Origin of the sequence: Leptospira harrisiae, assembly GCF_002811945.1 — a bacterium.
In the GTDB taxonomy this organism is placed as follows: domain Bacteria; phylum Spirochaetota; class Leptospiria; order Leptospirales; family Leptospiraceae; genus Leptospira_A; species Leptospira_A harrisiae.
The window spans coordinates 1-82,149 of record NZ_NPDX01000008.1 but is presented as its reverse complement, the minus strand read 5'-3'; the positions used below and the strand labels follow the sequence as shown (position 1 = coordinate 82,149).

Sequence of the window (82,149 nt, the reverse complement as noted above, 5' to 3'; positions counted from 1 at the left end):
TAAATCTGACAAGAAACTTCACTGACTTAGTGTAGCCAATAATCGGCTATATTGTCAATACTTTTTATGTTTAGTTTTTAAAGCGTTCTATCTGCAAATAACTGTTAAGAATCCTCCAACCAACCCCCTGCGCCAGCGATAGAAGCGGAAATCCTTTCCGTAAACTGAATTATTTTAGTCAACTAACAGATCGGAAAGATTGGAGCGAATAGCGCGGTCGTTACAGAATCAAATGCCAATCAACTAACGGATTCGAGGCGCCCAAAGAAACATTCATCCATTCTTTTCTTAACCAAGTGAAGAGGTCGTCACGGTGGCGTGGCCAAGGATGGCCTAAGCTCGCCAGTCGGAACAGGAAGTTCCGCTGGCAGGAGTGGGGGATAGTGAACTCGTCTTGTGAAAACTCTAATCATTTAAGCCTATGTTAGATTACTTATCTGAGTGTATGATCAAACCTTCATTTGAAATTTCTATCCAATTTTCGTGATTAAACTCTTCAACGATGATTGAAAGGAATTGATCAAATAACATTAGTAGTTCTCTATTTTTGATGTTACCGGTAGTGATAATTAGTAATCTCGCGGGATTTTTTCTTAATAGAAATGAATCTAAAAAATCAAAATCTTTCGTAACGAGAATATATTGATTTGAGTCACAATATTTAACAATTTCGGAATCGCTAGTCTTGTTTCCATTAGGAAGATCCTCAACATGGAGGGCCTCAATTTTTTTCTTTTTAAAAAGTTCAACTAGAGATCTTGGTAGTTGAGCATCTATGAAAAACTTCATGCAGAGGCTTTATAGATTGACTTCACTTTTATAAGTTGAGATGCAAATTCTAAACAGGCAAGAATGTCCTCTCTTTCGATATTTGGGTAGTCATCGATAATTTCAGCCTGAGTCATTCCGGAAGATAATAGATCTAAAACCAACTCAACTGTATACCTCTGGTTTCTAATACTAGGTTTTCCGTGACAGATATCGGGATTTATAGTAATGCGATTTATCAAACCAGAGTGCATAAACAAATTTTGAGTAAAAAAACTAATTCTGTCAAGATAAATCTTGATTCTTACCAATCCCTGCGCCAGCGATAGTAGCGGAAATCCTTTCCATGAACTGAATTATTTTGGCCAACAAACCGATCGGAAAGATTGGAGCGAATAGCGTGGTCGTTCTAGAATTAAATGCCAATCAACTAACGGATTCGAGGCGCCCAAATAAACAATCATCCATCCATTTTTTCCTTAACCAAGTGAAGTTAGTTGTTTATCTATTTTGATCGGAATTACTGTCCGTCGCAGCTATAATTTATAATCTTACTTCTCGAAGCTAAAACTAGATTGGGAATTCTAGTTGCATGGGAGATTGCCTTAGAAAAATAAATTTGATTCAAGTTTTCAACAATATTCTCTTTGACTATTTATAGAAATATTGTGATTTAATCCTATGCGCATTTTAAGCAACTCGTTATCGTTTAAAAAAGTTCTACAACTCATACTCATATTATTACTAACAAATCATTGTACAAAGTATTATGTCTACCCAAACCATCCATCCGATCCGCAGCCAATCGACACTTCGAAATTAGGAGAATTAAGAATTTCTAATTTTCTAATTCTTAGTATCGATGGTAAAGACTTCAAGGAGAATCTTCAGGATTATGGATTCTCTCTTGGGATCATTGGAATAGGAAAAGTAGACGGGAAGTCACAGTTCTATATGACTCCCGGAAAACATGTTTTCCGTTTATCATACTTTGCAGTCAGAATTCATAATTACGCAAAAAATCGAGTGATTGATACCTACACCTCAATGGAGCCGGCTCTGTTGGAAATAGATATAAATGAAGGGCAACGGGTATGCATTTGTTTCCAGAATCTAACTCAAGAAAGCACAGGTGAATTTTCTATCTTTGCGGAAGCGAGAGAATACCTCGATGAAAAAGACTTTCAACCGCCAGTTTATATTCCGTATGCTTCACAGCTAAATTTTTTACCAGCTGACTGTGGTGGCGGGAAAGGTGAAAATGCAAAATTAGTGGGCAGATCAGAGAAAATGTTTATTAACAAATCTATCGATTCGAGAAACAAAGCAAACATTGTCACTTATTAAACCTCCGTTTACCACAGTTCATTCGCTAGAAAGGATGCTTGAACTTTTAAGTAGATTTATACGTGATGCATTGAGGGACTTCCCATAATTGATCTTATGTCACATAACAAGCGATACTTGGTTGTATAGAAGGCACATAGGTAACACTTTAGATCTAATATATACTCTCAGCTTCCTGCATTCACCTTTTCTAAAAGAGAAATCAGTAATCTGCGTTCTTCAAAAGAAGTATATTTATAAATTTTGGTAAACATTTTCCTTGATGAACGAACGATTGCGAGCCGAGCAATCTTTCCCTTTTCGGTAAGAATGATTTCAGTTTTTCGAGAATCATTTATATTTTTTCTACGTTCTAAGTAGCCATTTACTTCTAACTTTTTAACTATCTGCGTAACGGTAGAAGGATCTCTATATACTTGCTGCGAAATTGAAGTCATTGTTTGAGGGACTTTATTATGTAAAGCGCACAACACTGCACCTTGGGAAGGTGTTATATCGGTATATCCTTCCTTTTTATAACTAGAAGTTAGATTTACAAATATCCTATCAGAAATTCCAGACAATAAATGCATAATTTTTTCAGGTTGTGCACTCATTCATTATAACTCCAAAAAAAATACTTTGTACCCAAAGCAATTATGAACTAGCCGAATCTTGCCTTAGATCAAATGCCTTGACCTTTACAATTTATACTTTAAACAAATATTTATGAAAGATACTCCTTCCAGTCTTAACAATCAAAGTATTCAAATCAATGAAAAATATTGTGGTCCTCCGATGAGTGGAAACGGAGGTTATATCGCCGGGATTACAGCAAACCAGATCCAAAACAATGCTTCCGTTATAAAAATTAAATCACCCGCACCATTAAACCAGCCATTATATTTCGTAAAAGATCCAAGTATAAACAAAATAAAATTATTAGATATAGATAATAATGTCATCATTGCTGAAGGACAGGAAGATAACGATTTTTATCTTCCTTTTCCAAAATTTGATAATAAATCTATTGAGGAGATTAGGAAACCAATTCATGAATATTTAGGATTTCAAAAACATCCATTCTCCACTTGTTTTGTTTGTGGTCCTGAACGCGAACATGAAGACGGAATGCGAATTTTCCCTGCAAAAATTTCAGATCAAACTGGATTCGCATATCTTCATGGAGCAATTTGGAACCCTTGGAAAAAATTGGGAGATACGAATGATAAGATTCTTAATGAAATTGTTTGGGCAGCATTAGATTGTCCAGGTGGATTTGCAGTTTCTTTTGTTGATCCTATTATGATTGTGCTAGTAAAACTTAGAGCAAGAATCAATGAAAATATTTCAGTAAACGACACTTATGCCATTCAAGCTTGGGAAATCGGAAGGAACCGAAGACAAAGAATTGCAGGTACTGCTATTTATCGTTTGAGTGATTTTAAATGTGTTGCCTACTCTGAAGCATACTGGATGATTCCGGGAAATTGGAATTCAGAAAATCATAAATAACCTATAATTCTATTCAGAAGGAGATTCATCATCATGTGTACTCAAAAAATTTCAAAATTGAGCTTAGTGAATGCTTATTTTTTCCACTATCTACAAAGATATATGCACTATAAATATCGAAATATAAAATATAATATTTATGCAAATCTGCCTAATACAATTGTAGAGTTAGGACCTGGTGTGGGTTCTAATATGAGATATTATAAGCAGAATACGACTTTACTTGCAATTGAACCAAACTTAGGAATGCATCATTTACTTCAAAAATCTGCACAAAAGTACAAGGTCAACTTGGAGATTTTGAATTTATATGCTGACAAATTACCATTTGCAAATTCTACCATTGATACTATAGTTTGTAGTTTAGTACTTTGTACAGTTGAAGATCCAATTCTTGTTTTAAATGAAATTAAACGAGTTTTAAAACCTGGTGGTAAATTTATTTTCCTGGAACATGTAGAGGCAAATAAGGGAACACTTCTTAAATGGATACAAGACAAATTGCATTATCCTTGGCATTGGTTTTTTGAAGGGTGCAATTTAAATAGAGATACGTATAATACATTAATCGATGCTGGTTTTTCAAATCTCAAAATTGAAAAACTTTCCTTAAAAACTATATTTTTCCCAATAAGACCGCATATCTATGGGATAGCATCCAAATAGAAATCCAAAAATTGAATGATATGATTTAACTTTAACCTTTAGGTTTCTCTGTAGGTGTTGTATAAAATTTCTCTTCATTCGGAATCGAATCTTCTCGATCCTTGTCGTAAGGAACCGTTTCATCCGCAGGTTCCTTCTCTCCTTCCGCAGACGGTAGATCCCATGAAGAGTTTGTTGGAACTTCCATATCTTCAGGTTGCGGTACAAAATCTAAATTAAATTTTCGATTTTTATCATTTGGATGAATTGCATTTTGCGCATATTGTGCCCAAGTAGATGCTGCCATTGAAGAGCCTGAGCCCGGGATAGGGACTCCTTTTTCATGCCCAAACCAAACAACCGTTATTTCCTCTGGAGTGATTCCCACAAACCAAATATCTCGAGCTCCTTTTAGTTTTTTAAAATTTGCATTATCATTTTCAACGGTTCCTGATTTCCCAGCGATGTCAAAATTCAAAAACTTCGAATTTTGTTTTTGTTTTTTCCCAATCCAAGAGGCAGTACCACCACTAGCAAACACTGATTTTAAAAAATGAATGATGGTAGATGTATTTTTAGAATTAAATAGTTTTTTATGACTGCTTGAACTAGAGTTAGACTCAAAAATCACATCCTCATTGAGGACAATTTTTCTAATGATGGTTTCTTCGATAATTTCACCACCGTTCACAATTTCAGAATAGAGAATGGCGACTTCTAGAGGCGAAAAATCAGCGGATCCTAAAGCCAATGTTAAATCTTTTGGAAATCTATCTTTTTCAGAGTAAGATAAATTTAAACCATTCGCCAGATAATCAACGTAATTAGAAATTCCTAAATCTTTTAAAACCGTAACTGCGACTGTATTTACGGATTGTTGTAATGCTTGTTCAATGGTAATATCGCCAAGATACTTTCCATACCAATTTTTAGGTTTATATCCCGATATATTGATTGGCTCATCCTTTAGAATTGTGTTGGGTTCGATAGTGCCTTCCTCTAGAGCAGCACAATACAAAAATCCTTTTAAAGCAGAGCCAACTTGGCGTCTCATATAAAAAGTGCGTATCATATTGCGATAATAATCTCCGTTTTTGATTCCACCGGAAACTGCCAACACATCACCAGTGAAAGGATGGATTGAAAATATCACCCCATTGATACCTGAGGCATAATTTTTACTTTCATTATAACTGAATGTCGCTTGGTTACGAAAGTTCCATCTTAAGGATTCTATATCTGCATTTAAAACGTTTGTAGATGTTTTTTGTTTTAGAATATCGATTGTTGTATATACTTTTATATTTGCTTCTGATTCATGAAACCCTTCTATTGTCTCATTCAAATGCTTTAATACATATTCATTAATTTCAGGTGCATCATTTACTTGGAACAAACGATTTGTTCCATTTTTTGCAATGGTACCGTGGGGATTGTCTTCATCGTTCTCTTTGATTTGATAGAAAACTCTGAATTCATTTAGATTCTTCTGAGCTTTTTTTTCGGTGAGGACTTCAATATCAACCAGAGCCATCATTACAGCTTTTTGTTTTTTAAATGCAACTTCTGGATTGCGAATGGGATTGTATAGAGAAGGTGCCGGTAATAAACCCACAAGTAAACTTGCTTCTGCATAAGTAAGTTTAGTCACTGATTTATTGAAATAATATCTAGCTGCCTCTTCTACACCATACGAATTTTGCCCGAAATAAGCCTTATTCATATAGAGACAAATGATTTCGGATTTTCCAAGAATCGATTCTAAATACAAGGCAACTATTGTTTCATAAATCTTTCTGTTAATTGAATTACGAGTTTTATCAGTAAATAAATTACGAGCAAGTTGTTGAGAAATGGTTCCTCCACCTTGCCTAATCCTAAATGATAATAAATTCTGAATGAATGCTCTAAGCACTCCCTTGATTGAGAATCCGGAATGTGTCAAAAATTCCCTGTCTTCGGAGGCAATTAATGTTTGTTGAAACACTTTTGCTTCATTACATTGTTTTGCCGATAATGTAAGTGAAACGCCCGAGTTATATTTACCTATGACATTTTGATTTCGATCAAAAATCAATACGAGCTGCTTAGGTACCATAGCAGTACTACCGTTTTTTGTTAATGCAGTTTGTAGCTGTTCTAAGTCATGAGTGATCGATTTTTTATGATAAAAAAATACAGCAGTTTGATAACATGTGAGTAGGAAGAGAAAAAATACAGAAAAAATAAATCCGCGAATCAGATAACGACGAATTTGGTTTTTTTTATCTTTTAAAAATGTTAGGAATACATTGGAATACCTTCGAACAATCTGTACTAAGGTATTCCAATTCACGAAACGAAAAAACCCTAATCGTGGTAACTCAAACCATCTGCACCAGAACTGGTCCAAATGACTTTATCCATTGGGTTTACTGCAATCGCATTGATCTTGTTACTTGCAAGACCATTGTCTGTTTTGTAAGTAACCCATGAAATACCATTGTCAGTAGAAATATTTAAACCGTTATCGGTTCCAATAATCACTCGGTTTCCATCCATGTAGATATCTTTCACAACAGATTTGCCACCAACACCTATCCATTTCGACAGGTTTTTAGTGTTGCTTTTGCTAACGCCAAGGTTGGTTCCCACAAAAAGATTTCCATCAGAAGTGACACCAATTGAATTGATAGAATCACCCATATTGGGTTCTCCTTTACCAATTCGATTCCAAGATACTTTTTTTCCACCAAACACAGTGTTCCCTTCGACAAATGCATACAAACCATCTGCAGTTCCAGCGAACACTTTTCCATCTTCACTAACAGCCACAGAAAGGATTTGTTTATCTAATTCTTCACCGTTAACGTCATAGGTCCAAGTTTGTCCACCGTCTTTGGTTTGGGAAATTCCTTTATCGGTTGCAACGATGACACTTCCATCTTTTGCAAATGCTAAGTCGTAAACATTGTTAGAACGTAGGCCTTGTGCAGTACTAAACTGAGCCCATGAACGACCCACATTGGCAGTTTTCCAAATTCCGCCACCTGTGTCACCACTCGCAGCTACCCAAATTTCTCTATTGATGAGAATGAGTTTGTTGATGACTCCAATATTGTTTCCAAGTGCTTGAGGAACTAATTTTCTCCAAGTTTTGCCTCTATCGGAACTTATGTGGATATTACCTTTTTCTGTTGCGGCAACAATCTCACCAGTGTTAGAGACAACGATACCTGAAAACTTTTGACCACCACCTGGATTTAAAGTTTTCCAACGAAGTCCGCCTTCGAGATTCATTTCAAAACTTATAAAACCACCAAAAACCCAACCTGATTTTTTCTTACCAAGATTGATTTTATACCAATAATCGGTGATATCTTCTTCTACACTTTGGTTGGTTGATCTATCGATCACATCGACCTGATCCCCTCTCTTCAAAGTTGCAATCACATCGCCACCAGATGCAGCAATGTTACGGACATTCAATGCGCCCGCTGTAACTTTCGCAGGACCTGGCTGAAAACCAGGGTCTGCAAAAAGAGAAACACTCATTATGAAGCTCATAAGAGCGATAGTAAATTTCATAGTATCTCGGTTCATAATTTAACTTTAATTTGCGTCAGTGCCTTCGTAACTTTCTTCAGGTTCACTTGAATATGTTTTTTCTGAACCTGTAAGTTTGATTTCACTTAGACAAGTGTCTGTAATTTTTCCTTTGTGAATTTTAGTAATTACAAATTTAAAACTACTTCCTTCTAAATCTACAGTTTTTGGTTGGAAATCAAAAACATCGTCATTAAAATCCAATGTTTCAGTTTTTCCATAAGATGCTTCTACTTTGATCGAAGCGATACGGTTGTTGTTTTTGTAACTTTCTTCACTTTTTGCAAGTCCATTCACCAAACTAATTTCTGTTAGTTTTATTGTATTAGGAAAAGACACTGTAAGTGATTCGCCAACACCATCATCACCTGTTTTCCCTTCACACCAACCAGTTTGGAATTTACCATCAAATGCATTTCGCGGATCGTAATCTAATTCTTTTCCTTCTGTTTGAATGTATTGCGAAGATGCAGTAACAGTCGCTGCTCCTAAACCTGCAATACTAATTGTTTTCACAACAGTTTCGCCATCACCTAAATCAGTTTTAAGGATATAAGATTTTTTTCCAGGAAATTGGATTAAAGTGAAGTTATCAGCTTCTTCGATCACAAAAACAACTAAACCTGCTTTTACTTTTCCAGATTTTTCACTTTTTTCATTTGGACGAAGATATAAATCAGCATCACGAATTACTGTTGCGGATTTCAATTCACCTTCGTAAAGATTTTTTTCTTCTAACCAACCTTTGGTGCTAACACCTTTGATCTCAACTAAGTTGAATTTTACACCATTGAAGTCTTTTTCTTCTAACAATGTAACGTATTCACCTCGTTTCACTTTTCCTTCCGGAGTTAAAATAGGTTTTTTTTCACCTGGGTTTTCAATTAGAAATGCGTCCGAAAGGACGGTTTTGCTTTTTTTGCAATTCACTGCAAAAAGTGAAACCAAACATAGAAGCATTATTACTTTTATGAAACGAGATTTAATCATTAGGTACTCCAAAATTATATACGTAGTTAGCCATGCTAAGCTAGGGCAAATCCTCTATTCAATATTGGCTTTTGTAAAGAAAAAACTCTTCCATAAACAGGGATTTTTTTGACAGCACCAAAGAAGGAAGGTTAGTTTTTACAACCGGAACAGTCGTTACGAGGTCAAAGGGTCTCACAATCGGCAGATCCTGCTTCGGCGGGGTGGGTAGTAAAATCCACCACAATCCATCCTCCCTTCTCGTTCTGTCCTCAAAACCCAATACAGGGAAATCGCTAATTGTTAGGTTCCTACTTAAATAGAAGTTTCGAATGAGTTTATAGAAAAAAATGGTAATATACCAAACCTTCCATTCCTAAAATGAACCGACTACCCTACTTTCGAAGTTCAATTAACTTTAATTTTGCGAATGTCCAACTTCCCCTTCCTTCTTTAATTATTAATTTTTCTTTGGACTTTACAATTTTTGAAATGATAGCCTCTTTTTTCTTTTTTACGTAAATTCAGAAGATACAATTAAACTTTTTTTATTCAAAAAATTTTAAAGACAAAGATTATTTAATCATCAAATTATTTTGTCACCATAACAACTGTAACTTAAAGTTTTCCCATAAAATTTTATAATTAATTTTTAATATGTATTAAAGAATTCTTTGATACATATTAAATTGCTTAGGTACATTCTCAATGATAAGAATTTTTAGACGAATGTGTTTCCTTGTAGTGATATTCATGGCTTTTATATTCAAAAATGCTAAAATAAAAAATAAATTGCCTAATCAAATACAGTTTTCAATTTGCATTCAAAGTTTTTTAAAAAATTAAGATGTTAGAAATTAAAACTATTATAACCAACGACATAAAAAAAGAATCAATCATAACCGGCTTTGAAAGAACACTCTTTGAACGAGATTGTTTCGGCAATCTTTGGATTGGTTCTTGGAACCAAAGTCCTATCCTTTATAGAAATGATGGGAAACAAATTACACGTTTTGAATTTCCTATTGGATATTACTTAGCGAGTGATAATCCTTTTGATTCCAATCTTGAGTGGATCTTGTTTAGTTCTTCTAACTCAATTTTATACTTTAAGGATGATGTGTTTTTTAGCGTTCCATCTCCAAAATTGGCAAACACGGCACCATTCCAAATTTTAAATATTGGCAAGTATACGTATGTGATTTTTGCCAATACGAGTGGAAGAAGACTGGTTCATCGCTGGGATGGAACCATTTGGGAAACGTTAAATTGTAATTTGGACTTTTTAAATCTCAGTCTTCTAAAACAAGTAGGGAAAAACAGAATCCTAGTTACGGAAAACAATTCAGAGATTGCGTATATCCTCGATTTGGATGGGAAGTTGGTTTCAGAATTTTCAACAAGTGCCGCACCAATGAAAGTGAAAGTGGATTCCAAAAAGATTTTTTTATATTCAGATTCAAAATTAGAAGTCCGCAATCCAGATGGCGAATTAAAAAGTATACTTGATTTGTATGATGATACAATGAAATCCTATTTTGGATCTTATCTGGAATTTATCGATTTATGTATTGAAGATGAATCCAATCTCATCTTACTTCTGAAGGAAAGAAATAAAAAACCTGGCAAAAAACATTTATTGAATTTTAACTTAGACACTTTGACTCTAACTCCTCATCCACTTTACGATAAACTAACACCTGAAATGAACATACTACAATTTGAAATTGATAATTCAGGAGAATTCTGGTTTAAAATTTTTGGGAACCATTATTCAGAATCATTTTTGACATTTAATCCGGTACTAGCTTTATGAAACAACCAACTACACCCCAATTTCAAAAAACAGATTTTTACCATGGGAACTTAAAAGAAATCATCATTGATCGTATGTTAGTATTTCAATCTTTGAGAGATAGATTTCAAAAGGAAGTTGAAAGAACCAAAACCAAACTAGATCAAAATTTTCTAAACGAATTCGAGTCCATGTATGGGTTTAAACCTGGTAAAGAAATTTTAGAATGGGAAAACCTAAAAAAAGGGTACAAATCCATTATGTACGAAATTGCAGATGTTTGGAATATGATCGACCATCACTCTGCTGAAGAAGAATTGGAAGAAAACGAAGATGGAGGTTTTGATTATGCAATTTCTTCTATCGAACGATTGGTAAAAATTAAAGATCCAGAAGAATTACTTTCATGGTTGGTTGGATCTTACAGTGGACTGATGTTTTTATTGAATGGTTCATATGCTTTTGCTTCCGATGGAGGTGGCGACACATCTTGGATCAACCTATTGCCAAACGAAAATGAATCTATTGAAGTAAATCATTATAACCATGAAATCGGTGAACTTGAAAACCTTCCGTATTATTCGATATCCCACTTTATTTTAGATAACTGGAATAATGAATCAAATGATGGTTATGAAGACGAGGAGGAAGAAGAGTTCGATGACGAAAGCTCCCACAACAAATCAAAAGAACCAATCCTCCTCTCTCAAATCAAAGATAGTGTAATAAAGGCATTTGAAAAAAAAGCCACCCTACTTTACGAAAAAAAACCTATCTATCAAAATTCTTTAGATATGTTTGAAAGATCGGCATGGTTGTTAGGACACAGTTATGGAGATCCAGCTTATGCATTTACTGAAAAATTAGCAGATGCCCCTTCTTATGTTATTTGGGAAGAAGAAAAATCAGAGATCAAAACATATCCGAACTTAGCTGCTTATTGGATATTACATCATTTTTACTTAAAAAACGATGAAGCATGTAGAGAAACCATCAAACTTGCTAGTAAATCCAAAGGGAAAATCATAGTCACTCTAAGTCGTCACATACTCGATTATTTAGATGGTAAATCAAAAACACTTTTCAAAATCAAATCTGAAAACGTAGAAAAGATTCGAACACAAACATTTTCCAATGCAGATCCAAAACAAATCGAACCTAAAAATCTAAAATTATATAACGATAGTTTAGGAATTTCCAATTTAAAAACAATTCCTAAAAAAGAATTGGATTCCAGATTAAAAACTAATGTGGATTTATTCCAATTAATGGAAGAATTCCCTGATGATGTGACAACACATGATTTCATTCTTAAAGAAATATCAAAAAAAGACATTAACCTCAAAAAGCTGATCGATGATTACTTTCGGGAACGTAACGATAGTGCATACAATACTTGGCCCTACAATCTGGATAAATTAGACAAACGACTCTCCGTTGCCATCAATGCCGCCTTCCGACAAGGATTGAAGTATGACGCAGATAATAAAAAAGCCTATTGCGGAATTACAAAAACCATCGGCATGTTAGATGATGATCGTTCGATGGTATCACTAAGAGAAGCAGTTCATAAACTCAAACAAGATGATCCAAGAATGGAGTATGTTATAGAAGCTTTGATTAAAAGTGATCATATTGAAGCAAGTTCCATTTTGGCAGACGCTGCGTGGAGAACATTTGAAACCCTAGATAATATAAAAGACATTCGAGAAAAGGTTCAAAAAGAAGGACCTACCTTGAACAATATGTTCAAGGTGTACACCCACTTAAACGAGGCTCTACAAGAACGAATTCTTGCTTTAGATGAAGTCTCCGTGCAACTCATTCAGAAATTATTTGAATATAAAGACCAATTTGGATATTTCGGGATGAGTGTGGGGAATGCATTTTCTGTCTGTGCTCACTTAAATAGAATCGAACACATAGAAACAATTGCAAACTACGTTAGACAAAGCTCTAAAATAAAAGGAAGGGATCGAAGTTCCTATTTAGATTTAAGTTCAATCATCAATACATCGGAAGCGGCACTTGCCTGGGCAAAAATGGAACCGGAAAAGGCAAAAGAGGAGTTACACGAATATTATATAAAAATGGATGATTCTTCTTCACCTGGAATTGCCATTGATCTTAAGGCCTGTTATGTGGCGGGCTTACTTTTGTTAGAGCCAGAAAACCAGGAGTATTTGACTTTTGCAGAACGAATCCTTGGAAATAAAGGGGACCAAGTGCGAGTGTATGGAATCATTCGTTGGATCAGAAAACAAAAGGTTCAGAAGTTTAAAGAACAACTTTGGTATCATATTTATGCAGATCCGGATCCGATGGTTGATTATTCTTGGAGTTATATTGAAGTGGAGGCAAGACGCGCTTGGATCACAGTTTATGGAGAAGATGCACCAGAATTTGACGGAACTGATAAATATGCTTCATCACTTGCAAAAAATAAATCGAAGTTACCCGAAGCAATCCTACACCCCGAAAAATACAGCACACAACATGTGTTCGAGAAAATTAGAGAATCAAAATACAAACATGAAGATGTAGTTCGGATCGGTGGACCTTGGCTTGTAGAGTCCTTACGATATTCCTTGGATGAATACAAATATTCAGGTTCATATGATAGATGGGAAGCCATCAAAACGTTATTTTTTCAAGGTCGCGAAGTGTATCCATATTTCTTAGAGATTTTCCATCTTCCATATGTTGCACCTTCATGGAAAACCTATCTCTTACAGTTTATGAGAGTGATGGAACCTGAATCATTAAAATGGAAAAAGGTTCTGACAATGGATCAAAGTGAAATCAAACCATTACTTGAAAATCTAAACCCCGATTGGTATGTATGGACTGATTTACTTGCCGCCAAACTTTTTTTGTTAGATGGAGAATCTTCATTTGATACAATTTCAGAAACCATCACAAAACGATTGGCTATGACAAACCATGAATCTTATGATTCTAGTATTTATGAAGAAGCGTTGGGACTTCGATTGCCACTACTCTGGAGGTGGTTGGGAAAAAAGGGAGATGACCTAATCCAAAAACATTGGAAAGAATCCAAACCAAATTCCGAAACACGTACTATGTTGGATATGGCAGCCAGACGGAAGTTAAATGATAAAATACCGGAAATGCCAAAAATGGAAGAACCAGGTATACTTCTCACTTTTTATCCCGAAGAACGAGAATACGGCTGGCATACATGGATTCATATGACTCCTGATGTGGTTCGATTTGGAACCAATGAATTTCATTTACATTCGGTATTACCAGATTCTAAAACAGAATCGAGTATCACTTCTGCTGGAGACCATTTAGAAATGATTTGGAAAATGGCAAATATTCTAGGTTATACGGTATCAAAGAAAAAACCAAAAGGAAAGAAGTAAATTAGGGAATTCTTAAAACCAACTACCCTTTCCCCACCGACTTTGCATATTCACTTGGGGATACTTTTTTGAAGGCTTTAAAAGCTAAATTGAAATTGGCTTTAGAATTAAAACCAACTTGGTAAGCAAGAGATAACAAGTTGGCTTTTGGCTCTTCCTTCAGGAGACGACAAACTTCAGAAATACGACATTCGTTGATCAAACGATTGAAATTAATCCCCAGATAAGCGTTGATGTATTCGCTGAGTTGGTAATCTTTGATCCCTAACTTTTCTGCAAGTGAAGCCAAACTCAAATCTTCTTCCCGATAAATACATTCCACTTTCAAATAATAATCCAAATCTTTTTGGAGTTTTTCCAAATCCAAATTTAGGATCCGAGAAGTTCGATAAGACTGACGAAGTTCTGGTAATAGATCCTTAAACAACTGATGATTGATCTCTGTTCCAATAAAAGCGACTACTGCCATAAGCGTTGCCAGTCCCGCTGTAAAATAAATTCCTGTATGCCAACGAAAGAATGTACTAATGAAAATAAAACTAGCAAAAGTAATATTGCCTTTCAAAATCATTCCTAATACCTGCACCCCTAACTTAGCTTCTTTATTAGGATTACGATAAAGAATCATTCTATATTGATAAATCATCCAAAGAAAAGTACCAACCCAGTAGATACATCCAATCGCAGAAATCATTTCTGGTATTGAAAAGTGAGCTCCCGCAAAACTTTGGTTCATGGATTGCGAAAGAAGATGTGGAGCCTTCCATTGACAAAGAAGAAGGAGAATAACCACAAAAAAAGTTGGATACAATCGTTTCAACCCAGCGAGTGGAACAGGTTCTAAACTTAGGAATTGTTCGATAGTGTACTGCATACTTCCGGGGATCAAAAAAATGATGGGAACATAACCATGATTCAAAAGGGAAGTTTCGAATTCATAACCAACATACAGACGATAGGCGTAAATAATTAAAATCCCACCTGAAAAGGCGGCAATCATAGCAAAAGGGAAACCTTTGGAACCCTTTTCTTTCACCAAGATACCGATTCCTAATATAAAATGGTACCAAGCCCCAAATTGAAGCCATGAACCGAAAAACTCAAACATACTGCAAAATTCGGACGAAATGCACGCTTACGTCAACCTTTTGCATCCCTTTTGTACCTAGAATTGGTACAAAATCATGATATTAGACCTAAAAAATCGTCCAAAATCGCCATCTTGGACGCCATTTGAACGCAATCATGGTAAATTTGAGTCAATTCAGAGGCGAATTATGAAAAAGCAAAAAATCATTCGTCTGCTTTTGCCACTTGGGATCTTTCTCGTGGTGGCATGCGGACAAAACGGAAACCGAAACTCAAAAGACAACGCAGCCGTACTAGCAGTGTTAAATGGAACAAACTCCAGCACTTCGGCAACTCCAGAAGCTCTACAACTGAGCAATGCAGCGAATGCAAAAGACATTCAGTCTGCGTTTGCAAAAGAAAACGATGGAAGCTTTACATTCAATGACAACATTTCGTTTCTAAGTAACGATGGAGTCAAAATTACCGGAAACCTATTCATTCCAAAATCAGGAACAGGCCCCTTCCCTGCTGTGATTTTTGTTAATAGTTGGGCTCTCAACGAATACGAATACATTGTGCCAGCTGCGAAACTTGCAAAAAAAGGGTACGTAGTGTTCAGTTACAATACTAGAGGATTCGGAACTTCTGGAGGTCTGATCAACGTAGCAGGTCCAAAAGATATGGAAGACCTATCCAAAGGAATTGATTTCCTTTTGGCAAATGCTCCCGTGAATCAGGCTAACATTGGTATTGCTGGAATTTCTTATGGTGCAGGGATTTCACTCCTTGGATTAAGCAAAGAACCTAGAATTAAAACTGCAGTTGCCATGAGTGGATGGGGAAGTTTACCGGACTCATTGTATGGAAATCAAACTCCAAGACTTGTATGGGGTCTACTTTTAGTCACGGCAGGTTATATTACAGGAAGAATGGATCCCGTTATTGCAGAAAATTTTGGGAAACTTTTAGACACAAGAGATGTGGCAACTGTATTAGCATGGGCAAGTGAAAGGTCACCAAACAGTGCTGTTGCGGCATTGAATGCAGCAGGAAAACCTGTCTACATTTCAAATAACTCACAAGACAACCTATTCCAACCAAATCAAATCCTTCCTTACTTTGAACAATTAACAGTTCCCAAAAAATTAGATTTGAACAACGGAATCCATGCCACAGCAGAAATTGGTGGGGTTCTTGGAATTGAAAACTATGTTTGGACAAACGCATATGATTGGTTTGATTATTGGTTAAAAGGAATCCAAAATGGGATTATGACGAAACCAAAGGTTTCCATTCAAAAAAGGTTTTCTACATCCAGAGTCACTTACTCTTCCTGGCCTAACCCAAATAAAGTCGAAAGAACTTATCACTTAAGACCGATGGGACTCCTCACGCCAGGCAAAATCACAACCACTGCCAACACAACGAATGGAAATGATACTATCCTTTCTGGTGGAACAAGTGCGACAACAGGTGTTCCCCTTCTCTCAGAAATCTTAGATGGCGCTGTCTCTGTACCTGTCACAACTAATGTCAATTTGATTGACCGAACCAATGCAATGGTTTATATTTCTGACCAAATCACAACTCCTCTCAAACTCAGAGGTAGAACATTCTATAAAGGCAAAATAAATAGTTCTGACAATGCCCCTCATGTTGTTGTGTATTTGTATGAAGTTGATTTTTGGGGAACAGGAAAGTTGATCACACACGGAACAGCTACCTTATTTGGAGTCAAAGGAAAAGACACAGACCTAAATGTCGACCTTCAAGCAGTGGCACATGATTTCCCTGCAGGCAGTCGCTTGGCACTTGCGATCGACAATATTGACCCAATGTATGCAGTTCCAAAACCTGTGGCACTCTATACAACAACTTTCAAACACAGCACATCCACTGCATCCACACTTCGATTTGAAAGCGAATAAAAATAAAACTTACTGATAAACATATCAGTTGCAACTGGGAGAGGAATTCCTCTCCCTTTTCTTTTACAAGAATCTTTTTCTTTTCCCAAACTAACAGATAACGAAAACCTACGCGCCCCGGATAGAAGCGGAAATCCTTTCGCAGAGCGAAAGATTGGAGCGGATAGCCGGAAATGGCGCCCACCCATTTATTTTTCTCTTTCTCAAATAGATTAGAATGGACTTTGATCGTTGCAAGATTAGACTCAGTTTGAATTACAAAAAAAGGGAAACCCGTTGCCGATACATTACTACGCAGGTCTTCATCTGGAAGAAATTACCATTGAACTTGGGAAACGGATTACAGAAGACCAAAAAGTAAACCCTCTCAAACGACCACTGGTTGTGGTTCCAAATCAAAACCTTATCCCTTGGTTGCGATTAAACTTACCAAAATTTGATCCGTCTCATCTTTCATTAAACATAGAATTTACATTTTTAGAAAAGGCAATTTTAAAAATTATATTCAATATTAAGAATATACAAATATACGAAGAAGACTCTCTTTTATACCAATATGAAGCGGTCAAACGAGATTGTTTTGCGCTACTCTATCAAAAACAGGATACACTGTTAAAAAAATTTCCAGAGATCCAAACCTATTTAGAAGAAATTCCGAAAATGTACTACCTGGCCGATGTTTTGACAAGGTATTTCAAAGACTATGAATTAAATCGAGAAAATTGGATTAAGGATTGGCTCGGGTTAGAAACAAAAAACATACCAAATGAAATTAACAAAGACCCCTATTGGGAGTTAGAAAAAAATATTTATACAGAGATTTATAAAGACAAAACAAAACCCAAGAACCTATTCCACTATCTGGAAGAAGGGAAAAGTTTGCCACTCGATGGCGACTTACACTTATTTTGTTTATCAAACCTCTCTGGAACATACATTGATTTTTTGAAAGAAGCTGCAGAACCTCAAAATTCTCAATTAAATGTTCATATCTATCAATTCCATAATGGCAAAACCATTGGAAAAAATCCCGAAAAAACTAAGAACTTTTTATCCAAATATTCAAAACCACAATCTTTTTTAGCAAAAGAATTTTCAAAAGACCAATACGCAAAGCAGAAATCTAAATTTGTTAGTGGCGGGATGTTATCAAAATTAAAAGCAATTTTATTAGAAGAAACATTCAAAGAAGAAAATTATTTGGAAGACCAAACTGTTAGAGTTTGGAATGCACCTTCCGTATACCGGGAAGTAGAATCCATAGTCCATGACATATTAAATAAAATCAATTTAAGCAATGGCAAACTCAACTTACTTGATTTTGCTATTTTAGTTCCAAATATGAACGAATACAGATCTGCCGTCGAATGGGTGTTTGATGGAGGGATTTACCTTACGGATAAAAAAGAAAATTTACCAAAACTAATTAAAATACCTTATTCCATTACTGATTTAGTCGCAAAAGATACCTCCGAACTTTATTTGGCATTGTCTACTTTGTTTCGCTGTATCAAAAATGATCGTTTTGAAAAAGAAGATATTTTTACTTTATTCAAAAACCAACTCATCACTGGGCCAAACGAATTCAGCGATGAAGAGTCTTCTTTGAAGGTTTTGGAATTAATCGATTCATTAGGTTCCATTTATGAAGAAGAAAAAGAATACAATCCTTATACAATTTCTTTTGGTCTGAAAAGAGCTGTAGTCTCCATGATAGCTGATGAAGAAACTGCATGGACTGAAACACAAATTGTAACTAAATCGATATCTTCCGACAAAACAATCATTCAATTCGTAGAAATTTGGAATCGAATCAAAGAAATTCGCACAGAACTAAAAGAAAAAGTTTTAATTGCACCGAAATCAGAACGTTTCACAATCCTTGAAAACTTATTCCAAAAATTATTCTCATTCGAAGGAGAATTGGAGAGGGAACGCATTTATTTTAACCAATGGTTACGATCCATTCAATCTTGGTGTGAATCAGATTGGAAGGGTCCAAAAGATTTTTTAGAAATGATTTCTTTGCTGACAGAAGAAATTTTTTCAGACATTCCCATGCATAGAGGAAATTATTTAACAGAAGGTGTTACAGTCTCCCTTTTACAACCAATGCGCCCCATTCCTTTTTTGCATGTATACATTGCGGGTCTTGGTGAAGGAAAATTTCCTGGTTCCGTTGATCGATCAAGATTTAATTTAAGAAGGTATGATTCAAAACCTTGGGACTTGAACCGGAGAGAAATCCAAGAATCACTCTTCTGGGAATCCATATTATCTGCAGGTGAAAACATTACTTTTTCTTATGTTGGCAAAAACACACTGGAAGATAAAGAATTTGAGCCATGTTCTACTTTATTTGAAGTAATGACTGCCATGAACATCAAAAAAGCAATTGAACTGCCTCTAACATCGTATAGCCGATTCTATGATGAAAATTCCTTTCCCTCTTTTGACTATGTTCGAAATTTAGATCGGTTTCGAGAATCAGATGATGAATTACCAAATCCTAATTTTACCAATCCAGAAGATTTGATTTCAGAATCAAACTCTTCACAACCATCAAACGAACTTTCCGTACTACAACTTACGAATGGATTAAAAAATCCCATCTTAGGGTCCTTGTTAGAAAACATGGGAAGGATTTGGGAAGAGGAAGAAGATTCTACGGAAGAACCATTCCGATTGAATCAGTTAGAAATTTTTACAATTAAGTCTATTTTCATTCCAATGTTTACAGAATCTTTGGTGACTGAAAAGGAATGGACTTGGGACCGAAATAAAATCCAAACACATCTACAAGAATTCACTCTCAAAGCAGAACAAAATGCAGAGTTTCCTTATGGTGCATTTTATATTGTTTCTTCAGAAAAACTTTTGGATGAACTTGAAATGGTTTCCGAAAGGTTTTCTGTTGTCAAAGAAACCCTTTTCCAACCAGAAGATTCTTTGGTCTACAGAAAAGCAGTTTCAATTGGAGATACTGGCCTCAGGGATTGTAAAAAAATAAATTCGTATCCAATCACCGAATCTTTTACACTTGTTGGTGAATGGGAAAATCTAATTGAAAAAGAAGGAGTGTACTATTGGTTTTATAACGGTAGTCTCTACGACAAACCAAAATTACCAAATGAACATTTAAAAGATTATCTAGGGAAGATGGCATATGTTTTAATTAGCGCTTGTTTGTTTCGAGTGACAGGAAATCGATTGGTCATCATTCCAGCCAATGCAAAAGATTTCAAAAAAGATAGTTGGATTGATATGACACAACTTTCGGAAACAAATTGCAGAACATATTTGAATTCCGTATTCCAACTGGTTACAGAAGAAAAACCAAAGTACATACCAAATGCTGGTCTCAATTTATTTTTTGCAAAACATAACATAGAAGAAATAGAATCAAATTTAACAACGATAGACCAACTTTGGAATGAATTTTTATTAGAAGATTCAGAAACGGTATTAGAATTCGAAAATCGAATGATGAAACTTTCTCCCTACACCAAGGTTTTACTGGAACAATTTTCAATTCAGTCTGTAGTCGAGATTTTTCTGCCAATTTTAAAAAAGGGATTTTTTTAGATGGATCATCCCCTACTTCATAAACCAAAATTTATAGAAGCCTCTGCTGGAACGGGCAAAACTCACCTCATAATGGAAATGTTAGGTGAAATTATGAAATATGACGTTGAGAATCAAATTTCAGAAAACAGAATTCTTAATACTCTCATCCTCACTTTTACAGAAAAGGCTGCAGGAGAATTAAAAGCACGCCTAAAAGCAAAGATTTTAGACCTCTCAGAAAACGGATCAAAACCTGGTTTTTATAGGTACTTACGCGACTTAGACCAAGTCACAATCGCAACTATCCATGGGTTCTGTAATATGGTTCTAAAAGAATACCCTATTGAAACTCAAAACAATCCAAATGTTCGTTTAACAAGCACAGATGAAATTATAAATAAAAGTTTTTATCTTTTGAAACGAAACCATTGGGGAGGGAAAAAGTTCGATGAACTAGCAAAAGAACTAATCGATTCCAAAATCTTAGAAAAGGAAAAAAATATTACTTTTGCAGTTTCACAAATTCTATCTAACACAAAAAATTACCACTTCCCAAGAACCTTAACTTTAGAAAAGGTTATAGGTGCACCAAACATTGAAACTATCATCAAACATCTAACACAAACCATAGAGGCATTACAAAGCCCTCTTGGAGGAAAAATCCAATCTCAGGGGAACAAAGGTACAATTGATAAATGGATTGAAAATTGGATTTCACTTTCCAGCTTTCTTACTTCTATCAAAACAAAAGATTTTGAATTACTCAAAACAGAACTACAAAGAATCGATGGTTTCAAAAGAAGTTCCGAAGGGATCAACTACCAAGGGTTCTCCTATTTATTATTAGCTGGCAAAACAGTCGCAAAAAATCTAAATAACGAAGCAATAAACTTACAAACATCAATAGAAACTCTAATTTCTTTGTTAATTGAAACGTTTCCGATCGATCAAATTGATTTGAATGGAGAGTGGTTTTTGCAAGAAACTGCTCTCCGTTTAGTTGAAGATATAAAATCAGAATTAAAAACTGGCGATTCTTTGACCTATGATCAGATGATTTTGAAAGTACATGAAACACTTGTCACGTCACCAAACTTTTCATTGATCCAATCTTTAAAAGAAAGATACCAAATTTGTATCCTAGATGAATTCCAAGATACGGATAAAAACCAATACCAGATTTTCCGAACTCTATTTGTTGATCCCAAAGATAATACAAGGATGTTATTTTGTATTGGGGATCCAAAACAAAGTATTTATGGGTTTCGAGGTGCTGATATTGGAATATATTTGGAAGCAGCTTCAGACTTTTCCAAATCCAAAGGCAACCTAACAACAAATTATAGGTCTACAAAGGAAATCATTGAAGGACTAAATCTTCTTTTTTATAATAAGGAAAAGAATTTAGGTGAAACTAGTTTTTTCCCAATTGAGGAACCTGGCTCACAAAAGGAAGATTATCTTTACCATCCAGTAGCCCATCCTGATCCTGAAAATATAAAATACAAATATAACGATCCAAATGAATACGGAATTCATGTGATCCAATTTCAGGATCATATTCAAAACGTTAGTGTGGCAAGGAGTGCCTGGGCTGAGTCAATTAAAAACGAAATCCTATCCTTTCAACAAAACAAACAAGTTTTATCCTATAAAAAAATGGGAGCATCTTCTCTTCAAACGGTAAAACTAAAAGACATAGCAGTGTTGTGCGGAAGTAAAAAAGAAACAGAATTGATCGAAAGAACTCTTTCGAAAGTCGGTATCCCCTGCTCTATCTATAAACAAAGAGGGATTTTCCAATCAAGAGAAGCAGACCAAATTGAAAATTTACTAGAATGTTTAGCAGAATCAAATAGTTCCCGTTCTTATAAACGAATTTTATTCTCCGATCTTTTCGGAGTAAAACCAGAAGAGTTATCCAAATACAATGAACACTCGATAGACTCCTATGAAAAATCACTGATGGATGTATGGTTAAAACTCATTCGAGATAATCGTTATGCAGCTTTTTTTCGTTCTGTTTTGGATGAAACAAAAGTTCTTTGGAATCATGAATTAAAAAATTTAGAATGGGAACGAAAAAGAACAAACTACAGACAAATTTTCCAAAGATTACTTGAATTTCAAATTCGAACAAATGCAAACCTTACTGAATTACTTTTAGAACTGCGCAAACTAAAAAAAACAAAGTCTTCACCGGAAGAAGAACCACTTTTTGATCGAGAAACAGAAGATGATGCAGTTCAAATTTTAACCATCCATGCCTCCAAAGGTTTGGAATGGCCCGTAGTTTTTTTGTGTTATTTTGGAACCAGGCCACAAAGTATTTCTGACTATGAATACCCCACTCTCATTAATGGATCAGAAACCAAAGAAAGAAAGTGGATTCTTAGTCTTTGGGATTCAAAACAAGGAAAACAAAATGAGTTCAAACATTTCCTAAACGAACAAAAACGTTTGTTGTATGTTGCCTTAACAAGGCCTAACCTTAGATTGTATTTACCTAAGTTATCCTGGGGCAAAGATTCCATTCAAAAATCTGGATATGGCAATATTCTATTAACCGAATTACAAAGAATCCAAGATTTAGTTCTAAACCAATCTTTGTCTCAAAATAGTTTTCTTTTTAGAAATCAAATTCAAATAGAAACCACTGAAAATAATATTTCACAGATTCAAACCAAACCGATTCAAAAGAGAAAAACAAACCCAGCAATTCTTCCAATTGAAGTAAAGGCTGGAAGGATTTTGTTGCAACATAGTTATACAAGTTTACAAAGTTCACAAACACAAGTGGTAAAAACAAACGAAGAAACTCAAAAAGAAATTGAAGAACCACTTGAATCTGAACTTTACCAAACAAAATCCAAACTTCCATCTAGCTCAAAAATTGGCAATTTTTTACACCGTATTCTTGAGTTATGCGATTTTTCAATTTTCAAATTACCAACAAATGAAATTTCCAAACATCCTTCATGGGTTTGGGCGTATTCTCAATCCTTAAGGCAATATCCAATTAAAATACAACAAACATCCGAAGAAACTTTAGAAAACATCGTTTTAGATCTTTTGAAACAAGCAATGACTGCAGAGATAACTTTAGCAGATGGAACTTCATTTGTATTGAGTGAGTTAAAACCTGAAGAAAAATCTTCCGAATTAAAATTTCATTTATATGTACAAAAAATGTTAGAAAAATCCGGAGCTCCATTGACGCCAGGATTTGAAAACTATCTAAAAGGTGCCATTGATTTAGTTTTTTGCAAAAACGGTAATTACTACATTGCCGATTACAAATCGAATCTTTTGCCAAACGATCTTTATGATACCAATGCAGTCACCACAGCAGTCATTGAAAAAGGTTATATGATCCAAAAATCAGTATACGCACTAATTCTTTTTGATTACCTATCTTCCCTTTATGGAGATGAACTTGCTTTGGAACGTTTCGGCGGTGTATATTATTTATTTTTACGTGGTATGGGGATCGCAAAAAATGCAGGTATCTATTCTGACTTAAAATCAACTAAAAACCAATGGACACTTGAAACATTTAGTGGAATCCGTAAAGAAATTTTATCTTATATCCAAGAAGCGTCCGTTAGTTTAGAGAAGTATTATTTATGAATCATACTGAATCTTCATATTTAGAAATAGCAAAAGAAGTCATCCATAACTTTCCACATTTATCAAATGAACACGAAGAGTTAATAACGAATTTAATTGAAGCAACACAAAACGGTGACCTTTATCTTTCTGTAACGAATCATAAATCAATTGAAAATTTTGAAAACAAATTCCCTTTTCAATTAGAAATCGCTGAAAAAGAAACTAGACTGTACTTTCAAAAAACATACAAAGAAAAAAAAAGATTCGAAACAAATATCAAAAACCTAGTTTCTGTTCGATCAGAAAATAATCATACAATTCTCGACAAAAAAGATGAGATTGATTTCATCATAGCCGACTTAGAAAAAAAATTTTGTAGTCCACTCGCGAAAGAGCAAAAACAAGCGGTAGTCGAATCTGTTACTTCGTCCTTTCGAATCATTGCAGGGGGGCCAGGAACAGGAAAAACTACAGTGGTCTCTTTCATCTTGCAGCTATTAAACGAGCTCAACGAACTTCCAATCTCAAACCGAATTGCACTTGTAGCCCCAACCGGAAGAGCAGCGCAAAGACTCACGGAATCTATTCAGAAAAACTTAAATTACTTTCCAAATTCAACGGGAATCGTTTCTTCACTTCGCGGACAAACCATCCACAACCTTTTGAAAATTTTTCCCGGTGTGACAAAACCTTACTATGGCGAAAAAAGATATCTACCATATGATCTTATCATTATGGATGAAACTTCTATGGTAGACATGGAATTAATGAACTTATTCCTTGAATCAGTAGGAGAAAAAGCAACTATAATATTGTTAGGTGACAAAAACCAATTGCCATCGGTAGGCCAAGGAGAAGTTTTATCTGATCTTTTGCAGAAATTTACAAAACAAGGAAAATTCATTTCCGAATTAAAAACAAACCATAGGTCTTCTGCATCTTCAGAATTTAGCCAATTTGCCGAGCTAGTGAAACAATCATTCGATCTCCCCAATTTTAAACCAAACTTTCCTAATCCAAAAATTTCCGAACCAACGGAGAACAAAGAAAACCAAGACTTTATTTGGTTACAAAATGAAAAACCGAAACAAGAAGATGCCGTTCCATTTAAAGATTGGAAACAAAATGACCTCATTCATTTTTTATGGACAGATTTATTTTTACCTACAGCAAGTAAGGCAACTGCATTCAATTGGAAAAAAGAAGACCTAAATAAAGCAGAAAACAAAGATACCTTAGACGAAATGATATCAGAATATCGATGCTTAACTATCTTGAGAAATGGTTATTATGGAATTGAGTCGATTCAAAATCGAATCCTTGATTTAGCAAAAAAACATTTAACATCTGCTCATTCGAACACAAAGAATATAGAATACCGTCATCTAGCAAAATCATTTTACTTTGAAGGAATGCCAATCATCATCAAAAGAAATGATCAAATTCGAAAACTGTTTAATGGAGACATTGGTCTTGTTTTAAAAATTGATTCCGAATTGAGAGCAGTCTTTCCAATTGAGAACCGATTGTATTCTTTTGCTTTGGACACTTTGCCTGAACATGAACCTGCTTTTTTTCTTACCATTCACAAAAGCCAAGGATCCGAATACAATACCATCCTACTCTATTTGCCTCCCATCTCATCTTACCAATCCGAAAACCTAAAAGAAGTACCCATTCTCAATCGCAGGATATTGTACACAGCGGTAACAAGAGCGAAAAAGAAAGTAATCCTAATGGGAGATTTTTCAACCTGGAATTTGGGATTAGAAACATATCGAAAACGCAATACGGGTTTTAATCTATCCTAATCTTTGATCAGCTCCAACACCTTCTCTAAATTACCAAGTACCAAACTACCGCCAGAATCCAAAATAGAAAATTCCAACATCAAGTTAATACTATTTCCAAAGTCTTCATTCACTAAATACCCATCTTGATCAATCGAATAACCAGAGATATGTGCTATCGTTGGGATTTTTGATGAAACAATTTCAGGTAAACTCCGATTATCATTTAAATATCCAAAAATTCGTTTTCCTTTTCCATAGGCGTATCCAATCTCAAAAGCAGTTCCGTCATCCACACAAGCTCCACGGAATGGATTACAATTTGCGATCACTAAATCCGATCTTTGTATGAGAGAAACATTCTCTTTAAAAATTTGTTTCGCTTTTGTTAGTTTGGTTTGTTCAGTCACTTCACCATCGAAAGGAGTGAGAGCATAAAACCCGAATGATTCACAAAGTTTTTTTGCAGAGGCAAGAACCTCTAAAGCATTTGGTAAAAAAACTTCTGGCCCTGCAAGATAAATTGTTTGCATATTGAATTCTACCAAAAACCAGAAAAAGATTTAAAGAATTTTTTAATTTACCTGAGGTTCAACAGGAGCCATTTTCACTTCACTAAATGCAAATTTGCCATCCAGTCCAAAATAATAAAAACGTGGCCTTTGTGGGTTGTATTGCAAATCCCAAACATCCAAAGCGTTATCCACACCCACAAACCACTGAAAATGTCCAAAAAATCTTTGCGACAAACGTAAGTTCAAATTCGTATGAGGATTTACCATGCGATATCCGTAAGTAGGACTTGTCGTACAATATGATATATTATGTTCTGAACAATAATCTGAAACTCCTGCTGGAAGAGCACTGAGCGAATTTGTTATGTTAGTCTGTGCCTGATTACTTAGCAAAGTCTCTAACACATCAAAGTTTGGAGGAAAATCCGGATTACACCAAAATGGATTTTTTACACAATAGTACGGTTGTTTACCGAAGACAACAGCAAATACCGACAACGACAATCCACTTGATTTTTCATCTAACCGAAGACTGAAGTTCCATCGGTGTGGGCCTCTTCCTTCCAGAGGAAGATTTGTTAGTTCATCTTTTGTGTTTGTGTAAGTATACCCAACACTAGTAGAAACAATTTCAGAAATTCTAATATTAATAGAAGATTCAATTCCTTGTGTTGTTGCTTTTTGATAATTTGATGTTTGGTAAACCATCAATCCGGAAGAATCTCTAACCGGATTGGTTCTAAATCCTATCAAATTGTCAACATTGTTATGAAATAAATTTGAACTATACCAAATTCTTTTTGTGATATCCCACTCCCAACCAAAATTATAACTTCTCGAAAGTTCTGGTTTTAAATTGGAGTTCCCAACCACTCGATAACCTACTCCAGGATTTAAAAAATTAAAATATAAATCTTGGAAACTTGGTGCTCTATACCCAAGCCCGTTAGCAGCTCTAAAACGAAATTGGTCCGTTAAATCATAACGAATAGCAAGTTTAGGAAGCCATTCGCCACCATAAATCGAATCATGATCATAACGAACTCCAGGAACAATTTGAATTCTAGGTTTATCCGAGACCCTCCATTCATCTTGCACATAAAAAGCATTTCGAAAACGATAAGCATTTCCGTTGATCGTTTGTCCTTTCGTTAACTCTGGATTAAAATCTTCATAACAAACATTAGGGTATGTCCTTCGACAGTCCGGAGCAATTCGTGCCGATGAAATTTGATCTTGTAAATTCTCAGCACCTACCGAAGTAACATGATTTTCAGAAAATTTATAGTCCACTCTTGATCGAAATTCGGTAACTGCATTGTCTGTTCTTTGTTGTGAATCCAGATCATCTGCTTTTCTTTGGTCAGTTGTATATAGATCCTGAAATCGTGAATAGTTTGCATTAAAATTTATATTAATTTTGTTGTTTGCAACCCAATCTGCATTAAAAGCACCCATAAAGTCATGGGTTTTATTTCTACGATCATAAACAGTTCGTGGAGGAGAAGCATCTACTGCCGATTGGTCCAAATGTCGATAATAAAACTGACTTGTGAGTGTTAGGCTATTGGTCGCGTAGTAGACAGTTTTATTTGAAAGATTCATATCATTGAATGCACTCCCCGAAGTTGATTCAAGAGGAGGCGTATAACTAGGTGCTCTAGTTGCTAATAAATATGAATTTACTATAGAAGTACTTGCTGGATAAGGATTGTACCCAGGAGCAAGAGATGCATATCGACCATTTCTCGGACCTTGTGTTGCATCGGAAGTCAGGTCATATCCATCTCCTTTGTGCCAACCAACCGTAATCAGCGTTGAAAGTTTTTCTGTTTTTGCACCAACGGATGCATAATTTCGAAACTCCATATATGGGCCATAATACTTTTCACTTCCGGATCCACCAATTGTTCGAAACTCAGCATACAATGGATCTTGCGCCTCCTTGGTGATGATATTAATCACTCCAGCAATGGCATCAGAACCATAAATGGCAGACGAAGCCCCTTTCACAATTTCAATTCTTTCAATATCTTCTGCTTTAAACCTTGTTAAATCAATGGAACCGCTAAACCTCCCAGTGGTTCTTTGCCCATCTACCAAAATCAAAACATTCTGAGCAGAAAGCCCTTGCAATCGAACAGTCTGTCCTCTTTCGCCTGTTTGTGCTGGCCTCACTTCAATCCCAGGAACGTTTCCCAAAGTTTGCGACAGGTCTCTTGCTCCCATTGCATCAATATCTTTTCTTGTAATCACTTCTGTTGTGATCGTTGAATCCTTTAATAAGTTCTTTCTTCTGGTACCAGTTACAGTGATCATATTTGATCTATCACTATTCACCTCATTAGGCTGGATCCCTGATTCGCCGTGTTTAGGTTGCTTAGTATTTTCTTCCTTGGGAGATAATGATTGAGAATATAAATTAAACTGAATGATTATAAAAAAGAAAATAATCCAACTCAAATTACTCATCCATTTTCTTTTGGATTTTTGTTTATAAATTATCAGATCCATTACTATTTCCGAATACTGGCCCAAAATATAATCTTACAACTTCTTCCAACGAAACTTGGGATACCCAGAGGTCCCTGCTGCACTATAATAATCCAACATTTGTAATGCATACTTAGAACCTTCGCTCCCCGTAACAATATAAACATTGGTCTTAGCAGTGAGAATTGTATCTGCATAAGTATACCAAGTGCCATAACCCGCAGGCATAGGATTTAAATCTAGTGGAGCAGCCAACACTGGGTTGATACTTTCGGATGAAGCAGAAACAGGACCACCTCCAGCTGAAGACAACCTTACGTCGACCACAGTTGTACATTCGGAGCCATTAAAGGTTGTTGCAAAATTTGTTGATCCAGAATTACAAACTCCTCCATTCCCTGAACCACTTGTTCCACCATTAGAAGCAATATTATATCTTTTGAATGCTACATCCCATTGTGAAGATGAATCAACAAGTACCCCATCAGATTTTAGGCTAACGTAAATCCAAGCACATGCGGAAGAGGCATTCACAACCGTAATATAAGATCCGGTCGTACTTACTGCGTTTGTCGGAACACTACATGACGTATTATTTGTATTTCCACCTGTAAGAAGGAACAAAATGGCAGCAGAACCATCGTCTGCTTTTGGTTTCATAGAACAATTCACTATAAAAATAGTGAAAACTAAGTATTCAGAAATTCTAATTAGTTTCAAAGAATGTAATAAATTCATATTAACTCGCTTTTGGGTAGTTGCCGAAAAATAATAATTCTTCGGCAAATTAATATTTTCGTTAAAGAACACTTTCCGAAGAAACGGTAATTTTAGTTCCCGTTATCAACGAAAGATTAGAAAAACGAAAGTATGCTTGTGATCCAGTCGGTATCACATTTCCTGGAGTAGGCCATGCTGCATAATTAACGATCGCATTTTCTTTTTGTAAAGTTCCAGTAACCTTACAATTGGCCCCACCTACTCCAGTTACCCAAAGGTATGTTGTGGGTGCAGAAGATGTGCCAGAAAAACTAACACAAAGTTCTTGCTCTGTCGCTAAGCTAAAGTTAGTTGGATTTGCGCCACTAGCCGCCTGTCCACCTTGATAATTTCCATATTCCAAATTTCGAAACCAAACATAGGGATTGGGACTTGATACAGACTTACCAGCGACAAACAAATACTGCCCTGTTGCTGCTGGAGTTGCACTTGTTGGTGCTGCAGAATACCCAAGAAATAAATAGAAGTATCCATTGTCACCTAACGCCTTCATTCCTTCTATACGAAAGAACCGACCTTGGCCAGCACTTGGAGTACAAAGAGGAGAATAAGATCCGGAAACATAGGAACTATCGATCACTGTTTCGCATCGTTTCGTTGCATCTGCCATTACTTGGGAAACTGTCAATAGTCCGAGAAAGGTAGTGCTGTTATCATTACCGTCTTCCTGCTCGCAGGAAAGGAAGACCAAAGCCATACAAAAGGCTAAGGCCAGAGTTACGAATTTGTTGAGCTTGTTCATAGGGGCTCTCCTAATCTAATTGATTCTAATTCTCAATTCCTACGGACCCCATTTCACGTCAATAACTATATTGAGTCTCATTCTCATTTATTCTTGACAAAAGGATTTCCCACCCTAATCCTTGTGCACATGAAACTCATAAAACCAACAGCAACAAAAGGATCCCTGGTTCTATCTCTTTTGGTAGTCACCTACTCTCTCATTGCAAAACCAAACCATCGCATAATCTCTGTCAATGGGACAGTGACTGAAATTATCTACGCCCTCAAATTAGAAGACCAATTGGTTGCTGTAGATTCGACTTCATATTATCCCAAACAAGCTACATACCTTCCCAATGTTGGTTACCAAAGGACGCTAACGACAGAAGGAATCTTAAATTTGAAACCTTCACAAATCATAGGTTTGGAATCAGCGGGACCTCCGGCTACGATTCAAAATTTAAAAGATGCTGGTGTCCCTATCCAACTTTTTTCGGATGAATTTAATCTTGATACACCCGCCGATCGTGTGTTAGAAATCGGGAAAATTTTTAACAAAAACAAAGAAGCAAAGATTTTAGCAAATTCTATTAAAAATCAAATCCAGAAACTAAATATTAAAAAAACTAATATTAGAGTTCTATTTATTTACTCTAGAAACCCAAGTTCTGTTTTTATTTCAGGAACAAATACTGCAGCTCATGCGATGATCAATCTCTCAGGAGCAAAAAACGCCATCAATGAATTTTCGGAATACAAACCACTTACAAGTGAAGCGCTCGTGAAAGCAAATCCCGATATCATTCTAATGCCAGAAAAATCTGCCTTAGGTTTCGGCGGTGAAAAAGTAATCTGGGAAATTAACGGAATGGAACTCACAAAAGCAGGAAAAGAAAAAAATCTTATCATTTTAGATGACCTCCTCCTTTTAGGTTTTGGACCAAGATTACCTTATGCATTAAAAACACTTAACGACAAATGGAAACTCATGGAATGAAGAAAAAAGTTTTCTTCATCGTAGGTTGTATTCTTTTTACGATTCTATCTGCTGTATCCTCTTCCTTGTTCGGAGCTATGGAGATCAGTTGGGAAGATCTCTTCAAGAAAGATAGTTTGGAATCACGAGTATTCTTTGAGTTAAGAATTCCTAGGATTCTTCTTGGCCTTATGGTCGGAGGATCATTAGCATGGTCTGGTTCTTTAGCACAAGGACTTTTTCGTAATCCAATTGTAGACCCCGGTCTAATCGGAATTACCGCAGGATGTTCTTTGTTTGCAGCAATTGCAATAGTAATTGGGTCATCCTTCCCATTTTTACATTCGGTATGGAGTGTAGTTCTATTTTCTTTTTTAGGAGGTATCCTTTCATCGTTTCTAATTTTTTTCTTTGCAAAATCAAAAGGCAGAACAGATGTTTTTTCCCTAGTATTATCAGGAATTGCAGTTAATGCAATTTGTTATTCAGCAATTGGAATTTTAAGTTACATAGCGAACGAAGCACAACTTAGAAATCTTTCTCTTTGGAATATGGGAAGTTTAGGTGGAGCTTCTTGGTCCAACTTAAAATCATTTTCTCCCTTTTTAATATTTCCAATCTTTATAAGTCCGCTGATTGCAAAACAACTAAACGTATTTATACTTGGAGAACGCGAAGCAACTCATCTAGGGATCGCCACAGAGTTTTTAAAAACTCTAATCATCCTTTTCATTGGCATCAGTACAGGAGTCTGTATTTCCTTAGTAGGTAATATCGGATTTGTTGGGTTGGCTGTTCCTCACATAGTTCGTTTAGCTATAGGACAAAACTACAAATATCTTTTATTCACATCTTATGTATTAGGTGGAGGATTGTTATGTTTTGCTGATGGAATCTGTAGAGTCATCATTGCACCTGCCGAAGTACCAGTGGGAATTGCAACGGCTCTACTTGGTTCCCCATTTTTCCTGAGTTTGATTCGAAAAAGGATGCCTCATATATGACAATTCAATCAATTGACGTAGATTATTTTATCGGCTCTAAGCAGATTCTTTCAAAAATAGAATTAGAAATTCTACCAGGAGAACTTCATGTTTTGATCGGAAGGAATGGTGCCGGAAAATCCACTCTCTTCCATATGTTATGCGGCGACTTATCCCCGAAACAGGGAAATGTATATTTGGATGGTATTGACCTAAAAGATTATCCAAATAACGAACTAGCAAAAAAAAGAGCAGTCTTAAGCCAAGAAACTGTAATTACTTTTCCTATAAGCTCAGAGGAAGTGATACGGCTCGGGAGACACCCACATAAAAAAGACACAAAAAGAGATACCGAAATTGTCCAAAGTTGTTTAAAAATCACAAACTCTTTAGAACAAAAAGATCAGATATACTCTACTCTATCGGGTGGCGAAAGACAAAAAATCAACTTCGGCAGAATCTTAGCACAAACTTGGGAAACTCCGCCTCGTTATATTTTTCTCGATGAACCAGTATCTGCTTTGGACATCCCAAACCAATACAAAACCTTAAACGTATTTCGGCATATGGCAAATCAAGGTTATGCGATCTTCATGATTTTACATGACTTAAACTTAGCAGCACTTTACGCAGATACGATCACCATACTCCACAAAGGGAAAATCATCAAATCGGGAAAACCAAAGGAAGTATTGACAGTTGCAAATCTAGAAACTGCATTCGGAATAAAAGTCAAAATTTTAAATGCGCCAGAAGGAAATTTTATATTACCAGAAATCATAGGAGAAACTATATGAATGAAAATTTAAAACTACAATGGGAAAATCTTGTTAAAGAAATGCCCAAACTCAGAATTCGAGAAGCCGCCAAACATCTGAAAGTTAGCGAAGCGGAACTTCTTGCGACAAAACTTGGTCCATCAGTCAAATTGCTGAAGCCGGATTGGTCTAGTTTTTTACTTAACTCCACTAATCTTGGTTATGTCATGGCACTCACAAGAAACGAGTCGTGTGTGCACGAAAGAAAAGGTATTTACAAAAACGTATCTGTCAATGGCCAAACTGCTCTCGTAGTAGGAGAAGATATCGATTTACGAATCTTTTTAAAAGACTGGAAGTATGGATTTTACGTGGAAGAACCAAGAGAAAACCATATGATGTGTAGTTTTCAATTTTTTGATTCCAGAGGGGAAGCAGTACATAAAATTTATCAGACAGAAAAGTCCGAATTAAATGGTTGGGAACTTACCAAAGCCCAGTTCATCGATGAAACCCAAACCTTCGCTAAACCTTCCGCTGAAACAATAATCAAAACGGAAACAAACGATCCAAAAGAAATTCCCGCGTTTCTCAATGCATGGAGTCAATTAGAAGACACTCACGATTTTTTTTCTTTGATTAGAAAGTTTAGTTACTCACGAGAATTTTCATTAAAAGCTGCAAGCGGCAAGTTTTCCTTTCCCATCTCAACAAACGATTTTCTAAACCTTATGGAAAAAACAAACAAATTGGATCAGGAAATAATGATCTTCGTCGGAAATCCCGGAATGATCCAAATCCATACAGGAAAAATTCAAAAATTTGAACCTATGGGTCCATGGTTCAATGTCCTTGATCCAGAATTCAACTTACATTTAAGAACAGATCAGGTGGAATCAGTTTGGATTGTTGATAAACCTACAAAAGATGGTCTTGTCACTTCTGTGGAACTGTTTGATAACGAAGGAAACTTAATTTTACAAATGTTCGGAAAAAGAAAACCAGGAATCGCACAATCAGAAACCTGGTTTCAGTTAACAAGAAGCTACATTAACAAAATTACTGAGGAGTTAAACCCTTCTCTTATATAAATCACTTGGGAAACTGAGTTTTAACTGAAACCCTTGGGTACCATCAATACTCAAGGTTCCTCCCATTTGTTTTTCAGCAATGATCTTTGCCAAACTTAATCCCAATTTTTTTTGATTTGATAAATCGAACTCCTCTGGCAGACCAACACCATTGTCTTTATAATCAAAGTAACAAATACTTTCTCTGAAAGTAAAAGATATCAGGATTTCACCAACAGTTACATTCCTAAAAGCATACTTAAAACTATTAGAAAGTATTTCAGTAAAAATAAGACCAAGCGGAACTGCGGTATCTAAAAGTAAGGAACCTTCCCCGATTTGAAAATTGATATTAATTTTTTTACCAATAGGTGGATACGCTTGTCTGACCATATCAGCCAAAGATTCCAAATAAGCAGAAACTTTAATCTCACTTAAATCCTTGTTCGCATATAAATGGTCATGAACCAAGGACATTGTCTGTATTTTAACCGAAGTATTTTCAACAATGGCTTGGATGTTTTTATCGTCAGGAAAATCAGAAGCTTGGATCATTAAAATCGAACGAACTAATTGGATTGAATTTTTTGTTCTGTGAAAAATTTCTGCGATCAAATTCTCTTTTTCACGCAAAGACTTTTTAATCATTTCCGCATAAACTTTATTTTCTTCTATTTCATCTGAAAGAAGGCGATTGGATTGAATCAACTGCTCATATGGATCATTAATAGCAGCAATAAATACAGCTTTGTAGATCAGGTAAAAAGCACCAATTTTATAAAGATGTCCGATAACGTTATAAACGTCGTACACGCTAGTATAGACTGCAAAAACCATTTCGCTGAAAATACAAACAACAAAAGCTGACAAATAATATTGAATCTGCCTTCTGGAAGTATAAAAACTTGCCTTACGATACAAAAGAAGTGCAAAAAATAATATTGCGATGATCACAAACTCTGCATTTTTCTTAAATGGGGTTAATCCCTTTCCTTGTACATAAGTGTCCGGTATCCATTCATTCAAAAAGATTACCAATAGAAAAATAACTCCGACAACCAGAAAGGTAAACAGAAGTAAAAACCTTTCTTTTACAAATTTATATTTTGTGTTTGGCTGAATGTAAATTGCAGAAAACAAAACAAGAGAGGTTATGAATCTCGAAAAAATCCAAAACTGAGACGATTTATTACCTGAGTTTGGAGTTACAAAATCCGGCATTCCCTTATAACCCAAAGTATGCATAAAATCGATGAGACCAACGGCAAGGAAACCTACCCCAAGAAACAAAGTATGCGAATTCCGGCTTTGTGAAAACGAATAGTAACCTAAACCAAAAATAGAAAAGGAAACGATTACACTAAAAATTTCCGTAACATTATGAAATACCAAAAAATAACCAATCTCAAACTCTCGATAAAAGTACTCAGGGAATGTACCAACTAGTACAAGTGGTAAAATACAAAAAAATAATACCAAAATATAAAAACGATTATTCTTCAATGTACTGAAATTTAAAACTATAGCGGACATTTGTTAGCAGGTAATTGCATTCCAAAACACAATTTATGCAAGAATTATTTAAATAAAAGAAACCTTATTAATTCTGAAATTTTTTAACTGCGGTTAATATCGAGAGAAATTAGTGTGATGTCATCTCGGGAAATCCGTCTCATCCGCGAGAGCTGATTCAATAGAATCTGGTGAAACAATTCTTGTGTTTCACCAACAATCGGCAATATTTCTGGAAACAAAATAGTTTCAGGTTCTTCATCTGGTTTTAAATTTTCGTACAATCCGTCCGTAAAAACCAAAATGCGATCTCCTTCTTTCAGATCAATTTCTCGTTCTTCATAAATAAAATCGCTGCGAACACCAAGCAAAAGGCCCGGGCATTCGAAAGATTCTATTTCTCTATCCCGGATGATCACAAAAGGCGGGTTCCCCGCGGAACTGAAATTTATTTTCATTTTCTTGTAGTCAATATAAAGATAAGCAGCACTGACAAAACGTGCATGAAGGCTTGTACACAAAAAACGATTCATCGCACCTATCAAATCTTTTGGAGATTTATTATATTCTTTCGCATTTCGAAACGCAATCTTTACAGTAGAGGAATCTAAAGCCGCACTCACGCCATGACCAGTTACATCAGCAATAACTAATCCAAACCCATCATTGAATTCAAAAAAATCATAAAAATCACCACCCACATCGTACAAAGGAAAATAAGAAACTACCATCGACAACTTTTCGCTCTCTGGCAATTTATCAGGCAAAATACGCATCTGGATTTTTCGCGCTGTTTCTAAATCTTTTTTAATCGTTGTTAACTCATTCTTTGCAATCAGGTTTTCTTCTAACAAAAACCGCAATCGCCGACCTAATGCCAGCGAAAACAGAATGACTTCGAATGCAGTTCCAATTTGTACTCCGTAACGACCAAATGTAGAAAAGGGTATGAGCGAAGCTTTTGTTAAAGAATCAACAATCACACCAATAAACAAAGTAAACCAAGCCAAAAGAAAAAATGAAGAAGACTTAACTCCTTTTAAGTAGGAATAAGCCCCAGCGGACATAAGGACCAAAAACATATAAGGAAAAGTATAAATAAATGAAACTTCCATCCAATTGTGTGGAAGAAAAATAGAAAATAGCGACATACAAGCAAAAGCTACTACACTCAATCGAATGAGCCGATCCAACCAAGGGTTGATTTTTTTTAGATTCAAAAAAGAGAGAGAAAACAAACCGACAAAAGTTAATGAAGCATTCACGGAAATATATAGATACGGCTTGATAGACATAGCCAATTCAGGAACCAAAAGTTGTTTAAAAAATCCGCCGAGCAAAGAATAATTAACCCCTAATGTTGCCAGGTACAAACAATAATAAATGTATGCCCTTTCCCTTACGCTAACATAGATTAATAGATTATATAATAGTAGTGCAAAAATAATCCCAAAATATACTCCGTTGGCCACATAATCCCTTTCGATCCGATCAAAAAAAGAATTTATCTTCCATATACGAAACGGTGCATTGAGTATCCCCGAGTTTTTTATATTTGCATAAATTGTTCTCGTTTCCAAAGGACCAAGTCTCACTTGATACGTTGGATTTCTGTGTTGTAATTCTCTTGAAGCAAATGTTGCAGAACCATCAAATTGTTTTGTTACCACAACTCCATTTTCTTTCCAAACCAACGTAACCGAATCCACCCAAGGAGATTCTAATTCAAGGACATAGTCATTCATTCTTTCTTCTGGATTGACTAAATCAAATTTTACCCAAACGAAAGGTTTCCAATACCCAAAATGGTATTTCATTTCGTGAACTTTGGACCAAAGAACTTCACCCGCAAGAATCTGTTCGGTTGCTTTGGATTCGAAGGAAAATTGGATGGGAGGACGTTCCGGGAATTTATTTCCGCAGGAAATAAAAATGAAAATCGTTAGAAATAAATTAATTCTGCGGGAAAGGATCATGGGAATGGAACGGTTCTAATGACACTGTTTGAAAGTATGGAATCTCCTGGAATTCAAAATCGAGTATAAAAAGAAAACGTATTGCAAAAATCCCTAATCCAATAATATTTTTGGCAAAGTAAGGAGATAGGTTTATGTCAGCAAAATTTGAAATTTACAAAGATAAAGCAGGGGAATTCCGTTTTCGTCTGAAGGCTGCCAATGGGGAAATCATAGCATCTAGCGAAGGTTATTCTTCAAAACAAGCATGTGAAAACGGCATTAACTCGGTGAAAAGTAATGCCGAAACTGCAGAAATTGTGGATCAAACGTAAGAGCAACAATAGTCTGTTACCGTTTCAATTTTCAACTTAAACTTGGATCCAGCAGGGACTTCAAATACGGATTGACCATCAATTTGGAGCCATGTTTCGGATCCTGGCAATAATACAGAAAGTTTTCCTGATTGGATTTCCATAATTTCTTTTTGATCGGTGCCAAATTCATATTCCCCCGGCATCATGATTCCCAAGGTTTTCTTTTCCCCATTGGGAAATAGGACCGTCCGACTGGTAACGTTTCCATTGAAGTAGATATTGGCAGATTTTAGTACTGTTACTGATGCAAATGAACTCATACAGACCAGAAACTGGATTGCCTCGAGTCTTCCAAGTGAATTCTAAACCTGCTTTCTCTTCGAATTTGGATTAAAAAGTGTTTGCGCAATTCGAAAGAACCAGAACGGTGAAGTCAGTGCCCATTAAGACATCGCTGAAATCGGAGAACAAAAAACAACAAGCAAGGGAGAAGTCCATTGAAAGGATTCTTGCCTCGGCAATTGTATTGTTCGCAAAACATGGGTTCTCTCAAACCACCATGGAAATGATCGCAAATCATGCCAAAATTTCCAAGGGACTTGCTTATAATTATTTTAAGAGCAAAAATCAAATTTTTGAACAAATCATCGATTCCCACCTAGCAAAACAGGAAAAATTTTACAGTAACATTCCCCCAAACCTCTCTGCTAAAGAGTATGTTAGGGAATTTTTTAACCGATCCATCCAATTTGCTAAAGAAGAAAGAAAAACCATGGTTTTGATTTCTGTATGTCTTTTCCAACCTGGTTCTGTCTCACTTTCGAAAAAGATGTTAGAAAATGTGGAACGACGATTTGCCCCGTTCAAAGAGGCAATGCGGGAACGTTTTCGGTCTTATGGGGTCAAAGAACCAGATAAGGAAATGATCCTTATTAAAACATTTCTTCATGGTGTCATCATGAGCCAACATTTCAATGATACAACAACTTGTACACCAACGATCATTGAAATGGTTTTAGAAAGGTACGATTACAAAGATTAATCCCTACTCCCCTCCTCCAGGGATTTTTAAAATCAAAAGATTCGTCGTTGCCGTTGCTAAAAGTTTATCTTTTTCTGTGCGCATTTCCCCTATCATATGAATGGTTGAAAAACCCTTAGCTTCCACTGTTGCTTTTACAATCACTCGTTGGTTCACAGCTACCCCGCGAATGTATTGAATATTCATATCAATCGTTGTCGTCGGACGTTTTGCTACCAAATAACTAAGAGGCCCGAAAGCATTGTCAAATGCTGCTGCGATGACTCCACCTTGCATCATCCCCATTGGATTGGTTTGTTCGTCAGAGACCGGGAAAGCAACCGTTATACTTTTTCCTTTGGTATAGGAAAGAATTTCTGCCTTCATTGCGAGAAAAATGGGAGGCGGAACTGTAATTTTTCTTCCCCCGTGGTTAAAATTGACTGTCATCTCTTCTAAGATTTTTTGGGTTTCTTCGGTTGTAAGTGTTTGCATAAAACAACCTCCATATGTTACCAAAAGTAACATTCTCCGAGTTTATTTCAATAAAAATGTTGCCAATGGTAACTTATTTTTCATTATTACAATGTGAGACGATCCTCTTACCACCATGGTGATTTAAAAAACTCTATCATTAAATCTTGCCATAAATTATTACAAAAAAAAGGGGTTAGTGATTTTTCTCTTCGTGAAGTGGCCACCCTTTCTGGGGTTTCACATGCTGCTGTTTACAGGCATTTCCAACATAAAGATGAGGTTTTAGAAATTTTATCTTCGATTGGATTTGATCGGCTTGGATCCTTACAAAAGAAAGTTCCACAGGTTTTAGGAAATCCTGATGATTATTTTGTAAAATTAGGTCTAGTCTACATTCAGTTTGCAATCAAGAATCCAAATTATTACCGTCTTATGTTTCAAACCAAAAGAACAAGCGAATCTAAGGTTCTTAAACAATCTAAATTAAAATCTTATGCAATCCTTGTCCGTGGTTGCCGGTTTTATTTAAAAGAAAAACGTAGAAAAGAGAACCACCGAAGTTTTGCTCTCATGGCATGGTCGCTTGTGCACGGGTATAGCAATTTATGTTTAGAAACTGACTTTCCCGATACAGAAAGTAAAAATCTTAAAAAAACAAAAATGCAGATGGCAGAAGACATCCTAAGATTTACTATCTAGAATGATACCCTCTACTAAAGTTCCACAATTTTAAACTTCTCTAAAAATTCTTTTTTATCTCTAACAAATTTCAAAGGGTTTTCCTTACCATATTCACAGTAAAACACCATCTGTTGTCCGTCATTTGCATTTGTACAATTTTTAACCTCATCTAACTTGAGATAAAATTTCCCTGTTTTGATATGTTGATAAACTTCCATTAGAATCACCGAAAAATTAAAATCTAAAATGTTGAAGCATATTGTATTTGGGTGTTTGGAAAAGATTTTTGTTTTTCCATCCAATTTTTCCAAATCAAAAGGGATGCCCCTTGCAAAAATTCAGGTGAAGTGATATTTGCAATTTGGCAGGAAGTAGACTTTGATAAAGTTCTTTCACTCCAACTTTTAAATTCTTCCCAAGAACCTTTCTTCTGTACTTTTTTTTGTACCTCTATTGTACTAAATATAGAGACGGCAAAACTTTCCGATTCTGCATTGGATTTTTGAAAGGTCCGGGCCTGGAGTTTTTCTACGAATGGCTTTGTTTCCCGTATTGGATTTTTTTCCGAGGGTTTATCTTTGGATTCAAATTCTATTGTGGTTGGCTTTGCAAAAAGTGGTTTTAAAAACCGTCTTCTGCCGTCAAAGCCTGTTTGTTCCAGAAGTCCTAACTTCTTTAAGGATGTAATGAGTCGAGATACTGTATCTATTTTGAGCCCAAGGACTTCTCCGAAATAACGATTGGATGCGAAACATCCGCCTTTGTCATGAAGAGATACGATCTCAGCATATAACTTTGTCTGGCTATGAGATAAATTTAAATTCTCAATCCAAACGGGAATCCAAATTCCTGTTCGATTAGTTTTCATTTTAGGTTCCTTCTCCCAAACGAACACATCTCCGGCTACGAGCGTTTGGAAGTTTTTTGCCAATATACCTTTTGGGTATATCTCTCCTACTCTAGTGAACGGAATTTGTTTTAATTTGAAACAAACCTTCGGTCCAATCAGAGAAGAAAAAATTTGGAAGTTCTTACGAACGTCCTGTCGGAACTTTTTTAGAAATTCCGGTTTGAACAATAACGGCATTGTGGTAGAGCCGTGTCCGGTTGTGTGACCCGAACGTTCCCTATATGTACAAATTCAAAAATTTCGTCAAGTGAAAAATGTGACATAATTCGGTGCCTGTCTCATTAGTAAGAAAGGAGGTTTTTGAGGGTGATGGTCGGATGAGGTGAAAATGGCCCCGGGTCGCTACCACACTTCCCAGGGCTTTTATTGTTCAACCCGGTTAAGGATTTAAATACAATCTAGTTTGTATTGGAAAGGAGTACAAGTTTTTTTCTATTTAGAATAGAAAAAAATAATACAACGAACTTACCAAATCCTTAGGGACTAGGAATCTATTTTTTATACTTTCTGATGGTTTCCTCGAGGATCATTTTTTCATTTTGGAGTTGGGATATTTTTTCTTTAATTTTAATCAGTTTATTTTTTAGGTCTTTCAGTTCCAGGTTCCCGAGTTTTGGTTTGGATGGCTTCGGTTTGTTTGGTTTTAGGGGACGAACAAATTCACGTAGGTCATTCCGGGAAGGGAAGTCACCTTTTTTTTCCAACCCTTTGATAAGATAGTCGATTGCCTTTTTTCTGTTAGAAACATCGAGGGGAGCAATTTCTGTAAACAAACTTGTGGGGATTTGAAAGATGGGATGGTTTTTGTCTGCAGGGGAAGATGATGTTGATTCTTTTAAGATTTCTGCATGTGCAATTTTAGTTTTAACCCATTGGGCAGATTTATTGATACGTTTTGCTAACTGTTCGTTGGTTTCTTTGTGTCTGTTTTTTAATTCTTGAAGGGAAAGAGCAAGGTCAGATTCGGATAGGTCTTCTCTTTGTAAGTTTTCAACTAATTTTATTTCGGGTAATTTGGAAATATCAATTTGTTCTACGTTTTTGATGATTGCTAAAATGGTTTTCTTTTTTAGAAGTTTATGAGCCCGAAACCTTCTTTCCCCATTTATGAGTTCATATTTACCTGCTTTTTTCCTCACAACAATAGGTTGTAAAAGTCCATATTGAGAAATTGATTCTGCAAGTTCTCGGATTGTAGATTCGTTAAAAGTTTTTCTTGGATTGTTTTCTGTTGAAACTTGATCGATAGGGATGTCTGTTGCGTTGTGAGATTCTGAATTTTCTTCTTTCAGGAATGGATTTAAAGAGGAAGTCCTCGAGGTAGCCCTAGAAAGGATGTCGGCTGGGTTGTAGTTGGCTTTGTTTTTCATAATAATTTTTAGGTACGCCGGCGTACCTTATTTTAATTTCTCCGCTAAGGTTTCGAAAGCTTTCCAGGGGGCGCTTCCTTCTTGTAGAGGTTTTCCAGTTTCAGTACGGTCCCGGATACTGTCATTTTTTGGGATAGGTTCTAAAATTTTTAATGTTTTGATCGTGTTTAATTTTTCGAGTAGATCCATTTGTTTTTGTGAAGTTCCCCATTGAGAGGGAAGGATCAAAACGGATTTTTTCTTTGATTGTTCATCAAACCTTTCTGCCTCATCTACTTTTTTTAGGACCTGAGCCACTGTTCTCACTGCCCATTTGGAAGGTGTAACAGGTACCAGAATAATGGAAGCGGGAAGATAGGATGCTATGTTTTCTGATGAACCAGAGCCCGGAGTGTCTATGACAACGTAATCGTATTTTGTTTTGAGTAGAATATTTTTTAAACGAGGAATCATTGAAAAATCTTTGGAAGCAAGATAACTTAGATCCGAAAGTTCGATGATGGATGGTAAAACATCGATGTCATTTGAAGGTTTGACGGATTCGCTGAGTGTTGTTTCTGCGTTCAGAACAGTGAGGGTGTTTCCCGAATCAAAAAATTCAACTGGTTCTTCTGGGAAAAAGAAATCAGATAAGTCGGCTTGTGGATCCATATCGATTGCTAAAGTTTTTCCTCTTTTGGAGAGAGCTAAGGCTAAATGGATGGCTGTTGTGGATTTTGAAGTCCCGCCTTTGATGTTGGCAACTGTGATGATCTTCATTGCAAAATTAGATTGTGATAGCTTCTTCTTTGTGCAATGAAAATTCCGAAATTTGGATTATTTTTGAAAAGTACGCCGGCGTACCTTTTCCCATTATACTGGTTTGAAATAATCTGCGGTTATATGTAGATTAGGTTCTAGCGCAAAGGATCGCAGCGGAAATCCTTTCGTAAAACGAAAGATTGGAGCGAAGAGCCTGGTCGTTTGGCTTTTTTGATTTGGAAAAGAGTTGGTTTCGATGCGCCCATATAATTTTGGATTTTTTACTTTTATGGAGTGAAAAATTTCTTGTACTATTTGAATGGTCCCGTTAGATTGTGTGTAACCCCTTTAACCGGGTGATGTAAACTCTCTGGATTGTGTGGAAGCAGTTCAGAGAGACTTCTCTTCTCCCATTAGTTTCCCTGCCCTACTCTCATTGGATCCCATTTTTACGTTTCACCAGTCTATGGAATTATGTCACATTAATGCTTGACAGAACTAGGAAAACAATGTTAATAGAAAATTGGGTAGGGGAGGTGTCCCTAAAACCCAAAGCGGTCTTCCACAATTTATACCGCTTACATACATCACCTGGAATTCAAAAGAATTCCAAACATGGACGTTGTTAAAACTTCCAAAACGATTGTTGCGGCGACGTAGGTTTATCTTCCCGTTGTAACAAATCCAAAGAAAAAAATTTTCTTTGGATGCCGAAGGCCTGTGTTGGATAGCAGGGGTCGATATGAATGGATCAAAAAGAACGGGCGTTTGGGTTGCCCAATGGATGGATGATTTGGGTCTTACACCGAATCAAACTAAATTGTATGCTGAAATTGTTTCTTTGGATGCTTGTGGTGGGTGTTTTGCCTCTAACGAGTATTTGGGAACTATTTTACGATTGAAACGAGATACAATTTCACGTTTGGTATCTGAGCTTAAGAAAAAAGGTCTGTTGAAACAAACTGGGTTTGATGGGAGAAAGAGATTTTTGAAACCACTCCTACCTTATGAGGAGTCTGAATCGGATTTCAAAACCAACGGAAACAAGGCGATTGGTTTTGCAGGCGATGGGAGATTAGGTGTGAGATCCGAGTCTGGGTCAACGGAGGATACGAATCCTTCTTATAAATACCAAATACATAAAAATATACAAAAAAAAATTCAGATAAAAAAGAAACAAACCGATTGGAAGGAGTTTTTGATTTGGTGTGAAAAAGAACTTTCGGATTCGACTAGGTCCGCTCTTTCAGGAGTGAGTGGCCCCGAGGCACTCAGTGGGTTGGCTCTAATTTATTGGAAACGATGGAAGACAAATCCAGGTTAGATTCTGGTTTGTCTTCAAGATCTTTTAGGTTCTATGAATTGGTAATCGATTATTTAACTTGCGTTAGATCTAGCCTAAATTGTTTTCTCCCGCCGGGGTATTCGATAGTGTAAAGGCATTGGCAGTTTTCCCATGCGGGGCTCGCGAAAAAATAACCGCTATTCTCGGATTGACAGGATTCTTGTTTGGGTTTGATTTTGTGAGCCGAAATAAGGCGACCTAAGTCTTTTGTTTCTATTTCATCCAATTGGACAGATTCCTGTTCTAAAAGGATGGAAGTGAGTTTGGGGGAAGTGGAAAGAAGGTTTGTGGCACTCAAACAAGTGCTCCTTCTCATGGCGAGGCTCCCTGATTCAATGGCTTGTTGGCTTGCCTTTGCGGATACTGCAGCGAAAAATAATTCTGTTTCTCCTACGGTTCTCCATTCTGATTTTAATGGCGTGTAACTTTGGCAAGCGATGAAACAAAAAAGTAAGGATGTAAGTATGAATCTCATAAGTGGTCCTAAGTTTTATCCAGTTTAACTCAATTGAATGACCTTTTGGTTGACTGCGTCGAGGATAATTTATTGTAAAATTTTCTAATTCGAGGAAACTAGGGTGATCCAACTATGAGTCTTTTTAAACCTTTGCCTTTTCTTTCGGGTGCCATGGTCCAATCGTTTTTGGCGTCCTTTAAATCGAAGTCGGACAAACAATATGGAAATTCACTCAAAGGTGAGTGGAAGTCAGTAAAAGCAAAAGACGGGACAACACTTCTCGCAAGAATTCATGATGTAGCAAATCCAAAGGGTTTAATTGTGCTTGTACATGGTTGGGAAGGAAGTATTCATTCTAGTTATATCGTTCGAACCACAAGGCATTTTTTGCAAAAAGGATTTTCTGTATACCGATTGAACTTAAGAGACCATGGTGATACTCATCATTTGAATGAAGGTATCTTTAATGGAAGTTTGTTGCAGGAGTCATATGAAGCGGTCTGCGAACTTGTAAAAATTTTTGGTTCCAAGGGTCCAGTGTATTTGGCTGGATTTTCACTTGGTGGAAATTTTGTTCTACGGATGGCGGGTCGTCATTCTCTTTCTAAACAGGCGGAACAAATCCCTGGATTAAAACATTGTTTTGCGTTTAGTCCGGCTCTCGATCCAAAACGGGCAACAGTGAAAATGGATGAACATCCTTTTTTGCGAAAATACTTTCTCAATTCTTGGAAGGTTTCTTTAAAGAAAAAAGCAAATTTATTTCCTCATTTATATTCGTTTCATGATTTGGATCATTACCAATCGGTGATGCATTTAACGGAAAAAATGGTAAAAGAATTTTCTCATTTTTCTTCTGTGGATGAATATTTTGATTCTTATACTTTGAACGAATTGTTTTTTAGATCCATTCGTGTTCCGACTACGATTTTAACTTCAATGGATGATCCTGTGATTCCCTGGAAAGAATTTGTCCAGATCCCTCCTTCTTCGTATTTAGAAGTTGTGATTGAATCAAAAGGTGGACACTGCGGATTTATTGAAGATTCACATCGTTCTTCTTATTATTGGAAATTAATGGAAAAAAAGACGGGTTAATTTTTTCCCAAATGGTTTTCCAGTAACTTGCCCAATCTTCTTTTTTTGAAGTCCAAAATTTTAAATAAAATGAATCAAGTAGCTCTCGGTTCGAAAGAATCCGTAATATTGTTTTTTTATCTAACGAATCTGGCCCTAGTTTTAATAAACGAATGAGATCTTCTTCCGTTGATTTTGGAAGTTTGGTTTGGTAGGTTTTATTCCCTTGCAACTCTTTGTGTTGGTGGTAAAAAATGGGATGCACAAGAGCAAAAAAGAATTCTTTTCCATCCAGATAACTATTCTTATGTGAGCTAAGAGCCTCTTCAAAATTATTGGTTAAACTTGTATTTTGTTTCCAATATTTTGTATCGAAAAATTGGTTTATAGTTTTTTGTTCTTTTCCTGTCAGAATAACCAAAGGAATCGAAAGAATCCAGCCAATCCAAATTGGAAATGATAAAACGAATAACATTGTGGAATGGGAATAGCTTATATAAGCACATGCAAAACCGAGGACTGTTATGCCGAAAAAAGATGAAAGAATATAGGGAAGGTTATATCCTGAATCAGCATCTCTATTTTGTGGTCCCCAAGTAATTCGTTTGTTGAGTAAAATTGAGGATACAAAAATACTATGATACACCATGTAAATTGGTGCAATTAAAATTGAAAAAATGGTCTCCATAAAAAATGCGGGCAGTTTTTTGAAAATTTCAAGGACGGGTAGGCTAAAAAAACTTAGAACCCTTGGTAAAAATAATAAAACTAAAGATAAGGATAATAGTTTTAGATATAGCGGGTCATAAATCTGTGATTTAAAAAATTCATACTCTTCCGGTAACATGGAGTAATTTAAGTATTTGCTGTCTTCAAGGTAATTCCATAAACTAAGTAGGATATAACACAGCCAAATAGGAGAATTGAGATAAGATAAAATTCCATTTAGAATATGGATTCTATTGATGAATGGAATTTTTTTTCCAAACAAAAACCAAAAATGTTGCAGGTTTCCTTGGCACCAACGTTGGTCTCGTTTCAAAACATCAATTATGTTAGGTGGACTTTCTTCGTAGCTTCCATCCAGCTCATAAGCACAATAGACATCAAATCCCGCTTTTCGCATCAGGGCAGCTTCGACTGTATCATGACTTAAAATTTTCCCACCGATGCCTCCATATTCTGGAAGATGGGGGAGGGCACAATGTTCCATAAATGGTTTGACTCTAAGTATGGCATTGTGTCCCCAATAACCCGTGGAATTAATTTGCCAAAAGCTGGCTCCTTTTAAGAAAAAAGGGCTAAACAAGTAAGAAGAAAATTCTGTAAATTTTTGGAATAAAGTAGTGGTTCGAAAAATTTTGGTGCTGGATTGGATGATTCCTGCATTCGGATTTTTTTCCATATTTGCAATCAGTTGGATGATGAGTTCGCCTGATACGAGACTGTCCGCATCAAGGATGATCATATACTTGTATTTTTTCCCCCACCTTCTGCAAAAATCAGCGATGTTTCCACTTTTTCCATTAAGGTTACTTTTTCTTCTGCGGTAATGAAAGTTGTGGAAATTTTTTGTTGATTCGCATAACTCAATATATGCGGCTTCTTCTTTGATCCATTTTTCTGGTGTCCTGGTATCACTCAAAATAAAATAGTCTAGGTTTGGAAGTTTATGGATTTTTGTAGTTGATTCAAATATGACTTTAATACGAGAGAAAATTGAAATTTCATTCTCTTCGTAAACGGGCATGACAACGGCAACGGGGATGGATTCTAATAGATTGAAGTTCAATTCCTGTTCAGGGATATGTTTTGCCTTTAGGAGTGGATCTCCTCCCTTTTTCAAAGTAATTAAAAATCCAAATAAAGCTGAGTTTGCTCCATATGATAACATCGGTAAAAGAAAAATCAAAGTGATGAATTGATAGTATTCGGTGATTTCAATTCCTCGAAAAGAAATGATCTCTATGAATAAACTAAACCCCCAAATAACTGGGATGATAAAAGTGAAAAAGAATATAAAGCGTTGGAAAAGTATCATAGTAACCTAAATATAATAATATAATAAAGAAGGCTCCATAAGAAGATGGATGCGATGATGAATAATGGTTTTAAAGAACCAACGATGGATTGTTTTGTTTTATTTGTGTCTCTTTTCCAATCGGATGAACTTGGAATCATTGATCCAAATTGCCAAGACCTATTTGCAATGGGAAAATCTGGAATTGGCTGGATGTGATTTGTTTTTAGAAAACTTTGCCAAAGAACCCAGTCTGATGGGAATGAGAAACTTAAATGATTAGATTTGAAAAAATCATTTAAAATTTCTACAATTTTATATTCATTATTGATCCCACTCAGAATCAAATATGTGCGAATTCTTTCGCTAAACTCGTTCAAATAGTCTTTGTTATTTGGAAAGTCCATCTCGATATATCCATGTTTCTGTAATTCTTTGGTTTTCTTTCTCAAGGAAAACACTCCAATCGGATTCGTCGACTGAACTGGGATACCAAATCTGTAGCCGCCATTGGTCTAGTTCGGTGATTTTTTCTATTTTATAACGGATTGAATCAGATGGAATTTTATTATTATAGATATTTGCCTTTAGTTCTGTTTTGCGGTCGAGAGCTTTTAGAAAATCACCAGTAAAGTACAAAGTAAAAACTTTTTCTTTCGGGAAAAGTGGATCGGCGCCTCTATAAAATGCGGAAGCTTTGCCTAAGATATGTTGTTTAGGTGATCTTTCGGTGTAATGGAGTTTGTACCGAAATTCGTAACCATCGTTTAAGTTAGGTGGGATTGCAGGTTCCCAGAATGTGGTGATGTTGTCATCGGAATCTAAATTGGTTGTGAATTCAAGTAAGTACAAACTGCCTTTTCCCCAGTCACCTTTGGGCTCTACCCAAACACTTGGTCTTAAATGGTATTTGAGTTTTTCATCTTGATAGCTTTTGAATTTTCGGTCTCTTTGGATGAGTCCATAACCTAATGGAGAGTCTAATGAAATTCTTGTTAGTTGTGTTTTTTTGGGATTAATGAGAGGTCTCCATTCCCATTCACCCATTTTGTTTTGAGTTAAAAGACCATCCGAGTCATGTACTTCTGGGTGAATGTTCCCTAAAATGGCGTTGTCTGATTCTCCATACAAATACATAGAAGTGATTGGAGCAAATCCAAGGCGTTTTATTTTTTTGCGAAGATAAATTTTTGCATGTACATCAATGGTTGTAACTTCACCTGGATTTACTATGAATTCATAGGAACCAACAACAGATTCACTATTCATAATTGCATAAATTGTAATGGATGTATCTGTTTTGTTAGGTCGTTTGATATAAAAACTTTCAAAGATGGGAAACTCTTCTTTGTCTTTGGGTCCTGTGTTGATTGTTAGTCCGCGTCCGGATAGTCCATATACTTGCCCTTTGGAAATTGCTCTGAAATAAGAAGCACCTTGGAAAACTAAAAATTCTTCTAAAATCTCTTTTTGATTGATTGGGTAATGGACACGAAAACCTGTATAACGAAGTTTTTTAGTGATCTCAGCAAAATCATCGGCAAGGGGTAAGTCTCCAAAGTTGAAACGAGATGCATCGTATGGAATTTCTATGGGTTTTTCATTGATCACTTCATAAATTTGAATTCCATTGCTATAAATATGGCCTGGATGAAAAAAATGTAATTGGTAGGGAAGGGCAAGATTTTTCCAGATCGCCACATCGGGTTTGTATTCGATTTGTCGATAGTCTTCATAGCTGATTCCATCCAAACCTGGGATTTTAAATTCTGGTGTCGGTGAAAATTTTGACTTTAATTTTTGTTTGGCGATCGAATCTGCAGTTTGAAAATCGAATACTTCTGTGGGAGTTGAAATAGCGATCAGAGTTGCAATTTTGTTTAAGGTTAAATCATTTTTTCGGATGATGATGATGACACACAATACCAAGGCAATGAGTGCAAGATATATGTTCAGTTTCTTCATAAGAGTAATGATTCCAATTGGAACCAATAGGTCACGTAAATTATCTGCTGTCGTGGTTTTGTCTCACTATACATGGATTTAGCAAGTAAAATGTTTTTTTCTATTGCATATTTCAAACGTCTATACAAAATTCCCTCAACTTATGAAATCCGATTCAGCCAAATACTATTTTTTGTTAGTTGTCGCCTTATTCCTGCAATGTTCTTGTTCCTCAAAAACAGATAAAATTTTCGGTGAGTCGGTGATCACTAATAACAAACCACAAACGTTAAAAAAGATCGCTCCCTTAACTGCCAATTCTATTGGTTCCAGAAAAAATCTATTGGAGAATGGATGGGCAGTTATTCCTTCGGGAAAAAAGAGTATGGATTTGGTTTATGAGAACGGAGGGATCAGTGCTCGCGTTGCCAAAGCGATGGTCCTTGTCCATATGAAAAAAAGAAGCTCTGATTTCCCTGGAAAACTGGGAGACACAATGACATCGGTTGCTTCTTGGGTGAATTCTGGGATCAATGATTCGTCTAGTCGAACGGAAGATATTTACGATGCAGCTTGGCAACTGAGCAAAACGGAATGGAAAACTTCGAAAGATAGTTTTAAAGAAGCGGGATCTCGGTTTGTTCTAGGTTATATTTATTTGGTTCCGAGAGCTGAGTCGGATTTCAGACGATTGAATTCTACTTTAGATGAACTTGGATTGAAACGAGATTCTTCTTCAAAGAAATTAAACGAACTGTTTAGTGCCACTCTGAAACAAAATTCTCAAAATATCATTTCTGCATGGAGTGATTCTTTTTCAAAAGCTTCAGATGAGTTTACAAAAAATTATGAAGCATCAGGTGAACGAGGAAATGCTCTTTTGGCTCTTGTAGATATTTTCCAAGGATATTCTGTGGCACTAAAAGAAGTAATGATCGCGCCTATTGCGAAAACTGGTAAAAATACAGGAGAGATTCTTGTTGTCAATGGAGTGTATGTTCCCCTTTCGCAAACTATGAATTTTTCATCCAATGCTTTGATTTCAACGGGAGTGGTACTTTATTATTCAACACAAACGGGTTATCGGGTACTTTCACCTACATTGGAAGCCGGTCTTTTTAGTTCTATCGGGATACTATCTGCATCTTCTACAATACCGACTTATGCAGGTGGGACAACGCTTGCTGCATTCAACCAAGTAACTTCTGTTGCTGCCACAACTACTGGAGGAGCCATTGGTGTTGTGGGTGGTGCAACCATAGATACAACAGCCTTCGCTACAGGAATGTTATACGATCTTTCAAAAGGTACAGCTGAGGCAGGAATGTATGCAATGAGTTCCGGGATGGTATTAGGATATGCAGCGATGACCGTTTTACCATCTCAATTGTTACTTACGGCTGTGGATGGGCCAATTTTAATTATGTATGACGGTCCTCGTGTTGTGATCGCTACAATAAAAGGAAATTATTCCCCTTTTGAAGATGCTCCCACTGGATCGGTGATTAATTTAGAAGAAGCAAAAAAAACAGGGAAAGTTAAGATATTAACGGATGATCCAAAGATCATAAAGAAAGTATTGGATGCGGAAATAGCAGAACAAACAAAACGTGCAAACAAAAAGGTATCTGAAAAACCATGAAATCAAAACTATATCCCTTTATATTACTCTCTTTCTGTTTCTATAGTTTTTTCCTACAATGTTCTGGATCAGATAAAAAAGCGGAAGATCCTTTAAAAAATACCAAAAAGTTAGCACTCGAAGGACATAAGTCACTTTATTATCAGGGGGCATTTCCGGTAAAAGGAACGAGTATTAAATTTATTCCTCCGTTTCATGAGTCCACAATTTATGTAATGGACCAAAGAATTGGTTTTGCAGGAGAAGAATTTTCCCGATCTGTATTGAAAGCACAAGAGTCTGTCGTGATCATCAAAGATGGAACTAAAATGAGTTGGTCAACGGCAGGAAAGTTGAGTGCCGGTGGAGAATCAGTTGTCCAATATTTAAATGAAAACGCAACCAAACCGGGATTATTCATAATGTACGCATCAGTTGCAGAGTCTTATGGAATGATTGGATCTTCCTGGGAACGAGGCATTGCTTCTCATGAGGCGGTTATTAAAAACTCAGAATCTGTTCGTAAAGAGTGGGATGATTGGGCAAATATGCAATTGAATCTAAAAGATGAAAAAGATAATTCACCTACTACTAAAAAAAGATTCAAAGAATACAAAGAAAAATTTCAGAATGTATTTGAAACCACTGTTTATGGATATGTTGATTTGGATGATGCATTAAAATCATCTTACGATGAAACATATGGAGATTTTAAATCAGGAAGTTGGAAACGACGATTTTCTGAAATTAATGAGTATCGATCTTCTGTTTCAGATACAATTTTTGGTAATTGGAAGGAAACTATTTTTTCATATGGGAAAGATACTTCACAAGAACTTGGTCGAGCTAAGGCTGATATAGAATCAATTGCCGATGGAGAAGGTGTACCGTTGGCCCTTCTCAAATTTCTTTCAAGAACCGCTAAGGCTATATTTTACGATAGTGTCATTAAACCTATAGGAAAAATTACAATCCTTTCTATTGGATATATTACTTGGAATGGGATCATTTATCCTTCCGCATACATTACAACTGCCACTGGTTCAGGTCTTTATTGTTTAGTGGAAACATTTACTTTAGCTGGGAAAGGTGTCGTTTATATCACTGCACCGAGTATCGAGCTTGCGTTAGGTGCTTTGTTGAACAGCACTGAGGTTGTTTTGAAAGAATCGGTGCAATCGATGGAGAAGGGGGCAAAAGTGACTTCAGCTGTTGCTAGAAAAACTTCTGCATACTCGGTAAAAACAGCCGCCGTAGTCACTGAATCTTCAGGTAAATACATACTGGCGCCAATGAGTCTTGTCGGTGTTACTACGGGGCAAACAATTCTTGGTGGTGGACTTGCCGTTTCAGGTACAGTCACGGGAGCGACCTTTAGTGGTGCCTCGGCAACCGCACAAGCTGTGACTTATACTTCCACCAAAGTTGCTGCGGGAACTGTTGGTCTTGTAGGAACTACCGCATCATTCGGAACAGGTACATCATTTGGAGTGTATCAGTTAACAAAAGCAGTTGGTATCCCTACTGGAGTTTTTATTGGTTCAGGAATTGTACTCAGTTATGAGTTTGTTTCTCATATGTCGGCTCATTCTGTTTTGGCAGTTGCGGATTGTACATATTTAGTGTTATCCCTTGAAGGAGGCAAATGGGTGGTCTATGGAGTGAAAGATGGATCGAAAAAAGCCTCTCGTATGTTGACGGGAGCAGTCGTAGATTTAGAGCAAATACGCAAAGAAGGAGGAACTGTAGTAAAAGTTCCTTTAGAAGAGGGAGAAGTTGAAAAAATACTAGGTAAAAAAAAGAAAAAATAAAACCGTAGGAAAATGGAGAAAGCAGGAAAAAAAATTCTCATTATAGAAGATTCGGAATTACAACGAAAACTTCTCAATCGATGGATTTCTAATCATGGGTATGTTCCTATTGAAGCTGTCTCTCTTTCTGATGCACGGGAGATCATTAGCCAGGATCAAATTGATGTAGTTCTTCTCGATTGGGAATTGCCAGACGGTTCCGGCATTGAATTGATCTCAGAAATCTTCTCCTCTTCTCCAGTGGGTTGGCTTCCTATCATTATGGTCACAGGTCATACGGAACCTGAGAATCTTAAACTAGCCATTGAAGCAGGTGCTACCGATTACATCACTAAACCTGCCAAAGAGATAGAACTTCTTGCTCGAATTTTTAGTGCTCTTCGAATGAAATCATTACATGATCAATTAAGGGAAACGGCAATCCGTGATGTATTGACTGGTTTATATAATCGTCGTTATATGGAAGAACGGATTGAACAAGAATTCCAAAGATGCAAAAGGCATAAACACAACCTATCTTTGGCAATGATTGATATTGATTTTTTTAAAAAAGTCAATGACACGTATGGTCATGAAACTGGTGACATTGTATTAAAAAGAATTGCTTCTGAATTGAAGTCTTGTTTACGAAAGTCAGATATTATTTCTAGATTTGGCGGTGAAGAATTTGTCATTGTTTTTCCAGAAACAGGTGTTCCTGATGCAACACGTGTTTTAGATAAAATAAGAGAAAAAATATCTGATCTAGAGTTGGATTCAGAATCTGGTCAAAAATTTAAAGTCTCTTTCAGTGGAGGAGTCACTGGCGGTGATATTTCGGCAATCGAAAGTCCAATAGAACTTCTTAGAACATCAGATAAACTTTTATATGAGGCAAAATCCTCAGGTCGAAATCGAATCGTCAATTAAATTAACAAATTGAATATCAATCATTCATTTTACCAGCTAACTCCTGATTCCATACTCAATGCTTTGGAGTCATTGGGTTATGAAACGACTGGTAGATTTTATCCATTAAATAGTGTAGAAAATCGGGTGTATGATATTGAGACTTCCAATGCAGGCAGAATTGTTGTAAAATTTTATCGTCCTGGAAAGTGGACTTACGATGAAATTTTAGAAGAACACCGATTTTTATCTGAACTATCATCGGAAGAAATCCCAGTTTTAACTCCTATAAAGTTAAATGATAAAACATTATTTGAATGGTCTGGAATCTATTTTGCTATTTGGCCTTTGCGAAATGGTCGAATTGTTGAAGAAATATCTGGAAGTGATTTAGAAAGAGTTGGTGCGCTCCTAGGTCGAGTCCATGCAGTTGGAAAAAAACTTGGTTCGATTCATAGACCAACGTTGGATATACCTTCTTATGGTTTAAAATCTTTAAACTTTATTTTAGATAACCAATTAATCCCAAATAAAAAATTAGCAGAACGTTATCAAACTACCGCACTTAGGGCTTTTGATATTTTTGATTCTTTAGTAAGGGAATACCAAATTCCTTTTCAACGGATTCATGGTGATTGTCATAAGGGGAATTTGCTCGTTTCGCCGGAAGGATATAGTATTTTAGATTTTGATGATTTTTTAGTGGGACCGATCGTGCAGGATTTTTGGATGTTGCTACCGTTAGGTGAGACAGATAGAAGAAAAGATTTGTTCGATTTTTTGCAAGGTTATACTATGTTTGCTGAGTTTGATGAAAACTGGCTGCAATTGGTGGAACCTCTTCGTATCATTCGATACATTCATTATGCCGCATGGATAGCAAAACGTTGGGAAGATCCTTCTTTTCCATCTTTGTTTCCTCACTTCGGAACAGAAGAGTATTGGCTAAAGGAAACTTTAGATTTGGAATCAGCTAAAAAAGATTTAGAGGAACAGTCAATTGAGGTTTCAAATCCAAATGAAATAGAGCCTGAGATGACAAATAAAGATTTTTTTTGGGATTGGGAAAATTAAGAAGATTCTCCTATTAGATGCGATAAAGCAACTGCAAAAGCATGCGATACATTTAATGAATCAATTTTGTTTTTCATTGGGATATAAACTAACTGGTCGGAAATGTTTAGAATTTTTGGATCAATTCCATCTGCTTCGTTACCAAGTACTAATACAAACTTTCTATATTTCTCTAGTGCATAGATGGATTTTGTTTTTAATGAAAGATCCGTTCCTTCTCTTGGGAGGCTAAGTGATAAAATGGTATTTCCTAATTCTTTGAGAGAATTTAAAGTATGAACTGCGTCAATGATACGAACCAATTTGATTTGAAAAAGTGACCCCATGGAAACCCTTACACTACGTCTTAGATAAGGTGATGCGGATTTTGAATCAAAAACTACTGTTTGAATACCGAATGCTGCAGCAGAACGTAGAATGGATCCAATGTTTTCACTGTCTACAATTGAGTTAACAAATAGAATCGGAGAAGATGCCTCTGAAAGGTCGTTCCATCTTTGATAACCTACTGCCATAAAACCCTGGTGTACGGAGAATCCTATTGTATCCTCAAACACGTGCTTGTCGGCAACAAAACAATTATTAGGTTCTGTTATTTTGGATAGGATTAAGTTTTTATGTTTTTCCCAGTATCTTGGCATACAGAAAACAGATTCTACTTTGAGTGAGGAATTGAGGAGGCGGACTGCGGTTTTTTCGTGGTCAGCAATGAATTTATCGGTAGGGTCTTCTTTTGCTTTGAGGAGCTTGTAGTCAACAAGCTTTGGGTCTTCAGGGGAGTGGATATATTGCATTATGTCTCATTGCCCTGAGGAAGCCCCCGCCCTGAATAGGGTGGTGGAGGCGGGCTTGTGGGATTCTCTTAAAACCTCTAACACGGTTTCAACTTTCCAGCAATCAAAGATTGCAATTCCGACAATTTTCTTTTGAAAAGTTCATATTACGTCAGTTGATACTTGGATTGGACAAATCCATTGGGATATGCCATAGTTTGTATATGTTCTAATTTTTGGTCTTTGGTTAGGTTACCAAAAAGTGGCAACCCGGATCCAATTAAAATCGGAATTCTTGTGATTGTGATTTCATTTAGCATCCGTTCGTTGATAAAGTGTTGAATCAATTTGCCGCCATCCACATAGGCAGTTTTAAATTGTTTTTTTTCTAATGTCATTGTTAAACTCTCAAGTGTCCCGTTGAAAATGAAAATTGGATATTTAGATTCAAACTTGTAATCAATGTTACCAGTATATACGTAAACTGGAGTGGATTCAAAAGGATAAGGTTCAAAGCTAAGAACTTTCTCAAAGGTAACCCTACCCATAACAATACAGTCAATTTCCTGCATAAAAGCAGAATATCCAAAGTCATTGTTATCTAGCTTGTACGCATCGGAAGTGAGCCAATCGATGGAACCATTGGATCTTGCTATAAAACCATCTAAACTGCTTGCAATAAATGCTTTATATTGTATCATAATATTTATTCTACACCGTAGAATGGTTCGGTGAAAATGAAACAAAAAATTATCAAAGCTGCATTAAAAATATGTGAAAAGGAAGGTTACGAATCTTTTAGTATGCGGAAATTAGCTACAAATTTAGGGTTCGATCCCATGGCTATTTATTATTATTTTGAAAACAAGGAAGCATTGACCCATGCAATGGTAGAGCATATTTTTAGTCGGTTTCAAAAAGAAATGATTCTGGCTTATAAACCTTCCAAGAGAAATTTACAAAAAATTTTACAAGAATATTGGATATTATTTTTAGATTACCCAGGAATGTCTTTATATCTCATTAAATATTCTTATAATAACTTTAATTCAGTTGTGGAATTCAACAAATCGTTACAATTTCTAATCCAACAGGTATATCCAACTGCTAAAACAGAAATGGTGTTAAATATCCTGATTGATTTTATACATGGCAATGCCCTTGCATTTTCTTTTATTCCCAAAGGGAAAAAGAAAATCGAATCGATTCGTTCAAACCAAAAGGAATTTCAATCTTCACTATCTTATCTATTGAATTCGATTTGATCACCTAATCATAGTTTTGAGAGAGTGCAAGTTCCAAAGAGTAAGCAAAATTAATAAATCATCTCTCATTTGTAGTTGATAAAATTACACAGTTAAAAACTATTTATTTGGAATCTCGGGTTTCTCCTAATTTCAATGAACATAGACCCTCGCACAGTCGTATTTATAAATATTGTCGGTTGTTTGTTAATGTCTGGTGGACTTTGGTTTGCTGCGAGTGGTTATTTCCAAAGGCTTCGTTTTGTCAAAGACTGGTCCATTGCAACTTTATTGCAGGCTTTGGGGTGGGTGGTAATGGGTGCTCTACGAGGTGTTATCCCTGAATGGATTTCTATAAGTGCTGGAAATTCTCTCATTCTTTTATCACTCGTATATTCTAACAACATAATACTATCTATGTTTGATAGAAAGCCGATGTGGAAGTCAGGAATCTTTTCCGTTATTCTTGTATTTGTATTATTAGCATTACATCAATTTTCTGATATTTCGCCGAAGTATCGAATTTCATTAATTTCCTTTGCGGCTGCAATCCAACTTATTGTATCTTCCAAAACAATTTTATCTGCAAATAGAAAGGGGCGTATTTCAAGTCACTTTGCAGCTTTTTTCTATCTAGCGTGCGGAATTTTTTTGATTCTTCGTTTTTTATATTACACTTTTGCTGATGTTTCTGTTTCGCAAATAGCTTTTGGCAAAGGACCTATTCAAGATATTACATATTTGTTTTTTTATGTAACTTCGGTGATGATGACTTTTGGTTTTTTGATGATGTGCATTGATATATTTATCAAGAGGCAAGAAGAAAGTGAACAGAAGTATCGTTTACTCGCAGAGAATACTTCTGATGTCATTTGGGTTTTGAATTATGATGATCAACAGTATATTTATGTAAGCCCTTCAGTAATTAATATTACTGGTTTTACCTCGGAAGAAGTGCTCAACCATTCATTACAAGATACTCTCACTCCTACCTCCTTTAAAAAAGTAATGGAGGTTTTGCCAATTCGTGTGAAAGAATTCAAGGAAACAGGTGAACGGATCCCATTTAGTGATGAAGTGGAACAGTATTGTAAAGATGGATCTACAATTTGGATCGAAGCAAATACTGTGTTTCAATGGAATCCAAATGGTTCGATCAATATTTTAGGTGTCTCCAGAGATATTGATAATAGGAAAAAGACAGAATTAGAAAAGAATAAAATATTCTCTGAGCTGCAGTTGTTAAATTACACCAAAGATAAATTTTTTTCGATCATTGCACATGATTTAAAAGGACCGATTGGTGGTATGAGTACCTTTGCAGGAATGATATTAGAAGATTTAGATACGAGACCATTAAAACGTACAAAAAATGATTTAAGTATTCTTTTTCAATCTTCCGGTGAAATTTATAACTTATTAGAAAACTTACTTACTTGGGCAAGGTCACAAACTGGCGAAATCGCATTTTTTCCGGAAAATATATCATTATATCGGACAATTGAATCCTCTATTGCTTCGATTTCTTTTTCTATCCAAAACAAATCTATAGTGATTAAGAATTTTGTAGATCCAAATACAGCTGCCTATGCAGACGAAAAAATGATCGAAACAATTTTCAGAAATCTAATTTCCAATGCAGTAAAGTATTCTCATCCTGGTGGCGAAATCCAGCTTTCATCTATATCTATAGAAAATGATATTCAAGTTTGTATAACAGATTATGGAATTGGTATCAACGAAGAAATTCGTAAGAAACTATTTCATATTGATGCGAAACAAACGAGTATGCCTGGCACACTTGGTGAAAGAGGTACTGCTCTTGGATTGATTTTGTGTAAGGAATTTACAGAAAAACATGGAGGTAGTATCCGTGTTGAAAGCGAACTAGGTAAGGGTTCTCGCTTTTATATCACCTTACCAAAAGAGTCGAGTGTTCCTATTCGGGTACAACTTTAGTTCCGTTCACTACTGTATCACCTGGGTAAAGTATTACAGATTCTCCTACATTTAGGCCACTTTTAATCATGCTGATTCCTTCGCTTTGATGTTCAACTTCAACAAATCGGAGTTTGGCTCTCTTCTTTTCGATAGTAAACACTACCCATTTTTCATCTTCGCGAAATAATGCAGAAGTAGGTATAACAATTGCGTTTGGCTTTTCAAATAAAATGATTTTACATTCCAATTCATAACCATCACCAATGCCATGTGGTGGAATGAATTCAATCGAAATAGGCACTCTCTGTTCTTCAACTCCTAAAGAGGATATTTTTGTTATTGCAGAAGGTTCTATGATGGAAACTTTCCCTTCTAAAGTTTGATCTCCGAATCCAGTCAGTAAAACTTTATCATTGAGGTCTAAATCAGGCATATCTTCCGATAGGATAAAAGCAGATACTTCAATTTTGGTAATGTCTCCATAATCCAAAATCTTTTCACCCATAGCTACTGGGCCTGCACTTTCTCTGTATACTTTTAGAATTTGACCATTTGCATTTGCTTTTACAGTTTTAACGATGTCCCAATCAACAGTAACCAACGTCATTCCTTTGGTAACATTATGGCCAGCATGAAGTTCAATTCTACGCATCACACCATTAACTGGAGAATAGGCAGTATAAAGTTCTTTTATTTTTGTTTTCCCTTGGACAGATAGTATCTGTTTATAGACTCCTTGGGTAACAAGAGAAACTTCTACAGGTTTTGGATCTTTCTTTAGAATCAAAAAAGATAAAACTAAAAATAGGAACACTCCTATAGCAATCTTCGTATTTTTTGTATTTAATATTTCTAATAGTCTTTCTTTTGTCATATCATTCTCTCACTTTGAGTACGCTTAATAAGTCCATTGTTTTTAATTTTCTATATACAATTCCAAAACTGATTGCTGCAGTAAATAATACCAAAAGAATTGAATAATAGTAAGTTGATGGAAAAATCACAGCTGGTACTTTGAACCCTTCTGTTTCGTTATTATTTAATATCAAATTTGCGAGTTTATTTCCGAAAAAACATCCGATTGGAATTGCAATTATAATTTGCCAGGTGAGCTCCCAAGCTATAATTTCAAAAACTTCCTTTAAACTAAATCCCAGAATTCGTAAGCTGCCTAATTCGTAAATACGCTCAGAAAGTGTGATCATGGCTGTATTATAGATTACTCCAATCGAGATGATAATTGTAAATATTAAAATGACAATCGAAGTGGATTGGAGAGACCTTTGCATCATTTCCTTAAAAGCATTAAGGATTGCTGACTTTGAAAACAGGCCAATCACAAGTGGATTGTCTTTGAACTCTTCAATTAAATTTTTATCTTCGATAGGATCCGTTTTTAATAATGCCATATTGATCAAACTACCTTCATCTAACATCCGATTGAGATTCTCTCGATTGATAAACACCCCTTGGCCTAATATTTCATTTGCGAATGCAGAAACGATAACGGGAATTTTTCTTTTTTCCCCATCCAATGTTTCAATAACAATGGTTTCACCTTTTTGAATATCCATTTTATTTGCTAGTTCTGTATTCATCATAATTCCATAAACTGGAATATCTATGGGGCGTAAGTCATGGTTAAGAATTCTTCTTAAATCAGTGCCTTCGGAAATTCCTGTTAAAACCGTGTCTTTTGATTTCCTATTTTTAGTAATTTTAATGGGGATAGAACGTTGACCTTCCGCAATAAAAACTCCCTTTTTTTCTTTTAAATCTAACAATACAGAATCCTCTACAGGAACTCTGAAAACTAGCGTGAGAGTTTCTCTTTGGATTGTATTGAATTGTAAATCAAGTAAAGTTCCCACTGTATCCTGTATAAAATTTCCGATGATCATAATCATGATCGAAGTAGACAAACCTAAGATTGTAAGTATCGTGCGAGTTGGTCTTTTGAATAAATTTCTGAAAACCATTCTTTGGATTGTTCTTAGGTTTGTGATCCAAACTTCCCAAAAAGAAATTGTATAGGTTCCAGGGGAAGCAGGTCGCATAGCTTGTGCTGGATCTAGTTTAATGATGGTACGTAAGGAGATAATGGTTCCTAAACCACCTATTAAAATTCCAAAACTAACACTGAATAATGCGAGTAGGGGAGGGAAAATCGGTACTAATTGCGGAAATTTATAAAACCTTCCATATAGACCTGTCATTGCATTTCCTAAATAATAACCAACGATCAATCCTAATAAGCTACTAAGTGCAGTGATAAAGGTGATTAGTTTAAGATAATGAAAAACAATGTCTTTGGCAGTGTAACCAAGTGCTCGTAAAGTTGCTATTTGTTCTCGTTCTTTTGAAATAAGTCGGTTAGATATAATATGTAAAAGAAAAGCTGCTATTGCTAAAAAAATTCCCGGCAAAAAAACTGCTGTCGTCCTAAGTTGTCTAAACTCATCACTCAAAAAAGAATCAGATGGTAGAAACTTCCTTTCCTTTGCCCCTAACCCACCAAACTCATCCAACAAAACATCAAGATCACGCATAGTGCGTTGTCTTTCTACACCGTCTGAAGCGAAATGAAAAATGACTTGGTTAAAAGCTCCTTCAAAATTAAAATTCGTTTCCATTGCTTCCCGTTTCATCCAAATGATACCATAATGTTTATCATCTGGCATAGGGTTTCCTGGTCTGAAAACATATACAAACTCCGGAGACAACCCAACGCCCGTTACCTGAAGAAATACTCGTTTTCCTCCAATGATAGAAGAGAGAATTGAGCCTGGTTCCAGTTTGTTTGCGTTAGCGAAATTTTCGCTAACTACTACATCTTGATTTTGTTTTGGTAAAAATCCTTTTTTTAAGTATAAAGTATTTGTATGTTCTGGCAATGAAATCAATTGAGCAGCCGAAGGATAAGTTTCTTCTGGAAAATCCAATACAATTTCTTTTGAAATTCTAGTTTCGAAGTCAGAAATTCCCGGAAGAGCTCGAATTTTTGATTCTAAATATGAAGGCGCCCGGTTTAAATAAACAAATCCTTCACATAAGTTCTGTTTGCTGTAGAAATTGTATTGAGCATCTAGTAGCGAAAAATAAGCAGCCCAAGAAGCTGAAAAATAACTGATACCGGCTGCAATGACGAGCCCCACGGTGAGTCCCTGCATCGTCATCGACTTTAAATCTCTTAATAGTTTAAGATTTAAGGTTTTCCCGATCACCAACTAACCTCGGATACAGGTTTTTTATGACGGTTGATGGAATCTGAAACAATGGTTCCGTCTTTAACCAAAATAATTCTATCAGCAATTTGAGCTATGGATTCATTATGTGTAATCACAACTGTGGTGGTACCTAACTCTTTGTTGATTCCTGTAATTGCTTCTAAGACAATCCTTCCTGTTTTAAAATCCAATGCCCCTGTTGGTTCATCACATAACAAAAGTTCTGGTCTTTTTGCTATCGCACGTGCAATAGCAACACGTTGTTGTTCTCCTCCAGAAAGTTGTGCGGGGAAGTGATTTTTTCTATCAGCAAGTTTTACTAATGTTAAGGCATCAATAGGCGTCATTGAATGGCTGGACAGATCGGTCACCAAACGAACGTTTTCTTCCGCAGTTAAACTTGGAATAAGATTATAAAACTGAAATACAAATCCTACATGATTTCTTCTATATTGTGTGAGCCCTTCATCATTTTCGAGTGCCAATGTTTTTCCATGAAATAAAACTTCCCCAGTGGTAGCAGTGTCTAACCCACCTAAAATATTAAGTAGAGTCGATTTCCCGGATCCAGAAGCGCCTAACATGACTGTTAATTCTCCTTCATTGAATTTGAGGTTGACTGAATGAAGGGCAACCAGTGGCACTTCACCAACTTGGTAAGTTTTTCCAAGGTTTTTTGTTTCCAATAGAGTGTTGGTTTTATTCATTCGATACCATAGATGCAAAAGGAACGCTTAATTTTACAAATCTATCAATTTACTAAGAATCTGTGAACAGAAAAATTGAGAGATTTTGGTGTGATTGATTGATTGATGTTTCTCAATCTTTGGGAAGGATGGAAACCAATTTTGATTTGGATGAAGCTCCTGACAAAATACTTATGTTTTTTTTGGGAACGCGGAAGTGGTCGGAAAGCACCTCGATTAATTCTTCGTTTGCTTTTCCGTCTATGGGTGGCGATTTCAATCGCGCAATACATTCTGTTTCCGATATAAATTCTAATCCTGGTTTTTTGTTATTTGGTTTTACCTTTACAGTCAGTTTCATAATTTTTTAGTATAAAGTTACCTGATTTTGAACCAGTGCAGTTCAATCGATCAAAAACAAATAGAAAAGGAAATTACATTGATGAAACTTTCTAAATCATCTTTCTCTTTTGCTACTTATTTTTTCTTTTATTGATGGTTGTATTTACGGCGACATTTTCCACTCTTCTTGTCATTAATTCTTCAGATGATTGGGAATATCGAAGTTTTTTCTGCGATGAATTCTTTCGAAATTCCAAAGAATCCCGTCTTGTTTCTGGTTTTGTTTCTAACGAAAACATCGCTGATCCAGAATCTGGCTTTGTTATGAGGAAACTTCAAACGCATTAACTGCATTAGGTGGAACATTTGTTTTTGCATCAATCGCAATAGGACCAACTTACGTTTTTTTGAAAGAGTCACGCCATTTATTAAAAAAAAACAAAATAGCGATCTTTCTTTTCCTTTGGGCGCCTCGAAATTGTTTGGTGACAAATATCTCATTAAGGCACGATCCCGCTCTTCGCTCCAATCTTTCGCAAGCGAAAGGATTTCCGCTGCGATCGGTGGCGCTGGGAATAAATAACAAGCAAGTTGCTTATCTTATAAACAAAACATTTAGTTTTGGTACTTCTGGTATATTTTTTAAAATGATTGTTAGGTGATATTCCTTAGAATTCGACTTGCTGATCTAAAAATAATCGTAATGATCATAGAATCAAATCTATTTAAGTCATTCAAATAGCGGAATTTGATTTTGAGGGTAGGGGATGTCGGTTCAAAAAAATCTATTAGATATTTTATGGGTACTTGTGTGTTCGGGTCTTGTGTTAATGATGCAAGGTGGATTTTTGGTTTTGGAGTCTGGTTTGACTCGAGCAAAAAACTCAATCAATGTTGCGATTAAAAACATTGCTGATTTCGGAGTGGCAACTCTTCTATTTTATTTGTTTGGATTTGGAATCATGTTTGGTTCTTCTATCTATGGTTTAATAGGTTCAAATTTATTTTTACCAAACTTTCCTAAAGACAATGCTTGGCCTCCTACTTTCTTTTTGTTTCAGCTAATGTTTTGTGGAACTGCATCTACCATTGTTTCAGGTGCCGTCGCAGAACGTTTAAAGTTTCCATCATACCTCCTTGCTACAGCTCTTATCTCTGGTATTATTTATCCTATCGTTGGTCACTGGGTATGGGGCGGAACATTCACAGAGACATCCGAAGGTTGGTTAGAAAAACTAGGGTTTCATGATTTTGCAGGATCCACACAAGTTCATAGTGTTGGTGGATGGGTTTCTTTGGCTTTGCTTCTTGTTGTTGGACCAAGACTCGGAAGATTTAAAATTGGCGAACCTTCCAAAACTGTCACAGGAAGTAATCTTCCATTAGCCATGTTAGGTGGAATTATTCTCTGGTTTGGTTGGATGGGATTTAATGGCGGCAGTACATTAGCATTCAATGGATCGGTTCCTATTGTTATATTAAACACTATCATCGCTTCTGGATTTTCAATGTTGGTCGCATTATTTTTAACTTGGCTTGTGAAAGGGTATCCTGAGGCAATTTCCCCACTAAACGGGTCTTTGGCGGGTCTTGTCGCAATCACTGCGAGTGCAGATTGTGTGGAACCTGCGCAGGCAGCGGTGATTGGAATGATCGCAGGTGCACTGACGATTCCTGCTGAGAAATTACTCGAAAGATGGAAAATTGATGATGCTGTAGGTGCCGTTCCCGTCCATCTCGTTGGTGGGCTTTGGGGGACATTGGCAGTAGGAATTTTCGGTGACATTGAGAGCTTAGGTGCAACGAACGGAAGAGGAGACTTTCTTCTCATTCAAATTTTGGGTGCCTTTGTTGTAGGCCTTTTTGCTTTTTCTGTATCTTATTTAATATTTAAAGGTCTCAATCGAATTTACCATCTAAGAGTTGATGAAACAGAAGAACGGATGGGTTTGAACATTTCGGAACACAAAGCAACAACAGAATTGATAGATCTCTTTTTATCTATGGATTACCAACATAAAACTGGAGATTTAACACTTGATGTGCCAGTTGAACCTTTTACAGAAGTAGGCCAAATTGCGGAACGATATAACTTGGTTCTTGGAAAAGTACGTTCCACATTAAAAGAAAATGAAGACTCTCGGATTGAAATTGCAAATGCATACGAAAAGGTACGCAACGAACAAGAAAGAGCCGAAAAACTCTTGTTAAATGTATTGCCAAAATCAATTGCAGAAGAGTTAAAAGAAAAACAAGGTTTGATTGCAAACAGTTATCCAGAGGTTTCCGTTCTATTTGCAGACATTGTTGGATTTACACAAATTTCATCGGGAATGAGACCTGAAGCTGTGGTTCGTATCTTAAATGAAATTTTTTCTTATTTTGATGTTCTTGCAGAGAAATATCGTTTAGAAAAAATAAAAACCATAGGAGATGCGTATATGGCAGTTGCCGGTTTGCCAGCTCCTGACCAATACCATTCATTGTTAGCTGTTCATATGGCATGGGATATGAAATCTCTTTTATCTCGGCTGAGGCTTGGGAAAAGTGGCACCAAACTTGCCATGCGGATTGGGATCAATACTGGACCTGTTGTTGCGGGTGTGATTGGAACAAAAAAATTTATATATGATATTTGGGGAGATGCGGTGAATCTTGCTTCCCGGATGGAGTCACATGGCCTACCAAATGAAATTCAAATCACGGAATCGACAGCGGATTTAATCAAATCCGATTTTGATTTGGAAGAGAGAGGCGAAATCGACGTAAAGGGAAAAGGAAAAATTAAAACCTTCCTCGTTAAACAAAGGATACGTGAGCCGGAAGATAGTTTGCCGTATTTCCAGTTTGCGACATAGAAATTAATTTACGATTCTGATCTATTTTTTAAGAGATTTGAATCGTAAGGTTTTTTTGTTACAAGATCTTTGGTTTTATTAGGATTAGAGATTGTTATGGGCCCTGGAAGTGATCGCTTTTCCACGTGCCAGCTTTAAGTATTTCGCCAGAAGGAGAAAGCATTGTGCCTTTACCTTCTCTTTTACCATTTTTCCAATTGCCAATGTATCGAGACTGGTCGTCATAAATATAAATCCCTTCTCCATTGATTACAATCCCGCGGTCGTATTCACCAACGAGAATTAATTTATTAGGTAGTGTTAATGTACATTTTCCTTGGGGTTCACCATCAACAAAGAAGCCGGATATTTTTGTACCATCGGACCAAACATAATACCCTTCACCATGTTTTATATTCCTTCTAAAATTCCCTTCGTAAAAAGCACCATCCGCATAAAATATCTTTCCCTTGCCATTTTTTTCACCTCTGTGCCAGTACCCTTCGTACTTTTCGCCACTGATGTGTTTTAATATTCCGAAATCGTGGAACCTGTGATTCAAAAATCCACCAGCGTAGTAGGTGCCATCCTTCAGCTCTAAAACACCAAAACCTGTATTACAATCGCCTGATGAACATTTGCCTCTGTTATAAGTGACATAAAAAATTGCTCCAGCAAGAAATAGAATAAGCGTAAATGTAGCGAAAATTAGGTGTCTTTTTTTAAGCGAGAATTGAAAGAATTTCATTGTTTGTTAGGTTGTGGTTATATTCTCTGTTGTCAAATAAAATTAAAGATTAGTACTTTCGCAATACGATGATTAGATTAACTTGGCCAAAATGGAAATGGTAAAATATTTGAAAGCTCTAACACTTGTTCTTGTTTCTTTGATTGTGTTGTCATTCACTAGTGTTTGCGCACAAAGCGAGGAAAGTAAATTGAAAGATGTATCCGAGGCAGTAAAACTCAACTCTGATGGTATTGGATTACTTCAAAGAGGTGAAGTACTTGATGCTAGAAAGAAATTTGAATCAGCGCATGATAAGGATCCTTTGTCGCCAGAATATCCTAATAATGTTGGGTTTACTTATCTCTTGCTCAAAGATGAGGAAAAAGCAGAAACTTATTTTAAAAAATCGTTGGAAATCAACCCAGACTTTTTTAGAGCTCACTATAATTTAGGGGTTCTGTTCCAAAAAAAGGATAATGTCGCAAAGGCATTAGAATATTATAAGACTGCAACTGAAAATAACCCTGATTTTCCAGAAGCGAGATATAATCTTGCATTAATGTATATGAGAAAGGGTGATAAGAAAAAAGCCATCGAATCCTTTGAAATTTTTATAAAAATTGCATCTCCTGAAATGAAACAACCAGTTCAAGATGCAAAGATTAGAATTTCAGAGTTAAGTAAATGAACTCAAAAGTTGTAATTCTTTCAATATGCATTACAGCTCTATGTTCCTGTAAGGGCAATAAGAATATACAAGGTTTTGCGGAAAGTATACTGAATGAAAGAGTTGGTGAGCCGGCTCTTTTTTTAGTAGGTGAGAAACGATTTTCAAAAGATGCATATAAAGAGTATGTGAGGAATCTTAGATTATATTTTGAGAAAAAGCCACCTTTGTTCAACCCTGAAGAAGCGAGGCTTTATCTCGAGAATTATATCAATGAGTCTATTCTCTTATCGGAAGCTATCGGAGAAATCGATTTTTCGAGTCAGTCTTTTCGAGAATTTATAAAACCATATTTAGTGAAAGGGATATTGGATTTCTATATTTTTGAGAAAACGGGTGGATTAAAAATTTCTGACGAGATCGCGAATGAAACAGAAATCTTATCTAAACTAAAAGAGACAGGAATTTTAAAAAAAGAAAATCTTACCGAATCGGAAAAGGTGGTTCTAAAAGAATTTATCTATTGGAGAAAATTAGAACTATCAGCAAAAAACAGAGCGGAAGAAGCAAAGGTTATATTAGCAAAAATTAAAGAACGAAATAAGGTTACAATAATTCCCTAATGAGCATTAAAATATATCACGTAATTTTTGTTTTATTGTTTTTGACGTTAAGCTGTAAAAATCGAGAAGACGCAATTTCTTCATACTCCAAAGGGGTTGACTTTTATTCCAAAAAAAGTTTGGAGAAAGCCTTGGCTGAGTTTTCAAATGCTGTAAAGGCGGATGATAGTTTTGTATCTGCTCGATTAATGAAAGGAAAAACCGAGTATTATCTTGGGAAACATGAAAACGCAACAGAAACCTTTCAAGATCTATTAGATGATTTCCCGGGGAACGCAACCTCTTTAACTTGGCTCGGCAAAATATATATGTTAGATTCTTCTAAACGTGATGACGCTAAGCAGAAATTATCAATGGCAATTCAATTTGATGATAATCAAATCGATGCACATTATTATTTGGGAAAACTGTTTGAACAAGAAGGGAATGTTAAAGATGCGCTGATCCAATACTCGCATGGGATTGAGATTGCAAAAAGGTCAGAGAAAATTCAAAGAGATCTCAATGAGATTTATAGAAATGCAGGGTTGAATCCTACGTCTGAATCAAAAACACCGGCGCCAGTACCAGAAGTAGCGAGGAAGTCGAAAAGAAAATGATAAGGGTAATGGTCGTTAGCATTTTCAGTTTTTTTCTTCTGTTCTTGCAATGTAATAAAATACCAAATGAAGCCGATGTATTAGGGTTACTTGGTGCACAGATTGAAGATGGGTTTGTTTATCCAAAAGTCTTGTTTATCAATCCTGCACCTGAAGCAAGTCAGGTGAAAGTTGATTCGCCGATCATTATCGATTTTTCAAAACCAATGGATCGATCATTGGTTGAGTCAGCCATTAGTATTTCCGCACCAGGTGGGAATACTTCATTCACTCCCTCTTGGGTGTTCGATACTCGATTGATTTTAAACTTTTCCGCTGGTTTAACACAAGGGAAAAAGTATGAGATCAGTTTTAATGCAAGTAGCACAAAAGACAAAGATGGAAATAGAATGGCTAAAAATTTTATTTCTAGTTTTTACACAATTGGTGTTGGTGGAGCACCAACAGTAGTCGCTACAAATCCTCCGCTCAGCGGAGAATTACAATTAGGTTGGCCTGTCAATTCTGATCTATTGGTTCAATTTTCGCAACCTATGGATCCAGTTAGCACAAATAATGCGGTAACCATTGAAGGAGCAAGTGCCTTGTTCACTCCCATTTGGGATTCCAGTTTTCGCGAGTTAACATTGCGATTGAAGTCTCCCTTAAATTTAGGGGCAACCTATCGTTTGCGAGTCAATGTAAATGCAAAAAGTGCACTTGGCATTGCACTGGATAAAGAATACCTAGTTGCTTTTTCCACAGCAACCACCTTGGTCGTTCCAACTGTCACAGTGACTGGGGCCACAGTGACTGCGCCTTTGACAAACTGGGGGACGTTGAACCCAGATCCGTTTGTCAATAGTTTTACAGGTGCTTCTAAGTTTGATATATTTAATTTTAATTTTTCCACTCCGATGGCCATGAAAAATATCAATGGAGAAATTCGCTTCTCTCCTGGCATTAATGGGTCTTTCGTATGGACTGGTAGCCAACTTCTTAAATTCACTCCCTCCTCGCCGCTGGTCACAGGACAGCAGTATCGTTTGTCCATTAGTCGGGATTTCACTAGTGCAAGTGGAGTAGGCATGAATCAATCGCATACGGTTGATTTCTTAGTGGATGACCCAATAACAAGTGTAAATATCACTCCGCTCCAAATTCTGGGCAGATCGTTTACGGCACCAACACTATGCACTTTAGAGACCGCAGTGGACCAAACGATTAATATGCCGATAGATCCATCTTTTGCTTATGAATTTAGACCGAGATATACTTGTCCGGATCAATATGAAGTTGAGATAGTTCTGCAAACTGCTGGAGGTCAAAAATTAAAGCTGACAGGAGATAATAGCCTACTCAATACAATTAGCGTTAATTACTTGTCAGGTGGTCCTGTAACCTCTAGCATTTTTGTTCAACAAGTGGATTATCAGCCAAGCCTAAATCCCCAGCGAATTAAAGTTAGGTTAGGCGGAATTTCTGGGAACGAAGTTAGGTATGTTTTTAAAATTGCCGGAGGTCCGAATGGCCTCCATGACTTAAACGAGAATTATTTACCTAAGGATTTGGAGTTTATTTTCTATGGTAACTAGACTATTTGTTATTTTTGTTTTTTTATTGGAAATATCTTGTAGCCAGTTGTTAGACAATGCGGAAGGTCCTTTCGATTTTTTACCGGCAACATCTCTATTACCGGCTTCGACACCGCCTAGGATCATCCTTGCTGATCCAGCCGATGGTTCGCTTGGAATTTCCCCCGACACAAAAATATCCATTTTGTTTTCAGAGGAAATGAATCAAACTTTCACTCAGTCGGGTTTTAGTTTGATTCGAGATGGTTCGGCAGTGGGGGGAACTTTCTCCTGGATCGGAAACTTAATGGTTTTTTCACCCAACAATAAGTTATCAGATCCTGGAATGTATATTTTTAGTATTGGAAAGTCCAAAGCGGAGTCTGTTGGTGGAGTAAATTTATTGGATGACTACAGGTCTCGATTTAGTTATTCTACAGACTTAAATAAACCAAAAGTGACTCAGACAGTTCCGGCAAATGGGGATGTAGGAGTTTCACCTAATTCGTTAGTAACGGTAAAATTTGACAAACCTATGGACAAATTGTCCGTATTTGGTGCCGTTTCCCTAAGTCCATCCGTTGAGTTTGACATTCCCAATACAGTGATTTCCGACAACGACCAAACATTTCAATTCATCCCTAAATATCCGCTAAACTTTGGAACAGTATACTCGCTCAGTGTTGCTACAACAGCACGTGATAAAAGTGGAAACGATCTTTCTTCAGCCCAGAATGTTGTATTTACAGTAGGGGATGATTTGGTATCTCCTGATTTAATTTCAATTGCAACACTATCGGTAGCAAACTTTATTGCTAATGAGATACAAGTCCAAACAGGATTTAATCGAGATGACGTGTTTACCTTAATATTTAATGAACCAGTCCAGCCAATCCCCTTGGCAGGAGCCATTAGAATTACACCTTCGAAAAATTATAACCTAAAACAAATATCTCCAACAAATTTTGAAATTCGATTTTTGGAACCTTTAGATCCAGTGACAATTTATAATTTAACAATCAGTGATGCTGTGGTAGATTTTCAAAACAATCGGTTAAGGAAGTCGTATAATTATAACATAAAAACACTCGGAGATTCCACGCAAAAAATATTTCTACTTGGAATCTATTCAGACGCTGCCTTCCTAAACGAACTCCGTGATTATCAATTAAACATAATATCCCCACCGCTTACACCTTGTGCAGCATTAGCTAATGAATGCGATCAAAATTTATACTTTAGATTCTGTTACGGTGAGAGTTTCGCAACTTGTAGCTTGACTTTGCCAGCGAATGGTCAACTTCTATTAAGTTCTCTGCGCCTTACTGTAAGACGGGAGTTTGGCCAGGCAATTGGGGTTTGCCAAGAATACTTTGAAAATCCAGTGAATGCAACTCCGGCTCCTCTGGCACCAAACATCACTGCGTTTGGTACCGTTGCCAAATGTTTAGACAAGGGCTCAACCTATTCCATAACGGTTAAGGGTGGGAGCTCTGGGATCAAAGACAATCATGGGAATATAATGGACTCTGACAGAACTATTTTAATTAGATTTCCTAATATATAATGGTAAAATACTTTCTTCGCAAGACGGTTACTACTACTGTTTGCCTGGTTTTTATTCTTGGAATTGGAGCCATCAGTTTTTCGAAACTGAAGATTGAGTTATTTCCAAATATCACCATTCCTACGATTACCATTCTAACTACCTATCCGAACGCATCAATTGAGGAGATGGAACTCCTCGTTTCGAAGCCAATCGAAGAAGTAGTGGCCTCAGCAGAGGGAGTGGACGAAACCTTCTCGGAAACATTGGAAGGAATGTCAATCGTGAAGGTACGATTTCGTTGGGGAACAGATGTAGATCTCGCAACAGTCCTCATCCGAGAAAAGTTAGACTTAGTAAAAGGTGCATTGCCGATCGATGTCAAAAAACCGATTGTTTTAAAGTTTGACCCCAATGACAAACCAATTGTTAGAATCGTAGCGTTTCCTAAATCTAGCGATTTCAAAATCCTACGCAATTTCATAAAAAAAAATCTTATACCTATCTTTGAAAAAACGGATGGAGTTGCAACCATCACCTTATCCGGGGGCTTAGAAAGACGGATATTAGTTGAATTGGATGCAAATCGAATGAAGTCCTATTCGGTCACTCCAAACGAAATCCAAAGACAAATTGCATCCAATAATGAGAATATCCCTTCCGGAAATATCATCAGAGGAGAGGATGAGGTGACTGTCCGAACCATGGGTGCATTTTTGAACGTTGGTGAGATAGAAAACTTAATTCTTAAAACTTCCGAATCAGGGGCTCCGGTTTATCTTAATAATGTTGCAAGTGTTAAGGATTCGTTCAAAGACCAAACAAGTATTTGTCGTAGAAATTTATCTGAATGTATTCTCGTTGATGTTCGCAAGGAATCCGGAAAAAACACAGTTGAGGTTGCGCGAAATATTCAAGAAGTCATTACCGAAATTAATGACCGGTTTTCTGATATTTTGGAATTGGAAATTGTAGAAGATAGGTCAGATCTAATCTTATCTTCGGTTAAAGATGTAGCTAGTTCGATTATTCTTTCAGTAGTTATATGTTTTATTATCCTTACTATTTTTACAGGCTCGTGGGTAGAAGCAATCCTTATTACTTTTTCAGTTCCAACATCAATACTCGTTTCTTTTATTTGTATGCACTTTATCGGTCAGTCCTTGAACTTAATGTCGTTAGGTGGACTCGCCGTTGGAGTTGGTTTGATGGTCGATTCATCAATCGTTGTTTTAGAGTCCATTCATAAAGAAAAAAAGAATTCAAAGGATGAACACCTAGCAATTGAAATTGGTGCGTCAAAAATTGCATTTGCTTTAGTAATTTCGAACCTAACTTCCATCGTTGTTTTTCTACCAAATTTTTATCTCAATGGTTTGGAAGGAATTATCTTTAAAGATTTTGCACTCAGTGTTTGTATTTGTTTGGCGTCATCTTTGATGGTTTCTTTAGTGTTTCTTCCTTTTTTCAATAAAATGATTTCATCAAAATTTAAGAATAATGATCGTTTGATGAATATTAGTAAAAACTTAATCATTAAGATCGAAGCTACATATGTGTTCTTTTTGAAAATGTTTTTAGAGAAGCCGAAAGTTGTTTTAATGGTTGCTTTTGGTTCTCTTTTGTTTGCTGCGCTCCTTGCTTCTATCATTTCGGTCAATCTTATGCCAAAAGTCCAACGTTTGGATCTAAACATTAAACTTACTTTACCAAATGGTACACGTATCCAGAAAACATCGGAAGTTGTCCAGAATATTGAGAAGTTAGCTATTCTCGTTGATGAAAATGCAGATGTTCTTTCTAAACTCGGGTTTGAGGAAAAAGAATTAACTATGTTTCCAACTTCCGAATTCGGTTTAAACCGTGCGGAGATTTTTTTTAGGTTTAGTAGTTTTTCCAAAAAAGACCAATTCATCGAACGATTGAAAGAAATGGATGATGAGCAACAGAAAATTAAAATCATATCATCCTCAGATATTTTATCAGAAGTGTTACCTTTTTCATTTGAACAAGTCTCTGTTGTTGTTACAGGTGGGAATTATAATGATATCAATGCAGAAATTCTAAAATTAAAAATTAAACTAAAAGAGATTTTTAGTTCAAAAGAAATTCAAACATCATTCGATCAAGAATTAAATGAAGTTAGAATTACGTTTGATAGAAACCGACTGGCTTCGTTTGGACTTCGAACGTCTGATGTGGGGGATTCTTTAAAAACAATAGTCAAAGGCGATGAAACTATTTTTTATAAAGTAAAAGATGAAGAGATACCAATTTTAATTCGCTCTGGACAAGAGGGAAGAACCGGAATTGACAAACTAAAAGACATTCACTTTGAGGTGGATGAAAACAAATATGTGCCTTTAAAAGATTTTGCATTTATTGAATCTAGAAAATCAAGTCGAATTCTCAATCGCCAAAATGGGAAACGAATTGGATTTCTTGCTATGGAAATTGACGACCAAAGTATCTCCAGTGCTTATAATAAGGTGGGAGATGCTGTAGGAGTCGGGAATTTAAATGAAAATGGTACATCCATAGCGTTTGGCGAAAACAAAAAGATTTTGGATGTCGCAGTGAATGGCTTAGGGATTGCTTTGCTGTTTTCGATTATTTTAGTTTATATGACCCTTGCCGCAGCAATGGAAAGTTTTTTGTTGCCGTTGTTAATTTTATTTTCCATTTTTCTCGCAGCATTTGGTGTAGTTGCCTCTCTTTTTATTTTCAATGAATCGATTAATATGATGTCACTACTTGGTTCCATTCTTTTGGCAGGGATCGTTGTCAATAATGCGATATTAATAGTAGAATTTTATAGAGATGAAAAAACAAAATTTAAAAATACGGAAAAGTTGATTGTTGAAGGTGCCAAAGATAGGTTAATTCCAATTCTAACAACTACACTTACGTCGATTCTTGGATTACTCCCGTTGTTGTTTTCTTTTAGTGGTTCAACTTCTCAGAGGTCTTTGGCTGCCTCAATTTTTGGAGGACTCATATTCTCAACTGTAATCAGTTTATTTTTTATACCTATTATTAGTAAGGTTATGATAGAAAAAGGACTAATGGAGAAATAGTTGAACAACCTTCTTGTTATCATTGTTAAAAGAAAAATAACAGTAACAATGTTCGTTGTAGCTTTGTTAGGTTTTGGCATTGCTTCGTATAGAAACTTAAAATACGAATTAATGCCAAAAAAAGAATCAAATATTTTATCTATTATAACTCGATATCCCGGAAATTCACCCTCTAGAATAGAAGAACTCATTACTAAGCCAATTGAAAAACAAATTGTGGGAGTTGGTGGTGTTGAGAAGATCCTATCAAGTTCTGAAGAAGGAGAGTCAAAAATCACAATTTTTTTTAATTCCGAAGAGCCTATTAAATATAAATCAGTCGAACTAAAATCAAAAGTCGAGTTAGTAAGGTATAACTTCCCAAGAGAAGTAGAAGAACCTTATGTCGTTAGGTTTAATCCGGAAGATAAGCCTGTATTCACCATCCGATTAACTTCGAAGGTTCTAAGTCTTAAGGAACTTAGAGAAATTTCAGAAAAAAAATTGAAAACAATTCTCGAAAGAATTCCTGGAGTGGGCGAAGTCATCGTGATCGGAGGGCGGTACAGAGAGATTCGTGTTGATGTCGATAAAGGAAGATTATTGTCAACCGGGTTAACTCCCAGTCATGTGATGGATGAAATTAGAAACATCAATCGAGACATCTATTTGGGGAAATTAATTAATTCTCCCGAAAATGAAAATGAATTGAGGTTAAAAAATAGGATCGAGTCAATTCAAGACTTACGCAATATTAATTTTGTCGTAGGTAAAACTCGGAAAGTGGTCCATATAACAGATATTAGTGAAATTTATGATGGTGAGCGTGATTTATCGGATTTGAGTAGAGAGAAGGGGGCTGAAAATGTTAGCATACAAATTAAAAAAAACAGTAGTGCGAATATTTTAGAAGTTTGTAGACTTTTGGAACAAGAAGTAACAAACTTTGAATACCCTAATATTGCATTTGAGATTGCATATAACCAGTCAAAATACATTTCAGCAGCTCTAGATTCGGTTTCTTCTTCTGGATTGGTAGGTGCTCTGGCTTGCAGTTTAATAGTTTTCTTTTTTTTAAAGGATTTGCGATATACAATCATCATATCCATTACGATTCCTATTGCTGTTATTTTATCTTTTGTTATTCTAGATTCGCTTGAGAAATCATTAAATATAATGACATTAGCGGGTCTTGCTTTAGGTGTTGGGGTTCTCATTGATAGTTCAATTGTAGTAATCGAACGGATTAACTCTAATATTTCGAATCATGTTTCAGATCCAATTTTTTTATCAATAGAAGAATTATGGAAAGAACTACTTGCTTCTTCTGTCACAAATATAATTGTTTTTATTCCGTTGTTATATGCGTCTGCTGATTTTAAAAATAATTTTTTAGATCTTGCAACTTCTATTACTGCATGTATTCTAATCGCTTATTTTCTTTCGTTAATTTTCGTACCGATGCTTTGCAGTGTTGTGCCAGAAAAATGGAATTTTCTAAGTGCTGATTTTTTTGATCAGAAGAAAACGCCGTTGGCTTCTCTTTTGTCTATTAAAGAGCAATATAGTTTTTCTATCCCATTTCATCGATTTAAATTGACCCATCCAAAAATGGTTTCTTTATTAATAATCATTTCTTTGGGATTTGTTTTTATGTTCTTCATTCGTAAAGAGTATGTGGATTTTGCCGGCAGTCGTGAGATAATGGGAAGTGTTGAACTACCAACAGGAACAAATCTTGAAGCCACGAGTAGAAGTGTTAAGTTAATCGAAGAATTGATTTCCAAAAATCCCTATGTCGAAAAGGTCTCTACCAAAGTAGAAAAATGGCATGCTGACTTATCAATTAAATTAAAGAAAGATCTTGCTGGGAATTCTCCTGATGATATTAAGAATCAGCTGAGAAGCACAACAGACGAGGTAAAGGGCGTTTTTGTTTACTATATAGATGCAAATGCTTTTGGTTCCAATAAGGAGTTGGACATTGATTTAATCGGCGATGATCTAGAAGAATTAAAGAAACTTTCAAGAGAAGTCGCAGACTCTGTGAAAGAACTTAAAGAAACTGACCAAGTGGTTTTTCGATTTCGAGATGGTAAAGAAGAGATCCAATTGAGTTTGCGACAAGATAAAGTTGCTTTAGCTGGATTGACCAATCAGTTTATTTCAGACTTTGCTCGTACAGCATTACAAGGTTCAATACCGACTAAAATTTTTGATCGAGATCGCGAAGTGGATATACGTGTAAGATTTAGGGCTGACGATCGGCGATCCGTAGACGATCTTACTTATTCCTTGATCCCAGTGAATGATTCAAAAGTTTCTCTCATTGATTTACTAGAGACAAAACGAACAAAATCGGATACACGAATCAATCGGAAAAATAAAAGAAGAATGGTTACGATTACCGCAAATTTTAAAGACATTAGTTTGTCGGAATATGCGGAAAAAGCCGAAGCAAAGTTGAAAGTTTTTCCATTCCCGCAGAACTATTACTATGATTTGGGTGATGCAGTTAAAAAACTAAGAAAAAACCAAATTGAGATGTTTGGTTTTATTTTATTTGCTGTTGGCTTGATTTATGGAACACTTGCTATTTTGTTTCAATCTTTACGGATTAGTTTTCCTATCATGTTAATGGTTCCTATTAATATTGCCGCAACTACATTTTTCCTCTTTATATTTAGACAAACTTATAATGTTTCAACTTATATAGGTTTTATATTATTGGCAGGTTTATCTATTAACAATGCGATCATGATCATTGAGAATGCACTTAGAAATGAAAGTTCCATTCCATTTCCAGAGAAAATGAAAATGGCTGTTATTAATCGGAAGAGGGCGATGCGAATGACTACTCTGACTACAATATTCGCATTGATTCCCGGAATTTTTGGTTCAAACGAGGGCTCCGAGTTTTGGCGACCCATGTCTTTGGCAGTAATATTCGGAATGAGCTTTAGTTATGTATCTGCAATCGAGATTTTCCCTTCGCTTGCCAATTTTTTTGTTAACTTCAAACTATTGGTCCCAAGGCTGTCCATCAGAAAGTCCATTTAAATTTCCGAGAACAATACTATCACCTTCGTTTAATGGGCCTGTGATTAGAAATTTATCACCTTCATTTGAAATCACGCTCACTTCTTTACTAAATGCAAGTTTATCTTTATTGATGATGAATACTTTTCCAGTTTTTTTATCTTCAGAGAGAATGATTCCGTTGTTAGGAATTAAAAAGCCGTCATCCGGAAGAGTATAACGAAATTCTCCTCTAGCAAACATACCAGGTTTTAATTTTTTTCCTTCGTTTTTGAATTCAACTTTAATTTCAGCTGTCCTACTTTGTGCATCAAGGATCGGTGATACGATTACGATTTTACCTTTAAATTTTTTTTCTTTGCCCAAAGCATCTATGGAGAATTCGATATATTTGCCTTCTTGAAATTTCGGTACATCTGCTTCACTTACAGGGAATGTCAAAAAGACTTCCGAATCATCAACTAAAACAAACACTGGTGTTCCTTCTTTCGTTGTTTCACCTACATATAAACTGCGTACAGCTATTTTCCCATCTAAAGGAGAGAGTAGAGTTGATTCTTTGATCAGTAATTTTGTAGTTTCGATATTTGCTTGAGTGGCCTTTAGGTTTGCGATTGCCATATCAAGCTCGGCTTTTTCTACAATGGTATTATAATCTACGTATGCTTCGCGAAGAGCCTCAGGATTGGTTGGGACTTTGAACCCATTTTTTTTGAGATCTTCTGGTCTATAACCCACTTGAATTGAAAGTAAATTCTTTTGTGCTTTAAAATATGCTGTCTCAGCTGATACCATCGCTGTTTCAACACCTTTCAGTTCTGTTTCAGAGACACCGCCAATTTCAAATAGATCTTTTTTATTGTTTAAAGTTCTTTTTAAGTTTTCTAAATTTGCTTTTGCTTCTGCTTCTTCAGCTTTTGCTTTTTCAATATTGGCAACTTCTTTTTCAATCCGTTGTCTTGCTTGGATATATTTTGCTCTAGTAAGATCTATTTGTTTGTTTTGAATTTCAACAGACGCCTCGTCTTTTTTTAGCTGTAACTCAAGGTTCAATGTCTCAACCTTTGCTAAAGCTTCTCCTTTATTTACCTTTTGTCCTTGTTCCTTGAATATTTTTTCAATTCTTCCAATCACTTTTGAACTTACTTCTGCCTTGTTTTTGTGAGAAACAGTACCTAAAAGATTTATTGTAAGTTCCTTGTCCGATTGTTCTAAGGTATAAACTGATCGATTGGTGGTTTTCTTTTTTTTTGCAGCTTCATTTTTATTATCAGAGCAATAATTGATTACGAGTAAACTGATTGCCAAAATTATTCTTAAATTATTCATCTTTCCCTTTTTTTTGCATAATTAAATTTAATGAGTCTAAACTGGCTCCTACTGCCATTTCCAATTGTGATACTGAGAGGAGAAACTGAACTCGAGTATTAATTTTTGCTTTTTGTGCTTCTAAATAAAATATCTCAGTCTCGGCTAAATCCACACGTCTCACTTCGCCAATTTCAACCTGTCTTTGTTTGATTTTTAGGCGCTTATCAAATGAGTCAGCATTTTCATCAGCTAATAACATGGATTCCCAAGTAACATTATAGTTATGCAATGCCTTGTGCACTTCAATACGTATAATATCATCCAATTGTCTTCTTGTTATTTTTGCTTGTTCAGCGGCGATTCCTGATTGAGCAATTTTTCTTTTATACTGTAAATTATCGTAGATTCCAACCGTTGTAGAGGAGGTGAGAGCACGGTCTGTATCTTGATTTCGAGAAATATAGTTCGAAGTATCCTGGACGGTATTTGCTCCTAGAGCCATACTCATTTTAAAATTAAAACCATATTCCCTTTGTCTGGGCTCATACCGGTCTCCTGCGGATGCATAATAACTTCCTACTGAAAAAGTTGGTATATAATACGATTTTGCAATTTCATGTTCTGATAAAGCTTGTAATTCGGCAGCTTTAGTCCTATCAAATTCTACTCTTGAGCGAAATGCTAAGTCTACCAAATCTTTTTCAGATATTGTTTTGAATTGAAAATCATAACCATCTTCAATTCTATCTTTTAGGTTAACTTCTGAAGAACTGGGCAACCGTAGTAAAATTTTAAACTCTTCTAGCCCTGTACTGTAAGCAATTTCTGTTCGTTTGTGTTGGAGTTGGATCTCATTCAATCGATTTGAAATCTGCAAAACTTGCACTTCTGTTGTGTCACCTAATTTAAGTTCTCTTTGTGCAAATTTCAACTGTTCTTTTTGTCGTTCAATCGACCTTTCTTGCAACTCTAATTGTGCTTTATTGCTAAGTATAGTATAATAAGCATTTCGAGTTTTAAACTTCAAATCATTAATTGAGAGTAACAAATCGTATTTAGAAAGATCAAGGTCATGCATGGCAGCCTGTAGAGCCAACTTTCTTCTGCCACCATCATATATAACTTGATCTAAATTTAACGAAACACGTTGGGAGCGGCTGTCCGACTCGTTTTCAACAACATTTGAGTTTCGAAACCATGAAACCGAAGCAGTTGGAAAGTAATTTCTCCAGTTTTCATTGACTATGAGTCCTTTAATTCTTTGTTGGCTCCCAAGTAGCTTTAGCTCTGGCGAGTTTTCAATTGCTACATCTTCAGATTTTCTCACATCAAGATAAAGTTTTTCTCCGGCTTGAGGTAGAATGATTGAAATCGGAATAATCATTAAATAGAATATTCTTCTAAACATGAAAAGCTGAAGTTACTTCTTAAAAAAATTAAACCATTTCTCTGAATAAGAGAGATAGTTTTGAGCAATTTTATCTGCTATGAGAGATGCATAAATTTGATTCACCTCAAAATCACTGGTAGAATAAAAAGAGCCAATGATGCACTCTCCGACCAGTGTTCCATCTGTTGAATAAACTTTTATAATGATTCCAGTACTAAAATCAGGATCGATTACATTCCCTAAGTCTTTTTCGTAAATATAACCATCAAGCAAAAGTTCGCCTTGTTGTTGAGACAATAACTCTTTAATAGCTTCCTTAGAAAGTTCGTTAGGTTTTTCTGGAGTAAAGATATTGGCTTCAGGTTTATTCGCTGAATTTGTAACTTGGGTGATTACATCTTCTTTGGCGATTTCTACATTTGCACCTTTTTTGATTAAGAAATATCTTAAATTTTCGGTCAAGTTGTCTCTCGCCGCACTAATATAGGTAGTCGGTTTTTGATTGATTCGCCTCAAAACGAATTTTTGTGTTTTCCCAAACTTTCCATTGCTGAAATCGGTTGTTGAAACATCAGTTCGGATTGTCCTATAATTTTTGCGAATCGTAGAGCAACTGATGGAAAATAAAAAAGAAAATAATACTATTGTTGAAAATATTTGTAGTCTTTGGCCCATTGGGTAAAATACCTGAATTGATTATCGGCTAACTTATGTACTTTATGAAATAAAATATTTGCCGAAGATATTAGTGTTATGCGCACAGTAATTTATGTTATAGTAATATTCATGATGTTTATCAATTGTACTTTGAAAGAGGACGACAAAACATCAGACCAAATTGTAAGGACTTTATTGTCTGATTATGCAACTTCCTCAATATCTTCTGCTCGTGAAAGTGCGGGATCAGGCAAAAATTATCGTATTGGCGGCAACATTGCTGGGTTAAGTGGCATTATCTATTTGCAAAATAATGCAGCAGAACAAGCACCATTTAATATAAGTGGAAGATTTTATCTCCCACAATCCTATCCAGATGGCACAAACTACGTAATCACGGTATCAAGTAAACCCTCAACCCAGACATGCACAATCAGCAATGGATTTGG

At 36.0% G+C, this 82,149-nt stretch carries 65 protein-coding genes and 1 pseudogene; 33 read left to right on the top strand and 33 right to left on the bottom strand.

The features are described 5' to 3' along the window. Positions 1-429 precede the first annotated feature (429 nt). Together CH364_RS18495 and CH364_RS18490 are read right to left on the bottom strand one after the other, a co-directional pair. Positions 430-789: a DUF5615 family PIN-like protein gene (locus tag CH364_RS18495; protein ID WP_100745196.1), complete on the bottom strand. Its 360-nt coding sequence runs from the start codon at positions 787-789 to the stop codon at positions 430-432. Beyond that, complete coding sequence (locus CH364_RS18490) at positions 786-1,022, bottom strand: DUF433 domain-containing protein (protein WP_100745195.1); 237 nt, start codon at positions 1,020-1,022, stop codon at positions 786-788. Before CH364_RS18490 ends, CH364_RS18495 begins: the two co-directional genes overlap by 4 nt. Positions 1,023-1,449: 427 nt before the next feature. On the opposite strand from CH364_RS18490, the gene CH364_RS18485 reads away from it, so the two are divergent. Next, the gene (locus CH364_RS18485; protein ID WP_100745194.1) at positions 1,450-2,115 is read left to right on the top strand and encodes a hypothetical protein; all 666 of its coding nucleotides are present in this window, start codon (positions 1,450-1,452) and stop codon (positions 2,113-2,115) included. Positions 2,116-2,282: 167 nt separating this feature from the next. On the opposite strand, the gene CH364_RS18480 is transcribed toward CH364_RS18485, so the two are convergent. Continuing rightward, positions 2,283-2,711 (bottom strand): MarR family winged helix-turn-helix transcriptional regulator, encoded by a 429-nt coding sequence (locus CH364_RS18480; protein WP_100745193.1) that lies wholly within the window; start codon positions 2,709-2,711, stop codon positions 2,283-2,285. A gap of 112 nt (positions 2,712-2,823) precedes the next feature. On the opposite strand from CH364_RS18480, the gene CH364_RS18475 reads away from it, so the two are divergent. Both CH364_RS18475 and CH364_RS18470 read left to right on the top strand, forming a co-directional pair. Next, entirely contained in the window at positions 2,824-3,609 is a 786-nt protein-coding gene (locus tag CH364_RS18475; protein WP_100745192.1) for a hypothetical protein, read from the top strand. Between the two features lie 33 nt (positions 3,610-3,642). Next, a complete protein-coding gene (locus tag CH364_RS18470) occupies positions 3,643-4,275 on the top strand; it encodes a class I SAM-dependent methyltransferase (RefSeq protein WP_100745191.1) in 633 nt (210 codons plus the stop codon). 31 nt (positions 4,276-4,306) lie between these two features. Here the strand turns inward: CH364_RS18470 and CH364_RS18465 are convergent, their stop codons facing one another. From CH364_RS18465 to CH364_RS18455, 3 genes are read right to left on the bottom strand one after another with little or no spacing between them, the layout of a single operon-like run. After that, positions 4,307-6,589, bottom strand: coding sequence for a transglycosylase domain-containing protein (locus tag CH364_RS18465; protein WP_100745190.1), 2,283 nt, complete (start codon positions 6,587-6,589; stop codon positions 4,307-4,309). Positions 6,590-6,603: 14 nt separating this feature from the next. Next, a complete protein-coding gene (locus CH364_RS18460) occupies positions 6,604-7,821 on the bottom strand; it encodes an SH3 domain-containing protein (RefSeq protein WP_243401452.1) in 1,218 nt (405 codons plus the stop codon). 24 nt (positions 7,822-7,845) lie between these two features. Further along, on the bottom strand, positions 7,846-8,829 hold the full coding sequence (locus tag CH364_RS18455; RefSeq protein ID WP_100745188.1) for an NADase-type glycan-binding domain-containing protein: 984 nt from the start codon (positions 8,827-8,829) through the stop codon (positions 7,846-7,848). 826 nt (positions 8,830-9,655) lie between these two features. On the opposite strand from CH364_RS18455, the gene CH364_RS18445 reads away from it, so the two are divergent. Then, positions 9,656-10,624 (top strand): hypothetical protein, encoded by a 969-nt coding sequence (locus CH364_RS18445; protein ID WP_100745120.1) that lies wholly within the window; start codon positions 9,656-9,658, stop codon positions 10,622-10,624. Next, positions 10,621-13,992, top strand: a complete 3,372-nt coding sequence (locus tag CH364_RS18440; protein WP_100745119.1) for a hypothetical protein — start codon at positions 10,621-10,623, stop codon at positions 13,990-13,992. The genes CH364_RS18445 and CH364_RS18440 overlap by 4 nt, the downstream gene beginning before the upstream one ends. Positions 13,993-14,014: 22 nt before the next feature. Here the strand turns inward: CH364_RS18440 and CH364_RS18435 are convergent, their stop codons facing one another. After that, positions 14,015-15,100, bottom strand: a complete 1,086-nt coding sequence (locus CH364_RS18435; RefSeq protein ID WP_100745118.1) for a helix-turn-helix domain-containing protein — start codon at positions 15,098-15,100, stop codon at positions 14,015-14,017. A 169-nt stretch (positions 15,101-15,269) separates the two neighbouring features. Here CH364_RS18435 and CH364_RS18430 point away from each other — a divergent pair, with 169 nt between their 5' ends. The 4 genes from CH364_RS18430 to recD all read left to right on the top strand — a co-directional run bounded on the left by CH364_RS18430 (position 15,270) and on the right by recD (position 25,981). Next, positions 15,270-16,991 (top strand): alpha/beta fold hydrolase, encoded by a 1,722-nt coding sequence (locus tag CH364_RS18430; protein ID WP_100745117.1) that lies wholly within the window; start codon positions 15,270-15,272, stop codon positions 16,989-16,991. Between the two features lie 276 nt (positions 16,992-17,267). Next, on the top strand, positions 17,268-20,576 hold the full coding sequence (locus tag CH364_RS18420; protein ID WP_100745116.1) for an exodeoxyribonuclease V subunit gamma: 3,309 nt from the start codon (positions 17,268-17,270) through the stop codon (positions 20,574-20,576). Further along, positions 20,577-24,188, top strand: a complete 3,612-nt coding sequence (locus CH364_RS18415; RefSeq protein WP_100745115.1) for a UvrD-helicase domain-containing protein — start codon at positions 20,577-20,579, stop codon at positions 24,186-24,188. Then, positions 24,185-25,981, top strand: a complete 1,797-nt coding sequence (gene recD, locus CH364_RS18410) for an exodeoxyribonuclease V subunit alpha (RefSeq protein WP_100745114.1) — start codon at positions 24,185-24,187, stop codon at positions 25,979-25,981. Before CH364_RS18415 ends, recD begins: the two co-directional genes overlap by 4 nt. Here recD and CH364_RS18405 read toward each other — a convergent pair. The 4 genes from CH364_RS18405 to CH364_RS18390 all read right to left on the bottom strand — a co-directional run bounded on the left by CH364_RS18405 (position 25,978) and on the right by CH364_RS18390 (position 30,490). Further along, complete coding sequence (locus tag CH364_RS18405; RefSeq protein WP_100745113.1) at positions 25,978-26,493, bottom strand: nucleoside 2-deoxyribosyltransferase; 516 nt, start codon at positions 26,491-26,493, stop codon at positions 25,978-25,980. The genes recD and CH364_RS18405 overlap by 4 nt on opposite strands. A 42-nt stretch (positions 26,494-26,535) precedes the next feature. Next, entirely contained in the window at positions 26,536-28,989 is a 2,454-nt protein-coding gene (locus tag CH364_RS18400; RefSeq protein ID WP_476737695.1) for a TonB-dependent receptor plug domain-containing protein, read from the bottom strand. 33 nt (positions 28,990-29,022) lie between these two features. Beyond that, a complete protein-coding gene (locus CH364_RS18395; protein WP_243401449.1) occupies positions 29,023-29,628 on the bottom strand; it encodes an HmuY family protein in 606 nt (201 codons plus the stop codon). 139 nt (positions 29,629-29,767) lie between these two features. Next, positions 29,768-30,490 carry a hypothetical protein gene (locus CH364_RS18390; RefSeq protein ID WP_100745111.1) on the bottom strand — a complete coding sequence of 241 codons (723 nt, stop codon included), beginning with the start codon at positions 30,488-30,490 and terminating at the stop codon, positions 29,768-29,770. 129 nt (positions 30,491-30,619) lie between these two features. Here CH364_RS18390 and CH364_RS18385 point away from each other — a divergent pair, with 129 nt between their 5' ends. From CH364_RS18385 to CH364_RS18370, 4 genes are read left to right on the top strand one after another with little or no spacing between them, the layout of a single operon-like run. Beyond that, positions 30,620-31,468 (top strand): heme/hemin ABC transporter substrate-binding protein, encoded by an 849-nt coding sequence (locus CH364_RS18385; protein WP_100745110.1) that lies wholly within the window; start codon positions 30,620-30,622, stop codon positions 31,466-31,468. Next, entirely contained in the window at positions 31,465-32,451 is a 987-nt protein-coding gene (locus tag CH364_RS18380) for a FecCD family ABC transporter permease (RefSeq protein WP_100745109.1), read from the top strand. Before CH364_RS18385 ends, CH364_RS18380 begins: the two co-directional genes overlap by 4 nt. Next, positions 32,448-33,227, top strand: a complete 780-nt coding sequence (locus CH364_RS18375) for a heme ABC transporter ATP-binding protein (protein WP_100745108.1) — start codon at positions 32,448-32,450, stop codon at positions 33,225-33,227. The genes CH364_RS18380 and CH364_RS18375 overlap by 4 nt, the downstream gene beginning before the upstream one ends. Then, positions 33,224-34,279, top strand: coding sequence for a hemin-degrading factor (locus CH364_RS18370; RefSeq protein ID WP_100745107.1), 1,056 nt, complete (start codon positions 33,224-33,226; stop codon positions 34,277-34,279). Before CH364_RS18375 ends, CH364_RS18370 begins: the two co-directional genes overlap by 4 nt. On the opposite strand, the gene CH364_RS18365 is transcribed toward CH364_RS18370, so the two are convergent. Both CH364_RS18365 and CH364_RS18360 read right to left on the bottom strand, forming a co-directional pair. Then, positions 34,259-35,761: an MASE3 domain-containing protein gene (locus CH364_RS18365; RefSeq protein ID WP_243401448.1), complete on the bottom strand. Its 1,503-nt coding sequence runs from the start codon at positions 35,759-35,761 to the stop codon at positions 34,259-34,261. The two genes, CH364_RS18370 and CH364_RS18365, sit on opposite strands and share 21 nt — an antisense overlap. A 113-nt stretch (positions 35,762-35,874) precedes the next feature. Further along, complete coding sequence (locus CH364_RS18360) at positions 35,875-37,746, bottom strand: 7TM diverse intracellular signaling domain-containing protein (protein WP_100745105.1); 1,872 nt, start codon at positions 37,744-37,746, stop codon at positions 35,875-35,877. A gap of 134 nt (positions 37,747-37,880) precedes the next feature. Between CH364_RS18360 and CH364_RS18355 the strand changes: the two genes are divergently transcribed. Continuing rightward, entirely contained in the window at positions 37,881-38,060 is a 180-nt protein-coding gene (locus CH364_RS18355) for a YegP family protein (RefSeq protein ID WP_100745104.1), read from the top strand. Here CH364_RS18355 and ppnP read toward each other — a convergent pair. Next, entirely contained in the window at positions 38,051-38,362 is a 312-nt protein-coding gene (ppnP, locus tag CH364_RS18350; RefSeq protein WP_100745103.1) for a pyrimidine/purine nucleoside phosphorylase, read from the bottom strand. The two genes, CH364_RS18355 and ppnP, sit on opposite strands and share 10 nt — an antisense overlap. 116 nt (positions 38,363-38,478) lie before the next feature. Between ppnP and CH364_RS18345 the strand changes: the two genes are divergently transcribed. Beyond that, positions 38,479-39,084, top strand: coding sequence for a TetR/AcrR family transcriptional regulator (locus CH364_RS18345; protein ID WP_100745102.1), 606 nt, complete (start codon positions 38,479-38,481; stop codon positions 39,082-39,084). Between the two features lie 3 nt (positions 39,085-39,087). Here CH364_RS18345 and CH364_RS18340 read toward each other — a convergent pair whose 3' ends face one another. Continuing rightward, a complete protein-coding gene (locus CH364_RS18340; protein ID WP_100745124.1) occupies positions 39,088-39,558 on the bottom strand; it encodes a PaaI family thioesterase in 471 nt (156 codons plus the stop codon). A 93-nt stretch (positions 39,559-39,651) separates the two neighbouring features. Here CH364_RS18340 and CH364_RS18335 point away from each other — a divergent pair, with 93 nt between their 5' ends. Then, positions 39,652-40,239, top strand: a complete 588-nt coding sequence (locus CH364_RS18335; protein ID WP_100745101.1) for a TetR/AcrR family transcriptional regulator — start codon at positions 39,652-39,654, stop codon at positions 40,237-40,239. Positions 40,240-40,253: 14 nt separating this feature from the next. On the opposite strand, the gene CH364_RS18330 is transcribed toward CH364_RS18335, so the two are convergent. The 4 genes from CH364_RS18330 to CH364_RS18310 all read right to left on the bottom strand — a co-directional run bounded on the left by CH364_RS18330 (position 40,254) and on the right by CH364_RS18310 (position 43,260). Then, complete coding sequence (locus CH364_RS18330; RefSeq protein WP_100745123.1) at positions 40,254-40,439, bottom strand: hypothetical protein; 186 nt, start codon at positions 40,437-40,439, stop codon at positions 40,254-40,256. A 23-nt stretch (positions 40,440-40,462) separates the two neighbouring features. Then, positions 40,463-41,089 (bottom strand): helix-turn-helix domain-containing protein, encoded by a 627-nt coding sequence (locus CH364_RS18325; protein ID WP_100745122.1) that lies wholly within the window; start codon positions 41,087-41,089, stop codon positions 40,463-40,465. Between the two features lie 533 nt (positions 41,090-41,622). Next, positions 41,623-42,501 (bottom strand): ParB/RepB/Spo0J family partition protein, encoded by an 879-nt coding sequence (locus CH364_RS18315; RefSeq protein WP_100745099.1) that lies wholly within the window; start codon positions 42,499-42,501, stop codon positions 41,623-41,625. A gap of 27 nt (positions 42,502-42,528) precedes the next feature. Then, positions 42,529-43,260: a ParA family protein gene (locus CH364_RS18310; RefSeq protein WP_100745098.1), complete on the bottom strand. Its 732-nt coding sequence runs from the start codon at positions 43,258-43,260 to the stop codon at positions 42,529-42,531. Between the two features lie 724 nt (positions 43,261-43,984). Here CH364_RS18310 and CH364_RS18305 point away from each other — a divergent pair. Then, complete coding sequence (locus tag CH364_RS18305; RefSeq protein ID WP_100745097.1) at positions 43,985-44,566, top strand: helix-turn-helix domain-containing protein; 582 nt, start codon at positions 43,985-43,987, stop codon at positions 44,564-44,566. A gap of 49 nt (positions 44,567-44,615) precedes the next feature. Here CH364_RS18305 and CH364_RS18300 read toward each other — a convergent pair whose 3' ends face one another. Next, entirely contained in the window at positions 44,616-45,062 is a 447-nt protein-coding gene (locus tag CH364_RS18300; RefSeq protein WP_100745096.1) for a hypothetical protein, read from the bottom strand. Positions 45,063-45,176: 114 nt separating this feature from the next. Between CH364_RS18300 and CH364_RS18295 the strand changes: the two genes are divergently transcribed. Continuing rightward, complete coding sequence (locus tag CH364_RS18295; protein ID WP_100745095.1) at positions 45,177-46,142, top strand: YheT family hydrolase; 966 nt, start codon at positions 45,177-45,179, stop codon at positions 46,140-46,142. Here the strand turns inward: CH364_RS18295 and mdoH are convergent. The 3 genes from mdoH to CH364_RS18280 are packed head-to-tail and all read right to left on the bottom strand — an operon-like array spanning position 46,081 to position 50,106. After that, on the bottom strand, positions 46,081-48,162 hold the full coding sequence (gene mdoH / locus CH364_RS18290; protein ID WP_100745094.1) for a glucans biosynthesis glucosyltransferase MdoH: 2,082 nt from the start codon (positions 48,160-48,162) through the stop codon (positions 46,081-46,083). The genes CH364_RS18295 and mdoH overlap by 62 nt on opposite strands. Continuing rightward, positions 48,159-48,548 carry a hypothetical protein gene (locus CH364_RS18285; protein WP_100745093.1) on the bottom strand — a complete coding sequence of 130 codons (390 nt, stop codon included), beginning with the start codon at positions 48,546-48,548 and terminating at the stop codon, positions 48,159-48,161. Before CH364_RS18285 ends, mdoH begins: the two co-directional genes overlap by 4 nt. Continuing rightward, positions 48,532-50,106 carry an OpgD/OpgG family glucan biosynthesis protein gene (locus tag CH364_RS18280; protein WP_100745092.1) on the bottom strand — a complete coding sequence of 525 codons (1,575 nt, stop codon included), beginning with the start codon at positions 50,104-50,106 and terminating at the stop codon, positions 48,532-48,534. Before CH364_RS18280 ends, CH364_RS18285 begins: the two co-directional genes overlap by 17 nt. A 142-nt stretch (positions 50,107-50,248) precedes the next feature. Between CH364_RS18280 and CH364_RS18275 the strand changes: the two genes are divergently transcribed. Genes CH364_RS18275 through CH364_RS18260 form a run of 4 tightly spaced genes read left to right on the top strand, consistent with a single transcriptional unit; the run spans position 50,249 to position 55,479 of the window. Next, positions 50,249-51,727, top strand: coding sequence for a hypothetical protein (locus tag CH364_RS18275; RefSeq protein WP_100745091.1), 1,479 nt, complete (start codon positions 50,249-50,251; stop codon positions 51,725-51,727). Continuing rightward, complete coding sequence (locus CH364_RS18270) at positions 51,724-53,517, top strand: hypothetical protein (protein WP_100745090.1); 1,794 nt, start codon at positions 51,724-51,726, stop codon at positions 53,515-53,517. Before CH364_RS18275 ends, CH364_RS18270 begins: the two co-directional genes overlap by 4 nt. 12 nt (positions 53,518-53,529) lie before the next feature. Then, positions 53,530-54,426: a diguanylate cyclase DgcR gene (gene dgcR, locus CH364_RS18265; RefSeq protein WP_100745089.1), complete on the top strand. Its 897-nt coding sequence runs from the start codon at positions 53,530-53,532 to the stop codon at positions 54,424-54,426. A gap of 9 nt (positions 54,427-54,435) precedes the next feature. Then, positions 54,436-55,479 (top strand): serine/threonine protein kinase, encoded by a 1,044-nt coding sequence (locus tag CH364_RS18260; protein ID WP_100745088.1) that lies wholly within the window; start codon positions 54,436-54,438, stop codon positions 55,477-55,479. On the opposite strand, the gene CH364_RS18255 is transcribed toward CH364_RS18260, so the two are convergent. Continuing rightward, positions 55,476-56,273 carry a TrmH family RNA methyltransferase gene (locus CH364_RS18255; protein WP_100745087.1) on the bottom strand — a complete coding sequence of 266 codons (798 nt, stop codon included), beginning with the start codon at positions 56,271-56,273 and terminating at the stop codon, positions 55,476-55,478. The two genes, CH364_RS18260 and CH364_RS18255, sit on opposite strands and share 4 nt — an antisense overlap. Before the next feature lie 146 nt (positions 56,274-56,419). Further along, positions 56,420-56,953 carry a dihydrofolate reductase family protein gene (locus tag CH364_RS18250; RefSeq protein WP_100745086.1) on the bottom strand — a complete coding sequence of 178 codons (534 nt, stop codon included), beginning with the start codon at positions 56,951-56,953 and terminating at the stop codon, positions 56,420-56,422. Between the two features lie 36 nt (positions 56,954-56,989). Between CH364_RS18250 and CH364_RS18245 the strand changes: the two genes are divergently transcribed. Both CH364_RS18245 and CH364_RS18240 read left to right on the top strand, forming a co-directional pair. Next, positions 56,990-57,517: a TetR/AcrR family transcriptional regulator gene (locus CH364_RS18245; protein WP_100745085.1), complete on the top strand. Its 528-nt coding sequence runs from the start codon at positions 56,990-56,992 to the stop codon at positions 57,515-57,517. Between the two features lie 189 nt (positions 57,518-57,706). Then, complete coding sequence (locus CH364_RS18240; protein WP_100745121.1) at positions 57,707-59,455, top strand: sensor histidine kinase; 1,749 nt, start codon at positions 57,707-57,709, stop codon at positions 59,453-59,455. Here the strand turns inward: CH364_RS18240 and CH364_RS18235 are convergent. From CH364_RS18235 to CH364_RS18220, 4 genes and pseudogenes are all read right to left on the bottom strand, one after another. Continuing rightward, positions 59,436-60,311, bottom strand: coding sequence for an efflux RND transporter periplasmic adaptor subunit (locus CH364_RS18235; protein ID WP_100745084.1), 876 nt, complete (start codon positions 60,309-60,311; stop codon positions 59,436-59,438). The two genes, CH364_RS18240 and CH364_RS18235, sit on opposite strands and share 20 nt — an antisense overlap. Before the next feature lies 1 nt (position 60,312). After that, positions 60,313-62,613, bottom strand: a complete 2,301-nt coding sequence (locus CH364_RS18230; RefSeq protein WP_207762314.1) for an ABC transporter permease — start codon at positions 62,611-62,613, stop codon at positions 60,313-60,315. 236 nt (positions 62,614-62,849) lie between these two features. Next, positions 62,850-63,371, bottom strand: a pseudogene (locus tag CH364_RS18225) (ABC transporter ATP-binding protein); the annotation flags it as partial. Positions 63,372-63,483: 112 nt separating this feature from the next. Further along, on the bottom strand, positions 63,484-63,711 hold the full coding sequence (locus CH364_RS18220) for a DUF167 domain-containing protein (protein ID WP_100745081.1): 228 nt from the start codon (positions 63,709-63,711) through the stop codon (positions 63,484-63,486). A 748-nt stretch (positions 63,712-64,459) separates the two neighbouring features. Here CH364_RS18220 and amt point away from each other — a divergent pair. Continuing rightward, the gene (gene amt, locus CH364_RS18215; protein ID WP_100745080.1) at positions 64,460-66,550 is read left to right on the top strand and encodes an ammonium transporter; all 2,091 of its coding nucleotides are present in this window, start codon (positions 64,460-64,462) and stop codon (positions 66,548-66,550) included. Between the two features lie 94 nt (positions 66,551-66,644). Here the strand turns inward: amt and CH364_RS18210 are convergent, their stop codons facing one another. Next, a complete protein-coding gene (locus CH364_RS18210; RefSeq protein ID WP_100745079.1) occupies positions 66,645-67,277 on the bottom strand; it encodes an MORN repeat-containing protein in 633 nt (210 codons plus the stop codon). 109 nt (positions 67,278-67,386) lie between these two features. On the opposite strand from CH364_RS18210, the gene CH364_RS18205 reads away from it, so the two are divergent. The 7 genes from CH364_RS18205 (at position 67,387) to CH364_RS18175 (ending at position 78,363) form a co-directional block, all read left to right on the top strand. Then, positions 67,387-67,947, top strand: coding sequence for a tetratricopeptide repeat protein (locus CH364_RS18205; protein WP_165779525.1), 561 nt, complete (start codon positions 67,387-67,389; stop codon positions 67,945-67,947). Further along, entirely contained in the window at positions 67,944-68,549 is a 606-nt protein-coding gene (locus CH364_RS18200) for a hypothetical protein (protein WP_100745077.1), read from the top strand. Before CH364_RS18205 ends, CH364_RS18200 begins: the two co-directional genes overlap by 4 nt. 131 nt (positions 68,550-68,680) lie before the next feature. After that, positions 68,681-69,148 carry a tetratricopeptide repeat protein gene (locus CH364_RS18195; protein ID WP_165779524.1) on the top strand — a complete coding sequence of 156 codons (468 nt, stop codon included), beginning with the start codon at positions 68,681-68,683 and terminating at the stop codon, positions 69,146-69,148. Between the two features lie 8 nt (positions 69,149-69,156). Beyond that, entirely contained in the window at positions 69,157-70,722 is a 1,566-nt protein-coding gene (locus tag CH364_RS18190; protein WP_165779523.1) for an Ig-like domain-containing domain, read from the top strand. Beyond that, positions 70,712-72,268 (top strand): Ig-like domain-containing domain, encoded by a 1,557-nt coding sequence (locus CH364_RS18185; protein ID WP_100745074.1) that lies wholly within the window; start codon positions 70,712-70,714, stop codon positions 72,266-72,268. Before CH364_RS18190 ends, CH364_RS18185 begins: the two co-directional genes overlap by 11 nt. After that, positions 72,268-75,324 (top strand): efflux RND transporter permease subunit, encoded by a 3,057-nt coding sequence (locus tag CH364_RS18180; RefSeq protein WP_100745073.1) that lies wholly within the window; start codon positions 72,268-72,270, stop codon positions 75,322-75,324. The genes CH364_RS18185 and CH364_RS18180 overlap by 1 nt, the downstream gene beginning before the upstream one ends. Next, positions 75,325-78,363 carry an efflux RND transporter permease subunit gene (locus CH364_RS18175; RefSeq protein ID WP_100745072.1) on the top strand — a complete coding sequence of 1,013 codons (3,039 nt, stop codon included), beginning with the start codon at positions 75,325-75,327 and terminating at the stop codon, positions 78,361-78,363. Here the strand turns inward: CH364_RS18175 and CH364_RS18170 are convergent. The 3 genes from CH364_RS18170 to CH364_RS18160 are packed head-to-tail and all read right to left on the bottom strand — an operon-like array spanning position 78,325 to position 81,505. Further along, positions 78,325-79,671, bottom strand: coding sequence for an efflux RND transporter periplasmic adaptor subunit (locus CH364_RS18170; RefSeq protein WP_100745071.1), 1,347 nt, complete (start codon positions 79,669-79,671; stop codon positions 78,325-78,327). The genes CH364_RS18175 and CH364_RS18170 overlap by 39 nt on opposite strands. Continuing rightward, complete coding sequence (locus CH364_RS18165) at positions 79,664-81,037, bottom strand: TolC family protein (protein WP_207762315.1); 1,374 nt, start codon at positions 81,035-81,037, stop codon at positions 79,664-79,666. The genes CH364_RS18170 and CH364_RS18165 overlap by 8 nt, the downstream gene beginning before the upstream one ends. 36 nt (positions 81,038-81,073) lie before the next feature. Beyond that, positions 81,074-81,505 (bottom strand): hypothetical protein, encoded by a 432-nt coding sequence (locus CH364_RS18160; protein WP_125178725.1) that lies wholly within the window; start codon positions 81,503-81,505, stop codon positions 81,074-81,076. Positions 81,506-81,796: 291 nt separating this feature from the next. Between CH364_RS18160 and CH364_RS18765 the strand changes: the two genes are divergently transcribed. Continuing rightward, a partial coding sequence (locus CH364_RS18765) for a hypothetical protein (protein ID WP_208859279.1) occupies positions 81,797-82,149 on the top strand: 353 nt, incomplete at its 3' end.

What these genes read in the sequence shown, in the direction of transcription:
- CH364_RS18495 (WP_100745196.1), bottom strand. Translation starts at nt 789, where the DNA reads ATGAAGTTTTTCATAGATGCTCAACTACCAAGATCTCTAGTTGAACTT.
- CH364_RS18490 (WP_100745195.1), bottom strand. Translation starts at nt 1,022, where the DNA reads ATGCACTCTGGTTTGATAAATCGCATTACTATAAATCCCGATATCTGT.
- CH364_RS18485 (WP_100745194.1), top strand. Translation starts at nt 1,450, where the DNA reads ATGCGCATTTTAAGCAACTCGTTATCGTTTAAAAAAGTTCTACAACTC.
- CH364_RS18480 (WP_100745193.1), bottom strand. Translation starts at nt 2,711, where the DNA reads ATGAGTGCACAACCTGAAAAAATTATGCATTTATTGTCTGGAATTTCT.
- CH364_RS18475 (WP_100745192.1), top strand. Translation starts at nt 2,824, where the DNA reads ATGAAAGATACTCCTTCCAGTCTTAACAATCAAAGTATTCAAATCAAT.
- CH364_RS18470 (WP_100745191.1), top strand. Translation starts at nt 3,643, where the DNA reads ATGTGTACTCAAAAAATTTCAAAATTGAGCTTAGTGAATGCTTATTTT.
- CH364_RS18460 (WP_243401452.1), bottom strand. Translation starts at nt 7,821, where the DNA reads ATGAAATTTACTATCGCTCTTATGAGCTTCATAATGAGTGTTTCTCTT.
- CH364_RS18455 (WP_100745188.1), bottom strand. Translation starts at nt 8,829, where the DNA reads ATGATTAAATCTCGTTTCATAAAAGTAATAATGCTTCTATGTTTGGTT.
- CH364_RS18445 (WP_100745120.1), top strand. Translation starts at nt 9,656, where the DNA reads ATGTTAGAAATTAAAACTATTATAACCAACGACATAAAAAAAGAATCA.
- CH364_RS18440 (WP_100745119.1), top strand. Translation starts at nt 10,621, where the DNA reads ATGAAACAACCAACTACACCCCAATTTCAAAAAACAGATTTTTACCAT.
- CH364_RS18435 (WP_100745118.1), bottom strand. Translation starts at nt 15,100, where the DNA reads ATGTTTGAGTTTTTCGGTTCATGGCTTCAATTTGGGGCTTGGTACCAT.
- CH364_RS18430 (WP_100745117.1), top strand. Translation starts at nt 15,270, where the DNA reads ATGAAAAAGCAAAAAATCATTCGTCTGCTTTTGCCACTTGGGATCTTT.
- CH364_RS18415 (WP_100745115.1), top strand. Translation starts at nt 20,577, where the DNA reads ATGGATCATCCCCTACTTCATAAACCAAAATTTATAGAAGCCTCTGCT.
- recD (WP_100745114.1), top strand. Translation starts at nt 24,185, where the DNA reads ATGAATCATACTGAATCTTCATATTTAGAAATAGCAAAAGAAGTCATC.
- CH364_RS18405 (WP_100745113.1), bottom strand. Translation starts at nt 26,493, where the DNA reads ATGCAAACAATTTATCTTGCAGGGCCAGAAGTTTTTTTACCAAATGCT.
- CH364_RS18400 (WP_476737695.1), bottom strand. Translation starts at nt 28,989, where the DNA reads ATGGATCTGATAATTTATAAACAAAAATCCAAAAGAAAATGGATGAGT.
- CH364_RS18395 (WP_243401449.1), bottom strand. Translation starts at nt 29,628, where the DNA reads ATGAAACCAAAAGCAGACGATGGTTCTGCTGCCATTTTGTTCCTTCTT.
- CH364_RS18390 (WP_100745111.1), bottom strand. Translation starts at nt 30,490, where the DNA reads ATGAACAAGCTCAACAAATTCGTAACTCTGGCCTTAGCCTTTTGTATG.
- CH364_RS18385 (WP_100745110.1), top strand. Translation starts at nt 30,620, where the DNA reads ATGAAACTCATAAAACCAACAGCAACAAAAGGATCCCTGGTTCTATCT.
- CH364_RS18380 (WP_100745109.1), top strand. Translation starts at nt 31,465, where the DNA reads ATGAAGAAAAAAGTTTTCTTCATCGTAGGTTGTATTCTTTTTACGATT.
- CH364_RS18375 (WP_100745108.1), top strand. Translation starts at nt 32,448, where the DNA reads ATGACAATTCAATCAATTGACGTAGATTATTTTATCGGCTCTAAGCAG.
- CH364_RS18370 (WP_100745107.1), top strand. Translation starts at nt 33,224, where the DNA reads ATGAATGAAAATTTAAAACTACAATGGGAAAATCTTGTTAAAGAAATG.
- CH364_RS18360 (WP_100745105.1), bottom strand. Translation starts at nt 37,746, where the DNA reads ATGATCCTTTCCCGCAGAATTAATTTATTTCTAACGATTTTCATTTTT.
- CH364_RS18355 (WP_100745104.1), top strand. Translation starts at nt 37,881, where the DNA reads ATGTCAGCAAAATTTGAAATTTACAAAGATAAAGCAGGGGAATTCCGT.
- ppnP (WP_100745103.1), bottom strand. Translation starts at nt 38,362, where the DNA reads ATGAGTTCATTTGCATCAGTAACAGTACTAAAATCTGCCAATATCTAC.
- CH364_RS18340 (WP_100745124.1), bottom strand. Translation starts at nt 39,558, where the DNA reads ATGCAAACACTTACAACCGAAGAAACCCAAAAAATCTTAGAAGAGATG.
- CH364_RS18330 (WP_100745123.1), bottom strand. Translation starts at nt 40,439, where the DNA reads ATGGAAGTTTATCAACATATCAAAACAGGGAAATTTTATCTCAAGTTA.
- CH364_RS18325 (WP_100745122.1), bottom strand. Translation starts at nt 41,089, where the DNA reads ATGAAAACTAATCGAACAGGAATTTGGATTCCCGTTTGGATTGAGAAT.
- CH364_RS18315 (WP_100745099.1), bottom strand. Translation starts at nt 42,501, where the DNA reads ATGAAAAACAAAGCCAACTACAACCCAGCCGACATCCTTTCTAGGGCT.
- CH364_RS18310 (WP_100745098.1), bottom strand. Translation starts at nt 43,260, where the DNA reads ATGAAGATCATCACAGTTGCCAACATCAAAGGCGGGACTTCAAAATCC.
- CH364_RS18305 (WP_100745097.1), top strand. Translation starts at nt 43,985, where the DNA reads ATGAATGGATCAAAAAGAACGGGCGTTTGGGTTGCCCAATGGATGGAT.
- CH364_RS18300 (WP_100745096.1), bottom strand. Translation starts at nt 45,062, where the DNA reads ATGAGATTCATACTTACATCCTTACTTTTTTGTTTCATCGCTTGCCAA.
- CH364_RS18295 (WP_100745095.1), top strand. Translation starts at nt 45,177, where the DNA reads ATGAGTCTTTTTAAACCTTTGCCTTTTCTTTCGGGTGCCATGGTCCAA.
- mdoH (WP_100745094.1), bottom strand. Translation starts at nt 48,162, where the DNA reads ATGATACTTTTCCAACGCTTTATATTCTTTTTCACTTTTATCATCCCA.
- CH364_RS18285 (WP_100745093.1), bottom strand. Translation starts at nt 48,548, where the DNA reads ATGGACTTTCCAAATAACAAAGACTATTTGAACGAGTTTAGCGAAAGA.
- CH364_RS18280 (WP_100745092.1), bottom strand. Translation starts at nt 50,106, where the DNA reads ATGAAGAAACTGAACATATATCTTGCACTCATTGCCTTGGTATTGTGT.
- CH364_RS18275 (WP_100745091.1), top strand. Translation starts at nt 50,249, where the DNA reads ATGAAATCCGATTCAGCCAAATACTATTTTTTGTTAGTTGTCGCCTTA.
- CH364_RS18270 (WP_100745090.1), top strand. Translation starts at nt 51,724, where the DNA reads ATGAAATCAAAACTATATCCCTTTATATTACTCTCTTTCTGTTTCTAT.
- dgcR (WP_100745089.1), top strand. Translation starts at nt 53,530, where the DNA reads ATGGAGAAAGCAGGAAAAAAAATTCTCATTATAGAAGATTCGGAATTA.
- CH364_RS18255 (WP_100745087.1), bottom strand. Translation starts at nt 56,273, where the DNA reads ATGCAATATATCCACTCCCCTGAAGACCCAAAGCTTGTTGACTACAAG.
- CH364_RS18250 (WP_100745086.1), bottom strand. Translation starts at nt 56,953, where the DNA reads ATGATACAATATAAAGCATTTATTGCAAGCAGTTTAGATGGTTTTATA.
- CH364_RS18245 (WP_100745085.1), top strand. Translation starts at nt 56,990, where the DNA reads ATGAAACAAAAAATTATCAAAGCTGCATTAAAAATATGTGAAAAGGAA.
- CH364_RS18240 (WP_100745121.1), top strand. Translation starts at nt 57,707, where the DNA reads ATGTCTGGTGGACTTTGGTTTGCTGCGAGTGGTTATTTCCAAAGGCTT.
- CH364_RS18235 (WP_100745084.1), bottom strand. Translation starts at nt 60,311, where the DNA reads ATGACAAAAGAAAGACTATTAGAAATATTAAATACAAAAAATACGAAG.
- CH364_RS18230 (WP_207762314.1), bottom strand. Translation starts at nt 62,613, where the DNA reads ATGACGATGCAGGGACTCACCGTGGGGCTCGTCATTGCAGCCGGTATC.
- CH364_RS18220 (WP_100745081.1), bottom strand. Translation starts at nt 63,711, where the DNA reads ATGAAACTGACTGTAAAGGTAAAACCAAATAACAAAAAACCAGGATTA.
- amt (WP_100745080.1), top strand. Translation starts at nt 64,460, where the DNA reads ATGTCGGTTCAAAAAAATCTATTAGATATTTTATGGGTACTTGTGTGT.
- CH364_RS18210 (WP_100745079.1), bottom strand. Translation starts at nt 67,277, where the DNA reads ATGAAATTCTTTCAATTCTCGCTTAAAAAAAGACACCTAATTTTCGCT.
- CH364_RS18200 (WP_100745077.1), top strand. Translation starts at nt 67,944, where the DNA reads ATGAACTCAAAAGTTGTAATTCTTTCAATATGCATTACAGCTCTATGT.
- CH364_RS18190 (WP_165779523.1), top strand. Translation starts at nt 69,157, where the DNA reads ATGGTCGTTAGCATTTTCAGTTTTTTTCTTCTGTTCTTGCAATGTAAT.
- CH364_RS18185 (WP_100745074.1), top strand. Translation starts at nt 70,712, where the DNA reads ATGGTAACTAGACTATTTGTTATTTTTGTTTTTTTATTGGAAATATCT.
- CH364_RS18180 (WP_100745073.1), top strand. Translation starts at nt 72,268, where the DNA reads ATGGTAAAATACTTTCTTCGCAAGACGGTTACTACTACTGTTTGCCTG.
- CH364_RS18170 (WP_100745071.1), bottom strand. Translation starts at nt 79,671, where the DNA reads ATGAATAATTTAAGAATAATTTTGGCAATCAGTTTACTCGTAATCAAT.
- CH364_RS18165 (WP_207762315.1), bottom strand. Translation starts at nt 81,037, where the DNA reads ATGATTATTCCGATTTCAATCATTCTACCTCAAGCCGGAGAAAAACTT.